Below are 115,060 nucleotides of genomic sequence, written 5' to 3'. Positions count from 1 at the left end.
TACACGCTCGGCGGCGGCATCAACGAGGAACAGGGCTGGGGCCGGGCCGACGAGACCTTCCGGGTGAAGGAGGAGCTGGCCTCCTACGGCGTCGGCCCCGAGTGGTTCGGGCTCGGCGACCGGGACTTCGCCACGCACATCGTCCGTACGCAGATGCTCGGCGCCGGATACCCGCTCAGCGCGGTGACCGAGGCGCTGTGCGACCGCTGGCAGCCGGGCGTCCGGCTGATCCCGATGACCGACGACCGGGTCGAGACCCATGTCGCCATCGAGGAGGACGGCGAGCGGCGCGCCGTGCACTTCCAGGAGTACTGGGTGCGGTTGCGCGCCTCGGTGGACGCCGAGGCCGTGGTTCCGGTCGGCGCCGACCAGGCCAAGCCCGCACCCGGCGTCCTGGAGGCCGTCGCGGCTGCCGACGTGATCCTCTTCCCACCGTCCAACCCCGTCGTCAGCGTCGGCACCATCCTCGCCGTGCCCGGGATCCGCGAGGCGATCGCGGCGGCCGGGGCGCCGGTCGTGGGCCTCTCCCCGATCGTCGGTGACGCACCGGTGCGCGGCATGGCCGACAAGGTGCTGGCCGCGGTCGGGGTTCAGGCCACGGCCTCGGCGGTGGCCGCCCACTACGGCGCGGCGCGGCGGCCGGAGGGCGGTGCGGGGCTGCTGGACGGCTGGCTGGTCGACACCGTCGACGCGGGCCGGGTGCCGGAGGTCGAGGCGGCCGGCATCCGCTGCCGGGCGGTTCCGCTGATGATGACGGACCTGGAGGCCACCACCGCGATGGCGCGCGAGGCACTGGCGCTGGCCGAGGAGGTCCGGGCGGCATGAACGAGCGAACCACGGACGGGCACCCGCCCGGCTACCGGGTCTGGGCGCTGCCGGGGATCCCCGAGGTGACGCCCGGCGACGACCTGGCCAAGCTGATCGCCGCCGCGGCGACCGCCGACGGGGTGCCCCAACTCCTCGACGGCGACGTGCTGGTGGTGACCTCGAAGATCGTGAGCAAGGCCGAGGGCCGGGTGGTCGAGGCCGTCGACCGGGAGGCGGCGATCGACCAGGAGACGGTGCGGGTGGTGGCCCGCCGCGGCACGCTGCGGATCGTCCAGAACCGACAGGGCCTGGTGATGGCGGCGGCCGGGGTGGATGCCTCCAACACCCCGGCCGGCACTGTGCTGTTGCTGCCCGAGGACCCGGACGCCTCGGCCCGTGCCCTGCGCGCCGGGCTGCGCTCCGCGCTCGGCGTCGACGTCGGGATCGTCATCAGCGACACGTTCGGGCGGCCGTGGCGCGGCGGGGTCACCGACGTCGCCATCGGGGCGGCCGGGGTGCGGGTGCTGGACGATCTGCGCGGCGGCACGGACGCGTACGGCAATCCGCTCAGCGCGACCGTGGTGGCCACCGCGGACGAACTGACCGCGGCCGGCGACCTGGTGAAGGGCAAGGCGACCGGGCTGCCGGTCGCGGTGGTGCGCGGGCTGCCGCACGTCGTCGAGGAGGCGGGCGAGGACGACGGGGCGCACGCCCTGGTGCGGTCCCCCGAGGACGACATGTTCCGGCTGGGCACCTCGGAGGCCGTGCGGGAGGCGGTGACGCTGCGGCGGACGGTGCGCGCCTTCAGGGACGACCCGGTCGACCCGGGCGCGGTCCGGCGCGCGGTGGCGGCGGCGCTCACCGCCCCGGCGCCGCACCACACCGCGCCGTGGCGGTTCGTCCTGCTGGAGTCGGCGGAGTCCCGGACGCGGCTCCTGGACGCCATGCGGGACGCCTGGATCGCGGACCTGCGCGGCGACGGGACGTCGGAGGAGGCCATCGCCCGGCGGGTGCGGCGCGGCGAGGTGCTGCGGAACGCCCCGTACCTGGCCGTGCCGTGCATGGTGACGGACGGCGCGCACGACTATCCGGACGCCCGGCGCAGCGCGGCGGAACGGGAGATGTTCGTGGTCGCCCACGGTGCCGGCATCCAGAACTTCCTGGTCGCGCTGGCCGGCGAGCGGCTCGGCTCGGCGTGGATCTCCTCGACGATGTTCTGCCGGGACGTCGTACGGGACGTCCTGGAGCTGCCCGACGCGTGGGAGCCGATGGGGGCGGTCGCCATCGGGCGCCCGGCACAGGCGCCGACGGAGCGGGCGCCGCGCGCGGCCGGTGACTTCGTCGTCGTGCGCTGACGACGGTCCGCGCGGCCGGGTCAGAGGCGGGCGATGTCCCCGACCGGGAAGCGGGGCGCCCGCCGTGGCGGGGTGATGCCCGACAGTAGGATCAGTCGGGCGGCGCGGTGCCGCTGGCCCGCGTAGGGCGCAAGGAGTTCGAGCATCTGCGCGTCGGTGGTGCCGCGGCGGCCGGTGAGGGCGTAGCCGATGATCTTCGGCAGGTGGAGGTCGCCGATGGTGATCGCGTCGGGGGCGCCGAGGGTGCGTTGCAGGGTCTCGGCGGCGGTCCACGGGCCGATGCCGGGGATCGCCGTGAGCCGGCGGGTGGCGTCGGCGAGGTCCATCCGTGCGGCCTCCTCCATCCGGCGGGCGACCCGTACCGCGCGCAGGACGGTGTCGGAGCGTTTGGCGTCCACGCCGGCGCGGTGCCACTCCCAGGAGGGGATCAGCGCCCAGCCGCGCGGCTCCGGCATCACCCGCATCCGCTCCCAGGGGCCGGGGGCGGGCTCGCCGTGCCGTTGCAGGAGGAGCCGCCAGGCGCGGTAGGCCTCGTCGCTGGTGACCTTCTGCTCCAGGACCGCGGGGATCAGCGACTCCAGGACCAGACCGGTCCGGGCGAGCCGTACGCCGGGGTGGCGGCGGCGCGCGTCGTGGACGATGCGGTGCCGGGCGGTGAGCTGCGCGGGGTCGTCGGACTCCCCCAGCAGGTCGGGAAGCTGCTCCAGCAACCAGTCGGCGCCCGGGCCCCAGGCCTCGGCGTCGACCCGGCCGGTGTCCGGACGGGCCGCCAGGCGGAGCGTGCCGGGGCCCTGGGGCGTACGGCAGGAGCGCCACACCTCGCCGCCGCGCACCGCGAACGCCGGGTCGCCCGGGCCGCGCTGCAACACGCACAGCGTGCGGTGGAGGTCGTACGGGCCGGGCGGGACCCAGGTGCGGGCGGGCATGCGGCCAGGTTAGGCGATGGCGTTCGGGTTACTGGTCGGAGGAGAAGCGGACCGACCCGGCCGGGATGTCGGCCTCGCACCAGATGCGGATGCCGCCGCGCAGCTCGTTGTCCGCGCCGATCCGGGCGCCGTCGCCGATGACCGCCCCGTCCAGGACCGTGCGGGCCCCGATGCGGGCCCCGGCGCCGATCAGCGAGTCGCGGATCCGGGCGCCCTCCTCGACGACCGCGCCGTCGAGGACGGCGCTGCCGTCGATCCGGGCGCCGGCGCCGATCACGGTGCGCGGGCCGACCACGGTGCCGCCGCTGAGCTTGGCGTCCGGGGCGACCTCGGCGGTCTCCAGGACCAGGCGGTCGCCGCAGCGGCCGGGGACGGCCGGGGACGGCGCGCGGCCCAGGACCAGGTCGGCGGAGCCGCGGACGAAGGCCTGCGGGGTGCCGAGGTCGAGCCAGTAGGTGGAGTCGACCATGCCCTGGAGGTGGGCGCCGTCGGCGAGCAGTCCGGGGAAGGTCTCGCGTTCGACGGAGACCGGGCGGCCGGCCGGGATCGTGTCGATGACCGACCGGTTGAAGACGTACGCGCCGGCGTTGATCTGGTCGGTGACGATCTCCTCGGGGGTCTGCGGCTTCTCCAGGAAGGCGGTGACCCGGCCGGTGTCGTCGGTGGGCACCAGGCCGAAGGCGCGCGGGTCCTCGACCCGGGTGAGGTGCAGGGAGACGTCGGCGCCGGAGGTGCGGTGGGTGTCGACCAGGGCCGGGATGTCCAGGCCGGTGAGGATGTCGCCGTTGAAGATCAGCACTGGGTCGCCGGGGGCGGAGTGCAGCCGCTCGGCGACGTTGCGGATGGCGCCGCCGGTGCCCAGCGGCTCCACCTCGGTGACGTACTCCAGGTGCAGGCCGAGCGCCGAACCGTCGCCGAAGTACGGCTCGAAGACCTCGGCGAGGTAGGAGGTGGCGAGGACGATGTGCTCGACGCCGGCGGCCCGGGCGCGGGCCAGCTGATGGGTGAGGAACGGCACACCGGCCGCCGGGACCATCGGCTTGGGCGTGTGCACCGTCAGCGGGCGCAGTCGGGTGCCCTTGCCGCCGACCAGGAGGATCGCTTCAGTCACTGTGTCCTCTGTCCTGCTTCCTGCTGGGGTCGGCCGATCGGCGGACCAGTGTAGGCAGACGGTCGTTCGATCGGCTCCGGTGGGACGCCGCGGGGCCGGGTGGCGCGGACGTCGTGGTCGCTAAGACGTGCCGGCGGAAGGAACGGTTCAGTGGTGGCTGGTGGTGTCCGGTGGTGGCTGTGGTGACTGCAACCTGTACCGCGGCAGACCCGCGCAAACCCCCATCTCCCGTACGGCGGGGGAAGAACCGGGTCAGCGGCCCTGGAGTTGTGCGGCGCTGAGCCGGGTGGCGGCGAGCTTGCTGTAGAGGTGGATGCCGGGGCAGTCGGTGGTGAAGCCGTCGCGGTGGCCGGAGAGGGTGTGCATCGCGACCCTGGCGCCCTTGGGGAAGCGGTTGCTGCCGCTGGACAGCAGTTGGACGACGGCGCGCGGGTCGACGCCGTACAGGCCGAGCTTCCAGGCCGTCAGACGGGCGACGGCGTTGATGGCGGGCCTGGGCGGTTCGGCTCCGGTGAAGGTGCCGAGGACGGCGACGCCGGTGCTCTCGGAGTTGAAGCCGAGGGTGTGGGCGCCCATGACGGGCTTGGCGACGCCGCCGGCGCGGCCTTCGTAGACCGTGCCGCACTTGTCGACGAGGAAGTTGTAGCCGATGTCCCGCCAGTGGTTGCTCTTGACGTGGAAGCGGTACATCGCGCGGATCAGCAAAGGGGACTGTGCGCAGCTGTAGTTGTTGCCCGACCCGCTGTGGTGGACGAACGCGGCCCGCACGGTCTTGTTGTAGAGGAAGGACTTCTCGCGCAACCGCTCGTCGGCGCCCCAGCCGGCCCGGGTGACGATCCGTGGGCGCGAGCCGACGAACGTGTGCGCCGGGTGCGGGCCGCCGACGGCGGCGAGGTCGGCCTGGGATTCGGCCCGGTCGAGGGCGGGGATCTCGGTGGCGCCGAGCGGGGCGAGCGGGCTGTTGACGGCGGAGGCCGCGGTGGCCTCGGGGCCGAGCGGGGCAGGGGCCGGCGGGTCGGCGTGCGCGCCACGGTCGGTGGCCGGGCGGCCGCCGGGATCGACGAGCTCCAGCCGCAGCCCGCCGGGGACGGCGGCCGGTGCGCGGTGGTGGGTGTCGGGGGTGATGCGCAGTTGGACGGCGTCGGAGTCGCCGACCCACAGGGGCGCGGTGCTGCCGCGTACGTCGGCGCCGCGGCGCTCGGCGGCGCCGAGGTCGGGGGCGTCGTCGTTGTGGACCTGGACGTCCTGCCAGCCGGACCAGGCGCCACTGCCGGTGGCACGGGTACGGACCTGGACCCGGCCCTGCAACTGGGCGTCGGCGTCGTCCCAGACGACCCCCAGCAGCGAGAACGGCCGTACGGTGCGGGCCGGTAGACCGAGCGTCTGCTGGGCGGGCGCGGGCGGGGTGTCGCGGTCACTGGTGCGCGGGGCGGCGGGCGCGCCGAGGGGCGCGACCGGCAGGGACTGGGTACTGCCCGGCAGGTTGCCGGAGCGCACCGCGGCCGGTGCCGGCGGGCGGGCGGCGCCGGCGCCGGCGTCCGGCGCGACGGGCAGGGCGATGGCGGCGGTGCACGCCGCGCCGAGGCAGCTCGCGAGGAAGGGACGCATGTACAGCATCGTGAACACGGCCGGAGGCAACACGCCAACGGTGGCCTGACGGGGCATCGGCCGATCCGGTGTCCCGGGCGGGTCGCGCCCGACCCACCGTCAGCCGCCGCCCCGCGTACCCTTGCCGCGATGAACGCCACCGACCGCACCCCCGCCGACCTGCTGAGTTCCGCGCTCGCCGCGGACCCGGCCCGCCCGCTGGTGACCTTCTACGACGACGCCACCGGCGAACGCGTGGAACTGTCCGTCGCCACCTTCGCCAATTGGGTGGCCAAGACCGCCAACTACCTCCAGGGCGATCTGGCCGCCGAGCCCGGCGACCGGCTGGCCCTGCTGCTGCCCGCGCACTGGCAGACCGCCGTCTGGCTGCTGGCCTGCTCTGCGGTGGGCGTGGTCGCGGAGGTGGACGGCGATCCGGCCGCCGCCGACCTCGTCGTGGCGGGGCCCGACCGGCTGGACGCGGCGCGGGCGTGCTCCGGGGAGCGGGTGGCACTGGCGCTGCGCCCGTTGGGCGGCCGGTTCCCCGCGCCGCCGGAGGGGTTCGCGGACTACGCCGTGGAGGTCCCGGGCCAGGGCGACCGGTTCGCCCCGTACGCTCCGGTGGACCCGGACGCGGTGGCGCTGGTCGTCGGCGGTGAGGAGCTGACCGGCAGCGGGGTCGGGGCCCGCGCGCGGGCGGACGCGGCCGCGGCCGGGATGCCCGAGGCGCCGCGGGTGTTGTCGGGGCTGTCGTACGACACCTGGCGGGGCCTGTCGTACGGGCTGTACGCGCCGCTGGCGACCGGCGGCTCGGTGGTGCTCTGCCGGCACGCGGAGCGGCTGGGCGCCGAGGCCGCCGCCGACCGCGAGGCCAGCGAGAAGATCACGTTCACGGCGCCGTCGGCGACCTGAGCCGGCGCCCCGTCCCGGGGTGGGCCCGGCGGTCGTGGTCCGCCGGGCGGGGGAGCCGGAGGCGTTGCCGGCGGGCCGGTCCGCCCGTTTCGTTCCATGCTCTTGGGATACGTGCTGTTCTGCGCGGGTCGGTCGGATCTTCCGTTCCGTCCGACCCCGCGTACGGGCACGACGCCGACTCCGTGAGGGATGGACGCACAGGTGACCGACACCCCCGAGCCCGCCAGGTTCGCCGGCTGGGCCGAACGCCCCGCCGGGGGGCCGGGGGCGGGCCGGCCGGGGGCGCCGCGCCGGGGGCGCTGGCGGCGCCGGGCGGCCTTCGGGGCGGCCGGCGCGCTGCTGGCCGGGGCCGGCGCCGGCTGGGCGGTGTACGCCAAGCTCGACGGCAACATCCGCACCGACCGCAGCGCCGACCAGGAGCTGCACAAATGGGAGTCCGAACGGCCGCCGGCGGGCCCGCCGAACGCCGAGAACCTGCTGCTGATCGGCTCCGACAGCCGTAGCGGCGGCAACCGCAGATACGGCCGCGGCGGCGGCCAGCGTTCGGACACCACGCTGCTGCTGCACCTGGCGGCGGACCGGAAGAGCGCCACCGCGGTCAGCATCCCGCGCGACCTGATGGTGCGGGTGCCGCACTGCCTGCGCTCCGACGGCAGGGAGACCGAGCCCCAGACGGCCCAGTTCAACTGGGCGTTCGCCTTCGGCGGGGCGGCCTGCTCGATCCGTACCGTCGAGCGGATGACCGGCATCCGCATCGAGCACTACATGATCATCGATTTCGTGGGCTTCACGAAGATGGTGGACGCGGTGGACGGTGTGGAGATCTGCCTGCCGCAGGCGGTGCACGACGCCTCCGCGCACCTGACGCTCCCCGCGGGCCGGCAGACGCTGGACGGGGAGGCCGCCCTGGCGTACGTGCGGGCACGGAAGGGCCTGGGCAACGGCAGCGACACGCAGCGCATGGACAGGCAACAACGTTTTCTTGGTGCTCTGGTGAAGAAAGTGCAGAGTAATGGTGTCCTGCTCAATCCGACCCGGCTGTATCCGGTCCTGGATGCCGCGACGAGTTCGCTGACGACGGATGCCGACCTCGCCTCACTGAGAGGGCTGTACGAATTGGTTCGCAGTACGCGCCGCATTCCCGCCGACCGGACCCAGTTCCTCACCGTGCCGCGCCGGGAGTACCGCTACGATCCCAATCGCGATGAGCTCGTACAGCCGGACGCCGACCGGCTCTTCGGGCGGTTGCGCAGGGATCTTCCGGTGGCGGTGGGGCCACCGCACGACGCCGGGGAGGAGCCGGCCCGCACCGGCGGCAGATCGGCCGGCAGCGCCCCGCGCGGCGTTCCGGAAGGATCACCGTCGCCGGCGGCGAGTTCCGGCCCGACCTTTCCCGGGACGACGGCGGAACGCAGGATCTGTGAATAAAGATGCCGCAAAGTACGCGTGGCTACTCGAATGGATTGGGCGGATTGCCCAGTTGTAGGGAAGTGGAATTTGTCACGGGCGTCGCGGGGCGCTGAACTGGGCGGATAGTGTGAGCGACCCGGTCCGCACGTTTGGCTGACCGATGACCATGCACCATTGACCATGCACTGCAGATCGACCTACCGAGCGCCTTGAGGGGATGGCGCCGCGTGGCACCGACGGAGGACTCAAGGCACCGTGGACGCGCAAGGCCGTGGGCGGGCGGGCGACAACAACGTCGATCCCGCCGATCAGTGGGTGTTCGATCCGGACACCGGCAACTACGAGCTGCGGCTCGACCCTGCGGGGCAGCCCCCCGCTCGGCCCTCCGAGCGCAGGGCGCCCGGTTCCAGACGCGGCCGTAAGCCGGGTGGTGAGGTCGGTGACACCGACACCCGTCCGCTGCCGGTCCAGCGCGGACGCCGGGCCGAGCGGGCCGACGAGGACCCCACCGGCGCGGGCGAGCGCCCCACCGGCGGCCGGGCGGCGCGCCGGGCGGCCGCGAACCGCACCGCGACGGCGTCCCCGTCGGCCGCGGGTTCGAGCAGCCGCCGCAAGCCCAAGCCGAAGAAGTCCGGCAAGAAGAAGGCGCTGTACTGGACGGCCGGGGTGCTGGGCTTCGTCCTGGTCGCCGGCTGCGGCGGGGCGTTCTACCTCTACCAGCAGCTGAACGGCAACATCTCCAAGGTCGACGTCGGCGTGGAGAACGACGCGGTGTCCGACGGCCCGGTCAACCTGCTGATCATCGGGACGGACGCCCGCTCCGGCAAGGGCAACTCCGGCTACGGCGACGCCGGCAGCGTCGGGCACGCGGACACCACGATCCTGATGCACATCTCCAAGGACCGGTCGAACGCCACCGCACTGAGCATCCCGCGCGACCTGATCACCGACATCCCGAACTGCCCGACGGCGCAGAAGGACGGCTCGAAGAAGGTCATCCCCGGTGAGCACGGGGTGCGCTTCAACACCAGCCTGGGCCAGGAGGGTCGGGACCCCGGCTGCACCTGGCGCACCGTCGAGAAGCTCACCGGGCTGAAGATCGACCACTTCATGATGGCCGACTTCAACGCGGTCAAGGAGCTGTCCACCGCGGTGGACGGCGTCGAGGTCTGCGCCGCCAAGGACATCAACGACCCCAAGTCGCACCTGCACCTGAAGGCCGGCCGGCACGTCGTCCAGGGCGAGCAGGCGCTGGCCTTCGTGCGCACCCGGCACGCCATCGGGTTCGGCAGCGACCTGGACCGGATCAAGATGCAGCAGCAGTTCCTCAGCTCGCTGATCCGCAAGCTGAAGTCCGACGCGTTCTCCAGCCCCGGCAAGCTCTACGACGTCAGCCAGGCCGCCACCAAGGCGCTCACCGTCGACACCGGCATCGGCACCGCGAAGAAGCTGCTGGACTTCGGTACCGACCTCAAGAAGGTCAACATCGACAAGGTCACCTTCGCCACGGTGCCGGTGCTGGACAACCCCAACGACGCGGCCACCGTCATCCTGGACAAGGCCAAGGCGGAACCGCTGTTCGCGATGGTGCGCGCCGACCACGCCCTGGCCAAGGGCAAGAAGCACAAGAAGGGCTCCGGGTCGGTCAAGAAGGCCCCGCCGGAGCTCGTACGGGTCGACGTCACCAACGGCGGCGGGCCGATCGGCTCGGCGCAGGAGACCGTGGACTGGCTCCAGAACATGAAGGGCGCCCGGCTCTCCACCAACGCCGGCAACGCCCCCGCGAAGCTGGCCGCCACCCGCCTCGAATACGCCCCCAACCAGGCCGACCAGGCCGCCACCCTGGCCGACTGGATGGGCCTGCCCAAGAGTGCCCTCAAGGAGTCCTCGCAGGACGCCGGCGACCGCGTACCGATGAAGCTCACCCTCGGCAAGGACTTCACGGCACCGGGTACACCGATCGCGGCGCCGACCGAAACCCCGGACGGTGTCCAGAACGTCAATGCGGATGACAAGAACGTGTGCGCGAAGTGACCTGAGCAGGGTCCGGCCGGCCGCCAGGGCGCCGGGCACACCACCTACGGCTGACTGAACGGGGAGAGGGCCCACATGCGGCAGAGCAGTGTGCGTGGCGACAGACCGGGACGGCGGCGCCGGCCGGACGCACAGCAACTGGGCTGGGACGACAGCCTCTACGAGGACAAGGGGCTGCCGCCGGACGCCCCCGGCTGGACGCCGCCCGAAGGCGGCGAGGCGCCCGGCAGCGACGAGGCGGTGCCCGCCGAGGGCGACGGGCACCGCACGGACGGACGGACGCGTCGCCGCAAGGCCGACGACACCGATAGCGCCGGTAACGCCGGTAACGCCGACAAGGGGGGCAAGGCCGGCAAAGGGAGCAAGGGCCGCAAGGCGCTGCGCTGGACCGCGATCGGCCTCGCCGTCCTGATAGTGGGCACGGCCGGCGCCGGCTACTGGTACTACGAGCACCTCAACGCCAACCTCCGCAAGGCCCCGCGGTCCCTGGGCGGCGGGGGCCTGAAGAAGCCCGACCCCAACGCCTTCGGCCAGAGCCCGCTGAACATCCTGCTGCTGGGCTCGGACGGCCGGAACAGCGCGAAGAACATCGAGCTCGGCGGCGCCCGGCAGGACGCGGACCGCAAGCCGCTGGCCGACGTCCAGATGCTGGTGCACGTCTCCGCCGACCGCAGCAACATGTCGGTGATCTCCATCCCCCGGGACACCCGGGTGACGATCCCGCAGTGCACCGACCCGAAGGACCACACGGTCTATCCGCAGACCACCGCGCCCATCAACGAGTCCCTCCAGCACGGCGGTCCGGGCTGCACGCTCGCCACCTGGCAGGAGCTGACCGGCGTCTACATCGACCACTTCATGATGGTCGACTTCTCCGGCGTGGTGTCCATGGCGGACGCCATCGGCGGCGTCCCGGTCTGCGTCGACCACAACATCTACTCGCACGACAGCAGGGGCCACGGCAGCGGGCTGCGGCTCACCGCGGGCACCCACCCGGTCAAGGGCGTCCAGGCCCTCCAGTGGCTGCGCACCCGCTACGGCTTCGAGGACAACACCGACATCGGCCGGGCCAGGGCCCAGCACATGTACATGAACTCGATGGTCCGTCAGCTGAAGCAGGGCACCAAGCTCTCCGACCCGGGCCAGCTGCGCGACCTCGCGGAGGCCGCGACCAAGGCCCTGACCGTCGACGACGGCCTGGACACCGTCAAGAAGCTCTACGACCTGGGCGGCGACCTCAGCCGGGTGCCGACCAAGCGCATCACGATGGTCACCATGCCCTGGGTGTACGGCCCGGGCGAGCGGTACGTCCTGCCCAAGCCGGGCGACGCGGACGCGACCTTCGCCATGCTGCGCAACGACACCGGGCTGGACGGCAAGGACAAGACGAAGAAGCCCGCCTCCGATCCCAAGCCGTCGACGCCCAAGGACCAGCTGAAGGTCGTGGTGCAGAACGGCACCGGCAGCACGGTGAGCGGCCCGTCGTCCGGCCGGGCCGGGGCGGTCCAACAGCAGCTGGCGAGCCTCGGCTACGCCGCGGCCTCCACCGACTCCCAGCTCATCGGCCAGGCGGACACCACCCTGACGTACCACGACAAGGCCCAGCGCGGCGACGCCCTGGCCCTCGCCAAGGCGCTCGGCCTGCCCAGGAGCGCGGTGCGGGAGTCCAGTTCGGCCACCGGCATGCGCCTGGTGGTCGGCAACGACTGGCGCACCGGCTCGGCCTACCCGAAGAAGCCCGGCAACGACAAGCCCGCCGACAAGGCCCCGGCCAGCGCGGACGCCCTCAACGGCGAATCCAAGGGCTGTATGAAGGTGAATCCGCAGTACACGTTCTAGTGCCCGCCCAAGCGCGTCGGAGCCCGCCCACCCCGAACGGGGTGGGCGGGCTCCGACGTGGAACGGGGACCGCTACTCCGCCGCGGCCGGCACCGCCGGGCGCCGGCTGGCGATGACCTTCTTGGCGAGGGAGCGCGGGCTGGTCAGGAAGCCCAGGCCCCAGGACATGTGCATGGTGGCCAGGGCGACCGGGATCTGGGCGCGGGCCTTGAGCGGGAGTCCCTTGCCGGCGGGGACGGAGCCCGCGGTGATGGCGGCGAGGTAGCCGGCCGGGACGACGAAGCCCCAGGGGGTGACGGCGGCACCGACCACCAGGCCCGCGGCGATCGCGCCGACCGCGGTCGGCGGGGCGAGGTAGCGGAGGTTGATCGAGCCGGCGTGGTAGCGGGCGACGACGTGACGCCACTTGCCGTAGTCCTTGTACTGCTTGGCCAGCGCCTTGATGCTCGGGCGGGGGCGGTACTGGACCTTCAGCTCCGGTGAGAACCAGATCTGGCCGCCGGCCTCGCGGAGGCGGAAGTTCAGCTCCCAGTCCTGGGCGCGGATGAACTCCTCGTTGTAGCCGCCCTGCTGCTCCAGGGCCTCGCGGCGGAAGACGCCCAGGTAGACCGTCTCGGCGGGGCCCGCCTGGCCACCGGTGTGGAAGGCGGCGTTGCCCACGCCGATCTTGGAGGTCATCGCGGCGGCGACCGCGTCCTCCCAGGCGTTCTCGCCCTCGGCGTGCATGATGCCGCCGACGTTCACCGCGCCGGTCTCCTCCAGCAGGCGCACCGCGGTGGCGATGTAGTCGGGGGAGAGCATGCCGTGGCCGTCGACGCGAACGACGACGGGGTGCCGGGAGGCCTTGATCGCGGCATTGAGCGCGGCGGGGGTGCGGCCCGTCGGGTTCGGCACGGTGTGCACCCGGGCGTCCTCGGCCACCAGCTCGGCGGCGATCTCGTCCGTACGGTCCGTGGACGGGCCGAGGGCGATCACCACCTCCATCTCGCCGGCGTACTCCTGCTCCAGGATGTGCCGGACCGAATTGCGCAGGTGACGTTCCTCATTGAGCACCGGCATGATCACGGAGACGGCCGGGGGCTGCTGCTGCGGCATGGTTCCTCGGGGGTACGGCCCGTGGCGGAGCCGCCAGCGACGGCAGCGCCCGCCGGGAGACTGCAGTATCGCGCCTCACGTTACCGCGAATGGGGGACGCCCTCGGACGCAGCCGGGTGGCCGGAGGGCAGATGCCCGGCGTGTGGCGCTTTACCGCAGATCATATGGACCTATCGTGTTCCCGCCGCATTCGTCCCCCTCCGTACTCTCCCTGTACCTCTCCCCGAGTACCTCTCCCCGCCGGGCGCCGCTCGCCCGGCCCGCCGCGGAGGTGTCCGCCGTGACCGCGCCGTTCCGCTCCCCCAGCCCGGCCAACCGTCGGGCCGCCCGGTCCGGCGGGCGCCGGCGCCCGGGTCCGCGGTGGGGGCTGCGGATCGGCACCGGCGCGTCCGTGCTGCTGCTGGCCGCGGGCGGGGTGGGGCACGCGATGGTCACGGGGGTGGAGAGCGGCATCGGGCGGGTGGACGCCTTCACCGGGATGAGCAACCGGCCCGGGGGCGGCGACGGGCTGAACTTCCTGGTCGTCGGCACGGACGGACGCGACAGGCTCACCGCCGAGGAGAAACGGAAGTACCACCTGGGCGGAGCGCCCTGTCACTGCACGGACACGCTGATGCTGGTGCACCTGTCCGCCGACCGGAACCGGGCCAGCGTCATCAGCCTGCCGCGCGACTCCTACGCCGAGGTCCCCGCGCACCTCGACCCGGTGACCGGACGGCAGCGCGCCAAGCACGCCATCAAGCTGAACGCGGCGTACGCGGAAGGCGGCCCCAGCCTGACCGTGCGCACCGTCGAGCACATGACCGGGGTGCACATCGACCACTACCTGGAGGTCGACTTCACCAGCTTCATGCACAGCGTGGACACGGTCGGCGGAGTGGAGATCTGCACCGCACGACCGCTGCACGACAGCTACACGGGCCTGCACCTCCCGGTCGGCAGGTCACGGCTGAACGGCGGCCAGGCGCTCCAGTACGTGCGCTCGCGGCACGTCGACGGCTCCGCCGACCTCGGCCGGATGCAGCGCCAGCAGCGCTTCCTGGCCGCCCTCATCCAGAAGGTCACCTCCTCCGGAGTGCTGATGAACCCGATCCGCTTCAAGGACGTCGCCGACACGATGCTGGAGTCCGTGCGCGCCGACTCGGGGTTCGGGGCCAACGACCTGGTCGACCTGGGGCAGGCGATGCGCGGGTTCACCCCGTCGTCCTCGGAGTTCACCTCCGTGCCGCTCGGCACGTTGGAGCAGCCGGTGCCGGGCGTCGGCTCGACGGTGCGCTGGGACCCGGTGGCGGCGCCGAAGCTGTTCCAGGCGATCCGCGAGGACCGGCCGATCGCGGCGCACCGGGACCGGGCGGAGCCCCGGGCCGCGGTCGTGGAGGTGGCGCCCGACCAGATCCAGGTGCGGGTCGACAACGGCACCGACCGGGCGGGGCTGGGCGCGGCGGTGGCCAGGGACCTGCGCGCCAGCGGCTTCGCCACCCTGGGCTCCCCGGGCAACTCCACCATCGGCCGGGTGGCCCGCACGGTCATCGTCTACGACCCGCGCTGGGACCGCTCGGCCCGTTCGCTGGCCGGCGCGCTGCCGGGCGCGAGGCTGCGGCCGGTGGCCGGTCAGGGGCCGGTGATGCGGGTGACGGTCGGGCAGAACCACACGGCGGTCCGGCGGGTACGGGCCGAGGAGCCCACGAAGCCGGGCGGGATCTCGGCGATCACCGGAGACGAGGCGGTGTGCCCATGAGCGAGCGCAGCGAGGTCTCGGCATGAGCGTCCCCGCGCCCCGTCGCACCCAGGTCAGGCCGCCGTCGCGTGGGTCGGAAGCGCACCGTCGGGCCCGCCGGGTGTCGGTGGCCGTCGCGTCGATCTGCCTGGTCGCGGCCACCGCGGCGGCGGCACCGGCGGCGCCGGACGCCCCGACCGGCTGCGGGGACCTGGTGCGCGGCCAGCTGTGTCTGCGCGGTCCGGTGGGGGCCGACGGGACGTACCGCGCGACGTACCGGCGGCACGGGGCGGCGGCCGGGCTGGCCGAGATCACCGTACGGCTCGGCTACCAGCGCAAGAACGCCCGGATCACCGCCTTCCCCGGCTGGTTCGGCACCCGGCGCACACAGGGCGGCGCGGTGGGGCTGACCGGGCGGGTGGAGATGCTTTCGGACGAGTGCATCCGGGGCGTCATGGAGCACGGGGAGACGGTCTTCGTCACGAAGTGGAGCTGCAACTGACGTCCCGGACACCCGGATCACCCGGGAAGGCATGAAAGGCGCGGATTGTGTGGCAGGTTGTGCTGGTCGTCACCCCGACCACGGTGACGCTCTTCCTCGTCGCGGCACTGGGCCTGGCGACGGCGTTCGCCCTGTGGACCGCGCACGCCCCCGGCGGTGGCGCGCCGCGCCGTACCGCCCGCGTGCTGCTGGCCTGCTGGCTGCTGGTGCTGCTGGCGGCGACGCTCACGCCGACCCAGCCGATCGGTTCCGGGGACGCGACGGTGTGGTGGCGTCCGGGCGAGGGGCTGTTGGAGCTGGGCGCCCAGTTGGAGCCCGGCGAGCTGGCCATGCTGGTGCGCCGTCAGATCGCCGGTGCCGCGCTGTTCGTCCCCGGGCCGCTGCTGCTGCGGTTCGCGGTGCCGCGCGCGCCGGCCGCCCTGGCGTTCCTGCTGGGGGTGGGCCTGTGCCTGGTCGTCGAGACGGCGCAGCTGCTGATGCGGGCCGGCCGGATCGCGGACGTCGACGACGTGCTGTGCGCGGCGGCCGGCACCCTCATCGGTACGGGGCTGGCGCTGCTCGCGCAGCTGGCGGTGGCCGTTATGCGTCGTCGAGGCCTTCCGCGGCGCGCCGTTCGCGCAGCTCCATGATCGCCCGGCGTCGGGCGAGGCGGTGCGTGCGGCGAATCTGTGCCTCTTGGTAGCGGCGCTTGTCCCGCTCGGTCTCGGGGAGCACCGGCGGCACCCGGCGCGGCTTGCCGTACTCGTCGACGGCGGCGAAGACCAGGTAGGCGGAGCCGACCTGCTGGGCCGGGCCGGACTCGTTCCAGCGCTCGGCCAGGACCCGGACGCCGACCTCCATCGAGGACCGGCCGGTCCAGTTGACCTGGGCTCGGACGTGCACGAGGTCACCGATCCGGACCGGCTCCAGGAAGGCCATCTCGTCCATGGAGGCGGTCACCGCCGGCCCGCCGGAGTGGCGCCCGGCCACCGCGCCGGCCGCGTCGTCGACCAGTTTCATGATCACGCCACCGTGCACCGTCCCCAGCAGGTTCGTGTCGCCGGCCGTCATGATGTGGCTGAGCGTGATGCGGGATGCGGAGGTCGGCTTGCCGACGAGCTCACCGTCGGGGTCGTGGGTGACGAGTTCGGTCATGGAGCAAGCCTAAGCGGGACCGTAGGACCCCTCCGGCCGCACCGGACGTGACTCCGGTCTCGCACCGGACGTGACTCCGGTCTCACGCCGGACGTGACACGGGTCCCCCGCCGACCGTGGCGAATCCCACCCGCACCACGTGACACGGATCTCCTCGCCCCGCCGGAAACCATCCGGAATGGATGCTTCCAGTAGCCCCGTCGGAATGGTCACGGCCCCTTCGGGTATGCGGCGGAAGGCCTCCGTGGCTTTGCATCAGCTCTGCAACAGCCCTGACCCGATCCGGCACCCGCCCTATGGAGCACCCCACCCGGCCGTGCACACTGCCCCGTATGAATGAGTGGCCCAATGGATGGTCCGGGGACCAAGGCAACCGGTACGGACGCGGCAGCAGCGGCGACCCGGAGGGTGCGCGCGCCATGCCGCAGGTGCGGCGCGACGCAGGCCCCGGCTATCAGAGGCACGAGCCTCCGCTGCCGCCGTCGATGTCCCCGCACAGGGGCGCGAACGTGCCGCCGCAGCAGTCCCAGGGCTACGACGACGCATATGACGACGGTTACAACACCGGCCAGGTCTACGGCGGCGGCCGGGGCGGCGGCTACGGCGACGGATACGACGGCCGGCCCCGCCCCAACTGGGGCCGGCGCATCCGACGCACCCTGGTCGCCCTGGTCGTGGTGCTCCTGATCGCCTCGGTCGCCACGTACTTCTGGGCGGACGGCAAGCTCCGCCGCCAGGTGGACCTGAGCAAGGTCATCGACCGGCCCGAGGCGGGCGACGGCACCAACTACCTGATCGTCGGCTCGGACAGCCGCGAGGGCATGTCCGCCGAGGAGAAGAAGAAGCTGCACACCGGCTCCGCCGAGGGCAAGCGGACCGACTCGATGATGATCCTGCACGACGGCAGCAACGGCCCGACGCTGCTCTCGCTGCCCCGCGACTCGGACGTGGAGATACCCTCCTTCGTCGGCTCGGACTCCGGCAAGAAGTACCCGGGCACCGGCCGGCACACCAAGCTCAACGCGGCCTACGCCGAGGACGGCCCGGAGCTGCTGGTGCGCACCGTGGAGTACAACACCCACCTGCACATCGACCACTACGTCGAGATCGGTTTCGCCGGCTTCGCCAACATCGTCGACGCCATCGGCGGCGTCGAGATGGACATCCCCAAGGCGTTCAAGGACAAGTGGTCGGGCGCAGACTTCCCGGCGGGCAAGCAGACCCTCAACGGCCAGCAGGCCCTCGCCTTCGTCCGCACCCGGCACGCCTTCGCGGGCAGTGACCTGGACCGCACGAAGAACCAGCAGAAGTTCCTGGCCTCGCTGGCCAGCCAGACCGCCACGCCCGGCACCGTCCTCAACCCGTTCAAGCTCTACCCGGTGATGGGCGCCGGCCTGGACACCCTCATCGTCGACAAGGACATGAGCCTGTGGGACCTGGGCCAGATGTTCTTCGCGATGAAGGGCGTCACCAGCGGCGACGGCAAGTCGATGAACATGCCGGTCTCCGGCTCCACCGGAGGCAACCTGGTCTGGGACAAGGCCAAGCTCCAGCAGCTGGTCCAGCAGCTGAAGAACGACGAGAAGGTCACGGTCAGCAGCAACTGACATCGGCGAAGGGCCCCGGATCGCTTGCGATCCGGGGCCCTTTCGCATCCCTACGCCGCCGCACGCCGCGGCGGCGTACGGGTCACTGCGGCAGGTTCCTCGCCATCACGATCCGCTGCACCTGGTTCGTGCCTTCGTAGATCTGCGTGATCTTGGCATCCCGCATCATCCGCTCCAGCGGGTAGTCACGGGTGTAGCCGTAGCCGCCGAGCAGCTGGACGGCGTCGGTGGTGATCTCCATGGCCGCGTCGGAGGCGTAGCACTTGGCCGCGGCGCCGAAGAACGTCAGGTCCTCGCCCTTGCCGCCGGCCGATATCCGCTCCGAGCGGGCGGCTGCGGCGTAGGTCAGCTGACGGGCCGCCTCCAGCTTCATGGCCATGTCGGCGAGCATGAACTGGACGCCCTGGAAGTCGCCGATCGGCTTGCCGAACTGCTTGCGCTCCTGGACGTAGCCCTTGGCGTAGTCCAGGGCGCCCTGGGCGATGCCGAGCGCCTGGGCCGCGATCGTGATGCGGGTGTGGTCCAGGGTCTTCATGGCGGTGGCGAAGCCGGTGCCCTCCGCGCCGATCATGCGGTCGGCCGGGATCCGCACGTTGTCGAGGTAGACCTCGCGGGTCGGTGAGCCCTTGATACCGAGCTTCTTCTCCGGCGCGCCGAAGGAGACACCCTCGTCGTCCTTCTCGACGACGAAGGCCGAGATGCCCTTGGAGCGCTTCTCGGGGTCGGTGACGGCCATCACCGTGTAGTACTCGCTGACGCCGGCGTTGGTGATCCACCGCTTGACGCCGTTGAGGACGTAGTGGTCACCGTCACGGACCGCCCGGGTCTTCATGCCCGCCGCGTCGGAGCCGGCGTCCGGCTCGCTCAGGCAGTACGAGAACATCGCGTCGCCCTTGGCGAGCGGGCCCAGGTAGGTCTTCTTCAGCTCCTCGGAGCCAGAGAGGATCACCGGCAGCGAGCCGAGCTTGTTGACGGCCGGGATCAAGGAGGAGGAGGCGCAGACCCGGGCGACCTCCTCGATGACGATGACGGTGGCCAGCGCGTCGGCGCCGGCACCGCCGTAGGCCTCCGGGACGTGCACGGCGTGCAGGTCGTTGAGGGTCAGCGCATCGCGGGCCTCCTGCGGGAAGCGACCCTCCTCGTCCACCTCGGCGGCGAACGGCGCGATCTTCGCCTCGGCGAGCGACCGCACCGACTCGCGGAGCATGTCGTGCTCCTCCGACGGCCGGTACAGATCGAAATCAGCGGTTCCCGCCACTAACTCTCACTCCCCTGTGAACTTCCGGCAGTGCTAACTACCGTTAAGTAACCGTATTTCTCAGCTGGATTCTAGGCGCCGGACCGGGGCCGCGGATACGTGAGGTTGCCGACAGTTACCCACCTGCCCAGGGCACGACTGGAGTAGGCCATTCCTCGCGCGACTATGCTCGGTCCGGCCTTCTTCGTCGTATGTGTCTGGAGCATCCATGGCCCTCAAGATCACCGTGATCGGCACCGGCTACCTCGGCGCCACACACGCCGCAGCCATGGCCGAGCTCGGTTTCGAGGTGCTGGGGCTGGACGTGGTCCCCGAGAAGATCGAGATGCTCCAGCGCGGCGAGGTCCCGATGTACGAGCCGGGGCTGGAGGAGCTGCTGCGCCGCCATGTCGCCGGGATCGAAGGCTCCAGCGGACGGCTGCGGTTCACCACCTCCTACGAGGAGGCCGGCGCATTCGGCGACGTCCACTTCGTCTGCGTCAACACCCCGCAGAAGCACGGCGAGTACGCCTGTGACATGAGTTACGTCGACAGCGCCTTCGACGCGCTGGCGCCGCACCTGACCCGGCCCACGCTGGTGGTCGGCAAGTCGACGGTGCCGGTGGGCAGCGCGTCCCGGCTCGCCGAGCGGCTGGCCGCGTCGGCCCCCGCGGGCGCCGACGCCGAGCTGGCCTGGAACCCGGAGTTCCTGCGCGAGGGGTTCGCCGTCGACGACACCCTGCACCCGGACCGGATCGTCGCCGGTGTGGCCAGCGAGCGGGCCGAGGAGCTGCTGCGCGAGGTCTACGCCACCCCGATCGCCGGGGGCTCCCCGTTCATCGTGATGGACTACCCGACCGCCGAGCTGGTGAAGACCTCCGCCAACTCCTTCCTGGCCACCAAGATCTCGTTCATCAACGCCATGGCGGAGGTGTGCGAGGCCGCCGACGGCGACGTGGTGAAGCTGGCCGAGGCGATCGGGCACGACGAGCGGATCGGCAACAAGTTCCTGCGCGCCGGCATCGGCTTCGGCGGCGGCTGTCTGCCCAAGGACCTGCGGGCCTTCATGGCGCGCGCCGGTGAGCTGGGCGCCGACCAGGCGCTGACCTTCCTGCGCGAGATCGACTCGATCAACATGCGGCGCCGCGGCCACATGGTCGAGCTGACCCGGGACGCGGTCGGCGGCGGCTTCCTCGGCAAGCGGGTCGCGGTCCTGGGCGCGACCTTCAAGCCCGACTCGGACGACGTCCGCGACTCCCCCGCACTGAACGTCGCCGGCCAGATCCACCTCCAGGGCGGCCAGGTCACCGTCTACGACCCGAAGGGCATGGCGAACGCCCAGCGGCTCTTCCCGACGCTGGGCTACGCGGACAGCGCCCTGGAGGCGGTACGCGGCGCGGACGTGGTGCTGCACCTGACGGAGTGGCGCGAGTTCCGCGACCTGGACCCGGCGGCCCTGGCCGAGGTGGTCGCCGAACGCCGCATCCTGGACGGCCGCAACGCCCTGGACCCCCAGCTGTGGCGCAAGGCCGGCTGGACGTACCGTGCGCTGGGTAGGCCGAAGGCCTAACGCCCCACGTTGTCGGCTTTCCCGCCGTGCTTGTTGCTCGCCGTTGCGCCTGCGGCGGGCGTGGGTTTGTGGGTGCGGGGACGGTCCTGCGGGGCAGGGGTTCCAGACTGCTTCGCTTTACGTCCGGACACCCAGCCCCGGAGGACCGCACCCGCAGCCGAACAGCCCCGCGCAGCGGCACCGCCCGCCGCAGGCGCAACGGCGAGAAAGCCAACAACGTGGGGAGAACGCCGGCCGCCAGGCCACGGCGAGAAAGCCAACAACGTGGGAAGTCAGCCAAGCGCAGCGATCGTCGCGTGGGACGGCCCCCGGCGCCCCCGCTCCGCGCGGGACACGTCCTCCGCCGCGCGGAGTGCGCGGACGGCGTTCTGCCAGGTCAGCTTGGCCAGGTCGGCCTTGGACCAGTGGCGGTCCAGCAGCTCGGCGATCAGGTTCGGGTAGCCGGCGACGTCGGCCAGGTCGGCCGGGGTGAAGGCGGTGCCGTCGAAGTCGCCGCCGATGCCGATGTGGTCGATGCCGGCGACCTCGCGCATGTGGTCGAGGTGGTCGGCGACGGTGGCGGCGGTGGCCGTCGGCCGCGGGTTGGCGGCTTCGAAGGCCCGTTGGACGGCCATGCCGGCCTCGGTCGTGTCGAGGTGGTGCAGGCCGTGGGCGCGCATGTTCTCGTCCGCACGCTGCGTCCACTCGACGGCCTCGGGGAGGACGAACTTCGGCACGAAGGTGGCCATCGCGACACCGCCGTTGGCCGGCAGCTGGGCCAGGACGTCGTCGGGGACGTTGCGCGGATGGTCGCAGACGGCCCGCGCGGAGGAGTGCGAGAAGATCACCGGCGCGGTGCTGACGCGCAGCGCCGCACGCATGGTGTCGGCCGAGACGTGCGAGAGGTCGACCAGCATCCCGCAGCGGTTCATCTCCCGCACGACCTCCTCGCCGAAGGGCGTGAGGCCGTGGTGGCGCGGTTCGTCGGTGGCGGAGTCCGCCCAGTCGATGGTGTCGTTGTGGGTGAGCGTCATATAGCGGACGCCGAGCCGGTACAGGGTGCGCAGGGTGGCCAGCGAGTTGTTGATCGAGTGGCCGCCCTCGGCACCCATGAGGGAGGCGATCCGGCCCTCGGCGCGGGCCGCCTCCATGTCGTCGGCGGTCAGCGCCGGACGCAGGTGGTCCGGGTAGCGGGCCACCAACTGCCGCACCACATCGATCTGTTCGAGGGTGGCGCTGACCGCCGTGTCGCCCGCGTAGTCGGACCGTACGTACACGGACCAGAACTGGGCGCCGACACCGCCGGAGCGGAGCCGCGGCAGGTCGGTGTGCAGGTGGGCGGACTGGTCGGTGGCGATGTCCCGGCGGTCGAGGTCGTAGCGGACCTGTTCGCGCAGCGCCCAGGGCAGGTCGTTGTGGCCGTCGACGACGGGCCAGTGGGCGAGCAGCTCCCGCGCGGCCTCCTCGGAGGCCTTCACTGGGCGCCGCCGAAGCCGAAGCCGTTCGGGACGGCGACCTTGTTGCGCAGCCGCTTGCCCTTCTCGGTGGCCTGCTCGTTCAGCTCCTGCTGGAACTCCCGCATCCGGCCGAGGAGTTCGGCGTCGTGGGCGGCGAGCATCCGGGCGGCGAGCAGCCCGGCGTTGCGGGCTCCGCCGACCGAGACGGTGGCGACCGGCACGCCGGCCGGCATCTGCACGATGGAGAGCAGGGAGTCCATGCCGTCCAGGTACTTCAGCGGGACGGGGACGCCGATGACCGGCAGCGGGGTGACGGAGGCGAGCATGCCGGGGAGGTGGGCCGCGCCGCCGGCGCCCGCGATGATCACCTTCAGACCGCGGTCGGCCGCGTCCTCGCCGTACGCGATCATCTCGCGCGGCATGCGGTGGGCCGAGACGACGTCCACCTCGTAGGGGATCTCGAACTCGGCGAGGGCCTGGGCGGCGGCCTCCATGACGGGCCAGTCGGAGTCGGAGCCCATGACGACGCCGACCACGGGGTTCGCACTGCTCATTCGGTGATCGTTCCTCGCAGGTAGCCGGCGGCGTGCGCGGCGCGCTCGCGCACGTCCGCCAGGTCGTCGCCGTAGGTGTTCACGTGTCCGACCTTACGGCCGGGCTTCACGTCCTTGCCGTACATATGGATCTTCAACTGCGGGTCCCGCGCCATGCAATGCAGATACGCGGAGTACATGTCGGGGTAGTCGCCGCCGAGGACGTTGGCCATCACCGTCCAGCGGGCGCGCGGACGCGGATCGCCGAGCGGGAGGTCGAGCACGGCACGGACGTGGTTGGCGAACTGCGAGGTGATCGCGCCGTCCTGGGTCCAGTGGCCGGAGTTGTGCGGGCGCATGGCGAGCTCGTTGACCAGGATCCGGCCGTCGGCGGTCTCGAAGAGCTCGACCGCCAGATGGCCGACGACCTCCAGCTCCTTGCCGATGCGCAGCGCCAGCTCCTGGGCCCGGCCGGCCAGCTCGGGGTCGAGGTCGGGCGCCGGAGCGATCACCGTGTCGCAGACACCGTCGACCTGGATGGACTCCACGACCGGATAGGCGACGGCCTGGCCGTGCGGGGAGCGGACGATGTTGGCCGCCAGTTCGCGTACGAAATCGACCTTTTCTTCCGCAAGGACAGGGACGCCCGCGCGGAACGGCTCCTCGGCCTCCTTGGAGGATCGCACGACCCAGACGCCCTTGCCGTCATAGCCCCCACGGACGGTCTTGAGGATCACCGGAAACCCTCCCGACCCGCCGAGTTCCGCGGCGAAACGCGCCACATCCTCGGGGTCGGAGACGATGCGGTGCCGCGGGCACGGGACGCCGAGCGCGTCCAGCTTCGCCCGCATCACCCCCTTGTCCTGGGCGTGCCGCAGCGCCTCGGGGCCGGGCCGGATGGCAATGCCATCGGCCTCCAACGTCTGCAAGTGCTCGGTGGGGACGTGCTCGTGATCGAAGGTGATCACATCGCAGCCGCGCGCGAACGCGCGCAGCGTGTCCAGATCGCGGTAGTCGCCGATGACGACATCGCTGACCACCTGGGCCGCAGAGTCCTGCGGCGTGTCACTGAGGAGCTTGAACTTGATGCCGAGGGGGATACCCGCCTCGTGGGTCATACGGGCGAGCTGACCGCCGCCGACCATGCCGACTACCGGGAACGTCACGCCCCCCAGGGTATCCGCCCGGCACCGCTGCACCGACCCCGGCTTGGATGATCCTCCGAATTCGCACGTTCGAAGATCGCCGATGCAAGATCACTACAGGGCACTAGTCTCGGGCACGGGTGTGCGACGGGTCCCGGGCGCGGGCCCGGCCGAGGGGAGGCCGGATGGAGAACAGCGGCATAGCGAGGGGCGTCAGGACGCTGGTGATCGTCGTTGCGGTCGCCGCCCTGCTGATCGCCCTGCACTCCGTCGTCAGCCAGCTGTCCGGGCCGGAGGTCTACGGCGCCGGCGACACCGAGATCGCGGTCTCCGCCGGGGACCGCTTCAGCGTGCGGGTCGCCGACGACCCCGCCGACGGCTACCGCTGGACCATCGCGGAGCCCCGTCCCGACCCGGCCGTCCTCAAGGCCGTCGGCCGGCGCGCGGCACCCGACGGCCCCGAGCGCTACCTCGACTTCGAGGCGGTGCGGCCGGGCCGTACCGACTTACGGCTGCTCCGCTGCCGGCACTGCTCGGCCGGCGGCGCGCAGGAGCCGGGGGCCCGCACCCTCAACTTCCGTGTGCGGGTCGGCTGACCGCACCGCAGAAGGGTGTTGCGCAGTACGACAAGGCAGCGGGCACCGCCATCCGGGCGTGGTTAGCATGAGGGGGCGGACCAGGGTTGACGGCCGCGAACACGCCACGTCGGGGAGCTGATCGATCACCATGAGTGAACGGAGCGCACTGCTGTCACGGCTGGAGGCGCTCGCTCGGGAACTGGTGAAATTCGGCGCCGTCGGCGGCGCCGGCGTCGTGGTCAACTTCGCGGTGTTCAACCTCGTACGGCATCTGACCGAGGTTCCCGTCGTCCGTGCCAGCATCATCGCGACGGTCGTGGCCACCGGCACCAACTACCTCGGCTACCGCTACTTCGCCTACCGCGACCGCGACAAGCAGGGCCGTACGCGCGAGCTGACGCTCTTCCTGCTGTTCAGCGCGGTCGGGTTGGTGATCGAGAACGGTCTGCTCTACGTGGCGACGTACGGATTCCACTGGGACACCCCGCTACAGAGCAACGTCTTCAAGTTCCTCGGCATCGGCCTCGCCACCCTCTTCCGCTTCTGGTCCTACCGCACCTGGGTCTTCCGCACGCTGCCCGCGCGCGAGGCGATAGAGACGGCCGAGTCCTTCCTCGCCGACGGGTCGCAGCGGCCGCACAGCACCTCCCGCAAGTAGCCGCCGCCGGCAAGTGGCCGAGGGGGCCGGCCCTTCGAAGACCGGCGCCGGCGGCACGGCGGCCGGTGCGCCTCACTCCTCGACGGCCTGCTCCGCCGCCTCCCGGGCCAGGAACAGCGCGAAGACCGGCGGATGCTGCTGGAGCAGCTCCAGACGGCCGCCGTCCGCCTCGGCCAGGTCCCGGGCGACGGCCAGCCCGAGCCCGGTGGAGTTGCGGCCGGAGACGGTCCGCTCGAAGACCCGCGAGCCGAGGTCCGGCGGGACACCGGGACCGGCGTCGGTGACCTCGACGACCGCTTGGTTGCCGGTGACCCGGGTACGCAGGGCGACCGTTCCGTCGCCGTGCATCAGCGAGTTCTCGATCAAGGTGGCCAGCACCTGGGCGACCGCGCCCGGTGTGCCGACGGCACGCAGCCCCTTCTTGCCGGAGCGGACGATGGCCCGCCCGGCGCTGCGGTAGGCCGGCCGCCACTCCTCGATCTGCTGCTTGACCACCTCGTCCAGGTCGAAGGCGACCGCGGAGCCGGTGCGCGGGTCCCGGGAGTTGGTCAGCAGCCGCTGGACGACGTCGGTCAGCCGCTCCACCTGCGCCAGCGCGATGGTGGCCTCTTCCTTGACGGTCTCCGGGTCGTCGGTGAGGGTGATCTCCTCCAGCCGCATGGACAGCGCGGTCAGCGGCGTACGCAGCTGGTGCGAGGCGTCGGCGGCCAGGCGCCGCTCGGCGGTCAGCATCCGGGCGATCCGCTCGGCGCTGGCGTCCAGCACGTCGGCGACCCGGTCCAGCTCCTGGACTCCGTAGCGGCGGTGGCGCGGCCGCGGGTCGCCCGAGCCGAGCCGTTCGGCGGTCTCGGCGAGATCGGTGAGCGGTGCGGTCAGCCGGCGGCCCTGGCGGACGGCCAGCACCACGGCCGCGAGGATCGCCAGCAGCGCGACGGCCAGGATGACCAGCAGCGTCCGGCCGATCTCCGAGCTGACCGTGGAGCGGGACTCCTGGACCGTGACGGACTCGCCGCGGTCGCCGCGCACGGTCGACTGGATGACGTCGCCGGCCGGGCGCTGACCGATCTCGATCGGCGGCTTGCCCGGGACCTTGATCTCGGCGTGCCTCTTGGCGGTGATCTGCTCGGACAGCACGTCCGGGGTGATCTTCTCGCCGCTGCCCAGCCGGCTCTCCACTATCCCGACGAGCCGGACCGCCTCGGACGCCACGCTCTCCTGCGCTCCGGACTGGATCGTGCGGGTCTCGACGATGACGAGCGAGACGCCGAAGACGGCGATCACGACGAGCACCACGGCGAGCGTGGAGTTGATCAGGCGACGGCGCACAGGCTCCTAACTCTCTTCGCTAGTTCTTCTCGAATCGGAAGCCGACTCCGCGGACGGTGGCGATGTAGCGGGGGTTGGCGGCGTCGTCCCCGAGCTTCTTGCGCAGCCAGGAGATGTGCATGTCGAGGGTCTTGGTGGACGACCACCACGTGGTGTCCCAGACCTCGCGCATCAGCTGGTCGCGGGTGACGACCCGGCCGGCGTCCCGCACCAGGACCCGCAGCAGGTCGAACTCCTTGGCCGTGAGCTGGAGCTCCTCCTCGCCCATCCAGGCGCGGTGGGACTCGACGTCGATCCGCACGCCGTGGGTGGCCGGCGGCTGCTGGGGCTCGGCGGTGGAGCCGCGTCGGAGCAGGGCCCGTACGCGGGCGAGGAGTTCGGCGAGCCGGAAGGGCTTGGTGACGTAGTCGTCGGCGCCGGCGTCCAGACCGACGACGGTGTCCACCTCGTCGGCGCGGGCGGTCAGCACCAGGATGGGGAAGGAGTGGCCTTCATTGCGCAGCCGGCGGGCGACCTCCAGGCCGTCCATGCCGGGCAGCCCCAGGTCCAGGACGACGAGGTCGATGTTGCCCTGGAGCCCGGCGTCGAGCGCCGTCGGGCCGTCCTCGCGCACCTCGACTTCGTAACCCTCGCGGCGCAGGGCGCGGGCGAGCGGCTCCGAGATGGACGCGTCATCCTCGGCGAGCAGTACACGGGTCATGGGCCGATGGTAGTCCGATGTACCGCGCCCGAGGGGTGGACCTGCGCGGATGGCTCACGGCGGACCGTTCCTGCTGCGAGAGCCGTCGTGAGCTGGGGCGGCGCGGGCGCGCGCGGTCGCGCGGAGGGGGGCGCACGGTTCCGCGCATCAGTGTGAGCGTTGTCTCAGGTACCCCAACGGCAGGTGAACCGGACGTATGGTGGCCGGAACGTCCAACGCACGACCACCGGGACCCATGACGCACCTGACGTCATCGGTCCCTCGGTGTGTGCGGGGCTGGTACCACCAGTCCCGATGCACAGTGAATGACCTGTCGACCGGGTCCGCCGCGCACAGCAGCACGGGGGGCGTGGATCCCGGTGTCGGACCGCCTTGCCGGCGCTTCCTCGGCTGATGCCGAGGGGTGCGGTACCCCCCTCCGGGCGTTGGGGGCCGGCGGATTCACACCGGTGCCGGTCATCCCCCACCGGGCGCGTAACGGCCTTCGATCGCGTCCCGAGCAGCAAGGAACCACCATGGCGTCCAGCCTGACGAAGGACGCTGCCCAGCAGGGGAACCCTGTAGACGGCGGCAAGACCTTCTTCGGCCACCCCCGCGGCCTGGCCACTCTCTTCATGACCGAGATGTGGGAGCGCTTCTCCTACTACGGTATGCGGGCCCTGCTCGTGTACTACCTGGTCTCCGGCGGCGCCGATGCCGCGACCGGCAGCCAGGGCGGCGGCCTCGCGATGACCGCGGCCACGTCCACGGCGATCTACTCGGTCTACGTTTCCATGGTCTACCTCATGGCCATGCCCGGCGGCTGGTTCGGCGACCGCGTCTGGGGCGCCCGCAAGACCGTTGCCATCGCAGGCTTCGTGATCATGGCCGGTCACTTCTCGCTGGCCGTTCCGGGCCAGGCGATGTTCTTCGTCGGCCTGATCCTGGTCGCGATCGGTTCGGGTCTGCTGAAGGCCAACATCTCCACGATGGTGGGCCATCTCTACGACGGCCCGGAGGACCCCCGTCGCGACGGCGGCTTCACGCTCTTCTACATCGGCATCAACCTCGGTGCCTTCGTCGCCCCGTTCGTCGTCGGCACGGTCGGCAAGGAACACAACTGGCACCTGGGCTTCGCGCTCGCCGCGGTCGGCATGGGCCTGGGCCTGGTCCAGTTCCTCATCGGCACCAAGAACCTGAGCCCGCGGAGCAGCGTCGTCCCGAACCCGCTGAGCGCCGAGGAGCGCAAGAGCGTTCTGACGAAGGTCGCCCTCGTGGCCGCCGCCATCGCCGTCTTCTACGGTGCCGTGATCGCCATGGGCGCCTACACGCTGAACTGGGCGATGGTTCCGCTGACGCTCGTCGGCCTGGTCATCCCGATCACCGTGCTGGTGCGCATCAAGCGCGACAAGGACCTGTCGGTCACCGAGCAGTCCAAGATGAACGCGTACATCTGGTTCTTCGTGGCCGCCGCCATCTTCTGGATGATCTACGACCAGGGCGGTTCGACCCTGTCGCTCTTCGCGGACGACAAGACCGCGGACAACCTGTTCGGCTTCGACTTCTCGGCCACCTGGTACCAGTCGCTGAACCCGCTGTTCGTGATGGCGCTGGCCCCGGTCTTCGCCTGGCTGTGGCTGTGGCTGTCCCGGAGGAACAGCGAGCCCAACACCATCGTGAAGTTCGCGCTGGGTCTGGTGCTCGTCGGCGCTTCCTTCTTCGTCTTCGTCGTCCCGATGGGCATGGCCGACGCCGGCGCCAAGGTCTCCCCGATGTGGCTGGTCACGATCTACATGATCCAGACCATCGGCGAGCTCTGCGTCTCCCCGGTCGGCCTCTCGGTCACCACGAAGATGGCGCCGCAGAAGTACGCCTCGCGCATGATGGGCGTCTGGTTCCTGGCCGTCACCGCGGGCGACTGCACCACCGGTCTGCTCTCGCTGGCCGGCGTGGACCTCAACGGCACGAGCATCATCGCGTTGCAGGCCTCCCTCGCGGCCTTCGCGGGTATCGCGGTGTTCATGTACCGCAAGAAGGTCCAGGCGCTGATGGGCGACATCCACTGAGCCTTTCGTTCCTCGTGAGAGGGCTCCGGCAGTTCGCTGCCGGAGCCCTCTCACGTTTTTCCCTTGCCGCAGACGGCCACGGCCCCGATCAGCGCCGCAGCCTGCGCCACGGGGTGAAGGCGAAGACCGCGCCGCCGAGCAGGACGAAGGTGCCGGCGACGAGGCCGAGGGCGGTCAGTGCGCCGTGGTCGGCCGCGCCGGTGTCGGCGAGGCCACCGCTGCCGCCCGAGACGCTGGCCGGTCCCGCCGCGCTGCCGCCGGAGGCCGCCGCGCCGCCGGCCGAACCACCCGAGGAGCCGCCGGACGTGCCACCGGACGAGCCGCCGGACGTGCCACCCGGCTGGGCCGACGTGTCCAGGGTGAGCGAGGCGCCCGGGTCCTTCTCAGGGGTGCACGTGGTGGTGGTGCCCAGCGCGTTGACGGTGAGCACGCCGGGGGTCAGCGTGGACTTGCCGGTGGCGCCCGGCTTGTAGGTGCCCTTCAGGTCGGGGATCTCGATCGGGTCGCCGGCCTTGATCGGCTTGTCGTTGGTGGGCCCCTCGACCTTCACCGATCCCTTGTCCGCGCCGCCCACCGCGACGTCCATCGACGGCTTGACCGAGTCCTTGGGGATGTCCGCCGGGCTGTCCATGACGGACTTCTTGAACTGCACCGTCAGGTCGTAACCACCGCTCTTCTTCACGGCGTTGATCTGGACCGGCGAGGTCGCCTTCTTGTCGCCGATGGGTGTCTTGCAGTCGTACGGGACCTTCACTTCCTTGCCCTGGTACGCGGTGCCGTCGGGGTCGCCGCCGGAACCGCCGGTCGAACCGCCACCGGTCGAACCGCCGGAGGCACCCGACGTCCCGGCGGTCGTGCCGCCGTCGGTGCCGCCGCCCGTGGTGCTCCCGCCGGTGCTGCCGCCGGACGTCGTCCCGCCGGTGCTGCCCCCGGACGTCGTGCCGCCGGTGCCGCCGGAGGTCGTCCCGCCCGTCGTCCCGCCGGTGCCGCCCCCGCCGTCGGTCACCTTGACGGTGACCGCGGGCCGCACCGTCTCCTTGGGGGAGCACTTGGTGTCCGTGGAGATCGGCTGGTTGACGTTGATGTTGTAGAAGCCCGGCGTCAGGGTGACCTCACCGGGCTTCGTCAGCTTCAACTTGCCCGTCATGTCGGACAGCTTCATCGGACTGCCCTTGGGGATCGGCGGGTTCTGCCGCGGCCCCTGCATCGGCAGCTCGCCGGTCTGCGCCCCGGCGACCGTGATCGTGCCGGTCGGCTGGACGGTGTTCTCCCCCAGGTCGAGGATGTCGGGGTTCTTCGACGCGCCCTCGATGGTCTTCCAGACCACCGTGATCTCGTCGCCGACCTTCGCGGTCGCGGGCGCGCTGACGTCCACCTTCGTGGTGCCCTCGATCGGCGGCAGCCCCGAAATCGGCGGCGGCAGACACTCCGTCTTGTACGAGACCTCCGCTGCCCGGGCGGTCCCGGCCACGGCCACCGTGCCCGCTCCCGCGAGCACCAGCGCGGCCGCCGAGGCCACCGCGGCTCTCCTCCGTTGCCTCATCACGCAGAACCTTTCGACGTCGGTCGTTCGGTTGTTGTGGTGGTGGACGGTGCGGTGTCCGGGGTGAACCACGGCAGCGCGGCGGAGCCGCCGCCCGGCGTGGTGCCACGTCTGTGGGCAGTGCCGGCGGCCCCTCCGGTGCCTGCGGTACGGCGCCGTGGACGCACCCGGTCCACGATCGCCATCCCGATGCGGAACACCGCCGTCGGGACCACCAGGCACAGCAGCACCCAGAAGAGCGTCACGCCCCAGGGCCTGCCGACCCCCCAGGGCTGCTCGACCAGGACCTTGTCGCCGTACTTCAGGGAGACCAGATAGTCCCCGTGGGCGCCGGCCGCGAGCTCGACCGGCAGCCTGACCTCGGCCTTCTTGCCGGCGGGGACGGTCCCCCGCCACTGCTGCTCCTCCCACTCGGGCGCGAAGACGCCGTGCGAGGTGCCGACCTGGAAGACCGGGTCCTTGGCCGGGGCCGAGCCGAGATTGCCGACCGTGACGGTCAACTCGCGCTGCGGCGGGGCCCCGAACCAGGTCAGCAGGCCGCTGCTGCCCGCCAGTCGCGGCTGGGCCAGCACGGTCAGCCGGCCGCCGGTGCGCTCCTCGGGCAGCGGGGCGACGGGGTGGCCCGCGACCTTGAACGCGGCATCGACCGCGGTGGCTGCGCCGGTGACGGTCGACACGTGCACCACACAGGGGCAGGGCTTGGGCGGCTCGGCGACCGCAAGACTCCTGCGGAACGCCCCGTGCGCATCGGTGGTGACGGCCCGTCCGTCCCCGTTGGCGCAGGAGTTGGTGCCGCCGATCATGTTCTGTCCGCAGATCAGCAGCGTGAGCAGCGCCTTGGGCCGCCAGCCGCGGCCGGTCACGGTGAGGGTGCCGCCCTTGCCGGCCTCCTTGACGGAGAGCCGGACGGTGGGCCCGCCGTCGTCCCGGACGGTCGCCCCGGCGACGGCGGCCGGCAGCAGCGCCAGTACCAGGGCTGCCGCCCACAGCACTGCGGCGACCGCTCCCCGCCGCCCGGAGGCGGCCGTGCGCCCGCCAGGTCCCGCCGCCGCCACGGCGCCCGTCCCGGCACCCGTCTCACCACTCACGCTCGCGCTCCCGATCCCGTGCTCGCCAACTCCCCTGTCATGTCGGCCACTTCCTCGCCGGACGGGCGCGCACCGGGGTCCGCACCGTCGCCGCCCGGCCCCCGGCCGGCCCGTGCCGTGCGGCGGCGCCGGACGACCAGCAGGGCTCCCGCCCCCGCCACCGCTGCGCACAGCGCCCCGGCGCCGACGGCCCACGGGGGCGCCGGGTAGGAGGCGGTGGCCGACGCATGCGCACCGCCCGCGGCGGTCACCGTCAGCCGGACGTCCACCGCGTCCAGGTCGGGCGGATCCGGCCAGCGCTCCGTCAGATCGACGGCCCGTCCGGGCCGCAGGGTGACCGGAAGCGTGCGGGCGGCGCGCCGCCAGACCGGCCCGAACAGCCCGTCGGCGCGCACCGCGAGCCGCGGGGTGAGCTCCGTGTTGCCGCGGTTGACCAGCGTGTACCGGATGACCGCGGCACTCCCCCGGCCGCGCACCGCCACGTTCTCGACGGTCAGCGCGGACAGCGTCGGCCCGGTCACCCGCAGATGGAGCGGTACGGCGATCCGCCGGCCGGCCCGCCCGGCACCGCTCGCGACGAGCGTGCCGGGGTGCCCGCCGGGGACCGCGTCGCGCGGCACGGTCACCGTGAACGGCACGCTCGCGCGGGTGCGGGGCGGGACCCGCACCTCGTGCGCCGCGAGCGCGAGCCACGCGCCGGCACCGGAGCCGCGCAGCCGTACGGTGACGGCGCGGCCGGTGTGGTTGCTGAGGGACAGCCGGTCGGTCATGACGGTGCCCGGCGCGCCCTCCAGGTAGAAGTACGGGCGGTCCTGCGCGCTCGGCTCGGCGCCGGCGCCAGGCGCGGGCGCGGCGGACCAGCCGCGGTCCGCCGGGGCGGCCGCGGCCGCTGCGGGGCACGTCAGCGCGGCCGCAGTCGCCAGGACCGCGCCGCACAGCGCGACGCGAGGACGGGACGGCATCGGGCGGCTCCCGGTGTCAGGCCTGCTGCCGACGGCGGGTCAGCCAGAGCACGCCGGCCGTACCGACCAGCAGCACCGTGCCGCCGAAGGTGCCCAGTGCGAGCGCGGAGTCCGCGGGTCCGGTCTGCGGCAGCTGTCCACCGGACCCACCGCCGGTGGCAGTACCGCCGGAGCCGCCGGACCCCTTCACGTCGAGGGTCAACGAGGGCTTGGGGTTGTTGCTGGGCGTGCAGGTCGTGGTGGTGCCCAGCGCCTTGATGGTGAGGGTGGCGGCCGTGAAGGTGACCTTGCCGGTGCCCTTGGGGGTGTACGTGCCGCTCAAGTCGCTGATCTTGATGGGGGTGTTGGCCGGTATCGCCTGGTCGTTCGGGGGCCCGGCGACCGGCACCGTACCGGTCTCCGCGCCGCCCAGCTTGATCAGCGCGCTCGGCTTCATGGCGCCCTTGCCCAGCTCCACGGGGCTGGAGGAGACTCCCTTCTGGAAGGACATCACGAGCCGGTAGCCGCTGCCGCTGGGGGTGCTCTTGATGTCGATCGGGGAGACCGCGCCCTTGTTTCCGATCGGTGTCCTGCACTGGTAGTTGACGTCGACGACCTCGGCGTGGGCGGCCGGCGCGGTGAGCATCACCGCGGACCCCGCCGCCATCGCCACGGCAGCGGCGAGGCCGACCGCCCGGCGCGGACTCCTGCCGTGCTGTTCGTAGAAGCGGGCCACTGTCCGTTCCCCTTCCCGGTGAGCGCACCGCCGAAGGTTACTGACGGCACATCAGATGGGCCGCTCAAGGTACGCCGGGGACCTTGTCGAGGGAAGGCACTGCACAGCCCGGATCGGTTCCGGCCGGTGCCGGCACGGAAAACCGGCCTCGTATACGACGGTCGCGGGCCGGCCGTACGACGGTCGCGGGCCGGCCGTACGGCGGCCGACCCACCCGGCACACACGACGGAGCGCGGGCCCATCGGCCCGCGCTCGCCCTTCTCCGCCCTGCCCGTCCGCCCGTCAGGACGGCGCGGCGAGCTCCGCCCAGACGGTCTTGCCCGCGCCGTCGGCGTTGCGCACCACGCCCCAGTCCAGGCACAGCCGCTGCACGATGAACATGCCGTGGCCTCCGGGGCGGCCCGGACGGTGCGGGCTGCGCGGCGCCGGTGAGCCGGCACCGAGGTCGCTGACCTCAAGGCGCAGCACCTTGGAGGCGCAGCGCAGCCGCAGTTCCTCGGGCCCTTCGGCGTGCAGGCAGGCGTTGGTGACCAGTTCCGAGACGACGAGCAGGACGTCCTCGGCCGCCGCACGCTGATCGGCGTTGGCGGCCGGCAGCCAGCCCCAGTCGTGCAGGGCCTGCCGGGCGAAGTCACGGGCGCGCGCCACGGCGCCCCGGGTGCCCGCCAGGCGCAGCCGGCGGATCTGGCCCGCCGGTGCGGCGGCGGCCGGAACGGCGGCGGAAGCACCGGCGCCGCCCGACTCCGGGCCAAGATCGCCCGGCGGGTACGGCCGGGTGGTGCTCATCAGCGCTTCACCTCACCGATTCGCCTATTCACGGAGAACAGATACCTGTACTGATTGCAACGGATTCAGGTGTCTCCTGCCCGACCGGACCGTGAGAACACCCACTTCTTGGGTACGGAAGTTGTGACACGTACTACGCGCCCGGAATTACGACGTTCCGGGCGCCGGTGTCAGGTCACTCGGCCAGGGCCGTATCAAGAGAGTCGTGCACGGTGAAAACCGCCTCCGCGCCGGTGATCTCGAAAACCCGGGCAACTACCGGCTGCATTCCGGCCAAGTGAACCCCGCCCCCTTCGGCCTCCGCTTTCAGGCGTGCACCGAGCAGAACGTTGAGACCGGTGGAGTCCATGAACTCAAGGGGTGAGCAGTCCACCACCAGGCGTGCGTATCCGTCCGTCACGCAGCCCTCCAGTGACTCACGCAACAGATCCGCGGTGTGGTGATCGAGCTCACCCGCGACCGTCACGACCGCGCTGGCGCCGTGATGGCGGATCTCGACGTGAAGCCGCCCCCGGCTCGCACTGCCGACCGTCCCGCGGTCCATGCGCGCGCACCCCTCTTGCTGTCTCGACAACGACTGATTGCTTACGACTGCGCTCCGTCGAACCCTACGCCTTCCTGATGCCCGTCGGTAGCCGAACAAACCGCATAGTGCCCAATATCGGACAACACGCACTTGCCATCTTCAGGCAAAGGCAGGTAGGCGTAGTAGGGACACATTCGAATCGGCCGGCTTTGGAGGCGCCGCACACCGCAGCTTCACGTAGAGGCTTCGGCAGCCATATGCCGAGAACGATGGAGGAGACCATGTCACCCCGGCTCGACGAATTGCGCACCGACGACAACCGGCAGCCCGCATCGTCGACACCCCTGTCCGGCCCGACCGGGCACATCCCTTCCCAGCCGCTCCCTGCCGAAACAGACCTGGCAGGCGTGCCTGAGATCGACGGTCTGCCCGAGATCCCGCCGTTCGACGAGGTGGGTCCGGTGGACGCGAGGGCTCTGTCCAAAACCCTCTTCGAGCGGCTCGAATCGCTTGAGGAAGGCACCCACGAATTCGCGTACGTCCGCAACACGCTGGTCGAGCTCAACCTCGCCCTGGTGAAGTTCGCGGCCTCCCGCTTCCGCTCCCGCAGCGAGCCCATGGAGGACATCGTCCAGGTCGGCACGATCGGCCTGATCAAGGCGATCGACCGCTTCGAACTCAGCCGTGGCGTCGAGTTCCCGACGTTCGCGATGCCGACCATCGTCGGCGAGATCAAGCGCTTCTTCCGTGACACCAGTTGGTCGGTACGGGTACCGAGACGCCTACAGGAACTGCGGCTGGACCTCGCCAAGGCGGGCGACGAACTGGCCCAGAAGCTGGACCGCGCCCCCACGGTGCACGAACTCGCCGAACGCCTCGGCATCAGCAACGACGAGGTCGTCGAGGGGATGGCCGCGAGCAACGCCTACACCGCGAGCTCGCTGGACGCCCAGCCCGAGGAGGACGACAGCGAGGGCGCCCTGGCGGACCGCATCGGCTATGAGGACCACGGCCTGGAGGGCATCGAGTACGTCGAGTCCCTCAAGCCGCTGATAGCCGAACTCCCGCCGCGCGACCGGAAGATCCTCTCGCTGCGCTTCGTCGCCAATATGACGCAGTCCGAGATCGGCGAGGAGCTGGGCATCTCCCAGATGCACGTCTCCCGTCTGCTCTCCCGCACGCTGGTGCGGCTCCGCAAGGGATTGATGATCGAGGAGTAGGCGACCGGCACGCCACCGCGGTCCCGGCCGGCCCACCACGGCCGGCCACCGCCCGCACACAGGAGGGCCCGCCCCCGGGAGTTACCGGGGGCGGGCCCTCCTGTGCCCCACGGGGCGGCCGGGGGTCGGCGTGGCGGACCGGTCGTCAGACCAGAACTCCCTTGTGCCACACGGCCGATACCAGCGGGACGCCCGGCCGGTAGGCGAGGTGGACGTGCGAGGGCGCGTCCAGGAGGACGAGGTCGGCGCGGGCGCCGGGGGTGATCCGGCCGACGTCCGTGCGGCGCAGGGCGGCGGCACCGCCCGCGGTGGCCGACCAGACGGCCTCGTCGGGCGTCATCCCCATGTCCCGGACGGCCAGCGCGATGCAGAACGGCATGGAACTGGTGAAGGACGAGCCGGGGTTGCAGTCGGTGGACAGTGCGACGGTGGCGCCGGCGTCCAGCAGCGGGCGGGCGTTCGGCCAGGTGGCGCGGGTGGAGAACTCGGCACCCGGGAGCAGGGTGGCGACGGTGTCGGACTGGCCGAGGGCGTCGATGTCGGCGTCGCTGAGGTGGGTGCAGTGGTCGGCGGAGGCGGCGCCGAGCTCGACCGCGAGCTGGACGCCCGGACCGTGGCCGAGCTGGTTGGCGTGCACCCGCGGCTGGAGCCCCTTGGCCCGGCCCGCGGTGAGGACGGCGCGGGCCTGGTCGCCGTCGAAGGCGCCCCTCTCGCAGAAGACGTCGATCCAACGGGCGTAGGGGGCGCAGGCCTCCAGCATCGGTCCGGTGACGAGGTCGACGTAGCCGGCCGGATCGTCGGCGTAGTCGGGCGAGACGATGTGGGCGCCCAGGAAGGTGACCTCGTCGGTGTGCTCGGCGGCGATGCGCAGCGCGCGGGCCTCGTCCTCGACGGTGAGGCCGTAACCGGACTTGGTCTCCTGGGTGGTGGTGCCCTGGCGGAGGCCCTCGGCGAGGTAGCGGGCGACATTGGCGTGCAGGGCGGCGTCGGTGGCGGCGCGGGTGGCGGCGACGGTGGTGCGGATGCCGCCGGCGGAGTACGGGCGGCCGGACATCCGGGCGTTGAACTCCTCGGTGCGGTCGCCGGCGAAGACCAGGTGGGAGTGGGAGTCGACGAAGCCGGGGAGGCCGGCCCGGCCGTCGGCGTCGACGGCGTTGTCAGTGGCGGGTGCTTTGCTGGAGGGACCGACCCAGGCGATGCGGTCACCGTCGATGACGACCGCGGCGTCCTGGATCAGACCGAGGGGGCCTTCACCGAGGGAGGGGTCGTTGGTGACGAGCTGGGCGATGTGGGTGATGGCGGTGGTCGGCATGGAGGTCGTCGTCATCGCGGGGGTGTTCTCCTTCAGCCGCGTACGGCGGCGATGGACTCTGCGAGGGCGGTGGGTACGTCGGCGAGAAGAGTGTGCACACCGTCCCGGACGATCTGCCGACCGCCGACGATGGTGTGTCGGACATCGGCCGCGGAGGCGGCGAATACCGCCGTCTCGGCGGCCAGCCGGGGCAGTGGTCCGGCGGTGCGTACGGAGTCCAGCGCGATCGTGGTGAGGTCGGCGAGCGCACCGGCCTCGATCGTTCCGGTGTCGTCCCAGCCCAGCGCGGCATGGCCGTCTGCGGTGGCGGCGCGCAGCAGGGCGGCGGCCGTCCAGTGTCCGCGGGTACGGGTGCGCAGTCGCTCGTCGAGCTCCATGGCGCGGGCCTCTTCGAGCAGGTCGATGACGGCGTGGCTGTCGCTGCCGAGCGACAGCGGGCTGCCCCGGCCCTGGAGCCGGACGGCCGGGCCGATGCCGTCGGCCAGGTCGCGTTCGGTGGTGGGGCACATGCACACACCGGTGGAGGAGCCGCCGAGCAGCCCGATGTCCTCACCGGTGAGGTGGGTGGCGTGCACGGCCGTGGTGCGCCGCCCCAACGCGCCGTGGTCGGCGAGGAGTTGGGTCGGGGTGCGGCCGTGCGCCTGCTGGCAGGCGTCGTTCTCGGCGGTCTGCTCGGAGAGGTGGACGTGCAGCGGGGCCTGCCGCTCACGGGCCCAGTCCGCGACGGTGCTCAACTGCTCGGTGGGGACGGCGCGCACGGAGTGGATGGCGGCTCCGATGCGGGCGTGCGCGGGGTTGGCCTTGAGCGCGTCGGCGCGCTGCGCCCAGCGGTCGGCGGTGCCGTCGGAGAACCGCAGCTGGTGGCGGTTGGGCGGGTCTCCGAACCCGGCCGAGAGGTAGGCGGTGTCGAGCAGGGTGATGCGGATGCCGGCGTCGGCGGCGGCCGCGATCAGCGCCTCGCCCATCGCGTTGGGGTCGCTGTAGGGGGTGCCGCCGGGGGCGTGGTGGAGGTAGTGGAACTCACCGACGCAGGTGATGCCGGCCAGCGCCATCTCGGCGTAGACGGCGCGGGCGAGGGCGTAATAGGTGTCGGGGGTGAGCCGGTCGGCGACGCCGTACATCACCTCGCGCCAGGTCCAGAAGGTGCCGGAGCCGACCTGGACGGTGCCGCGCAGGGCGCGGTGGAAGGCGTGCGAGTGGGCGTTGGCGAGCCCGGGGATCGTCAGGCCGCGGAGCGCGACGGCGCCGGGCGGCGGGGTGCCGGCCCTCGTGTGGACGGCCGCGATCCGCCCGTCCACGACGTCCACGGTCACGCCCGGCTCGACGTGGGTGCCGAGCCAGGCGTGTTCGAGCCAGTACGTCGTCGGTGTTGCCTGCGTCGTCAGTGGCACGCGAGCCCCTCCAGTACGTCGGCGAGTGCGCTGACCCCCGCGACGCAGTCGTCCTCCGTCGCCGTTTCGGCGGGTGAGTGCGAGACGCCGGTGGGGTTGCGGACGAACAGCATGGCCGTCGGGACGGTTCCGGACAAAATACCGGCGTCGTGGCCGGCTCCGGTGCCGAGGACGGGCACCGGCCGCTCGGCCGCCTTGCCGAGGATCGTGCCGAGCTCGTCCCGCAGGGCGTGCTGGAACTCCACGACGGGGGTGAAGGATTCGCGGACCACGCTCAGGTCCACCCCGTCGCGGGCCGCGTGCTCGGCGGCCGCCCCCTCGATCGCGGCGATCACGGTGTCCAGGGTCTCCTGGTCGGGGGCGCGGGAGTCCAGCCAGCCGCGGACGAGCGAGGGGATGGCGTTGACGCCGTTCGGCTCCACGCTGATCTTCCCGAAGGTGGCCAGGGCGCCGGCCAGTCGCGCCTGCTCACGGGCAGCGAGCACGGTCGCGGCGTAGCTGAGCATCGGGTCGCGGCGGTCTTCGAGGCGGGTGGTGCCGGCGTGGTTGGCCTCGCCGTGGAAGTCGAAGCGCCAGCGGCCGTGCGGCCAGATGGCGGAGGCGATGCCGACCGGATCGCCGGACAGGTCCAGGGCGCGGCCCTGCTCGACGTGGAGTTCGACGAACGCGCCGATCCTGGCGAGCCGTTCGGGGTCCGGGCCGATCGCCTCGGGGTCGTATCCGGCGCGCTCCATGGCCTGCGGGAGGGTGAGCCCGTCCCCGTCGCGCAACCGGTGTGCGGCCTCGGTGGTCAGCGCGCCGGCGGCGAGGCGGGAGCCGACGCACGCCAGGCCGAAGCGGGCGCCCTCCTCGTCGCCGAAGTTGACGATCGCCAGCGGCTTGCTCGGCTCCGCTCCCCGCCTGCGGAGTTCGTCCAGCGCGGCGAAGGAGGAGACCACACCGAGGGGGCCGTCGAAGGCCCCGCCGTCCGGCACGGAGTCCAGGTGGGAACCGGTGACGACGGCGTCTCCGGGGGCCACGTCCTGGTAGCCGGTGGCGCCCAGCCAGGCCCACTGGTTGCCGTTGCGGTCGGTCTCGTAGCTCAGGCCGCGGGCCTCGGCCTGCGCCGTGAACCACGCGCGGCAGTCGGCGTCGGCGCCCGTCCAGGCGTAGCGGCGGTAGCCGCCGGAGGCGGAGCTGCGGCCGATGGGCCGCAGCTCCTGCCACATCTCGTGGAACGAGGCGGTCACGCGCCCTCGCCCTCGCGCATCGGGATGCGGACGCCGCGCTCGGCGGCCACCTCGTCGGCACGCTCGTAGCCCGCGTCGACGTGCCGGATGACGCCCATGCCCGGGTCGTTGGTCAGCACCCGGCGGATCTTCTCCCCGGCCAGCGGGGTGCCGTCGGCGACGGTGACCTGCCCGGCGTGGATGGACCGGCCCATGCCGACGCCACCACCGTGGTGCAGGGAGACCCAGGAGGCGCCGGAGGCGACGTTGACCATGGCGTTCAGCAGCGGCCAGTCGGCAATGGCGTCCGAGCCGTCCTTCATGGCCTCGGTCTCGCGGTACGGCGAGGCGACCGAGCCGCAGTCGAGGTGGTCGCGGCCGATGGCCAGCGGCGCCTGGAGCGTGCCGTCGGCGACCATCTCGTTGAACCGCTCACCGGCCTTGTCCCGCTCGCCGTAGCCGAGCCAGCAGATCCGGGCGGGCAGGCCCTGGAAGTGGACCCGCTCCCCGGCCATCTTGATCCAGCGGGCCAGCGACTCGTTCTCCGGGAAGAGGTCCAGGATCGCCTTGTCGGTGGCCGCGATGTCGCGGGCGTCGCCGGACAGCGCCGCCCACCGGAACGGCCCCTTGCCCTCGGCGAACAGCGGCCGGATGTAGGCGGGGACGAAGCCGGGGAAGGCGAAGGACCGCTCGTACCCGGCGAGTTGGGCCTCACCGCGGATGGAGTTGCCGTAGTCGAAGACCTCGGCCCCGGCGTCCATGAAGCCGACCATGGCCTCGACGTGCCTGGCCATCGACTCACGCGCCCGCTGGGTGAAGTCGGCGGGCTTCTCCGCCGCGTACGCGGCCATGTCGGCGAAGTCGATGCCGACCGGCAGGTACGCCAGCGGGTCGTGGGCGCTGGTCTGGTCGGTGACGATGTCGATCGGCGCGCCCTCGGCGAGCATCTGCGGCAGCAGCTCCGCGGCGTTGCCCAGCAGGCCGATGGAGAGCGGCTTGCGCTGGTCCCGGGCCTCGACGGCGAGCTGGAGGGCGTGCTGGAGGTTGTCCGCCTTCACATCCAGGTAGCGGTGCTCGATCCGGCGCTCGATGGCGCGCGGGTCGCAGTCGATGCAGATCGCGACGCCGTCGTTCATGGTGACGGCGAGCGGCTGGGCGCCGCCCATGCCGCCGAGGCCGGCGGTGAGGGTGATCGTCCCGGCGAGCGTGCCGTTGAACTTCTTCGCCGCGACGGCCGCGAACGTCTCGTAGGTGCCCTGGAGGATGCCCTGGGTGCCGATGTAGATCCACGAGCCGGCGGTCATCTGCCCGTACATGGTCAGGCCGAGGGCCTCCAGGCGGCGGAACTCCTCCCAGTTGGCCCAGTCGCCGACGAGGTTGGAGTTGGCGATGAGCACCCGCGGCGCCCACTCGTGGGTCTGCATCACGCCGACCGGCTTGCCGGACTGGACGAGCATCGTCTCGTCCTGCTTGAGCGTGGTGAGCGTGCGCACCATCGCGTCGAAGGAGCGCCAGTCACGGGCGGCCTTGCCCGTGCCGCCGTAGACGACGAGCTGGTCCGGGTGTTCGGCCACCTCCGGATCGAGGTTGTTCTGGAGCATGCGCAGCGCGGCTTCCTGCTGCCATCCCCGAGCACTCAGTTCCGTACCGCGCGGTGCCCGCACGGGTCGCGGTCCCGACATGGGCCGTGCCTCCCTGACATCGAATGGATCGAGCTATTCACATACTGGGGTCACTGAATAGCACTAGTCAACAGGGCGCGGTGACCCGCTCGCGACGAGCCCCCGAAACCGGCCACCCGCTCCACCGGGGAGCCGCGCGCGCCGGCGTCCACAGCCCGGAAGTTTCGACTTGCCTACCGGGAAAGTCTCCAGTAACTTTCCCAGTAGGCAAGTCAACGGGGAACGTCCGGGCAGGGCCCGGACCGCCTTGGGGAGGCGATGATCGTGAACACAACAGTGGATGCCGAACAGGCCTGGCAGGACCTACAGCGCATCCGCGTACCGCAGGAGCGGGTGTACGACGAGATCGAGAGATGCGCGCATGACGACGCCAAGCCGACGTACACCACCGCCGCCATCATGTGGGTCTTCATCGCCACCTGGGGCCTGAAGCTCCCCGAGTGGGCGTTCTGGCTGGTGCTCGTCGCGTACGTCGCGCTGCTCGGCACACTGGCGGTGTTCTTCAGCCGCCGGTCGCGGGTCCGGCTGCACCGCTCGCGCTACAGCTGGCGGCAGTTCGCCACCTTCTTCGCGGGCATGATCGTGACCGCCGCGGTCATCCTGATCTCCGGCCACCTGGCGGAGTCGCTGGCTCCTCCGTTCAGAAGCCTGATCCAGGCCACCGTCTCGACGGGCGTCTTCGCGCTCTTCACCGGCCCGGCGAACCGCTGGGCGGTCGGCACGCTCCGTACCCGGGCCTCCAGAGCCGCCGACGCGGGGGTGGGGCGATGAGCACACCCAGCGGCTTCGACGAGCTGATCCACCCGTCCACCCGGCTGTCGGTGGTGGCGCTGCTCGCCGCCACCGAATGGGCCGACTTCCCCTTCATCCGCGACAGCCTCTCGCTCAGCGACTCGGCGCTCTCCAAGCAGCTCCACACCCTCGAAGAGGCCGGCTACCTGGAGATACGCAAGGAGGGCGGCGGCCGCAAACGCCGCACGAAGGTACGGCTGACCAGCCGTGGCCGCACGGCCTTCGAGGGCCATGTGGCCGCCCTCCGGGCGATCGTCGAGGGCGCCGGCCCACAGGCCACGCCCACCGCCGCGGCGCCCCGCCCCACCACGGAAGAGCCCGCGCAGCCACCACGACCACAACAGCAGCAGCACGCGAAGGCAGGCCGATGACCACGACCGAACAGCGGCCGGTGACCCCGGCCACCGGCGCTCCGACATCCACCGGGAGCCCGGAGGCCGGCCAACCCGTCATCCACGTCCGCGACATGAAGATGTCGTACGGCAGCACGGACGTACTGCACGGCGTCGACCTGGACATCCACCGCGGCGAGATCTTCGCCCTGCTCGGGCCCAACGGCGCCGGCAAGACCACCACCGTCGAGATCCTGGAGGGCTTCCGGCAGCGCTCCGCCGGGACGGTCCGCGTCCTGGGCACGGACCCGGCGCGCGGCGACGACGCCTGGCGGGGGCGGATCGGCCTGGTGCTCCAGTCCTGGCGCGACCACCGGCGCTGGCGGGTCGCGGAGCTGCTGACGCACTTCGCGACGTACTACCCGGACCCGCGGGACCCGGTCGAGCTGCTCGCCGTGGTGGGCCTCACGAAGCAGGCGGACAAGCAGGTCGACCAGCTGTCCGGCGGCCAGCGCCGCCGGCTTGACGTGGCGCTCGCCATCGTCGGCCGCCCCGAACTGGTCTTCCTGGACGAGCCGACCACCGGCTTCGATCCGGAGGCGCGCCGTGACTTCCACGAGCTGGTCGAACGACTCGCCCGCGAGGAGGGCGTCACGATCCTGCTCACCACCCACGACCTGGCGGAGGCCGAGCGGCTGGCCGACCGCATAGCGATGCTGGTCGGCGGCCGGATCCGGGTCTGTGGCACCCCGTCGGAGCTGGCCCATCAGGCCGCCGCCCAGGCGGAGGTCCGCTGGACCGCACCGGACGGCCTGGCCCGCAGCGAACGCACCGCGGACCCGTCCCGACTGGTCTGGGAGCTGCACCGCGACGCGGCCGGACCGATCGCCGATCTGGAGGTCCGCCGCCCGACGCTGGAGGACACCTACCTCCACATGGTGCACCAGGGCGACGACGCCGGGGCCGATACGCCGCGGGCGGAGCGGCACAACGCATGACAGGAACAGAACTGACAGGGGGACAGAAATGACCGCAGCATCGGCCACGGCGCAGGCCACCGACCCAACCGGCCCGGACGGCACGGCCGTTCGCCACCAGGGCCAGGACGACAGGCCTCCCACGGGACGGCCCGCGCCACGTCGCCGCTACTGGCGCGCCGGTGTCCTCCGCGGCGGGATCGAGCTCCGGCACCTCTTGCGCAACCCCAAGGAGATGACCGGCCAACTGGCCAACATCGTCATCGCGCTGCTGATCGCCGGCTACATCCACGACAACGTGCCCGGCACCCACATCCCGATGGCCCATCTGACGCTCTCCGGCTTCGCCGCGTACCTGCTGTTCCAGGTCGGGCTGATCAACCTCCCGCAGATCCTGGTGACCGAACGGGACGAGGGCGCCCTGCTGCGACTGCGCGCCACGCCCGGCGGCATACCCGCCTACCTGGTCGCCAAGTCGGTGCTGGTGGTCACGATGGCGCTCGGCGCCCTGGTGCTGCTCCTGGGCACCGCCGCGCTGGTGGTGGACGGCCCGCTGCCGCACAGTCCCGCCGGCTGGCTGACGCTGCTGTGGGTCAGCGCGCTGGGCCTGCTCGCCGTCGTACCGCTGGGCGCGGCGATCGGCGCCGTCCTGCCCAATCCCCGCGAGGCGCTCGCACTGATCATGCTGCCCGCGATGGGCCTGCTGATCACCTCCGGAGCGATGTTCCCGCTCAGCTCGCTGCCCGCGGTGGTCCAGAAGATCGCTTCGGTGTTCCCGCTCAAGTGGATGGCGCAGGGCCTGCGCTCGGCCCTGCTGCCGGACGCCGCACGCGCCGCGGAACCGGCCGGCTCCTGGGAGCTGCCGACGGTCGCCATGGTGCTCGCCGCCTGGGCCGTCGTGGGCTTCCTGCTCGCCATCCCCCTGCTGCGCCGGGCCGCCCGCCGGGAGTCCGGCTCCCGCCTCAGCGAACGCCACCGCAAGGCGAACCTGGCCGGCGCCGGGTCGGTCTGAGCCACCACGTGCCGGACGCCCCGCGGTGCCGGGCGCCCCGCCTTCCACGGGGTCCGGCACCGCGGGCGTCCGCCGTCCCCGGGGTCCGGCACCGCGGGCGTCCGGCACCGCGGGTGCCTGGCACCGCGGCGCGGCAGGCCAGTATCCGATGGCGCCGAGCCCCTGGTCGGTGGTGGAGTGGATGCATGAGCTTCACGGACCGGGACCGTGCCGTACAGGCGGCCGTCGCGCGGGGGCTGGTGAGGGCGGGGGAACCGGTCGCCGGGCTGTTGGACGTGGCCGGGGTGCGTCGGGCCGCGGGTGAACTGCGCGCCGCGTTCGAGGAGTTCGCGGCGCCCGGGACACCGGTGCTGCATGCGTTCGCGGTGAAGGCCGCCTCGCTCGTCCCCGTGCTGCGGCTGCTGGCTCAGGAGGGGCTCGGCTGCGAGGTGGCCAGCCCCGGAGAGCTGGCACTGGCCCGGGCCGCCGGGGTGCCGGTCACCCGCACGGTGCTGGACTCGCCCGCCAAGACCCCCGCCGAACTGCGGGAGGCGCTGGCCCTCGGGATCGCCGTCAACGCGGACAACCCCGAGGAGTTGGCCCGGATCGACCGGCTGCTGGCCGCCGCGCCGAGCGCCGCGCCCGTCGGCCTGCGGGTCAATCCGCAGATCGGCGGCGGCAGCATCGGGGCGATGAGCACCGCCACCGACACCTCCAAGTTCGGGGTTGCGCTGCGGGACGAGGGCGCCCGTGACTGGGTCGTCCGCGCCTTCCTCGCCCGCCCCTGGCTGACCCGGCTGCACGCCCACGTCGGTTCCCAGGGCATGCCGCTGGAGCTGATGGCCGCCGGTGTGCGGGTGCTCTTCGAGCTCGCCGAGGAGATCAACGAGATGGCCGGCCGACGCCAGGTCGACACCCTCGACATCGGTGGCGGCCTGCCGGTCAACTTCTCCTCGGACACCACCACCCCGACGTACCGCGAGTACGCCGCACTGCTGCGGTCGACCGTCCCCGGGCTGCTGTCCGGCCGCTACGGCCTGGTCACCGAGTTCGGCCGCTCACTGCTGGCCAAGCAGGGCACGGTCCTGGCGCGCGTCGAGTACGCCAAGACGGCGGGCGGCCGCCCCATCGCCGTCACCCACGCCGGTGCGCAGGTCGCCACCCGTACGGTCTTCGTGCCCCGGTCCTGGCCGATCCGCGTCGCGGCCTACGACGCCGAGGGCCGGCCCAAACCGGGTGAGCCGGTCGCGCAGGACGTCGCGGGCCCGTGCTGCTTCGCCGGTGACCTGGTCGCCGAGAACCGCCCGCTGCCCCTGCTGGAGTCCGGCGACCACGTCGCCCTGCTGGACACCGGCGCGTACTACTTCTCCACCCACTTCGCCTACAACTCGCTGCCCCGTCCCGGGATCTACGGCTATGCGGTCGCCGCCGACGGCACCGTGCGCTTCGCGACCGTCCGCAGCCCGCAGACCCTGGAGGAACTGCTGGCGGAGAGCGGCGTCGGGCACGGGGAGGAGCTGGGCGACCTGGGGAGAAGCTAGGTCAGTCGCGCAGCTGGGGAGTGTCTTCCCGGCTGCTCAGCGCACGGTCCGGCCACCTCCGGGCCGCGCACCCCCGGTCCGGGCACCACCGGGCCGTGCTTCCCCGGCCCGCCGCGCCGCCGCGCCGTGCGGCTTCCGTACGCACCCACAGCAGTGCGTCCTGCTCCCGCTCCCGGCGCCCCAGCCACCAGGCCTTGGCCCACAGGCCGGGCGCCGCCCCCGCCATCAGCAGCCCGCCGGCCGCGGGCAGGACGAACGACGAGCCGACCGCTGCCAGGAAGGCGCCCAGCAGCCACCAGCGGTGCGCCCGTCGCCAGACGCGGATGGTGACCGCGCGGTCCTGGAGGATGACCGCCTTCCCGGCGTGCGACGCCCCGCGCGCCAGCGCCGCGTACCGCCCCCGCCGCACCGCGAACGCCACGCACGCCGCGAGCACGCCCAGCGCCGCACCCGCCGACAGCCCGATCGTCCGCCCGGTCAGACCGGGATCGGGCCGAGAGCGCCGGAGCGTAGTCAGTGCGGATGAGGATTCCCTGAGACGGCGGCGGGGCGGCAGGCACCCGCGGGGCGCCCCGGCGCCGTCACTCCACGAAGAGCCCCCGCGCCGCCGCCCTGGCGTCGAACTCCTCCAGGCGGGCCTGGGCATCGGGCAAGTCGTCGCACATCGCTTCCAGCAGGACCCGGCCCAGCAGCATCGGGGCGCAGGCGGTGTCGAAGGCCAGGCCGGTGCCGACCGGGGCCGGGAGGAGGAGGTCGGTGTGGTGGGCGACGGGGGCGAAGGCGCTGTCGGCGACGGTGACGACGGTCAGGCCACCGGCGCGGGCGTAGGCGAGGGCGTCGACGACCTCGCGGGGGTGGCGGGGCAGGGCGAAGCAGATGAGGGCGCTCGCCCCGGCGTGTACCGCGGCGTCGATACGGTCGGTGAGCATGGTGCCGCCCTCGTCCAGGAGGCGGACGTCCGGGTGGACCTTGCGGGCGAAGTAGGCGAAGCCGGCGGCCTGGGCGGTGGCGGCGCGCAGGCCCAGGACGGGGAGCGGGCGGGAGGCGGCGAGCAGCCGGCCGGCCGCCATCACCGGCGAGGGGTCGGCGAGCGCGGCGGCCAGATGGCGGAGGTTGTCGATCTCCGCCTGGACGGCCTGCTGGTACTCGTTGAGCGAGCCGTTGTCGCCGGACTTCTCGGCCGGGGCGACCTCGCGCAGATGGCGGCGGAGCGCCGGGTAGCCGTCGAAGCCGAGGGCGACGGCGAAGCGGGTCACGGAGGGCTGGCTGACGCCGGCCAGTTCGGCCAGTTCGACGCTGGAGAGGAAGGGCGCATCGGCGGCCCGGCGCACCATGCAGTGGGCGATCCGGCGCTGGGTGGGGGTCAGCCGGTGGCCCTCGAAGAGCTTCTGGAGGCGGGCGGCGGTGCCGGTGTCGGCGTCGGCGGCCGCCGGTGGCTGGTCGGCCCGCGCCGCCCCGGTCCACGCCTCCTCGGCCCGGTCCCGCTCCGTGCCGACCGACCGGTTCCCAGCCGACCGGTTCCCGACCGACCGGCTCTCGACCGACCGGCTCTCGGCCGCGCTGCCGGTGCCGCCGCCGTTGACCCCGTCCCCGCTCATCGCCTCTTCTTCCCGGCCCGGTCAGGGGCCTTTTCCTGTGTCGACCGACTGTACGGAATTTCTGGCTCCCGACGGCCCGGAGCAGCCCGTGTGGCGTTCCGCCGACGTTCCGCCCGCACGGCCTCACCGCCGTGGCCCGGGTGCACCCGCACCACGGCCCTCACACCTCCGCCAAGCCGTCGAGCAGCCCCGTGGCCACCGCGACGTCGTCGGTCAGCGGGCGGTCCTCCATGCGGGGGTCGAGGGCGTCGGCGGCGAGGGCGTAGGCCGTGGCCAGGGGGAGGTCGGGGTCGGGTGCGAGGGAGCGCAGGCGCAGGGCGCGTACCGCCGCGACCAGTTCACAGGCGAGGACCTGGCGGAAGTGGGCACCGGCGCGCAGGGTCTGGCGGGCGCCCAGGGAGGCGAAGCTGGCCTGCTCCTCGACGCCGCGGGAGAGCACGGCGTGGCCGAGGGAGGCCGGGTGGGAGACCGCGCGCATCTCGCCGAGCGCCGCACCGGCCGCGTATTCGAGGATCATCACGCCGGAGCTGGCGGGAGCCGCGTCGCCCAGGAAGGGGCGGAGCCGGGTGAAGTCCGGTTCGGAGAGCGCGGCCAGGCGGGCGGTGGAGAGCCGGGCGGTCTGGAGGACGGCGAGGCGGAAGGTGTCGAGGGCGAGCGCCACCTGCGCGGCGTAGAAGTTGCCGTGGTGGTACGCGGCCTGGTCCTCGATGCTTATCAGGGGGTTTTCGGCGGCGGCGTTGACCTCGACGGTCAGCACCGCGTCGAGGGTGTCGGCGGCGTCGAGGGCGGGGCCGTGGATCTGGGGGAGGCAGCGGAAGCCGTACGGGTCCTGGATGCGGCCCAGGGGCGGGGTGGGACGGGCCGGGACGCCGCAGAGGGTGCGGATGCGGGCGGCGGCGGCCGCGGATCCGCGGTGCGGGCGGGCGCGCATGACCGGCTCGGCGAAGGCCTCGTAGGAGCCGCCGACCGCGAGCAGCGAGAGCGCGGCGACGGGGAGCGAGGCGGCGAGCACCCGGCGGAGTTCGTCGAGGGCGAGCGCGGACTGGCCGAGAGTGAGCGCGTTGCTGCTGATCAGGGCCAGGGCGTCGTTGTTGTCCAGCGGAACGGGGGCCGGGGGACGGGCCCCGTCCGGGCAGTGCCAGGGGTGTTCCCCCGCCAGCGCGAGGCCGGTCTGGGCGAGGGCGGCCAGGTCGCCGGTGCCGACCGCGCCGTGCTCGTTGACGACGGGGTGGGCGCCGGAGTCCAGCGCGGTGAGCAGCGCGGTGATGACGGCGGGGTTGACGCCGGCGCCGCCCGCGAGCAGCTGGTTGGCGCGGACCGCGAGCATGGCCCGGACCTCACGGGCCGGCAGCGGGTCGCCGATCGCGCCGGCGTGGCTGCGCAGCAGGCGGAGTCCGTGTGCGGCGTCGGCGGCCCCCACGTCCTGTGTGCGGTTCGCACCGACGCCGGTGCTGCGTCCGTAGATCCGGCCGGTGGCGGCGAGGCGGCGGGCGGTTTCCCAGGAGGCGCCGGCACGGGCGAGGGCCTTCGGGTCGGGCTCCGCGGGGCGCGCGGTGCGCGCCGCGAGGGCCGCGATGTCGGCGGTGCGCAGACCGGTGCCGTCGAGGGTGATGCGCCGGCCGACGCGACGGCCGTTGTCCGGCATGCGGGAAGCCACGGCGCTCAACTCCCTCTGATATCGCTCTTCGTGGACGAGAGTCCGACACCACATTCCGTACGGTGAAGCGGAGTGAGCGGCGGAATCCCGTGAGAAAACCACACGAGAAATCCCACGAGAAGACCCGCGAGTGCCCCGCGAGTGCCCCGCGCCGGACGACGCGGCGTCACCGGCGCTGCACTTCCGCCCCCTGCCCCTATTCACGCACCTAAGACTCTGCATGACGATATGCAGGCCGGGCAAGGGGCAGCGGCTGATCAGCTGCGACGCAGTCGGCCGGCGATACCCGACGGGCACCACAAACCGAGGTGCCGCCTCGGGCACGCCCTAGCCAGCGGCCCCCGGCCGGTCCCCCGTAGACGGGCCGTCGTAGCGCGGCGGCAGCCCGAACAGCGGGAAGAGCCGCTCGGTGTCGAGGAAGGACTGTAGGGCGGTGACGTGCCCGCCCTCGGTCTCGATGACCTGGATCGCCCAGGGCGAGCCTCCCCCGGACTCCGTCCGGGAGGTGCCCCCGGCGCGGTACTGGCCGAACGCCGGCCGGCCGTTCGCCGCGACCGGCACCAGGTGCGAGCCCTGGCAGCCGCGGCCCGGCCCGAGCAGCCACTTCAGGATGTCCGCGCGGCCGCGCAGCCAGAGCTCGTACGGCGGCATGGAGAGCGTGCAGTCCTCGTGGAGCAGGGCCGTCAGGGCGTCCATGTCGAACCGTTCGAAGGCGTCGACGTACCGCGCGAGCAGGGCCTGCTGGGCATCGTCCAGGGGGCGGGGCGGTGCGTCGGCGGCCTCACCGGTGGCGGCGAGGGTGGCCCGGGCCCGTTGCAGCGCGCTGTTGACCGAGGCGACCGAGCTGCCGAGCAGCTCCGCGACCTCGGCCGCCGACCAACTCAGCACCTCGCGCAGGATCAGCACCGCCCGCTGCCGGGGCGCCAGCCGTTGCAGCGCGGAGATGAACGCCAGCCGGATCGACTCCCGGGCGACGGCGGTCTCGGCCGGGTCCCCGGCGGACGCCAGGACCCGCTCGTCCGGCACCGGACCGATCCAGGTCGCCTCGGGCAGCCCGGTCCCGATCGGGGTGTCCACGCTCGACGGGGAGGAGAGGTCCATCGGCCGGGCCCGGCGCCGGCTGCCCTTGAGCAGGTCCAGGCAGACGTTGGTGGCGATCCGGTAGAGCCAGGACCGCAGCGACGACCGCCCCTCGAACCGGTCGTGGCCGCGCCAGGCCCGCACCAGGGTCTCCTGCACCGCGTCCTCGGCCTCGAACGCCGAGCCGAGCATCCGGTAGCAGTACCCGGTCAGCTCGGTGCGGTGCGCCTCCAGACGGTCCGCCAACTCCCCTTGCGGCGCTGCCGGTTCGCCCCCTTCACCGCCCGCCGACGCCCCTGTCGGGGATCCGCCCGGCGCCGTGGTACCGCTCGTCGAGGACCGCTTCATCGAGGACCTGCCCCTCCGCCCGTAGGCCGGCCGCCGGCCGCCGCGCCCCGACGGTACCGGAGCGCCCGGCACCAGTTTGCTCCTCCGGCACGCCGGTCGCGCGCCGTGGATCTACGGTGTCGTCATGACCGACATCGCCGGCACCACCCGCGAGACCTATGACGCCATCGCCCCCGCCTACGCCCGGCGGTGGCGCTCCACGCCGCCGCCGGTGACGGCCGCGGCCGACCGTCTGGCGGGGCTGCTCGCGCCGGGCGCCCGGATCGCGGACGTCGGCTGCGGGCCCGGGCACCAGACGCGTCTGCTGCGCGACCGCGGCTTCCGGGTCACCGGCTTCGACCTCTCCCGCGAGATGCTCGCCGCCGACGCGGTCCCCGGCCTCGTCCAGGCCGATATGCGCGCCCTCCCGCTGGCCGCTTCCGCCGTCGACGCGGTCTGGTGCGTGGCCGCCCTGCTGCACGTCCCGCGACCCGAAGTCCCCGCGGTGCTGGACGAGTTCGCCCGGGTCGTGCGGCGGGACGGCCTGCTCGCCCTGAGCCTCGCCGAGGGCGACGACGAGGGCTGGGAGCCCGTGTCGTACGCGCCGGAGCTGCGGCGCTGGTACGTCGGGCACCGCCTCGCCCCGCTCACCGCACTGCTGGCCGGCGCGGGCTTCGAGGTGACCGGCCACACGCGCTGGACCACCCACCGCGACTGGCTGATGCTGCACGCGCGACGGCGGTGAGGGCCCGCGGCGCTCCGCCCGGCGGACCAGTCCGGCGGATCAGTCCGGCGGATCAGTCCGGGAGGTCAGTCCGGGGGCAGTCCTGCGGATCAGCCCGGCTCCGCCACCCGGAGCGCCGATCCCCGCTCGGACAGCCGCGGCGCGCACAGGATGCGCTTGCGGCGGACCCGGCGACCCTCGATGGCGGCGACCGCGAGGCGGGCGGCCTCCTTGGCGATGTCGGTCAGGCCCCAGTCGACGGTGGTCAGCGGCGGGGTGAGGACGCGGGAGACGGGGTGGTCGTCGAAGCCGACGACGGCGAGGTCGCGGCCGACGGTCAGCGCGGCCTCGGCGGCGGCCGCGTAGACGCCGTAGGCGATGGAGTCGGAGAAGCAGAAGACGGCGGTGGGCGGGGCGAGGCCGGGGGCCGGGCGGCGGCCGTCCGGGCTGTTGGTCAGCACCCGCCGGGCGACCGCGGTCGCCTCACCCAACTCCTGGGCGCAGGGCAGCACTTCGACCTCGATGCCGAGCCGGTCGGCGGCCTCGCGGACATAGACGTCGGCGGGGCGGTCGGGGGTGGAGGGGCCGGTGGGGGTCAGCACGGTGACCCTGCGGTGCCCGAGGCCGCGGAGGTAGTCCAGGACGGCGTCGATACCGGCGCGGTTGTCGAAGAGCACCTCGCCCGCGGTACGGGCCCGGCTCAGCGCGTCGCCGATGGAGACCACCGGCACCGCTTCGGCGATCTTCGACCAGCCCTCGGCGGACGGGTCGACGGGCGAGACCAGCAGACCGTCGACGCGCTGGTCGCGCAGCTGCTTGGCGAGGGCCAGCTCGCGCTCGGGGTCACCGCCCGCGTCGAGGATCAGCGCATAGCGGTCGCCGGCCAGCAGTTCGCGCCCTATGGCGGCCATCAGCTGCTGCTGCCACAGGTCCTGTAGGTCTCCGACGAGGACGCCGACGGTGCTGGTGCGCCCGCTGGCGAGGGCGCGGGCGATCGGATCGGCCTCGTAGCCCAGGTCGGCGGCGGCCTTGCGCACCCGCTCCTCGGTCTCCTTGGAGACGTGCTTGCCGCGCAGGGCGTAGGAGACGGCGGCGGTGGAGAGTCCGGTGGCCTCGGCCACCTCGCGGAGGGTGGTGCGCTTATTGGGCCTGGCCATGTCCGGAAGCCTACCCAAGGAGGCGCCTGACCCCCGCGCGCGAGGCGGCGCACCGGGCGGGGGCCGGGCAGGGGCCGGGCAGGGTCCGGGCAGCGGCCGGACGGGACGCCCCGCCCCCTGGCGGAGCACCGTGCCGGGCCTTGACAGCACGCGTGGTTAATCGCTTCACTTAATCGCATAAGTTAAGCGGTTAAGTGAAGCGGTTGAGGAGGTCTCGGCCCGTGCCCGTCGACGTCCATCAGCACCTCTGGCCGCCCGCGTTCCTCGCGCTGCTCCGGGCCCGGAGCGCCCCGCCGCGGCTCGACGGCTGGACGCTGCACCTGCCCGGCGAGCCCCCGTACGCCGTGGACCCGACGGACCACGACATCGCGGCCCGGACCCACCTCGCCCGCGCCGACGGCCTCGACCTGGCCCTGGTCTCCCTCTCCAGCCCGCTCGGCATCGAACATCTGCCGCCCGAGGAGGCCGCGCCGCTGCTCACCGCGTTCCACGACGGCGCACTGGACCTGCCCGCGCCCTTCGGCGTCTGGGCCTCGGCCTGCCTCTCCCCGCCCGAGCCGGACACCGAGGCGCTGCGGCGCGAGCTGCTCCGCGGCTGCGCGGGCCTCCAGCTGCCCGCCACGGCGCTGCTCGACGCCGAGGGCTGGGCCCACTGCGCTCCCCTCCTGGACATCGCCGTCGAGCTGGACCGGCCGCTCTTCGTCCACCCCGGCGCGGCGCCCGCCCTCCCCCGGCCACCGTTGGGAGGCACCCCCGTCCCGCCACCACCCCGGGCCGACACTTCACCGCCCCTCCCCCCTGCCGACAGCGCGCCCGCCTGGTGGCCCGCGCTGGTGCCGTACGTCCAGCAGATGCACGCCTCGTGGTTCGCCTTCCGCGCCTTCGGCCGCCCGCGCCACCCGGACCTGCGGGTCTGCTTCGCGGCGCTGGCCGGGCTGGCGCCCCTCCACGGTGAGCGGCTGGTCGCCCGCGGCGGCGGCCGGGACCGCGGCCGGGTGGACCACCGCGCCTTCTACGAGACGTCCTCGTACGGGACGCGTGCGGTGGACGCCCTCGTGCGGACGGTCGGGATCGACGTGGTCGTCAGCGGCAGCGACCGCCCCTACGCCTCCCCCGTGATCCCCGACCTCGGCGCGGACGCCGCCGTCCACGCCCTGCGCACCGCCAACCCGGCCCGGCTGCTGGGCCCGACGGAAGGAGCCCGCTCATGACGACCACCGCCTCCCAGGCCGCCACCGCCCGTGAGGTCCCCGACGGCGCGCAGCCGTTCACCGCACTGCCCGAGCGCAACCTCGACAAGCACGAGCTGAAGGACCTGGTCGACGCGCTCGCCGCCCGCCCGGCCCTGTGGCGCGAACAGGTCGCGTTCTCCGACCACGAGCGCCACTACGCGTCCCTGTACCGCGACGAGTTCGTCGACGTCTGGCTGCTGTGCTGGACCCGGCAGAACGACACCGGCTGGCACGACCACGACCTCTCCTCCGGGGCGGTCCGGGTCGTCCAGGGCGTCCTGACCGAGTCCAACCCCCGGATCGGCGGGGAGCACCTGGCCACCGCCGTCGGCGCGGGCACCTCCTTCTGCTTCGGCCCCGACCACATCCACCGTCTCACCGGCGCCACCGATGACGCGGTGTCGGTGCACGCCTACTCGCCCCCGCTGTGGCGCCTGGGCCAGTACACCCTCACCGAGGACGGGCTGATGCGCCGGATCTCGGTCTCGTACGCGGACGAGCTGCGACCGCTGGGCGAGGCGTCGCCGGCCGCCTGAGCCGCGGCCGGCGCCGAAAGCGCGTCAACGTCTTTCCGCTCCCCACCTATTGACCATCCATTCACCGCAGTTGATCCTGCATGAACCCATGCAGGAACCGACCCGAGGCGGATTCATGGCAGGTGTGGTCGAACGGCGCTCGATCGACGTCGTCCCCGACGACGAACGGCACGGCAGCGCGGTCAGCCAGTTCACGCTCTGGCTGGGCGCCAACCTCCAGATCACCGCGGTCGTCACCGGCGCGCTGGCCGTCGTGTTCGGGGCGAACGCCTTCTGGTCGTTGATCGGGTTGCTGCTCGGCAACCTCCTGGGCGGGGCGGTGATGGCGCTGCACTCCGCGCAGGGGCCGCGGCTGGGCCTGCCACAGATGATCTCCTCGCGGGCGCAGTTCGGCGTGCGCGGCGCGGTGGTCCCGCTGGCGCTGGTCATCGTGATGTACATCGGGTTCTTCGCCAGCGGCAGCGTGCTGGCCGGGCAGGCGGTGGGCGAGCTGACGCACCTGGGCGAGACGCCCGGCATCGTCCTCTTCGCCGCGGTCACCGCGCTCGCCGCGGCCGTCGGCTACCGCCTCATCCACACCCTCGGCAAGCTCGCCGGCCTGGTCTGCGCGCTGGCCTTCGTCTACCTCGGCATCCGCCTGCTGCACCGCGTCGACCTCGGCGCGCTGCTCGCCGACCACCGCTTCGGGCTGCCGGTCTTCCTGCTCGCCGTCTCGCTCTCGGCCTCCTGGCAGCTGGCGTTCGGCCCGTACGTGGCGGACTACTCGCGCTATCTGCCCCGGCACACCTCGACGCGGGCGACGTTCTGGTGGACGCTCTCGGGTTCGGTGCTCGGCTCGCAGTGGTCGATGACCTTCGGCGTGCTGGCGGCCGCGGCGGCACCCACCGCGTTCGTGGGCCACGAGGTCGGCTACGTCGTCGGCCTGGGCGGCACCGGACTGATCGCCTCGCTCCTCTTCTTCGTCATCGCCCTGGGCAAACTCACCATCAACGTCCTCAACACCTACGGCGGCTTCATGTCGTTGGTGACCAGCGTCAGCGGCTTCCGGGGTCAGCGCACCCTCTCCGCGCGCGGCCGGTCGGCGTACATCGCGGGGATCATGTGCGCCGGCACCGCCGTCGCCCTCCTCGGCAAGGACTCCTTCCTGACGTCCTTCAAGGACTTCCTGCTCTTCCTGCTGACCTTCTTCACTCCGTGGTCGGCGATCAACCTCGTCGACTACTACCTGATCTCCAAGGAGCGCTACGACATACCGGCGCTCAGCGATCCGGACGGCCGCTACGGCGCGTGGAACCTCCGGGCCCTCGCCGTCTACGCCGTCGGCGTGCTCGCCCAACTGCCGTTCCTGGCAACGGCCTTCTACACCGGACCGCTGCTCGCCCCGCTCGGCGGCGCCGACATCTCCTGGCTCGTCGGCCTGGCCGTCCCCGCCGTCCTGTACCGGCTCACCACCCCGCCCGACCGCGCACCCGCCCCGGAAGCGACGGCGCCCGACGGGGAGCACGGAGAGCACGGGGAGCACGGAGAGCACGGAGAGCACGGAGAGCACGGGGAAACAGCCCCGGCCGGATTGGGGGGATAGCCCTACCGCGCCGCGTTCCGGCGCTCCGTAGCCTCGACGACATGCCGACACACGAGGCCGATCTGCGCAAAGAGCTCGACGCGACCCTCCAGACCCGCAAGGAACTGGGGCCGGAGTACGAGTCGGAGCTGCTGGAGTCCTTCCTGGAGAAGCTGGACCGGAACGTCGACCAGCGGGTGCGGCGGCAGCTCGCCGAGCAGCAGGTGCAGGTGGCGCGGGGCGTCCGACCGGCGGGCCGGTCGGGCGGTGGGCACGAGTACTGGGAGCGGTTCGGGGTCGCCACGGTGTCGCTGGTGCTCGCCGTGCCACTGTCCGCGGTGGCCGTCGCCGGTGCCGAACTGCCGGGGCTGCTGGCGAGCTGGGCCGGCATCGTCGGCGTCAACGCGGTGCACAGCCTGGGCCTGTGGAACCTGCTGCGCTCGCGCGGGGAGCACCGCAACGGGGAGTGGGACTGACGGCCGGTGGGCCGACGCCCGGGGCGGACGGAGCAGCCGACGCCCGGAGCAGCCGGAGCAGCTCACACCCGGCGCGGCCAACGACCGGGGCACACAAGGGTGTTGCGGGGACCGCCGCACCCCGGCCGGGGCCGGGGGCGGGACGACGGCGGTCCCCGCAAGGGACGCGCTCCGGGTCAGAACCGGTCGTCGCATCCGGGAGGCGACGGTGGAGGTCCGGGAGCCGCTCCGGAGGTCCGTATCGCCATGCACATCACTGTGCCTGACGAGTGTTAAGCCCGTGCTGCCAACACATGACGCATACGTACACCTTGCGGTGACGGGCCGTTTCCTGACGGCAACCTGACGCCGCCGCGGCCCGGCACGTCCCGGCGGCCGCCCCGAGGACGACCGCCGGGACGGGCTGTTACTTGCCGGCCTCGCGCGCCAGGAAGGCCAGCAGGTCCTGCCGGCTCACCACGCCCTTCGGCTTGCCCTCGACGAGGACGATCGCCGCGTCCGCGCTCTCCAGGACCGCCATCAGGTCGGAGACCGACTCGCCCGAGCCGACCTGCGGCAGCGGCGGGCACATGTGCTTCTCCAGCGGGTCGGTCAGCGACGCGCGCTGGGTGAAGAGCGCGTCCAGCAGCTCCCGCTCGACGACGGAGCCGACGACCTCGGCGGCCATCACGTCCGGGTGCCCGGCGCCCGGCTTGACGATCGGCATCTGCGAGACGCCGTACTCGCGCAGGACGTCGATCGCCTCGCCGACGGTCTCCTCGGGGTGCATGTGCACCAGCGACGGCAGCGCGCCCTCCTTGTACTGGAGCACGTCGCTGACCCGCGCCGCGGTGCCGCCCTCCTCCAGGAAGCCGTAGTCGGCCATCCACTCGTCGTTGAAGATCTTGGAGAGGTAGCCACGGCCGCTGTCCGGCAGCAGCACCACCACCACGTCGTCCGGCCCGAGCTTCGCGGCGACCTCCAGCGCGGCCACCACGGCCATCCCGCAGGAACCGCCGACCAGCAGGCCCTCCTCCTTGGCGAGGCGCCGGGTCATCTGGAAGGCGTCCTTGTCCGAGACCGCCACGATCTCGTCCGCGACCGTACGGTCGTAGGCGGTCGGCCAGAAGTCCTCGCCGACGCCCTCGATCAGGTACGGGCGCCCGGAGCCACCGCTGTAGACCGAGCCCTCGGGGTCGGCGCCGACGACCGTGACCCGGCCCTCACTGGCGTCCTTGAGGTAGCGGCCGGTACCGCTGATCGTGCCGCCGGTGCCGACGCCCGCCACGAAGTGGGTGATCCGCCCGTCAGTCTGCGCCCACAGCTCGGGGCCGGTGGACTCGTAGTGGGACCGCGGGTTGTTCGGGTTGCTGTACTGGTCGGGCTTCCACGCCCCCGGGGTCTCGCGCACCAGGCGGTCCGAGACGTTGTAGTACGAGTCCGGGTGCTCGGGGTCCACCGCGGTCGGGCACACCACCACCTCGGCGCCGTACGCCCGCAGCACGTTGATCTTATCCGTGGACACCTTGTCCGGGCACACGAAGATGCACTTGTAGCCCTTTTGCTGGGCCACGATCGCCAGGCCCACGCCGGTGTTCCCGGAGGTCGGCTCCACGATCGTGCCGCCCGGCTGTAGCTCCCCGGACTGCTCGGCGGCCTCGATCATCCGCAGCGCGATCCGGTCTTTGACCGACCCGCCCGGGTTGAAGTACTCGACCTTGGCCAGGACGGTGGCCTGGATGCCCTTGGTCACGTTGTTGAGCCGCACGAGCGGGGTGTTGCCGACGAGCTCAATCATCGAATCGTAAAACTGCACGGTGGTCTCCGCGGTCGGGGGCACGCTCTCCTGCGCCCGTGCCGCCAGCCTATTGCCCGGGTGGGCCGGCGGTCGGATGCGTTGCGTTCCGTGCAGGAACGGGCAACACCCTGTTGTAGGAGTTCTTGCTGATTCAAGAGCGCGTCCGGCTCCTCGGGGCCGCGGCGCGCCCGCACTGCACGGGGAGGTGCCCGGCCCATGCCGATGACGATGTCCAGGGCGAGAGTGGCGCGGCGGATCGCGACCGCGGCCGCGGTCGGCGGCGGCGGGATCGGCCTGCTGGGCGTGGCCGCCGTCGGGCTGCTGCTGACCGAGGTCCAGCTGGCCCGCCGCACGGTCGGCGGCTCCAACGACATCCCGCCGTGCGCGGACGGCCGCTACGGCGCCGCCTTCGGACACCGCACCGACCGCCCGCCGCTGCGCCTCGGCTTCCTGGGCGACTCCACGGCCGCCGGCCAGGGCGTGCACCGGGCCTCCCAGACACCGGGCGCGCTGCTCGCCTCGGGCCTCGCCGCGGTCTCCGAACTGCCGGTGGACCTCCACAACGTGGCGCTGCCGGGCGCCCAGTCCGACGACCTGGCGCGACAGGTGGAGCTGGTGCTGGCGGACGACACCGGGATCCCGGACATCTGCGTGATCATGATCGGCGCCAATGACGTCACCCACCGGTTGCCGCCCGCACAGTGCGTGCGCCACCTCTCCGAGGCGGTGCGGCGGCTGCGCACGGCGGGCTGTGCCGTGGTGGTGGGCACCTGCCCCGACCTGGGCACCATCGAGCCGGTCTACCAGCCGCTGCGCTGGGTGGCCCGGCGGCTCTCCCGGCAGCTCGCGGCCGCCCAGACCATCGGTGTGGTCGAGAACGGCGGGCGGACGGTCTCGCTCGGCGATCTGCTGGGCCCCGAGTTCGAGGCGCGTCCGCGGGAGCTGTTCGGGCCGGACAACTACCACCCGTCGGCCGAGGGCTACGCGACCGCGGCGATGGCCGTCCTGCCGACGCTGTGCGCCGCCCTGGGGCTGTGGCCGGAGGAGGAGCGGCCGGAGCCGGCCCGCGGCGAGGGCATCCTGCCGGTCGCGCAGGCGGCCGTCGAGGCGGCCGCCGAGGGCGGCACGGAGGTCACCGCCTCGCGTGCGCGCTGGGCGCTGCTCAAGCACCGCAGGCGCCGCCAGCTGCCGGCGGCGGAGCCGACGGACAGCTCGTCGGTCACCGGGTGACGCAGCGGTCCCGGTGCGGCCGCGATCCGGCACGGTGCGGCCGCGATCCGACACGGTGCGCTCGGGGGCAGGGCACGGGCGGGGCCGTGGGGAATACCCGTCGCCCCCACCCCGTTCCCATAAGCGCCCGCTTAGAAAAGAGGCCCGCATCACAGGCCGCAGCTCGTGACCTCAGCAGTACGTGCAGGTAACTTCCCTCACAGTCTTTCCCCTTGTCCTTCAGGAGCCGTGATGCCCGAAGCCGTGATCGTCTCAGCCGCCCGCTCCCCGATCGGCCGCGCCTTCAAGGGCTCGCTCAAGGATCTGCGCCCGGACGACCTGACCGCGAAGATCATCGAGACCGCCCTCGCCAAGGTCCCCGAGCTGGACCCCAAGGACATCGACGACCTGATGCTCGGCTGTGGTCTGCCGGGCGGCGAGCAGGGCCACAACCTCGGCCGCATCGTGGCCGTCCAGATGGGGATGGACCACCTGCCCGGCTGCACCATCACCCGCTACTGCTCCTCCTCGCTGCAGACGACCCGCATGGCGCTGCACGCCATCAAGGCCGGCGAGGGCGACGTCTTCATCTCGGCCGGTGTCGAGATGGTCTCCCGCAGCGTCAAGGGCACCTCGGACGGTCTGCCCGACACCCACAACCCGCTCTTCGCCGACGCCGAGGCCCGTACCGCCGCGCGCGCCGAGGAGGAGGGCGCGGGCTGGCACGACCCCCGAGAGGACGGCCTGATCCCGGACGCGTACATCGCGATGGGCCAGACCGCGGAGAACCTCGCCCGCCTCAAGGGCGTCACCCGCCAGGACATGGACGAGTTCGGCGTACGGTCCCAGAACCTCGCCGAGAAGGCGATCAAGGACGGCTTCTGGGAGCGGGAGATCACCCCGGTCACCCTGCCCGACGGCACGGTCGTCTCCCAGGACGACGGCCCGCGCGCCGGCGTCACCCTGGAGGGCGTCCAGGGCCTCAAGCCGGTCTTCCGCCCCGACGGCCTGGTGACCGCCGGCAACTGCTGCCCGCTGAACGACGGTGCCGCGGCGCTGGTCATCATGTCCGACACCAAGGCCCGCGAGCTGGGCCTGACCCCGCTGGCGCGGATCGTCTCCACCGGCGTCTCGGGCCTGTCCCCCGAGATCATGGGGTACGGCCCGGTGGAGGCCAGCAAGCAGGCGCTCCGGCGCGCCGGCCTCTCGATCTCGGACATCGACCTGGTCGAGATCAACGAGGCGTTCGCCGCCCAGGTGATCCCGTCCTACCGGGACTTGGGCATCGACCTGGACCGGCTGAACGTCAACGGCGGCGCGATCGCCGTCGGCCACCCCTTCGGCATGACCGGCGCCCGGATCACCACCACCCTCATCAACTCCCTCCAGTGGCACGACAAGCAGTTCGGCCTGGAGACGATGTGCGTCGGCGGCGGCCAGGGCATGGCGATGGTCATCGAGCGGCTGAGCTGAGCTGTAGCGCAGCGGAAGCGAAGGTCAGCGTGACCATGGGCCTGTGCGGCTGAGCTGAGCTGTAGCGCAGCGGAAGCGAAGGTCAGCGTGACCATGGGCCTGTGCGGCTGAGCTGAGCTGTAGCGCAGCGGAAGCGCGGTCGCCCGTTGGGTGTGCGCGGAGGAAGCGGACCAACTCCCGCCCCGCGCACACCCTTCGCTGTCGTGCGAACACGGGCGGCGACCCCGGCGTGAGCCGTGTCACGCGTTAACAAGATCGCGACCCAATCTCCCCCAGGATTGTGACCAACGCCCTGGGGGCGAGGCGTTCTTGCAGGTCATCATGGGTTCACCCCAACGTACGAGGCCCATGGCCCCCAGCATTTCGGGACATAGTGCACTGGGAGCGGTCGCCGACCCCCGGCAGGCTGATGTAGGAAGTCCGAGAACATTCTGCTAACGGGAGTACGCCGGTGAGCCAGCCGCCACCAGGAGTCATTCCGTGAGCGAGCGCATCAAGGGGGTCACCCCCACCGAAGGGCGGGGGAAGTCCGTGTACCGATGCGCGGCCCATGGGAAGTGGGCCGCCGAGCGAAGTGGGGAGGACGCATGAGCGTCAGCACCCTCGTCCTGCTGCTGACTGCGGCCGTCGCCGTGGCGCTGGGCGTCGTCGCCCTGCGCACCGCCCGTGCGCTGCGCGGCCAGATCGCCGAGCTGCACTCCGAACTCGTGGCCGCTCGCCGGGACGCCACCGCGCGCGCGGAGGCGGCGCACCCGGCCGATGCGACCATCCCGGCCGCCCGCACCACGCCGGCTGCCGAGACGCCGCTCGCGGACATACGGGCCGCCGTGGCCGATGCCCTGGCCGAGGAGCGCGAGCGGGAGCTGGCCGAGGCCCGTGCCTTCTGGGCGGCGCAGGAAGCCCGGGACGCGGCCGACGCCCCGTCCCTGCTCGGCGGCCTGGTCGGGCTCGGCGACGAGGGCCCGCTGGACGCCCGTACCGAGGGGCGCGAGCTGGAGCGGCCGGAGTTCGACCGGTTCGACACCCACCCGTTCCTGCCCCGCCAGGCGGACTTCGCCGGTATCGAGCCGCTGCTGGGCCCGGACGCCCTGGAGTCGGTGGAGGCGCTGGAAGCCCTGGACGCTCCGGAGTTGGAGCCGGTCGAGGAGACCGAGTCCGCCGAGCTGGCCGCCGCTCGCCGACGCCACCCCTCGCACCCGGACTTCTCACCGTCCCCGGTGATCAGCGACCACGAGCGCACCGTGGCGCGACTGGAGGAGCTGGCGCAGGAGCGCACTCCGGTCGCGGACGTGCGCCCCGGTCCGCTGGGCACCCTCGACGTCTACGTCTTCGCCGACGGCACCACGCTCTGCCTGACACCCGGGCAGCGGGAGGCCGCGGAGCGCGTCGCCGGTGCGCTGCACGATGGGCTCACGCCGGTGCTGCTGGGCGGCTCCGGTATCTCCGGTGCGTACGCGCTGACCTTCTCCTGGGGCGAGAGCCGCGACGAGAGCGTCTACATCCTCGCCGACCGCGTCATCGCCTCGCTCTGAACTGGCTCTGGGCCTCAGCTCTGGGCCTCGCTCTGAGACGGGGCAGCCCGAGCAGCCGGCCCCGCCGCTAGCAGCGTTCCGCCGTCGCCCGTACGAGTCGCAGGGCCTCCGCCAGTTCCTCGGCGGGGGCCGCTTTCGCGTCAGAGTCGGCCGCGTCGCCGGCCGGGCGGGCGGCCGCGGTCCGCAGCGCCTCGATGAGGTCATGTCCGGCCACCGAAAGTTGGTCGCCGACCGCGAACATCCCGGCGTCGGGGAGCTCGCGCACCGGCTCTCCGGGCCGCTCGATCAGCTGGGCACGGGTCGCCAACCGGCGTGCCAGCGCCAGCCCTTCGGCGGCCGCGCCCTGGCTGAGCCTGCTCTGCGGCAGCGCTCTGAGGCGGTCGGCGAGGGCATCGACGGCGGTCTGCAAGGGGGTCACGTCAAGCACGTCGTGAGCCTATGCGCCACTCCCGGGTGGTTGCCAACGGCGGAACGGTCAGGCACGGCGTGCTGAAGAACCAGCATCGACCGCGTCCGGAGGCGCCGATGTCTCAGCTCTTCTCCGAAGAGACCCACCGGAACATGCTCTCCCGTATCCCGCACTGCACCGGCCGGGAAATCTCCGACTGGCTCCGCACCGTTGAAGAAGGCCCCGCTCTCTTCCGTTTCGACGAAAAGGTCAGCTGGCTCCGTGGTGAGCACAACCTGTCATACGGACACGCCAAGGCGATCGTCCACGAACACGACCTCAGGCGCGCTGCGCGGAAGCTCTGACCCACGATGACGGGCTTACTCCCCGCCGGCGCAGAACACGCACCCTCCAAGCCGAAGGGCCCGCAGGCAACTGCCTGCGGGCCCTTCGTCGGGTGGTGCGCCGTGGTGCGTCAGTCGCCCCGGAGGATGGAGATCAGCCGCAGCATCTCCATGTAGATCCACACCAGCGTCAGGGTCAGGCCGAAGGCCGCCAGCCAGGACTCCTCGCGCGGAGCGCCGTACGCGATGCCGTCCTCGACCTGCTTGAAGTCCAGGGCCAGGAACAGCGCGCCGAGGACGACGCCGACGATGCCGAAGAGGATGCCCAGGCCGCCGCTGCGGAAGCCGAGGCCGTCACCGCCGCCGAACACCATGAACAACACATTGACCAGCGACAGCAGGACGAAGCCCATGGCCGCGATCATCACGAAGCGGGTGAAGCGGGCGGTGACCCGCACGATTCGCGTCTTGTAGGCGACCAGCATCGCGACGAACACCGCCATCGTGCCCAGCACCGCCTGCATGGGGGCGCCGTTCATCTTCGGCAGGTCGTTGATGAAGCCGCTGAGCGCGCCGAGGAAGACGCCCTCCAGCGCGGCGTACGCCAGGATCAGCGCGGGCGACGGCCTGCGCTTGAAGGACTGGACGAAGCCCAGCACCATCGCCAGCAGACCGGCGCCGACGGCGAATCCGAGCTGCTGGGTCAGGAACAGCCAGCCGACCGTGGCGCCGGCGATGACCGTGCCGAGCGTCAGGCCGGTCCGCGTGACGACATCGTCCATCGTCATCGCGTCGGACCGCGGCACGTACTGCGGCGGTGTCTGGGTGGCGGGCTGCTGGCCCTGGGCGTACGGGTTGCCGCCCTGTGCGTAGGGGTTGGTGCCGGCGTACGGGTTCGCGGTGGGGCCCCCGGCCTGCGGCGGTGCGTTGAAGCCCGCGTAGCCGGTGTCGCGGCTGAAGCCCCGTCGCGAGAAGACCGGGTTGCTGCTCCTCATCCTCACTCCTCCATGGCCGCCCTGCGCGGCCTTGACGGCAAGCGTAATGGGTTGGCAAAGGCACGTCGCTAGTACTTGAGCAGGATCTTTCCCTGATCGTGCCGCGACACATCCGCCATGAGGAGGACGTACGGGAGGGCGCCCAGGTGCCCGGGGCGGCGGGACGATCGGGTCACACCGTGGCCGGCCGGGGGCTATTCGATCAACCGCGGCCGGACGTCACCGCCGCATCCGGAACGGCTATTTCCTGCTACTTCCCGCTGCTTCCTGCTACGTCCCCCCGTGCCGCTCCGATACGGAATCCGATAAATGTCTGATCGCAACGCGTCCTACACGCGATCAGGCAACGTACGTCACATGACGGCAGGCAACCGATTCGCCGGGGCGGCCGTCTTCCCCTCCGGCCGGAACCTGCCCGGCGGGCGGATCTCCAGGGATGACGCACGGTCAAGATCCGAGCGCCGAAGTACCCCTTCCTGATGCCACGGCGACTCACTGTATGTAGCGCTATGGGTGCGATTGGTTGTTATCGGGGGGTACAGATAGGGCTATTCTGGCGGGAAACAGCAGCGAAAGAGGGTTGAGGTGCCTGTGCCTGACGTCTCAGTAGTCGTCATCGTCTACAACGACGCCGACCGGTTGCCGACCGCGGTCCAGTCCGTACTGGACCAAACACTTCGGGACGTCGAGGTGGTGATCGTCGACGACTGCAGCACCGACCGTTCTTTCGATGTCGCGCAGCGCCTCGCGGCCACCCACCCCGGACGGGTCAGAGCCTTCCAGCTGCCGGAGAACAGCGGTGCGGGCGGCGAGCCGCGCAACGCCGGCATCCAGCACACCACGGGCCGCTATGTGATGTTCCTGGACAGCGACGACGTCCTGGAGGTCAATGCCTGCCGCAATATGCTGGAGGCCGCGGAGGAGAGCGGGTCGGACATCGTCTCCGGTCTGTGCGTCCGTCTGCACAAGGACACCCGTAACCAGAAGCGGGACGAGTGGTACTCCTGGCTGTATTCCACGACCCGCACACTGGAATCGGTCACCGAATTGCCGGACCTGTTCGTGTGGGACACCCTCTCCACCAACAAGTGTTATCGCCGCGATTTCCTCATCGAACACAATCTCCGTTTCCCCAAGGGGATGTTCTACGAGGACCTGATGTTTATCGCCGACGCCTATCTCGCGGCGCGGCGCATCACTCTGATTCCCAATCAGGTCTATTTCTGGCACGTGTTCGAGAAGGCCGCCGTGAAGTCGGTGACGAACCGGCGGCACGAAATGACGAACTATGCGCACCGGCTGGAGATCCACCAGCGCATCGACGCATTGCTGGCCGAGCGCGGGCTGACCGAGATGAAGCTCGCCAAGGACGTCAAATTCCTCAAGCACGACCTGGTGCTGCACCTGCGGGATCTGCCGTTCCGCGACGAGTCCTACCGCCGGGAGTTCGCCGAGCTCTCCCGGGACTACCTCGCCGGCATCGCCCCTGAGGCGTACGAGCGCGTCCAGCCGATCCAGGCGATCTGTGCGTACCTGCTCCAGCAGGGTGACTGGGACAACCTGATCCCGGCGGTCGACACGCTCATCAACCGCGACAAGGTCTCCTCGCCGCTCGCCGAGCACGACGGCCGGATCTACTGGTGCGGCGGCCACTTCGACGACGCGTTCGGCCGCGACGTGCTGGACGTGACCGACATCGGCTACCACGAGAAGCCGGTCAACCAGCTGTTCCTGCGCAACCAGCTGACCCGGTACGCCGAGTCCGGCCAGTCGGTCTCCCTGACCGGGCGGATCACCAATCCGCTCGGCGCCATCCCGCCGGGCGCCACGCTCAAGGCCGAGCTGGAGTTCAGCGCCCGCCGGCGCAGTCTCCAGTCCTTCCGCTTCCCGGTGCAGGTGGTGCGCCACGAGGGCGACGCCGTCCACTGGGAGGCCACCGCCGACCTCACCGCCAAGCTGCGCCCGCTGGGCATCGTCGACACCATCTGGGACGTACGGCTGCGCCTGGACGTGGACGGTGTGCGCACCACCACCCGGCTCACCGTCGCCGACACCCCGCTCACCGGCGGCCTGCCGGTCCGGCCGCGGCTGTCGCGGATGGTCGCCGATCACCTCCGGCCGCATGCGTCGGCCCGTGGGCACCTGGCGTTCGGCCTGGTCAGCGAGGGGCGTAGCGCCGAGCGGGTACAGGAGCTGATCACCCGCGGAGTGCGCGGCAGGCCGGGGACGCTGGCCAAGAGCGGCTACCGCAAGGCGAAGGACCTGCGCAGGAAGGTCACCTCCGGCGACAACAAGCTCCGCGCGTACCACGAGGTGTTCAGCCGGCTGCCGATCAAGAAGCGCACGGTGGTCTTCGAGAGCCACCTGGGCAAGCAGTACAGCGACAGCCCGCGCGCCATCTACGAGGAGATGCGGCGGCAGGGCCTGGACTTCGAGGCGATCTGGTCGTACGCCGGCTCCCCGAAGGACTTCCCCAAGGACGTCACGCTCGTCAAGCGCTGGTCGCTGGCGTACCTCAAGGCGCTGGCGCAGGCCGAGTTCTGGGTGGACAACCAGAGCTACCCGCTCAAGCTCAGCAAGCGCCCGGAGACCACCTACATCCAGACCTGGCACGGGTCGGCGCTGAAGAACATGGGCTTCGACCAGCCGGCGCTGAAGGCGCAGACCCGGCAGCAGCAGGCGGAGCAGCAGGCTTCGCTGGACCGCTTCGACCGCTTCCTGGTCCGTTCCGAGCACGATGTGCACACCCTCGCCAAGGCGTTCCGGCTCAAGGAGCGGACGCTGCTGCGGGTGGGCTACCCGCGCAATGACGCACTGGTGCGCACCCGGCAGCGGGAGGCGGACCTGGGACGGCGCGAACGCGGGGCGCTGGCCGCGGAGTTGGGCATTCCCGAGGACAAGACGGTGCTGCTTTATGCACCGACGTTCCGCAAGCACGGAGGGCGGCACGGGCGCTTCGCATTGCCCTTCGACGTGGAGCGTTTCGCCGACCAGTTCGGCGACAGCTTCGTCCTCCTGGTGCGCTCGCACTACCTCAATCACGTGGTGCTGCCACCGACCGTGCAGGGCCGGGTCATCGACGTCTCGGCGCGGCATGACGTGACGCCGATCCTGGAGCTGGCCGACGGGCTGATCACGGACTATTCGTCGGTGATGTTCGATTATGCGCTGCTCGATCGTCCGCTGGTGTTCTTCACCTACGACTACGACGAATACGTCCACGAGGGCCGTGGCACGTACTTCGATCTACTGGAGCACGCGCCGGGCCCGGTGGTCCGCACCGAGGACGAATTCCACGAGACGATCAAGTCGTTCGAGTCACAGGCGCTGGAATACGCGCAGAGCCGTAAGGAATTCGTCGCCAAGTTCGGAGAATACGACCGGGGCGACGCCGCCCGGAGCATCGTCGACCAGTTCTTTGCGCAGTGGAGCCGTTGATGACCAAGCCGTACGCAGCCGAGCCGCGGGACATCTTCTTCGTCTCCAACAGCGTCAACGAGATGGGCGGCATCACCAGTTGGTCGCACCAGATGGCGCGCCTGTTCAGCGAACGGGGGCACCGGGTGCACGTCGTCGGCATCGTGCCGCCGCCCGAGGGTCGGGCCCATGAGCTCGCCGACGACCTGCCGTTCGGGACCACCACGCTCTACGCCGAGCACCCGCCGAGCGTGCGTCCGGTGCGTGGCCTCAAGGACCGGCTCAACCTCGTCGAGCAGCGCCGCCGGGCCGCCCGGGAGGCCGGTATGCGCGAGCAGGCGGCCAAGATGAGCGCGCTGTTCCGGGCGGCCAAGCCGGGCGGGGTGGTGATCGTCACCCAGGTCTGGGCGATGGAGTGGGTCGCGCTGGCCGACACCGCCGGACTGACGGTGATCGGTATGAGCCATGAATCGTTCGAAACCTGTCGCAAGTCGTCCCGCTTCGGTCGCGTCAAGCGGTTTTACGAGGATGTCGACCGGATGCTGACGCTCACCCGCGAGGACGCCGACCGCTGGATCCGGCAGCGGATGGACAACGTCGGTTTCATGCCGAACCCGCTGCCGTTCTTCCCCGACGTGCCCTCGGACCGTTCCCACAAGTGCGTGGTGAGCATCGGCCGACTGCACGAGGAGAAGGGCGTCGACCTGCTGCTGGAGGCCTGGGCGAAGGTCGCGCCGCGGCACCCGGACTGGACGCTGCGGATCTACGGCTCCGGCGAGGAGGCGGAGGCGCTGCGCAAGTTGGCGGCGGAGCTGGGGGTGACCGACAGCATCGCGTGGATGGGGCGTACCAGCGATGTCCCCGGGGCGCTGCGGGAGAGCGCGGTGTTCGCGCTGAGCTCGCGCGGCGAGGGCTTCCCGCTGGCCCCCATGGAGGCCATGGCCACCGCGGTGCCGTGTGTGGCGTTCGACGTGGCGCCGGGCGTCCACGAGATCATCACGGACGGCGAGGACGGTCTGCTCGCCCCTCCGGGCAATGTCACCGAATTCGCCCGGCATCTCGACGCCCTGATGTCCGACAAGGACCTTCGGGACACGATGGGCGAAGCCGCGCGGGAGAACATCCAGCGCTTCTCCACGGATGAGATTGTCGAGCGCTGGGAGAGCCTCTTCGCGCTCATCGAGCGCTAGTCCGAGCCTTAGCGCATCAACCGCACAAAGCGAGGAGGGCCGCCGGCATTCACCGGCGGCCCTCCTCGTTGAATTTTCAGTCAATCGCCTGTCTTTGGCCCGCTGCTCGCGGGAGTGCCCGGAGCCGGACTTGAACCGGCACGGCCCGTAGGCCAGCGAGGTTTAAGCTCGCCGTGTCTGCATTCCACCATCCGGGCCTGGGATCCCCCATGCCACCTCAAAGAGGGCAGCACGAGCGTAGCCCGCAGGGCACGACGCAGATCGGCCACTCATCCCGAGGTTGTCTTATTTTATTGGCAACTGAGGGTGCATCAGCGCTGGGTACAGGCCTTCGGCACATGCCTGAGGCCCACTTATGCCAGACCCCCCCGCGGCGCAAATTCGTGCCCGAATTGACGGAAACTCGACGCACCCCTCGACGCGCCCCTCACCCCCACGGGGGGCCGGCCCCGACCGACCCCCGTGGGGCGGCGGCGTCAGGGTTCGTCTCCTCCCCAGGGATGACCGGGCGATCTACGGCTACGTCCCTGGTGTGGTCAAGGACGGTCACAGGGGTTGACGTCCGGCCCCCTTCTCCTGGCCCACGATGGAAACCGTTCGCTCGACGTCCGCGGCCCGCCGTCCCGGCCACCCGCGGACCAGATGGTCCCTCGTCCCGACAGGAGCTCCTTCCCGTGACCACCACCCACTCCGGCGTCTCCACCGCCAGCCGCGCCACCGCGGTGGCCGCCCGCGCCACGGATCTCACCAAGGTCTACGGACAGGGCGAGACCCAGGTGGTCGCCCTGGACGCGGTCTCCGTCGACTTCCGACAGGCCCAGTTCACCGCGATCATGGGCCCCTCCGGGTCCGGCAAGTCGACCCTGATGCACTGCATGGCGGGGCTGGACTCCATCTCCGGCGGCTCCGCCCGGATCGGCGACGTCGAACTGACCGGCCTGAAGGACAAGAAGCTCACCCAACTGCGGCGCGACAAGATCGGCTTCGTCTTCCAGGCGTTCAACCTGCTGCCGACCCTCAGTGCCCTGGAGAACATCACCCTCCCCATGGACATCGCCGGCCGTAAGCCGGACCGTGCCTGGCTGGACCGCGTGGTGGAGACGGTCGGCCTGAGCGGCCGCCTCAAGCACCGGCCCAGCCAGCTCTCCGGCGGCCAGCAGCAGCGGGTCGCGGTCGCCCGCGCGCTCGCCTCCCGTCCCGAGATCATCTTCGCCGACGAGCCCACCGGGAACCTCGACTCCCGCTCCGGCGCCGAGGTGCTCGGCTTCCTGCGCAACTCCGTGCGCGAACTGGGCCAGACCGTGGTGATGGTGACCCACGACCCGGTCGCCGCCTCCTACGCGGACCGCGTGGTCTTCCTCGCCGACGGCCGGATCGTCGACGACATGCCCAACCCGACCGCCGACATGGTGCTGGAGCGGATGAAGGGCTTCGACGCCAAGGGCCGCACGAGCTGACCCGTAGCAGCCGCCACCCCTCCTTAGGACCTCTTCTCCAGGACTGACCCATCATGTTCCGTACCGCCTTGCGCAACGTGCTTGCGCACAAGGCCCGGCTGCTGATGACCGTCCTCGCCGTCATGCTCGGCGTGGCCTTCGTCTCCGGCACCCTGGTCTTCACCTCGACCATCTCCGACGCGTTCCAGGCCAGCTCCCAAAAGGGCTACGACAACGTCGACGTCGCCATCCAGCCGCGGTCCTCGGACAGCGGCAACGGCGCGCCCGGCGCGACCCCCACGCTCGACCAGAAGCTGCTCGATGCCACCGCCGGGGTGCCCGGCGCCGCCTCCGTGACCGGCACCGTCTCCGGCTTCACCGCCATCGCCGACAAGAAGGGCGAGTTGATCGGCGACGGCTTCTCCACCCTCGGCGGCAACTACTTCCCCGGCAAGGACGGCAAGGACGCCCGCTACCCGATGCGCAGCGGCGTCGCCCCCCAGGGCGCGCACGAGTTCGCGCTGGACGCGCACACCGCGGACAAGGCCGGCTACCGGGTCGGCGACACCGTCCGGATCTCCGTCGACGGTCCGGTCCGTGAGCAGAAGCTGACCGGCGTCTTCACCACCGACGACGGCACGGTCGCGGCCGGTGGCAGCCTCGCGCTGTTCGACACCCCGACCGCCCAGAAGCTGTTCGCCACCCCCGGTCAGTTCAGCGAGATCGACGTCAAGGCCGTGCCCGGCACCTCCCAGACGGCCCTGAAGGCCGCGGTGGACAAGGTCCTGCCCAAGGGCGGCGCCGAGGCCACCACCGGCAGGCAACTCGCCGACGAGCAGGCGAAGATGATCGCCGAGAGCATGGACGGCATGAAGACCGGCCTGCTGGTCTTCGCCGGTATCGCGCTCTTCGTCGGCGTCTTCATCATCGCCAACACCTTCACCATGCTGGTCGCCCAGCGCACCAAGGAGCTGGCGCTGCTGCGCGCGGTCGGCGCGAGCCGCCGTCAGGTGACCCGCTCGGTGCTGATCGAGGCGTTCGTCGTCGGCGCGGTCGCCGCGGTCACCGGACTGGCCGCCGGCGTCGGCATCGGCGCCGGTCTGCGCGCCCTGATGAGCAGCACCGGCGCCACCGTTCCGGACGGCCCCCTGGTGGTCTCCCTCTCGACCGTCCTGATCTCGCTGCTCGTCGGCATCGTCATCACCGTGCTGGCCGCCTGGCTGCCGGGCCGCCGCGCGGCGAAGATCCCGCCGGTCGCCGCGATGAACAGCGTGCACGCCGCCGCCACCACCAAGTCGCTGGTGGTCCGCAACACCATCGGTGCGCTGTTCGCCGGCGCCGGTTGCGCGGGTGTGCTCGTCGCCACCGGGATGTCCGACGGCAAGGCCATGATGGCCGGCGGAGCGGCGGTACTGCTGATCGGCGTCTTCATCCTGACGCCGCTGCTGTCCCGTCCGCTGATCGCCCTGGCCACGCCGGTGCTGCGGGCCTTCGGGATCTCCGGCAAGCTCGCGCGGCAGAACGCGGTCCGCAATCCGCGCCGCACCGCCGCCACCGCCTCCGCTTTGATGGTGGGACTGACGCTGATCACCGGCCTGACGGTGATCGCGGGCAGCGTGCAGAAGGGCATCGACAAGATGGCCACCGACGCGCTCAAGGCCGACTACGTCGTCTCCATGGCCAGCCACACGCCGCTCTCGCCCGACGTGGCGAAGAAGCTCGCCGGTCTGGACGGGGTCACCGCCTCCAGCCCGCTGCGCAACTCCCCGGCCCGGATCGGCACCAGGACCACGTACCTGACCGGCGTCAACGGCAAGGACTTCGGCAAGCTCACCCAGCTCGACTTCGTCCACGGCTCGCTGGGCGAACTGCACGGTGGCCGGGCCGTGGTGGACGACGCCACCGCCGAGATGAAGGGCTGGCGGCTCGGCTCCCGCTTGCCGGTGACGTTCGAGGACGGCAAGAAGGGGACGCTGACCGTCTCCGGTGTCTACCGGGGCAACGACCTGATCCACGGCATCCTCCTGGACAACGCCACCCTGGCCCCGCACCAGAAGCAGATCACCGATATGCAGGTGATGGTCAAGACCAAGGACGGCGCCACCGACGCCGCCAAGGACTCGCTGGTCACGGCGCTCGGCAAGAACCCGGCGATCACCGTCGCCGACAAGAAGGACGTCTCCGACGGCATCGCCCAGATGTTCAACCTGATGCTGAACATGCTCTACGGGCTGCTGGCCATGGCCGTGATCGTCGCGGTGCTCGGCGTCATCAACACCCTGGCGATGTCGGTCTTCGAGCGCTCCCAGGAGATCGGGATGCTGCGGGCCATCGGCCTGGACCGCCGCGGCATCAAGCGGATGGTCCGCCTGGAGTCGCTGGTGATCTCCCTCTTCGGCGGGGTCCTCGGCATCGGCCTGGGCGTGTTCTTCGGCTGGGCGGCCGGTGAACTGATCGGCGGCTCGCTGCCGACGTACGAACTGGTCCTGCCCTGGGGCCGGATGGGCGTCTTCCTGGCGCTCGCCGCCCTGGTCGGCGTGCTCGCCGCGCTGTGGCCCGCCCGCCGGGCGGCCAAGCTGAACATGCTGGCCGCCATCAAGGCGGAGTAGTCGGTGCGGTGCGCCGGGTCCGGACGGGCCCGGCGCACCGGTGCGTCAGCCCGTCCAGGAGCGCGCCCGCAGCGGCATCCCGGCCGACCCCGAATCCGGCGTCCGCACCGCCAGCACCTGGTTGACCCCTATGCGGTTCCGCTCGAACGACAGGGCGGAGGCCGCCATGTACAGCCGCCAGACCCGGGCCCGGCCCGGGGACGTGAGCCGCGCCGCCCGGTCCCAGTGGGCCTCCAGGTTGGCGACCCAACTGCGCAGCGTCAGCGCGTAGTGCTCCCGGATCGCCTCCACGTCCCGCACCTCGAAGCCGGCCTCCTCCAACTGGCCGACCGTCCGGCCGACCGGCGCCAGCTCACCGTCCGGGAAGACGTAGCGGTCGATGAACTCGTCGACGCGGTAGGCCTCCTCGTCCGCCAACGGCCGCCGCGCGATCTGGTGGTTCAGCAGCCGGCCACCGGGCCTGAGCAGGGCGTACAGCGCGCTCGCGTACTCCGCGTACTGCGTCCGGCCGACGTGCTCGGCCATCCCGATCGAGGAGACCGCGTCGAACGGCTCGTCATGGATCTCGCGGTAGTCCTGCACCCGGATCTCGACCCGGTCGGTGAGCCCGGCCTCGGCGACCCGCTTGCGGGCGTACGTCGCCTGCTCCTCGGAGAGGGTGATGCCGACCGCCCGCACGCCGTACTCGCCGGCTGCGTGCAGCACCATCGAGCCCCAGCCGCAGCCCACGTCCAGCAGCCGCTGCCCCTCCGTGAGGCCGAGCTTGCGGCAGATCAGGTCCAGCTTGTCGCGCTGGGCGTCCTCCAGGGTCGCCCCGGGGTCCTCCCAGTACGCGCACGAGTAGACCATCGAGGGGCCCAGCACCAGCTCGTAGAAGTCGTTGCCGACGTCGTAGTGGTGGCTGATGGCTTCCTTGTCGCGCCGCAGGGTGTGCAGCGGTCCACGGCGCCGCCGGAGCTCCTCGGCGGGCGGTGTCGGCGGTACGGGGGCGCCGGCCAGCGACAGCGCCTCGCGCACGGCGGCACGGACCTCCGGCCGGGCCAGGGCCCGCAGGCCGGCGGCGCGCTGCGGTGCGGGGGTGGCGGCGCGCTCCCAGAGCAGCCCGGCGAGCCGGTCGAGCGCTTCGTAGAGGTCGCCTTCGACGTCGATGTCACCGGCCACCCAGGCGCGGGCCAGGCCCAGTTCGCCGGGCTTGAACAGCATCCGGCGCAGTGCGCGGCGGTGGCGGATGACGAGGACCGGGGCGCCCGGCGGGCCGGACTCGCTGCGGTCCCAGGCCCGGATCCGTACCGGCAGCGGGGCTCCCAGCACCTCCTCTGCGAGCTTGGTGAGCCGTCCAGCGGCGTCGGCCATGTCGCACACCTCCGTGTTGACGAGTCGGGCACTCGGGCGAAGAAAGATTCACCCGCCACGTAAACGTCAAGTGGGCGCCCGGATAATCCCGTTCGCCTGCTAGAGAACCGCAAACCGCCCGGTATTCGCCAGAGCGGACACGCCAAAGGGCGCCCGCCCCACGGATGGCGGACGCCCTTCGGGCTGGTCGGAGTACGCGGTACCCGACCGGGAAATCAGGAGGCCTTGGCCTTCGGCTTGTCGCCGGAGCCGGCCGCGGCCGGAGCGGGGGCCGGCTTGGCCGCCTCGTAGAACTCCTCGCGGGGGTTCTCCATGGCGCCGAGCGAGACGACCTCGCGCTTGAGGAACATGGCCAGCGTCCAGTCGGCGAAGACCCGGATCTTGCGGTTGAACGTCGGCATCGCCATGCCGTGGTACGCGCGGTGCATGTACCAGGCGAGACGGCCCTTGAGCTTGATCTTCATCTTGCCGACGACGATCATCGCGACGCCCTTGTGCAGGCCCAGACCGGCGACCGCACCCTTGTTGGCGTGGCTGTACTCCGTCTGCGGGAAGCCCCGCATGCCGGAGACCACGTTGTCGCCGAGGACCTTGGCCTGCCGCAGCGCGTGCTGCGCGTTCGGCGGGCACCAGGCGTTCTCGTTGCCGTTCTTGCGGCCGACCAGGTCCGGGACCTGGGCGTTGTCGCCGGCGGCCCAGATGTAGTCGGTGCCCTGCACCTGGAGGGTGGGGGCGGTGTCGACGTGACCGCGCGGGCCGAGCGGCAGGCCGTAGCGGGCCAGCGCCGGGTTGGGCTTGACGCCCGCGGTCCACACGATGGTGTTGGAGTCGACCTCAAGGCCGTTGTTGAGCTTGACGTGGCCGTCGACGCAGGAGTCCATGCCGGTCTTGAGGTAGACCTCGACGCCGCGGGACTCCAGGTGCTCCTTGCCGTAGGAGCCGAGCTTGGGGCCGACCTCGGGGAGGATCTTGTCGGCCACGTCGACGAGCAGGAAGCGCATGTCCTCGCGCTTCACGTTCTTGTAGTACTTCGCGGCGTCGCGGGCCATGTCCTCGACCTCGCCGACGGTCTCCGCACCGGCGAAGCCACCACCGACGAAGACGAAGGTGAGCGCCTTGCGGCGGACCTCTTCGTCGGTCGTGGAGTCGGCCTTGTCCAGCTGCTCCAGGACGTGGTTGCGCAGGCCGATGGCCTCCTCGATGCCCTTCATGCCGATGCCGTTCTCGGCCAGGCCGGGGATCGGGAAGGTGCGGGAGACCGCGCCGAGCGCGACGACCAGGTAGTCGAAGGGCAGCTCGTACGCCTCGCCGACCAGCGGGGCGATCGTGGCGACCTTGCGGTCCTGATCGATGGTGGTGACCCGGCCGGTGAGGACCTCCGCCTTGGGGAGCACGCGTCGCAGCGGGACGACGACATGCCGGGGGGAGATGCTGCCGGCGGCGGCTTCGGGCAGGAAGGGCTGATAGGTCATGTACGACCGCGGGTCGACGACCGTGACGGTCGCCTCGCCGTAGCGCATCTTCTTGAGGATGCGCCGAGCTGCGTACAGGCCTACGTACCCACCGCCTACTACGAGGATCCTGGGACGCTCCGTGGTGCTCATGCAATCGAGTATCCACCCCCACATGGGGGGTCGCTCGTGAGCCCCTTCACAAGGACCCAAGGGGTATCTGCTACACTCCGCCGGCTTCGTGACGGACGCCATAGTGCAGAGTGGAACCACCACAGTGTGCGAGGCGTTGGAGACCCCCGTTGATCAGGCCTTGTCGGCCCTCAGGCGGCCGAACCACACCCTCCGGGAGTCCTCCGTCAACGCGCCGTGACCCACGCAATCTCCGGGTCGAAGGGTCTTAGGACCTTCGAATGAGGGTCGGACGATCAGATTGTTCGCCCAACAGGAGGCTTTTTCATGTGAAGGATTTCACGAACCTTTTTTCCCAAGCCCCCCGCAGAGGCCCCTCGGACCCCCTGAAAGCCGCTCGGACGGGCGTTGCGCCCGCTCAAAAGCCGGGTCGGCAGGGGCCGTTCACCCCCGCCGACCGCCCGCACCATCAGCCGGCGAGGACACAGCTCCAGGCGATTCCGTCCAGAATGTCGTGTTCGCTGACCACGACCTCCTCGGCGCCCGTCCGCTCCATGATCGACAGCAGTACCAGCGCGCCCGCAGCGATCACGTCGACCCGGCCCGGGTGCATCACGGGGATGGCCGCCCGCTCGGCGTGGGTGGAGGCCAGCAGGTGCTCGGTGATCTCGCGGACCTCGGCCAGCGAGATCCGGGAGTGGTGGATGGCCTCGGAGGCGTAGTGGTCCAGGCCCAGCGCGATACCGGCGACCGTGGTCACCGAGCCGGCCAGCCCCACCAGGGTGGCGGCCTCGCCCAGCGGCACGGCCTCCTCGGCCCGGTCCAGCGCCGCGGCGATGTCGGCCTTCATCGCGGTGATCTGCGCCGGGGTCGGCGGGTCGCTGATCTCTCCGCCGTGCACCAGGTGCCGCTCGGTCATCCGTACGCAGCCGACGTCGACCGAGCGCGCGGCCCGTACGGTCTCCGCACCGAGGACGAACTCGGTCGAGCCGCCGCCGATGTCCACCACCAGGAACGGCTTGGCCATGTCCTCGCGTCCGGCGAGCTCCTTGGTGGCGCCGTTGAAGGAGAACTCCGCCTCCTGGTCGCCGGTGATCACCTCGGGCTCCACGCCCAGGATGTCCACCACGCCACGGACGAAGTCCGCACGGTTCTCCGCGTCCCGGGAGGCCGAGGTCGCCACGAAGCGGACCTGCTCCGCCTCCAGGCCCTTGATCACCGCGGCGTACTCCCGGCAGGCCGCGAAGGTGCGCTCCAGCGCCTCGGGCGCCAGTCGCCCGGTGCGGTCCACGCCCTGGCCCAGCCGGACGATCTGCATCCGGCGGTCGAGCTCCTTCAGCTCGCCGGTCTCCGGGTCCACGTCCGCGACCAGCAGGCGGATGGAGTTGGTACCGCAGTCGATGGCGGCGACGCGCTTCACTCGGACTTCCCCTCGTCGGTGTCGGTGCACGGACTCACGCACGGCCCCTTCTTCCACCACTCCGGCAGCATCGCGAGCGCCTCGTCACCGAGCGGGTTGACGCCCGGCCCGGCCGCCAGCGAGTGGCCGACGAGGACGTGCAGGCACTTGACCCGGTCCGGCATGCCGCCGGCGCTCGGGAAGCCCGCCAGCACCTCGATGGCGTCCCGCCGACGAATGTAGTCCTCGTGCGCCGCGCGGTAGGCGGCGGCAAGCGCAGGGTCGGTCGCCAGCCGCTCGGACATCTCCTTCATCACGCCGTTCGCCTCCAGCGTGCCGATCGCGGAGGCCGCGCGGGGGCAGGTGAGGTAGTAGAGCGTGGGGAAGGGTGTGCCGTCCTCCAGGCGCGGCGCGGTCTCGACGACGTCCGGCTGGCCGCAGGGGCAGCGGTGCGCGATGGCGCGCAGTCCGCGCGGCGGGCGGCCAAGCTGCTCCTTGAAGGCGGCGATGTCCGCGGCGGTGGGCTCGGTGGGCTCGGTCTGGGGCGGAGGGGTTTCCATGGGTGCTTTCGGTGAGGTGGTGGTGAGCGGCGGTACGGGCCGTTGCTGTCGACAGTACGGGCTGCCGCGCACGGACGGTACGGACCCCGGCGGGGCACCCCCTACGGGGCGACTAGCGCCGGTCGGCCGCGTCGACGGTGCTCCACAGGTTCTCGTACCAGGGGGGCTGCGCCGCCCGCGGCCCCCTGGGAGCGGCGGCGGAGCCGGAGCCGTCCTGGACGATGTATCCGGTCTCGCCCGGCACCACGTAGTGCAGATGCCGACGGGCCTGCTGGCGCACGTACTCCGGGTCCTGCCAGCGGGCCTTCTGCTCGCGCAGCCGGTCGAGCGCGGCGCCGACGTCCTGGGCCTTGCGGCGCTGGTCGGCGATGTCGGAGCGCTGGGAGACGTACTGCCTTATCGGGTACGCGAGTGCGACCACCAGGGAGCACATCACCAGCGCCAGCAGGGCGGCGCGGCCGGTGAGGCGGTTGCGGCGGGCCGGGCGGGCTCGGTAGACGCGGGCGGCGGCCTGCTCGCCGAGCGCCTTGAGTCGGGTCGCGGTCGAGAACCGGTCCGCGGGCACGTCGTCTCCCCTCCACTTGCTGACGCCTCAACTGCCGAAGCAGGTACGTCCCCGGCAACGGTACGGGACCGTTGCCGGGGACGTGAGCAGACTGGCTCGCGCTCAGCCCTTGCTGTCCTTACTGGTTCGCGGAGCGAAACCGCGGGAAGGCGCTGCGGCCGGCGTACACCGCGGCGTCGTCGAGGATCTCCTCGATGCGCAGCAGCTGGTTGTACTTGGCGACGCGCTCGGAGCGGGCCGGGGCGCCGGTCTTGATCTGGCCGCAGTTGGTGGCGACGGCGAGGTCGGCGATGGTGACGTCCTCGGTCTCGCCGGAGCGGTGCGACATCATGCACTTGAAGCCGTTGCGCTGGGCCAGCTCGACGGCGTCCAGGGTCTCGGTCAGCGAACCGATCTGGTTGACCTTCACCAGCAGCGCGTTGGCGGAGCCCTCCTCGATGCCGCGGGCGAGGCGCTCGGGGTTGGTGACGAAGAGGTCGTCGCCGACCAGCTGGACCTTGGCGCCGAGCTTGTCGGTGATGACCTTCCAGCCGGCCCAGTCGTCCTCGAACAGCGGGTCCTCGATGGAGACCAGCGGGTACGCGGAGACGAGCTCCTCGTAGTACTCCGTCATCTCGGCGGCGGAGCGCTCCTTGCCCTCGAAGACGTACTTGCCGTCCTTGTAGAACTCGGAGGCGGCGACGTCCAGGGCGAGGGCGATGTCCTGACCGGGGGCGTAGCCGGCCTGCTTGATGGCCTCCAGGATGAGGTCCAGGGCCTCGCGGTTGGAGCCCAGGTTGGGGGCGAAGCCGCCCTCGTCACCGAGGCCGGTGGACAGACCGCGCTCCTTCAGGACCTTCTTGAGGGTGTGGTAGACCTCGGCGCCCCAGCGCAGCGCCTCGGAGAAGGACTCCGCGCCGATCGGGGCGATCATGAACTCCTGGATGTCCACGTTGGAGTCGGCGTGCGAGCCGCCGTTCAGGATGTTCATCATCGGGACGGGCAGGATGTGCGCGTTCGGGCCGCCGAGGTAGCGGAACAGCGGGAGGTCGCTGGCCTCCGAGGCGGCGTGCGCGACGGCGAGGGAGACGCCGAGGATGGCGTTGGCGCCGAGCGAGCCCTTGTTGTCGGTGGCGTCCAGGTCGAACATCGCCTGGTCGATCAGCCGCTGCTCGGTCGCGTCGTAGCCGACGAGCTCCGGGCCGATCTGCTCGATGACGGCCAGGACGGCCTTCTCGACGCCCTTGCCGAGGTAGCGGTTCGGGTCGCCGTCGCGGAGCTCGATGGCCTCGAAGGCGCCGGTGGAGGCACCGGACGGGACGGCGGCACGGCCCGTGCTGCCGTCGTCGAGGCCGACCTCGACCTCGACCGTGGGATTACCTCGCGAGTCGAGAATTTCGCGGGCTACGACGACGTCGATGGACGGCACGTTGTCTCCTTCATGGGTGTCTGGAGTTCTCCGGCATGAGCCTAACGGCCCCGGGCGCGTCCGCTTGCCCTCGGCCCGCTCCGTGGGACGGAATTACGGAACAAAGAACGCAAAGGCGCAGTTCATCGGGCGTTCTCCGCATTGTTCGCTGAGCGGGAAAAACCGCGGGACGTAGCAGGTCACCGGCGTGTGCATCCCGGGCGCGCGGAGAGTGCGAGCAGCCCCGCCGGGGTGCGCCGGGGGGAGGGCGCGCCCCGGCGGGGCTGTCTCAGGGGGAACTCACGGGAAACCGGCCGGACGGGACCGGGTGCCCGCCGGGGCCGGTGGGGGTCCCGGCGCGGGACGGCTCAGACGCTGAGCTTCTGACCCGGGAAGATCAGGTTCGGGTTGCCGCCGACGACCGACTTGTTGGCCGCGTAGAGCGCCTTCCAGTTGGTGCCGTGCGCCTTGGCGATCTTCGCGAGGGTGTCACCCGGCTTGACGGTGTAGGTGCCCTGACCGTCGGACTTCTTCGCCTCGGACTTCTTCGGGGCCGGCTGCGCCTTCTCGGCCTTGGGGGCCGGGGTGGACTTCCGCACGGCGTCGTCGCTCTTCTGCGGCGCGGACTTGGTCTGCGCGGGCGCGCTGGTGTCCAGGTCGGGGGACGGGCCACCGGCGGTCAGGCCGCCGGCACCGGCGCAGGACCAGGCGCCCGGGCCCTGGATGGCGAGGAGCTTCTCGGCGACGGCGATCTGCTGGGACTTGGTGGCCAGGTCGGCGCGCGCCGCGTACTGGGTGCCACCGGCGGCGGCCCAGCTGGAGTTGGAGAACTGAAGGCCACCGTAGTAGCCGTTACCGGTGTTGATCGACCAGTTCCCGCCGGACTCGCACTGGGCGACCTTGTCCCAGGTGGCGACGGAGGCGGCGGAGGCGGAGGTGGCGCCCATCAGCGGGACGGCCACGGCGGCACCGGCGACACCGGCGAGGGTGGCGACGCGGACGGCCTTGGAGGGACGACGGTGCTTGCCCTTGTTGATCAGCATGGTTCGTTCGTTTCCTCACCGACGCCTACGAGGTGAGCTGTCGGGTTCGGACTGTGAGTGGCCCGGCCGGTGCGTCGAACGCACCGGGCTTCACCCCAAGCCGGCTGACCCGCTGTCACGGGCCGGGCCGGCACTTACCTTGGTTCCCCCGCTCCTGCCTTCGGCGCTTGCGCGTCAACTGCCTCCGATCACCGGCAGGACTCGGCGTGTGATCGGAGGGGCCCGCTTTGGCGAGCGGTCATGACCGTAAGCAGTAATCCCCTTGGTGTTCAAACCCCATCATCTGAACCAAGTTGACCGCTTTTGATCACAGGATGGTCACATATCCGCAGGTGGGACAGGGTCCGACGACACCGGACGGACCGGGGTTCACCGGGCGCAAAGAGACCCTTGTCTCACTTTCGCCAAAACGGACGAAGGCCGCGAACTAGCCTTGCGCATTCCCGAGATCGAGCCGCTGCCCCGGCTGGATCAGGTCCGCGTCGGCGCCGATGACGCCCTCGTTGCGCTCGTAGAGCGCGGGCCAGCCGCCGGGCAGCCGGTGCGCCGTGGCGATGGCTGACAGGCTGTCACCCGGGCGCACGGTGTAGTCGCCGTCGGCCGCCGGGTCCGTGCGGGGCGCATCGTCGCCGCGCGAGGCGTGCCGGCCGCCGGCGGAGCGCCCGCCGTCCCCGTCGGTGTCATCGACGTCGCCGCGGTGCTTGCCCTTGGGGGGCACCTGGTGCGGGGTGCCGGAGGTGTCCGTACGGCTGCCGCCGTCGGACGGCCCGTCGGGGTCGGACGATCCCTTGTCGTCCGATGACCCGGCACCGTCGGACGATCCCGTGCCGTCGGTCGATCCGGTGGCGTCGGTCGATCCGGCGGCGTCGGACGGGTCGCCGGTACGGGACGGGTCACCGGGGCGGGAGGCGCCGTCGCCGTCGCCGTCGTGGCCCGGCGCCTTGGAGCCGGAGGACCCGTGGTCGTGGTCCGGGCGCCGGGAGGCGTCGTCGGAGCCGGAGGTGTCGGAGGCGGAGGGCGAGGGCGTCGCGTCGGACGGCCGGTCGGACGGCTCGTCACCGTTCTCGCCCTGGTTGCCCGACGGGTCCCAGGAACGGTCCGGGTCGACCCCACGGTCCACGGGGTCGGGCAGCGGAGTGCTGGCGTTGCCCGGGTCGACCTGCGGTGCGCGGCCGTCCTTGGTCAGCCCGGCGTTCACCGCGCAGCTCGGCCAGGCGTCCGGGCCCCGGTCGTCGAGGATCGACTCGGCCACCGCGATCTGCTGGGCGCGACTGGCGAGGTCGGGGCGCGAGGCGTAGGCGCCGCCGCCGTAGTCGTCCCACATCTGCTGGGTCAGCTGTAGCCCGCCGTAGAAGCCGTTGCCCGAGGCCGCGCTCCACACCCCGCCGCTCTCGCACTGGGCGACCTTGTCCCAGGTGGCCGTGTCGGCGGCGTGCGCACCGCTGGCGGAGAGCAGGGGCAGTGCGAGCCCTGCGCCGGTCACTCCCGCCGTGACAAAGATGGCCGGTGCCTGACGGGGGCGTCGGTGTCGGCCGTTCCCGGAACGCATGCGGATGCCTTTCGCGCGGCGGTTGAGTTGTTCGGCGACCGACCGGGTCCTCGACTGGATGTTCGGGAAGCGTTGATCGCCGGTGGAAAAGTAACCGGGGTCACGGGTAGTCACAAGCCGGTGTAGCGCAGATCACGTTAAGGTCACGTGGCTGACGTTGCGTCAGTTCGCGTCCCGGCGCTGGTCAGGACCGCTCGGGCGTGAACTCCACCGGAAGCGACCGCAGTCCGCGCATGATGAGCCCGCCGCGCCAGCGCAGGGCGTCCGGATCCCCGGCCAGCCGGAGGTCCGGGAGTCGGGTCAGCAGGGTCGCGAGCGCGGTCTGCCCTTCGAGCCGGGCGAGCGGTGCGCCCAGGCAGTAGTGGATGCCGTGGCCGTACCCCAGGTGCTGGTTGTCGCGTCGGGTCAGATCGAGCACGTCCGGTTCGACGAAGCGTGACGGGTCGCGGTCCGCGGCGGCCAGCACGACCAGGACGGGATCGCCCTCGGCGATCCGCGCTCCGCCGAGCGTCAGGTCCTCGGTCGCGAACCGCCAGGTGGCCAGCTCCACCGGACCGTCGTAGCGGAGCAGCTCCTCCACCGCGGTGCCGAGCAGATCGGTGTCGCCCGCCGCGATCGACTTCTGGAGCAGCTCGCGCTGGGCAGGGTGGCGCAGCAGGGCGTAGGTGCCGTTGCCGATGAGGTTGACGGTGGTCTCGAAGCCGGCGAAGAGCAGGATGAACGCCATCGCGGCGGCCTCGTTCTCGGTGAGGTGCTCACCGTGGTCGGAGGCCCGGATCAGCCCGGAGATCAGGTCGTCGGCGCCCTCTTCCCGCAGGGCGTCGCGCTTGCGGTGGATCAGCTCGGCGAGGTAGCCGCGCATCTTCTTCACGGAGCGGGCCACCCCGCCCCGCGGCCCCCCGCCGTGCCGGATCATCATGCCGGCCCAGTCCCGGAAGTCGTCCTGGTCCTCGGCCGGTACCCCCAGCAGATCGCAGATCGCGTAGATCGGCAGCGGGAACGCGAACTCGTGGATGAGGTCGGCCGAGCCCTTCGCCGCGAACCGGTCGATGAGGCGGTCGGTCAGCTCCTGGACCCGCGGCTCGAACGCCGCCACCCGGCGCGGGGTGAACGCCTTCGACACCAGCCGGCGCAGCCGGGTGTGGTCGGGCGGGTCGATGTTGAGCAGATGCGTCATCAGGTTGGCGCTGCGCTCGCCGGGGATGCCGACCTTGCCCTTGCCGTGCGCGGACTCGCTGTGGTGCACCGGGTTCTTCGACAGCCGGGCGTCGGCGAGCGCCTGCCGGGCCTCGGTGTAGCGGGTGACCAGCCAGGCCTCCACCCCGCTGGGCAGCGCCGTCCGGTGCACCGGCGCGTGCTCGCGCAGCCAGGCGTACGCGGGGTACGGGTCGGCGGCGAACTCCCAGGTGAACAGCTCGGGGGCGGGCGGGACGGGCGTCGTGCCGGCGGCCGCGGGGCAGCCCGCGGGGGCCGCGACCGGGGCCTTTGCCGGCGCCGTGCCGGCGGCCGGACCGGGTATGGATGCGGAGGTGGCATCGGGCTCGTGGTGCACCTTCCGACCGTAACCGCTGGGCGCACCGCGCTGCTCCGACGGACCGTCGCCGGGGCCGCGGAGGGGAGACCCCTACGGCGCCGCCCGGCCCTCCGGCTCCCCGTCCACCCCCAGCCCCGCCAGGAACGCCAGCGCCGCCGGCGACGGGCCGAGGGCGCTCCACACCACCCGCTCGGTGCGCTCGGGCGCCGGCCGCGCCCGGACCGTGTGCAGCCCCGCCAGCTCGGAGGCGACGGCCTCCGGGACCATGCCGACGCCCAGCCCCGCCCGCACCAGCTTCGCCAGGAACTCCACGGTGGTCACCTCGAACGCCACCTCCGAGGTCAGCCCCGCCGCCCGGAACGCCTCGTCGCGCTGCCGCCGGGCCGCCGACCCCGCCGTGAAGTCGACGAAGGTCTCGCGCGCCAGCCGCGACAGCGTGGTCCACTCCTGGTCGGCCAGCGGATGCCCCGGCGGCACCACCGCCACCAGCTCCCCCCGCGACAGCTCCTTCTCCCGCACGCCGACGGTGCGCGCGCCGGGCACCAGCCCGACGAAGGCGACGTCCAGCGCGCCGTCCCGCACCCGCTCGATCAGCGGATCGCTCATCTCCATCAGCAGGCTGATCCGCACCTGCGGATAGCGGGCACGGAACGCGCCCAGCTCACGGGCGAGATCGACGGCCGAGACGGCCGAGATCGCCCCCACCGCCAGCCGGCCGCGCACCTCACCGGTCGCCGCCGCCACCTCGGCCCGGGCTCGTTCGGCCGCGTGCAGCGCCTGCCGGGCGACCGGTACGAACGCCTCGCCCGCCGCGGTCAGCCGCACGCTCCGGCTCGTCCGGTCGAAGAGCCGCGCGCCGAGCTCCTTCTCCAGCCGGGCGATCTGATGGCTGAGCGCGGACTGCACCACGTGGCAGCGCTCGGCGGCCCGGGTGAACCCACCGGTCTCGGCGACCGCGACCACGTACCTCATCTGCTGCAACTCCATGCCCGCCGATGCTAACGGGATCGATCTCTTTTCACGATGGATGTGATGACAACGATGTGTTGGACTCATCGATGGATCCGGGCCCAGGCTGGAGGGTGCCCGCCGCCGAGGTGGCCGCGGGCGGTTGTCAGGGGAGGACCGTTATGAGAACTGTCGGCACGGGAACCGTCGACGCGCCCGGGGCGAGCGGCACCGGCGGACCGGGGCGCGGCACGCTGCTGCTGATGTCGGTCGCCGCCGGCCTGTCCGTCGCCGGCAACTACTTCGCCCAGCCGCTGCTGGACGTCATCGGTCGCGATCTCGGGCTGCCGTCCGCCACCGCCGCGCTGGTGGTGACCGTCGCCCAGATCGGCTACGGCCTCGGTCTGCTGCTGCTCGTCCCCCTCGGCGACCTGCTGGAGCGCCGCCGGCTGGCCGTCACGCTGTGCGCGGCGACGGCGGTGTTCCTGACCGTCACGGCGAGCGCGCCGAACGCCGCCCTCCTGCTGACCGGCACCGCCCTGACCGGCCTGGCCTCGGTCGCCGCCCAGGTCGTCGTGCCGTTCGCGGCGACCCTCGCGGCCCCCGCCGAGCGCGGCCGGACCGTCGGCACCGTGATGACCGGACTGCTGCTGGGCATCCTGCTGGCTCGTACGGCGTCCGGGCTGCTGGCCCAGCTCGGCGGCTGGCGCACCGTCTACTGGGTCAACGCCGCCCTGATGCTGCTGATGGCGGTACTCCTGCGGCTCCGGCTGCCCGCCCTGCGCACCACGGCCGGGCTGCGCTACCCGGCCCTGCTGCGCTCGACGCTGGCACTGTTCGCCCAGGAGCCGGTGCTGCGCCGACGGGCGCTGTTGGGCGCCCTGTCCTTCGCGGGCTTCTCGGTGCTGTGGACCGCCGTGGCGTTCCTGCTGTCCGGCCCCTCCTACGGCTGGCAGGAGTCCACCATCGGGCTGCTGGGCCTGGTCGGCGCGGCCGGTTCCCTGTCGGCGTCGGCGGGCGGGCGGCTGGCGGACCGGGGCCTGGCGCACCACGTCACCGGCGCCGCGGCGCTGTTGCTGTTGGGGTCGTGGGGCCTGCTGGCGGCGGGCGGCACGGGTGGCGCCTGGTCGCTGGCCGCGCTGCTGGCCGGGGTGGTCGTCCTGGACCTGGCCGTCCAGGCGATCCACGTCAGCAACCAGAGCCTGGTCTACGGGGTCCGCCCGGACGCCCGCAACCGCCTCAACTCCGCGTATATGACCAGCTACTTCGTCGGCGGGGCGGTCGGCTCGGCGCTCACGTCCGCGGTGTGGAGCGCGGGCGGCTGGCGCGGGGTGTGCCTGGTGGGTGCTGTGCTGGCGGCGGCAGCGGTGGGGGTGTGGGTCCACGACCGCCTGCGGCCGGTGCCGTCGGACGGCGGGCGGACCGTCGCGGCCACCCCTGAGCTGCGGCCCGCGGTCACCCGCTGACCCGGCCCGCGGTCACCCGCTGAGCCCGGCCCCCGGTCACCCGGCGGCCTGCTCGGGCCCGCGCTCCTCGGCGAGGGCCCGCTCGGCACCGGGGTGCCCCATCGCGGCGGCCTTCCGGTACCAGGCCCGGGACGTCTCCGTCTCGCCTTGTTTCTCGGCCAGTTGGGCGAGCCGGAAGGCGCCGTAGGCGTCGCCCTGCTCCTGACCCTTGAGGTACCAGTCCCTGGCCTCGCCCACCCGGCCGTGCGTCTCCAGGAGGACGCCGAGGTTGGTGGCGCCCAGGACGACGCCGTACTCGACTTCTTCCCGGAAGTTCAGCATCGCGTCGTCCAGGGACTCCGCGGACAGATAGTGCTTGAGCGCCCCGGTGGCCCAGTCGTCGCCCGCATCAGCGGCCCGCCGCAGCCATACCTCGGCGGACACACGCTCGTTCCACCGCAGGGCCATGGCAGCCATGCTCGCAGCGATCGGGGGGTACCCCACACGGTCCGCGTCCAGATACCAGCTCAAGGCATCGTCGTCCTTGCGCCTGCCCGCCAACAGATCACCGAGCAACTGGGCCGCCTCCGGGCTCCCGCCCTTCGCCCCCACCTCGAGCCAACGTTCCGCCCGGTCCCGCAACAGCCGCCCCAGCAGCGTCGCCGCCTCGACGTCCCCCGCTCCGGCGGCCTGCTCCAGATACGGCTCGGCCGCCTTCCCCTCGCCCCGCTCGGCCAGCATCCGCCCCAACCGCCCGGCGGACTGCGCCTCCCCCGCCTCGGCGGCACGCCGGAACCACTCCTCGGCCTCGGCGACCTCGCCCAGCGACTCCGCCAGCACGCCGAGGTTGTGCAGGGCGTGGCGGTCGCCCGTTGCGGCGGTGCGCTCAAAGGCGGCACGCGCCCCCGCCGCGATCTCCCCGTAGTCGTACGCCTCGTCCGCCCGCGCCACCTCCAGGGCGCAGCCCCACACCTGACCGTCCACCGGCGGCAGGTCCTCGTCGCGCTCGGCCGCCTCCCGGAGGAAGGGCGCCACCTGCCAGGTGTCCCCCGTGACGCGCACCAGGAGCCGCAGGCGCCCGTCCCGCCGCTCGGTGGCCCATGCGCGCGCATCCTCCACCGACTCCCGGTCCATCCCCTCCACGTCCGCGTACCCCTCATGCACCTTGAGGAGCAGATCCATCGGCAAGGGGCCGTCGAGCCCGCAGCGGGCGAGGTCCAGGGCAGCCCGGACCAGGGCGTGGCCACGGGGGTGCCGGTCGGCCCGGCGGGCGCGCCACCACGCCTCCCGGAGGAGCGGGCCCAGCGCCAGATAGGCCGCCGCGCCTTCCGTGCCGCTGGAGGCGCAGGCGCCGACCAGCCGGCGGTCCCCGGAGCGTCCCGCCTCCCGCGCGAGCCGCTCCCGCTCGGCCGGGCTCCACTCACGCGCCAGCTCCACCGTGTGCGCGAGGTCGAGCACCCGGCCGTGCGGGGTATGACGGTGCTCGTCGTAGGCGTCGTCCCGCATCGTGGCGAGCACGATGACGTGCAGTGTGGCCAGCTGAGCCAGCAGCCGCGGCTCCAGGCCTCCGTCTCCGAGGTGCCCGTCGAGGTCGTCCAGCCATACGAAGTACCGCTCCGGGCGCCCCTGTAGCAGGGCCGGCAGGCCGCGCAGATCCGCGCCGCGCGCAGGCGCATACACCCGGCGGGCGTCGAACCGACCCATCGCCTCCAAGGCGGTACGCGTCTTACCGGTGAACGGCTCCCCGACCAGCAGCACCAGACCGCCTCGCCCGCCTGCCCGCGAGATCGCCCCGACGAGTTCGTCATCGCATCCCCGTGCGACGTAAGGGGGCAGTGGCGCGAAACCCGGCTCCCGACGGGCGGGGCGCACACCGAGGGCGAGGGGATCGACGTCCTCGGCCCTCGGCCAGTCCTCGGGGTCGACCAGGGTGCCCTGGTGGTACCCGGGCGTCTGGACGGTGACCGAACCGATCGAGCCCGCCTGCACGACGGTGCCCTGGGTGCCGCCGGAGAGGGTGTTGTGCACGCCCGATCCCGAGCGGGCGCCGTGCGACGACGCGCCGTGCCCCACGGCCGACTCGGCCGACTCGGCCAACTCGGCCAGGATGGCCCGTAGTTCCACCGCGGACCCGGGGTCGACCTTCATCAGGTTGCGGAGCCTCACCTCCACGTGCGGAGCGGTCACGCCGCCCTCGCCGCGCCACTCCGGGAAGATGAAAATGAGGCCGTTCCGTGCGAACAGCTCCCGGAGGCGTACCCGCACATCCGCCCAGGCGTCCGTCCCCGCAGCCCGCGCCAGCGTCGTCGACGCCGAGGCCGCCAGCTCCCACAACTCCTGCTCCACCGCGCCCCCTCAGCCCGCCGCTGCCCCAACGGTACTAACCGGCACCGCCCTCGGCAGCCAGCACCGCGTCCCGGTAGGTACGGGCCGCCGCCCGGAGCGCCGCCTCCGGATCGACCCCCTCCCGCTCCGCCCGCACCGCCATCGCGAGCAGCTCGTAGCCGATCCCCTCGCCAGTGGGCAGGGCGACGTCCAGCCCGGCCGTGCGCACCCGGGACGCCAGCTTCGCGGCGAGCGCCAGCCCCGGCTGGGCGAGCGGGACGCCCTCCGTCACCGACTCCCGCTGCTTCTCCGCCGCCTTCGTCCGCATCCAGTGCGCCTTGACGTCCTCGGGGGTCTCGGCCGCCTCCTCGCCGAAGACGTGGGGGTGGCGGTGGACCAGCTTCTCCACGATCGTGCCCGCCACGTCGTCGATGCCGAACGGCTCCTCCGGATCGTCCTGGGCGATCCGGGCGTGGAAGACGACTTGCAGGAGCACGTCGCCGAGCTCCTCGCGCAGCTCCTCGCGGTCGCCCGCCTCGATGGCCTCGACCATCTCGTACGCCTCTTCCAGGCCGTACTTGGCGAGGTCGCCGTGCGTCCGGATGCTGCTCCAGGGGCATTCGGCGCGGATCTGGTCCATGACCTGGACGAGGTCGAGCAGCCGGGCGCCGGGCAGATCGTAGGAGCCGGGCAGCAGCTCCAGATCGGGCATGGTCTCGCGGCCGGAGCCGGCCAGCCGGGCCAGGCCGTCGGTCAGCGCGCTCTCGCCGTCAGCGGAGGTCAGGACCACGGCGGTGCGGTCGCCCGGCACGCAGTAGTCGACCAGCTCGCGGGCCGTGGGGGCAGCGATCTCCACCGCGATGCCGGCCTCCCGCAGATACGGCAGCTGCGGATGGTCCGGATCGGCGCACAGCACCCGCTGGGCCGCGCGCAGGACCTGCCAGGCGGGCCAGGACAGCAGCCCGGGGGCGACCCGGTGGCTGGTGGTGAGCAGGACCAGGCGTCCGGTGCCGGTGCCCGCGGGGCGGGCGTCGGCGCCGGAGTCGGCGGCAGAGGCGTCAGCGTTCACCCATCGAACGTAACGCACCCCACCGACAACGCCCGGCGCCGGCCCTCAGGCCTCCTGCTTGACGGGGGTGGTGGTGATCCACGGCTCCTTGGTACGGCCGAGGATCACCTCCTTGTCGTCCCACGTACCGAAGCGCGGGTTGACGTCGATCCCCATGGAACGGGAGGTCTTGGACAGCGTCCGGGCGAGCGCCTGCTGGCCCTGCGGCGTATTGCGGTCCGCGCCGAGGTGCTTGGCGATGCCGTCGAGCAGCAGCTGGTTGCGGACCATGCCGTCGACCTCGTCGGGGGCGATGCCCTGCTGGAGCCACATCGCCTTCAGCCGCTCGGCCCCGCCGGCCTGCTTCTCGGCCCCGGCGCGCCAGTTCTGGACGGCGCGCGCGCTGACCTTCACCCCGGCGTCCCGAGCGCTGCGCGCCAACACCTGGTCGAAGATCATGCCGTTGAGGGTGGCCAGGCTCAGCCGGCCGGTGTTCATGATCAGCTGGCCGCCCTGGGGGGACTTGGCCTGTGCGGCCCGGACGTCCTTCACCTTCGCCTGCAACTGCGCGACGGTGATCCGCTTGCCGTCCACGATGGCCGCGGCGCCGGGGTGCGCCCCGCTTCCACAGGCGGCGAGCAACGGGGCCGCGGCCAGCAGAGCGGCGGTGGCGGATACGGAGAGCGCTGTTCTACGGCGGAACACATGGCCTCCCGGCAGATCGTGCGACGGAGTCTCGACCTTCGTGATCGATGCTATGAAGTCGGCGTGGCCCAGGCCACTGCTTCGGGCAACGATCTGCCCCGCGCCGGGTTTCTTCGCCCCCGGCGCCCGCGGCGCGCGGCCGTCCGGCCGGTCCGGCCGTCGCCGGGGCCTCTGCGGCCGGCCGCCACCCGCGTCGGCACGCCCCGTTCGCGGGGTGCCCGGGTCGACGGATCGCGTGACTCAACGGCCGTTTCTTGCGTTGTTCCGCATAGCCCTATGGGCCCCAAAGAGTGAGAAAGGCGTCTGAAGTGGACATTGCTGAACAGGTCAGGGCACTGCTGACCACGAAGTTTGGAGTGGATCCGCTCTCGGTGACCCCTGAAGCCCCGTTGCGCAAGCTGGGTGTCGACTCACTGGCGTTGGAGGAACTGCGACTGCTCATCGAGGACGGGCTGGATGTCGACCTGGAGGACGTCGAGTTGACTCCGCGTGACAGCTTCGGCCAACTCCTGGCGGCCGTGCACGTGGCGGCCGCGTGACCGCCGAAGCGCGGACGCCGTACCCGGTCGCGGTGACCGGGCTCGGGATGCTGACCGCGGCCGGCGTCGGTGCCGCGGCCAGCTGGCACGAGGTCACCCACGCCGACTCCCCCTCCGGCGTGCGCAGGCCCGCCGAGCTGCGTGATCTGCCGACCGACTTCCTGTACCTCATCGACGGCCTGGACGTCGAGACCGCCCTGGACGCCGCGACCCGCCGCTTGACGGACCGTTTCTCCCAACTGGCGGTGCTGGCCGCTCGCGAGGCGGTGACCGACGCCGGGCTGGACCCCAAGGCCTGGGACGGCGACCGGGTGGCGGTGGTCATCGGCACCGCCAACGGCGGGCTCGCGCTCTACGACCAGCAGCACACCACCCTGCTGGAGCGCGGCCCCCGCCGGGTCTCCCCCATGCTGCCCTCCCTGTTCACCACCAACAGCGCCGCCGCGAGCGTCTGCCGCGACCTGGGGGCCCGGGGGCCGGGCCTCGCGGTGAACACCACCTGCGCGTCGGGTACCGACGCGGTCGGCATCGCCCGCCAGTTGCTGCGCGCCGGGATGTGCGACATCGCCATCGCCGGCGGGACGGAGTCGAACTGCTCCCGGCTGATGATGGCCAGCATGTGCAAGATGAAGGGGCCCTCCACCCGGCGGGAGGATCCGGCCGCGGCCTGCCGCCCCTTCGACGTCGACCGGGACGGATTCGTCCTGGGCGAGGGGGCTGGCCTGCTCGTCCTGGAGCGACCCGAGCACGCCCGGGCGCGCGGCGCCCGCGTCCGGGCCCAGGTCGTCGGGTACGGCACGGCCAACGACGCCCACGCCCCGGTCGCTCCGCACCCCGAGGGCGAGGGGGCCGAACGCGCCCTGCGGGCCGCACTGGCCGACGCCGGGGTCCGCGGCAGCGACATCGGGCACGTCAACGCGCACGGCACCTCCACGGTGCTCAACGACGTGATCGAGAGCGTCATGCTCCGCCGGGTCCTCGGCGACCATCCCCTGGTCACCTCGACCAAGGCGATGACCGGCCACACCCTGGGCGCGGCCGGCGGGATCGAGACCGCCTTCGCCGTACTGGCACTCCAGCACCAGCTCGTACCGCCGACAGTCAACCTGGAATCCCCCGACCCCGATGTTCCCGTCGAGGTGGTGGCCAAGGAAGCCCGCCCCGCACGGCTGGACTGTGCGGTGAAGACCTCGCTGGGGTTCGGCGGGCACAACGCCGCCCTGGTCCTCAGCCGCGGATGAGCCACCGCCGTTGACAGCGTGGCAGCCACGCGAAGGAGACGCATGACCGACGAAGTAGTCAACACCCTGAGCGTGGACGGGCTGTCCTACTCCTACCGGCTGCTGTGGCAGTCGGCACCGCAGACCGAGCCGGTGCTCATCCTGGGCGGTGCGCTCCAGGACAAGTACGGCTGGGAGCACTTCGACGAGCCGGTGTCTCCCATGGCGAGCCTGGTCACCATCGACCTGCCCGGTTCCGGCAAGGCCGATCCGCTCCGCCCCGACCAGGGGATGGACACCATGTGCCGTGCGGTCGAGCGCGTCCTCGACGACCTCGGCATCGCCAGCACCAACCTCTTCGGGTACTCCTTCGGCTCGGCCATCGGCTTCGCCTTCGCCCAACGGCACCCCCACCGGGTCGCCCGCCTGCTGCTCGGCGGAGTACCGGCGTACGTCACCAACGCCCAGGTGGCCCAGTGGCGGCAGGCCGCGGCCCGGATGACGGCCGGTGCGCCGGAGGAGTTCGTGGACCTCGCGCTCAAGCTCTGGCTCTGCCAGGACGAGCGCCGCCACGTCCGCCACCGCAGGCTGACGCACCGCTACGTGAAGCGCCTGATCACCCACGCCGTCACCAGCATCCCCCACGGCTTCACCACCCTGAACCGCTCCGCGACCGAGGAGCTGAACCCGTCGGGCGGGCTGCGCGGGGTGCCGGCGCTGGTGTTCTGCGGCGAACACGACACGGTGTCCGCGCCCGAGCACCAGCGTGCCTTCGCCGCCACCATCGAGAACAGCCGGTTCCTGACCATCGCCGAGTCCGACCACTGGGTCACCTTCGAGCGCGCCCAGGACATCATCGACATCGTGGTCAAGTTCTTCACCGACCAGCCCTTGGACGGGGCGGACTACATGGTCCGGCCCGAGCCCGCCCTGCGGTAGCCGGCGGGGCTGCCGCTCAGCCCTGGACCTGGCTCAGCCAGTACAGCGTGCGGCGGAGCTCCTCGGGGAAGGCGTGGTGCGGGCCGTGCAGCCGCTCGGCGTCGTACAGCAGGCGGGAGAGGGTCTCCTGGGCGGCACCGCGTTCGCCCTGGGCCAGGAGCAGGTGGCCTATGGAGCGGCGGATCTCCAGCGGGCGTACGGGGTCGTCGGCGTAGTGCTCGAAGTACGGGAGCAGGGCGCGGTACTCCTCCAGGGCCTGGGCGACCTCGCCGAGCTGTTCCAGGCACTGGGCGGCCTCGTAGTGGAACTGGAGCGCCTGGCGGGTCGCTCCGGCACCGGACTCCCGCCCGAACTCCTCGGCCAACAACCGGAGTTCGGGCAGCGCCCGGCGGTACTGGCCGTCGTCCATCAGGGTGGCGGCGTACTGCTTGCGCAGGCTGCGGACGACCGGCGAGTGGGTGCCGTGGCGTTCGGCGGCGGCCGGGAGGATGCCGCCGAGGATGTCCACGGCGCGGGTGATCCGGCCCTGGTCGAGCAGCTGCTTGACCTCGTCGACGGCGGCGGCGACGTCCGGGCCGGTGGCGGCGGGCGGCGGGCCGGGCGCCGGCGCGGGGACGAGGGGGGTGGCCGCGGAGGTCCAGGCGCCGGGACGGGGGGTCCCGGAGGGGGCGGGGTGGGAGGTGCGCGATACCGCGGAGTGGGAGGTGCGCGGGTCGGGCACCGGGCGGCCGGTGGACGATCCGGTGGCCGCGGGGGCGGGGCTCGGCGGAACCGGGGACGGCGGGGCGGGTGTCGGTGGGGCGGGGGCCGGCGGAACGGACGGTTCCGGGACCTGCGGGGTGGAGAAGGCGGTGGGAGTGGGAGCGGGGCCGCCCGGGGTGCGTACCGGCCAGGGGGCGTGCGGCCGGCGGAACGGCCGGGTGGGGTCCATGGGGGCGAGCGGGGCGGGTGGCGGCACGGCGTGCGGGCCGGTGGTGGCGGGGGGCAGCAGGGGGGCCAGCGCCTGGTAGACCTCCTGGGCGTCGGCGGGGCGGGCCTGGGGGTCCTTCGCCAGGAGGTGGAGGACGAGGGCTTCGAGCGCCTCGGGGACGTCGGGGCGCAGCTTGCGCACCGGGACCGGGTCCTCGTGGAGGTGGCGGTGGAGCACCCCGAGGGCGGTGGATCCGGCGAACGGGACCGCGCCGCTGAGGAGTTCGTGGAGCAGCACCCCGAGGGCGTACAGGTCGGTGTACGGCCCGACGGCTCCGCCCATCGCCTGCTCGGGCGCCATATAGGCGGGGCTGCCGATGGGCGAGCCGGTGTGGGTGAGGCGGGTGGTGTCGGTGTCCAGCGCGGAGGCGATGCCGAGGTCGAGGACGACCAGGGTGCCGTCCGGCCGGATCATGACGTTTCGGGGCTTGAGGTCGCGGTGGACGATCGGCACCGCGTGGACGGAGGCGAGCACCGCGCAGAGTTGGGCGGCGACCGAGACCGCCCACGGCCAGGGGTAGGGGTCGTGCTCGGCGAGGTGGTCGGAGAGGTCGGCGCCCTCGACGTACTGCATCACCAGGTACAGGTCCTCGTCGTCGCTGCCGGCGTCGTGGACGGTGACCAGACCGGGGTGGTCGACCTGTGCGGTGACCCGGCACTCGCGGACGAAGCGGCGGCGCATCTCCTCGCCGTCCGGGGTGCCCGCCACCCGGTCCGGGCGCAGCAGTTTGACGCCGACCCGGCGGTCCAGTCGGCGGTCGTAGCCGATCCAGACCTGGCCCATGCCGCCCTGGCCGAGCAGCGCGGAGAGTTCGTAGCGTTCGCCGATGACCCGGCCGTTCACCGCCCCTCCTCCTTGCGGAGGTAGTCGCTGAGTTCGTCGAGTTCGGCCCGGACCCGGTCGATGCGCTGGGGTTGCGGCCGCTCCGAGGGCGCCGGGGCAGGGCGGTACGGGGCGGGTGCCGGGTGGCTCGGGGCACTGCCGGGGAACGGCGGCGGGGGGACGGCGGCCGCGGGCAGCCGGGTCTCGGTCACGGCGTACGGGTTGGCGGGGTGGGCGCCCTGGTACGGCTGGGTCTGCTGGGCGTGGAACGGGGTCGGGGCGAGCGGCCGCGGCGGGCCGTAGGGGTGCGCGACGGGCGGCATGCCCGGGTGGGCGGCCGGGCCGTGGCCCGCGGGGTGGGCGGTGGCGCGCCGGGCGCGGAGGTCCACGACGAGGTAGTAGGCCACGGCCCCGGCGATCTGCATCAGCAGCAGCCCCACCCCGAGGTCGGTGCGCCAGTCCGTCGTGGCATAGCCGGTGATCAGCACGCAGGCGCCGGTGACCGCCACCAGGTCGCCGGCGAACACCCACCAGCCCAGCCTTCCGCGCTGCACGATCGCGGCGCGCAGCAGCGGCACCCACGCCAGCAGCCCCAGGCTGAGCACCGCGGCGGCCACGAGGACCACCCGCAGCAGAACGACCGTCCCCGGCGCGGGCGGACGGTGCGGCGGGAGGGCCGGGACGGGGCCGTGCATCACTGCTCCTGACGGATCGGTTCGGGCCGGTGGGCCGTACGGCACGGCGGCCCCGCGCCCGAACGCGCGGTGCGCACGGTGCACACACGTGTCTGCGAGCGTATAGACGACGCCGGGTCCGTGCGCGCGGTTGTGCGGAATGGGCGGGCCAATGTACCGGCCGGGGCCGTGGTGTGCCCGCCCTGCGTCCGTCGGCCCGTCAGTCCGGCGTCACCGACCCGTCCGTCAGCCCGTCGTAGAGCCCCTGCACCAGCTGTTCGCCGAGCCGGGAGGCCAGTCGCAGGGCGCTCTCGAAGGTGGCCAGGTCGCTGAACCGCTGTCCGTAGCGGCGCTGTTCGGCCAGCGGCAGCCGGGGCAGCTGGAGGCGGCGGACGTCGAGCCGGGTGGCGGTGGAGGCGTAGCTGCTGGCCTGCCGGTTGTTGGCGGTGCCGCGCAGGAAGCCGGCGAGGAACCAGGGGTCGAGGGCGGCCGGGTCGGGGCGCAGCAAGGTGAGGTTGCGGCCGAGGGCGGCGCCGGCGGTGGCCTGGTCGACGACCCGGGCGATGGCGCCGCCGCCGAGGACGGGCACGACGACGTCGCCGGCGTGCACCAGGACGGGTTCCTCGGCGGGCCCGGAAGCGGACGCCTCGGGGAGGGTGCCGGAGGGGGCGCCGCCGCCGATGACGTCGTGGTCGGTGAGCACCGGGGGTGCTCCCTCGGGGGGTGCGGTGCCGGCGCCGCCCGCGCGCAGCACCAGGGCGCCGGAGCGGGCGAGTTCGCCGACGGTGGTCAGCGGCCAGCGGCCGGTGGTGCCGGGGTCGGGGGCGGCCTCGCCGTCCGCGGGGCGGGGGGTGAGTTCGGCGGTGCGGGCCAGGGTCTTGGTCAACCGGTCGTGCACCCGGGCCAGTTCGGCGGGGCCGCCGGCCGCGGCGGGCGGCGGGAGGTGCCGGGCCGGGGCGAGGTCCACGTCGTCGTCGAGGAGGTCGATGGCGGCCAGCGACCGCCGTACGCCGGGGCGTTCCTCGATGCCGCCGTCGCGGTCGAAGGCCTGCCAGGCCTCCACCGCGGTGGCCCGGACGGTCTGCCAGTCGGCCTTCTCGCGGCCGGTGGCGGCGAAGTTGGCGGTGTCGACGACGAGGAGGTGCGGGCTGGGCGGGGGGCCGCCGCCGGGCCTGCGCAGCACCCACAGGTGCAGCGGGACGCCGTTGGGCGGGGCGGCGCCGGCGGGCAGCGCGATGACGGCGCGCAGGGCGCCGCGGCGCAGCAGGTCGGCGCGGATCCGGCGGCCGGAGCGGCGGGAGGCGGCGGCGGGCGGCATGAGCAGCACGGCGGTGCCGCCGTCGCGCAGCCGGGCCAGGGCGTGCTGGACCCAGGCCAGTTCGGACTCGGTGCGGGCCGGGAAGCCGTACTCCCAGCGGGGGTCGTAGGCGAGTTCGTCGTGGCCCCAGTTGCGTTCGTTGAACGGCGGGTGGACCAGCACGGCGTCGGCGGCGAGCTCGGGGAAGGCGTCGGCGCGCAGGGTGTCCGCGGCCCGCACCCGGACCTGCACGTCGGGGGCGTCCAGGGCGAGGCGGAGCGCGGTGAGCGCGGCGAGGTCGGGGTCGGCCTCCTGCCCGTAGAGGGTGCGGGGGTGGCCGTCCGAGGTGTCCCCGTCGGGCTGCGGGGCGGCGGTGAGCAGCCCGCCGGCGCCGCAGGCCGGGTCGAGGACGGTGTGCAACGGGCCGGCCTGGGCGGCCAGTTCGGCCATCAGCGCGGCCGGCCCCGGCGGGGTCAGGGTGTACTGCCGGGGGTTGGCGTCCAGGTGGCGGCCGAGCAGGAAGTCGTACGCCTGCGGGGCCCCGTCCAGGGCCGCGAGGTCGCCGGTGGCGCGGACCAGCGCGGCGGTGGGGGCGAGCGCCTCGCGGGTCAGTCCGCGGACGGGGTGGTCGGCGCCGAGCCGGGCGGCGAGGACGGAGTCGAGCATCACGGGCAGTACGCCGGTGAGTTCGGCGTCGTCGGTGGCGGCGCGCAGCTGCTGCCAGGCCGAGGGGCGGTCGCGGACCAGCAGCAGCACGGCACCGGCCAGGCGCAGGGCGGCCGCGGCGCCCGCGGGGTGTCCGACGAGCTGCTGCCAGACCCGCTCGCGCAGCGGCACCTCGGCGAGTTTGCCCTGGTCACGCAGCCACTGCTCGATCTCGCGGAGGGCGAAGGCGGGGCTGGTCTCGGTGCCGCCGACGGGCCTGGGGAAGTCCGCGTGCCGGCGCCGCCAGTTGCTGACCGCGGCGCGGCCGACGCCGGCGAGCCGGGCGATCCCGGCGGCGGTCACCTCGGTCGGGCGGCCCTCCGCCCGGGCATCCGTCGCCCCGGTGTCCGTCGCGCCGTCCGGCGATGCGTTGTCCGACACCTGACTGACTCCCATCCGCTGACCCCCGACCTCCCATGACCCCCGACCTCTGTGTCGGCAAGCATAACCATCCACTCACAACATCCCCCTTCACGGCGTGAACTAATCATCTTCACTCGCTCATGTTGACTCGGTTCACAGCCTCTGTTGTTATTGACCCATCGCTTCAGCGGAATTCGCATCGAGTGCCCGGAAGGGGCCCCCTACGCATGTCTCAGCAGATGCACTACCAGCCCACCCCCCAGGGGCCGGCCGGCGCTCACGCCCACCAGGCGCCCCGTAACGGGCTCGGCATCGCCGCCCTGATCCTCGGCATCATCGGCGCGCTCAGCGGTATCCCGATGATCCTGTTCTGGCTGGCCGGGCCGCTCGGCCTGCTGGCCCTGATCTTCGGCCTGGTGGGCATGAGCCGGGCCAAGAAGGGCCAGGCCACCAACAAGGGCGTGGCGATCACCGGCACGATCCTGGGCGCCCTCGCGATCGTCCTCGCGGTCGTCGGAGTCATCGTCACCGTGCTGGCGGTCAACAAGGCCGTCGACGAGGTGCACAAGGAGTACGAGCAGCAGTCGGGCAGCAGCAGCAACATCAAGGACCTCGGCGCGGGCAAGGTCGCGGAGTACAACAACGGCCTTGAAGTGACCGTCTCCAAGCCGACTCCCTACACCGTCGACAAGAACACCCTCATCAGCGGCCACACCGAGGGCAACAAGGCGTGGAAGGTCACCGTCACGCTCAAGAACGCCGGTGCCAAGGCGGCCACCAACCCCCTCATGACGACCGAGGCGGAGGCCGACGGCAAGAAGGCCGAGGAGGTCGACGACGACAAGCACGGCATCCTCCACCACGACTGGGAGAAGCAGCTCGACCCCAACGAGTCCGACAGCGTGGAGATGGTCTTCGACGCGCCGCCCACCGCCAAGCAGCTCGACATCAAGATCACGCCGGACCTGCTGCTCGACCCCGCGAACTGGAAGCTGAGCCTCTGAGACCCGCGCACACGGCGCCTCCCCTCCCCCACTCCCGCCGGCCCGGCACCGCGACCCCGCGGTGCCGGGCCGGCGCCGTGCTGCCCTGGAACGGACCGCCGCACCACGGCGTCTGAACCACTGCCACCGGGCGTCGGCCGCACCGTCCCCGGCCGGCCCGGATCGCCGAGGCACCGGTTCGAGTATCTTTCCGGCAGTTGACAGTGAGTGAGGACCCTCATGGACACGGCCGCAACCACGGCCGGCGGTACCCCCGGAACGAGCCCGGGGACGCGCCGCGGCACCGTGCCCCGGCCCCGGACCGCCACCCCGGCCGCGGCCTCCCCGCCACCGGCCGGTCCCCTGCGGCGCACCGCGCGCCGCCTGCGCGACCGGACCGCTCCCCTGCGCGTCCCCCGGCTCGACCCGTACTGGACCGCCGCGTTCTTCTTCCTCGCCTTCACGCTGCTGGCGCTCGCCCGCTTCCGCTCCCTGTCCACGTCCTCCTGGGACCTGGGCATCTTCGAACAGGCGATACGCAGCTACGCGCACTTCCAGGCGCCGATCGTCGACCTCAAGGGCCCCGGCACCAACATCCTCGGCGACCACTTCAGCCCCGTGCTGATCCTGCTCGCCCCCCTCTACCGCCTCTTCCCCTCGTCCCTGACCCTGCTGATCGCCCAGGCCGCGCTGTTCGCGCTCTCCACGATCCCGATCACCCGGGCCGCCGCCCGCGCCCTGGGCCGTCTGCCGGGCCTGGCGATCGGCGTCGCCTACGGCGCGTCCTGGGGAATCCAGAAGGCCGTCGACTTCGACTTCCACGAGATCGCCTTCGCGCTGCCGCTGCTCGCCTTCGCCCTCGAAGCGGTGCTGCGCGGGCGCTGGACCGCGGCGGTGTGCTGGGCCGCGCCCCTGGTCCTGGTCAAGGAGGACCTCGGCGTCACCGCCGCCACCATCGGCGCACTCGCCCTGCTCCGCACCCGCCGGGCGAGCCCGCTGCCCATCGCCCTGGTCGCGTTCGGCCTCACCGCCACCGCCCTCACCCTCGGCGTGATCATCCCCGCCTTCAACGGCTCGGGCTCGTACGACTACTGGACCAAGTTCGGGGCCGACGGCGGCGGCGCCACCGTCCCGCTCGACACCGCGCTCCGCACCACGCTGTGGGTCCTGCTGCCCACCACCGGCCTGCTCGCGCTGCGCTCCTCGCTGCTGCTGGTCGCACTGCCCACCCTCGGCTGGCGGTTCCTCTCCCACGAGCCGCACTACTGGGGCACCGACTGGCACTACAACGCCGTCCTGATGCCGGTGGTCTTCCTCGCCCTGGTCGACGCCCTGCCCCGGGCCCGGGTCTCCTCCCGGCCCTGGCTGCGCTCGTACGCCCACCACCTGCCGGCCGCCGCTCTGGCCGCCGCCCTCGCGCTGACCACCACCCTGCCGCTGTCCCGCCTCACCGAGGCCGCCACCTACCGCACGCCACCGGGGGTCACCGCCGCGGCAGAGCTGCTGGAACGGATACCCGACGGCGCCACCGTGGAGTCCGACATCCGCCCGCTGAGCCGCCTCACCGACCACTCCCGGGTCTTCTGGACCGGCGACACGGGCGGGCTGGCGCCCGACTACATCGCCACCCAGCTGCGCGACCGCACCCCGCGCCAGGCCCTCGCCGACGCGGCCGCCCGCCATCCCAAGTCGACGTACGTGATCCTGGGGGGCGGCGCGGACATCCTCGTCTTGAAGCGGACGTCCGCGCGCTGACCGGTGGTCGCAGCGGCGCCGGGCCACAGGTCCAAAGGCAGCAGCCGGAAGCAGGTCGGGCGGATTCGCGGCGGGATCATCCGAAAGCGTGAGCCGCGATACCAGCCGACCCCATAGAGACGCTATGGTCGCACCATGGCATCGACGACGATTCAGGTCACCAAGGAAACCCGCGACCACCTCGCACAGCTCGCCCAGGAACGCGGCATGAGCCTGGGCCAGCTCGTCCACGACCTCGCCGTCGCCCAGCCCACTGCCGAGCAGCGCGCCGAGCGCCTGGCCGCCGACCGCGAACACGTCCGCACCGTCATCGGGCTGGACATCAGCAACGAAGAGTTCGACCAGGCTCCCGACATCCTCGGCAACATCTACCGCATGGCCGCTGAGAAGATCCGCACCCACCAGGGCAACGTCGCGTGATCATCCTCGACACCAGTGCAGCCAAAGCCCTCGCCGCCGGGCACAAAGCGCTCAGCACCCTCGCCGGAAACATGGCGCAAACCCCCGGTGACCGGCTAGCCGTGCCGGCCCTGTGTCTCATGCAGGCCGAAGCCGATGACGCGGGCATCCACCGCAAAGTACTCTCCTTCTCTGCCGTGGACGTCCACACCCTCGACACGGTCGACGCCGTCACTGTGGGCACCATGGTCCGCGACGGCTACGGCGGCCCCGACACCTGCCATGCCCTGTACTGCGCCCTCCCGCACACCGGCGCACCGGGCATGTCGATCGTCCTGACCGACGACGAGACCCGGTACCCGCCCGGAACCGTCGCCATCGACATCAACTCGCCCGGGATGCTCGGCTTCTGAGACCGCACGGAACGTCCGTAATCCGCTGCCCTACGAGTCGAGCACGGTCGTCAGGAACTCCCCCACCCAAGCCAGCAGTTCGCGCCCCACCAACGGCTTGCCGCCGATCTTGCCGGTGGTCGGGCGGGGCACCAGGATCTGGCGGGTGGCCGGCTTGAGGACCGTGCGCGGGTAGAGGCGCTTGAGGCGGAGCTCCTGCGATTCGCGGAGCTCCACGGGGCCGAAGCGGATGTTGCTGCCCTGGAGGGTGATGTCCGAGACGCCGCAGGCGCGGGCGAGCATCCGCAGACCGGCGACCAGCAGGAGGTTCTCGACCGGCTCGGGAAGCTTGCCGTAGCGGTCGGTGAGCTCCTCGCGGACGGCGGTGACGTCCGCTTCGGTGGCCGCGGAGGCGATGGCGCGGTAGGCCTGGAGGCGCAGTTGCTCGCCCGGTGCGTAGTCGTGCGGGACGTGGGCGTCCACCGGGAGTTCGATCTTGACTTCGAGGGGCGGCTCCTCCTCCACACCGCCCTCCAACGAGGCCCGGTAGTCCGCGACGGCCTCGCCGACCATGCGGACGTAGAGGTCGAAGCCGACGCCGGCGATGTGGCCGGACTGTTCGCCGCCGAGGAGGTTGCCCGCGCCACGGATCTCCAGGTCCTTCATGGCGACGTACATGCCGGCGCCCATCTCGGTGTGCTGGGCGATGGTGGCCAGGCGTTCGTGGGCGGTCTCGGTGAGCGGCTTCTCGGGCGGGTAGAGGAAGTAGGCGTAGCCGCGCTCGCGGCCCCGGCCCACCCGGCCGCGCAGCTGGTGCAGCTGGGAGAGGCCGAAGTTGTCGCCGCGCTCGACGATCAGGGTGTTGGCGTTGGAGATGTCGATGCCCGACTCGACGATCGTCGTGGAGACCAGCACGTCGAACTTCTTCTCCCAGAAGTCGACGACGACCTGCTCCAGTTGGGACTCGCCCATCTGGCCGTGGGCGGTGGCGACGCGGGCCTCCGGCACGATCTCGCGCAGGCGGGCGGCGGCCCGGTCGATGGACTCGACGCGGTTGTGGATGTAGAAGACCTGGCCCTCGCGCAGCAGTTCACGGCGGATGGCGGCGCCGATCTGCTTCTGCTCGTACGGCCCGACGAAGGTCAGGACCGGGTGGCGCTCCTCGGGCGGCGTGGTGATCGTGGACATCTCGCGGATGCCGGTGACCGCCATTTCGAGGGTGCGGGGGATCGGGGTCGCGGACATCGTGAGGACGTCGACGTTGGCGCGGAGCTTCTTGAGCTGTTCCTTGTGCTCGACGCCGAAGCGCTGCTCCTCGTCGACGATGACCAGACCCAGGTCCTTGAACTTCGTCTCGGAGGAGAACAGCCGGTGGGTGCCGATGACGATGTCGACCGCGCCGTCCCGCAGGCCCTCCAGCGTGGCCTTGGCCTCGGTGTCGGTCTGGAAGCGGGAGAGCGCCCGGACGTTCACCGGGAACTGGCCGTAGCGCTCGGTGAAGGTGCCGTAGTGCTGCTGGACGAGCAGGGTCGTCGGCACCAGCACCGCGACCTGCTTGCCGTCCTGAACGGCCTTGAACGCGGCGCGAACCGCGATCTCGGTCTTGCCGTAGCCCACGTCGCCGCAGATCAGGCGGTCCATGGGGACCGACTTCTCCATGTCCTCCTTGACCTCGGCGATGGTGGTGAGCTGGTCCGGCGTCTCCGCGTACGGGAAGGCGTCCTCCAGCTCGCGCTGCCAGGGCGTGTCCGGGCCGAAGGTGTGGCCGGGGGCGGCCATCCGGGCCGAGTAGAGCTTGATCAGGTCCGCCGCGATCTCCTTGACGGCCTTCTTGGCGCGCGCCTTGGTCTTGGTCCAGTCGGCGCCGCCGAGGCGGTGCAGGGTCGGGGCCTCACCGCCCACGTACTTGGTGACCTGCTCCAGCTGGTCGGTGGGGATGTAGAGGCGGTCGCCGGGCTGGCCCCGCTTGGCCGGCGCGTACTCGACGAGCAGGTACTCGCGGGTGGCGCCCTGGACCGTGCGCTGCACCATCTCGATGTAGCGGCCGACACCGTGCTGCTCGTGCACGATGAAGTCGCCGGCCTGGAGCGTCAGCGGATCGATCTGCTTGCGGCGGCGGGCCGGCATCCGGGCGCCGTCCTTGCCGGCCGCCTTCTGGCCGGACAGGTCGGTCTCGGTCAGCACGGCGAGCCTGAGGGACGGGTCGACGAAGCCGTTGTCGAGGGAGCCGCAGGCGACGTGCACGACCGACGGCGAGACCGCGGGCAGGTCGGCGTCCAGGCGGGCGGCGATCCCCTCGCCGCCGAGGACCTCGACCGTACGGGCCGCGGGGCCGTGCGCCTCGGTGACGTACACCGTGCGCCAGCCGTCGGCGAGCCACTGCTTGGTGTCGGCCAGCGCCCGCTGGGTGTCGCCGCGGTAGGTCTCGGGGGCGTGCATGCCCAGCTTGAGGGTGTCCGCGCCGTCGCCCGGCACATCCGCGGCGTCGGTGACGGCCAGGCCCCCGTCGGCGGCGAACGGCGACACCGACCACCACATCATGCCCAGCTCGCGGGCCCGGTCGCGGACGTCCGCGATGCCCCACAGGGAGGCCGCGCCCACGTCGATCGGGGCCGCTCCCCCTCCGGCACTGGCGGCCCAGGACGCCTGGAGGAACTCCTGGCTCGTCGCCACCAGGTCGGCGGCCCGGGTGCGCACCCGCTCCGGGTCGCACACCACGGCCATCGCGCCCTCGGGCAGCACGTCCAGCAGCAGCTCCATGTCGTCGACGAGGACCGGGGCGAGCGACTCCATGCCCTCCACCGCGATCCCCTCGGCGATCTTGCCGAGGAGTTCGCCCAGCTCCGGGTGGTCCTCGGCGAGGGCGGCGGCCCGGCCGCGCACCTGATCGGTGAGCAGCAGCTCACGGCACGGCGGGGCCCACAGGCCGTGCTCGGCGACCTCCAGGGAGCGCTGGTCGGCGACCTTGAAGTAGCGGATCTCCTCGACGTCGTCGCCCCAGAACTCGACCCGGAGCGGGTGCTCCTCGGTGGGCGGGAAGACGTCCAGGATGCCGCCGCGGACCGCGAACTCGCCCCGCTTCTCGACCAGTTCGACGCGCGCGTAGGCGGCGGCCGCCAGCCCGTCGACGACCTCTTCCAGGTCGGCCGTCTGCCCCGTGCGCAGACTCACCGGCTCCAGATCGCCCAGGCCCTTGACCTGCGGCTGGAGCACGGAGCGGATCGGCGCGACGACGACCGAGACGGGGCCGGCGGTCGGGTCGTCGGGGCTCGGGTGGGCGAGCCGGCGGAGCACCGCGAGGCGGCGGCCGACGGTGTCCGAACGCGGGGAGAGCCGCTCGTGCGGCAGGGTCTCCCAGGCCGGGAACTCGACGACGGCGTTGTCCTGGCCGGCCGGCATCAGGCTGCGCAGCGCGGCGGCCAGGTCCTCGGCCTCCCGGCCGGTGGCCGTCACCGCCAGCACCGGGCGCGACGTCTCGCGGGCGAGGGCGGCGATCACGAACGGGCGGGCGGCCGGCGGGCCCACCAGATCCATGTGCCGGCGATGCCCGTCGGCCGCGGCCTGCACCGCTTCGGTGAGCGCCGGGTCCCGTACGACGGCGTCCAGCAGACCAGTGAGGCTCATGAGAAGGTTCCGTCCCAGCAAGCGAGGCGAACAACGCGAACAGCCCGCGACGTCGCACGGGCGGGGTTGCCCACGATACGCCCGACCGCCGACAACCTGCCGCCCCAGCGGACGGCGCCCGGGCGGGGCGGCCCCGTGCGCCCCGGGGCGCGTCCACTCCCTGGGAGCGCCGTTCCGCATCCTGGCCGCGCGTGGTTGGGTGTCGACAGAACGTTGGCCGGTACACGCAACGCCGGCACGGCAGCGGCGGCGGAGGGGGACCATGAGCGGAACGACCCGGAACAGCGACAGCCCCACGGGCCGGGGGACGGGCGGTCCGGAACCGCACATAGCGGGGGCCGGGGGCACCGACACCCGCCGCCGCGGGCCGGTCGTCGCGGCCCTGATGCTCGGCATGGCCCTGGCCGCGCTCGACTCCACCATCATCGCCACCGCCGTCCCGCAGATCGTCGGCGACCTCGGCGGCTTCGCGGTCTTCTCCTGGCTCTTCTCCGGCTACCTGCTGGCCGTCACCGTCACCCTGCCCGTCTACGGCAAGCTCTCCGACACCTTCGGCCGCAAGCCGATCCTGATCGTCGGCATCGTGCTGTTCCTGGCCGGCTCGCTGGCCTGCGCGTCCGCCTGGAACATGGCCTCCCTGATCGCCTTCCGGATCCTCCAGGGCCTCGGCGGCGGCGCCCTCCAGGGCACCGTCCAGACCATCGCCGCCGACCTCTACCCGATGAAGGAGCGCCCCAAGATCCAGGCGAGGCTCTCCGGCGTCTGGGCCACCTCGGCGCTCGCCGGACCCACGCTGGGCGGGCTGCTCGCCACCTACGCCGACTGGCGGTGGATCTTCCTGGTCAACGTGCCGGTGGGTGTACCCGCGCTGTGGCTGATCGCCCGGCACTTCCGCGAACCGGCGCGCCCCACCCGCACCGGCCGCCCCCGCGTCGACTGGCCCGGCGCGCTGGCGATCTTCGTCTGCGGCGGGCTGCTGCTGACCGCCCTCGTCCAGGGCGGCGTCGCCTGGGACTGGCTCTCCGCCCCGTCCCTGCTGCTGTTCGCCGGCAGCGCGGCGGGCGCGGCGCTCACCGTGCTGATCGAACGCCGCGCCGCGGAGCCGATCATCCCCGGCTGGGTCTGGCGCCGCCGCACCATCTCCGCGGTCAACCTCGCCCTGGGCGCCCTGGGCCTGCTGATGGTCGCCCCGACCGTCTTCCTGCCCACCTACGCCCAGTCGGTCCTGGGCCTCGGCCCGACCGCCGCCGGCTTCGTGCTCTCCGGCATGACCCTGAGCTGGCCGCTCTCCGCCGCCCTGAGCAGCCACGTCTACAACCGCATCGGCATCCGCAACAGCGCGGCGCTCGGCATCGCGCTGGCCGGGCTGGTCCTGCTCGCCTTCCCGCTGCTGCCCTACCCCGGCGCCGCCTGGCAGCCCGCCGCGATCATGCTCGCGCTGGGCGCGGCGCTCGGCCTCTTCCAACTGCCGCTGATCATCGGCGTGCAGTCCTCCGTCGGCTACGACGAGCGCGGCACCGCCACCGCCGCCATCCTCTTCTGCCGCCAGGTCGGGCAGTCCGTCGGCGCCGCGCTCTTCGGCGCCCTCGCCAACGCCACCCTCAACGACCGCCTCGCGCACGCCCCTTCGGACATCCGGCCCGGCCTGCCCGACGACCTCGACGCGGTCTCGCACGCCCTGCAACACGCCGGCACGCTCACCGCCCACGCCGCCGACTACCTGCGCCGCGCCGTCGACACCACCGTCGACCGGGTCTACCTCGGCGCCGCCGGCGCCGCCGTGCTCGCCCTGCTCGCGCTCCTGCTGCTGGCGCCGCGGCGCTTCCCGGTGCACGCCGATGTCCGGGCCGACGAGGGCGAGCGGGGCGAGGCCCAGGGTCGGTCCGACAGGTCAGGGCCAGAAAGGCCGCGGACCCGGCCATGACCCGTCGGACGGACCCTGACGGCGCCGCCGTCGAAGGCGGGCGGCCCGCCCCGGTCAGCCGTCGGCGCTGCCGCGGGTGCGGGGCAGCCGGGTCTCCACGGTGTCCTGCTCGTCCGGGTCGTCCGGGCCACCGGGGTGACCGCCCGCACCGGAGCCGGGGTCGTCGTCCTCCGGCACCGGGGCCTTACCGGTCAGCGCCGCCAGGCTGTTGCGGACATGGGTCATATGGGAGCGGACCTCCTCCCGCCGCTCCTGGTGTTCGCGCAGGATCCGCTCCGTGGCCCGCTCGATGCGCTCCACCTCGACCCGCGCCCGGGCCAACAGCCCCGCGCCCCGGTCCTCGGCGGCCTCCTGGTGGTGCCGGGCGGCCTCCTCGGCCTCCGCCAGCAGCCGGCGGTGTTCGGCGACGATGCCCTGCCCGCGGGAGTCCAGGTCCGCGACGAGCAGGTCCATCTCCGCGTCCCGCTCCGCGAACCGCCGCCCCGCCGCGTCCCACTCCTCGGCCTGCTGCTTCTCCTGGTCACGCAGCATCTGCTCGGTACGCCGTGCCGTCTCCGCCAGCTCCTCGGCGGCCCCGGCACGCAGCCGCCCGGCCTCCTTGGCCGCCGCGGCCACCAGCCGCGCGGCCTCGTGCTCCGCCCGCTCCTCGGTCCGCCGGGCCAGTTCGTCCGCCTCGGTGCGCAGCGCGGACGCCGTCCGGTCCGCCGCGTCCCGCACCCCGCCCCCGTACGCGTCCGCCTCGACGCGGGCGTCCTTGGCGGCCTGCGCCGCCTCGGTGCGCAGCCGGGCCGCCTCGGACTCCGCCGTGGTCAGGATCAACCGGGCCTCGGTGCCGAGCGATTCGTACGTCTCCTCCGGCAGCTGCGCCACATGGGCGCGCAGCGCGGCGAGTTCGACGTCCATCTCGTTGCACAACACGGTGAGCCGGGCGGCCCGCTCCCAGCACGAGTCACGGTCGATGGAGAGTCCCTCGAAGCGGCGGTCCACGTCCTCCGGGCGGTAGCCACGCCCTCGTACGGTCTCGAACCCGTGAGGCGAAACCGATGCACTCATCCCTAAGCCCCTCTGTGCAGTTGCGCGCGCTGTCGTGTGGACGGGTGCGAAGTCGCACCATCGCGACACTCCACCCAACTCACCCCACCAGGATGCGTCATTTATCGGCAGAAGTCGGAATTGGATCATCGTTGCGCAGGGATTGGAACAACCGCTTCGCCCCGTTCTCGTCCCAGAGCAGTACGGACCCGGAACCGCTCACGAACGCACTGGGCTGCCGCACCGGAACCGTCGTCGCCACCCCGTCGCCTCCGAAGATCCGCTTCATCGCCCAGCCCAGGTCCAGCGCGTCCGACACCTCCGCCCCCCGGTCCACCGTCACCGCCGTCAAGACGGCGTCCAGCGCCCGCCGGAACCGGAACGGGTCGAGGAACGCCTCCGACCCCGCCAGTTCGTCCGCCACCGCCCCGATCAGCTGCCGCTGCCGCCGCACCCGCCCGAGGTCGCCCTCCGGGTCGGCATAGCGCGCCCGCACGTAGGCCAGCGCCTGCGCCCCGTCCATCCGCCGGCAGCCGGCCGGGAAGTCCGCCCCCGACCGCTCGTCCCGCAGCGGCTCGGCCAGGCACAGCCGCACGCCGTCCAGCGCGTCCACGATCTGCACCACACCCAGGAAGTTCACCTCGGCATAGCGCTCGATCCGCAGCCCGGTCGCCTGCTCCACCGTCCGGGTGAGCAGCTCCGGCCCGCCGTCCGCATACGCCTCGTTGATCTTGCGGCTGCCGTGCCCCGGTATCGGGACGTAGCTGTCCCGCGGCAGGCTGACCAGCGTCGGACCGTGCTCGCCGTAGTGCAGCACCATGATCGTGTCGGTGTTCTGCACCTGATCGTTGCCGACGTGCAGCTCCCGGCGCTGCCGCGGCGTCAACCCGGCACGACTGTCCGAGCCCACCAGCAGCCAGTTCGTGCCCCGGCCCGCGGCCGGCCGCCCGGCGTACGCGGCCACCGCGTCCGTGTGCCGCAGCTGCCGCTCCACCCGCACATAGAGCCCCACCCCGGCCGACACCACCAGCACGAGCAGCGCCAGCACCGCCACCAGCACCCAGGTCAGCCACGACACCCGCCGGCGCGGCCCCGGGCCCCGCAGCGACCTGGCGATCCGGCGCCGCTGCCGCCGCCCGACCCGATGAGCCGTCGTCGGCGACGACGGCCACGAGGGGGGTATCGGACGGCCCATATACGCATGGTCCCGGCGCCCGACCCGGCGCGCAGGTCGAACACCGGGACCAGGCCCGTCACCGCACGGCGCACAGCGCGCCCGCGCCGCCCCGCCTCACGGGGACGCCCCTGGCCGGGGAGCCGGCTGGGCAGACACCTGGGGAGACACCCAGGGAGGCATCCGGGGAGGCATCCGGGGAGACGCCCCTACAGCAGCCCGTCCCACATCTGCTCCAGCAGCACCGACCACCACGTCTCCGGCGAACCCAGCGCCGGCGGATCCAGCGCGACCAGCTGTGCCTGGAAGTCGACGGTCCACCGCCCCGCCTGCTCCGGCGTCAGCCCGTACCGCAGCCGCCACATCCGCCCCAGCATCGCCAGACAGCGCACGAACTCCGGCAGCCCGCTGTTCACGAACTGCGGCGCGACCGACTGACCGCCCGGACCCGCCTCCAGCGGCACCGCCACGATGTTCGCGGTCCCGTACTGCACGCACAGCTGCCGGCCGAAGTCGTTCCCCATCACCAGGTACGACCCGGCATCCGCCGCCGGCTGCACCCGCCGCTCCGCCGCCAGCTCCGCCAGCGTCGGCACCGGACGGCCCGGCTGCGCCTGCGCCCAGAAGAACGGCCCGAAGTCGACCGGCAACCCGGCCCACACCAACATCTGCGCCACCACGTCGGGCACGCCGTGCCGGGATACCGCCCGCTGATCGAACCGGAAGATCCCCTGCGGCCCGAAGGCCTGCTGAAGCTCCTGCCCGATCGCCTGCGGCGGGACCGGCGGCACCGGCGGCACCTGCGAGGGGTGCGGCAGCGGCACCCGCACCGGCGCCGGCCGCGCCGGGCCGTCCGCCACCTGGTGCAGCTCCCCCTGGTGCTCGACGAGGTGCCGCACGCCCTGCTGACGCGAGGCGTGGTCCTTGCCGTACGCAGCGGTGTGGCTGATCCGCACCTGCGGCCAGTTGTCGCGGATCATCCGGGCGCAGTAGCCGCCCGGCAGATCACAGCACTCCAGCTCGGTGTGCAGCTCCAGCACCTGCTGCGGCGGGACGTTCATCCCGCGCAGCTCGTGCAGCAACTGCCACTCCGGATGCGGCGTACCGGGCGCCGAGCGGCGCACGATCTTCTGCTCCGAACCGTCCGGCGCCCGGTAGCTGAGCACGGCCATGTAGCCGGGGCCGACGGTCGGCTGACCGCCGGGGGCCTGCGGATAGCCGTACCCGCCCGGGGCACCGGAACCACCGGGGCCCTGCGCACCCGGCGGACCGGGCTGCGGACCGGGCACTCCCGGAGGCGGCACACCGAGGCCACCGGGGCCACCGGGGCCGGGACCACCCGCACCGGGCAGCGCCGCGCCACCCGCCAGCATCGTCGCGGCGGCATGCACCCCGCCACCACCGGTACCGCCCGCCACCGGCGGGGCGGGCGGCGGCGGAGGCGGACCGCCCTGGCCGCCTTGGCCGCCTTGGCCGCCTTGACCGCCCTGACCCGGCCGACCACCGGCAGCCGCACCGGACTGCCCGGGCACACCGGGAGGCGCCGGCGGCGGAGGCACACCGGGGCCACCGGCCGGCCGCGCCGGACCGCCCGCGCCACCGAGGCCGGCCTGCAAGGACGCACCATCGGCGAGCATCGTCGCGGCGGCGTGCACCCCGCCACCGGAACCACCCGCACCACCGGGGCCCCCGGCACCCGCGCCGCCGGAACCGGCACCGCCGGCCGCACCGGCCCCCTCCGAGCCACCCGGCCCGTCCACCGCACTGAGATCCACGTCCGCCGCATCCAGCTGCGACACCAGCTGCGTCGGCACATACCCGCCGGCCGGCGCACCGGGCGCACCCGGGCCGGACGCCGCGGCCTTGCGCGTCTCGGCCGCCGCGACCTCCGCCCGGTCCCGCCGCCCGCCTCCGGGCGTACCGGGCACCCCCGGAGGCGGCGGCGGCCCCCCGGCGGCGCTACCGGGCAACGACGAGCCGTCGGCCAGCATCGTCGCCGCGGCATGCACCCCACCGCCCACCGGCGGAGCGGGCGGCGGCGCCCCGGGGCCGGCCGCGGCCGGCGCACCGGCCGTCACACCCGGCGGAGGCGGCACATCGACGACCGGCGCACCGGACGGCGGCGGCAGATCCGGCAGCCCCGCAACCGCCGGCGGCGCGGACGGCATCGGCGGCGGCACGGCCCCACCGGGCCCGCCGGCCGCACCAGCGTCCGGCAGGTCCAGCGCCGGCGCCACCTGCGTACGCGGCAACTGACTGCCGCCATACAGCAGTTCGGTCTTCGCGTCCGGTCGGGCACGCGGCGTCGACGGAGCGTCGTCCACCTCGTCGAAACCTTCCAACGGCGGCGCGAAGACCGTCTGCGGCAGCCCCACCGAACGGTCCTCGACCCCCGCGTCGGAGTGCGTGGTGTCCGCCGCCGCCCACGGCGTCGCCTCCCCGGCAGCGCCCGCAGCGCCGCCCGCGGCAGCCGCACCCGGGCCCGCCTCCGGCGTATCCGCACCCAGCTGCGTCGCCGGCGCACCGGCACCGCTGACGTTCACCTCGGCCCAGGCATCCGCGGCCGCGGCCTCCGACGCGGCCGGGGCAGCGGGGGTCGCCGGGGCAGCGGGGGTCGCCTGTGACGGCACCGAAGGCGCCGCCGCACCACCCCGCCGGTCGGGGACGCCGATCGCATCCGCCGCCTCCTGAAGCCACTCCGGCGGCGTCAACAGGAACGACGTGGCCTCCAGATCGATCCGCTGCGGCGGCTCGGCCGCGCCGTACCCGCCGTCCACCGCAGCGCCGTACTCCTCCTCGTACCGCCGGATCACCTCACCCACCGGCAGCCCCGGCCACAGCGTCGTCTCGCCGCTGTCCCGCGCGATCACCAGCCGCGCCCGGCCGCCGCCCGTGGCCACCCCGGAACCGTCGGTACCGGAGGCACCGCCCTCCCGGTCCTCCGCCCAGGCCACGAAGCCCAGATCGAACTCCCGCACCCGCACCTCACGGTGCTGCGCCGCCGGCACATCGCCGTTCACCCAGCGCTCCGCGCGCTCCTGCGCCTGTGCGAACGTCACCATCGCCGTCAGCCCCCCACCGCGACGGCGGACGCGAAGCCGCCGTCCACCATCAGGTTCGCCACGGTCTCCAGCTCCGGCGGATTGCCCGCCAACCGCAGCAGAAAGTCATCGAAGTCCGCACCGCACGGCAACAACAGCCGCTCCACCCGGTCCTGCACCGACCAGCCGTCCTGGTCCCGCGCATCGTCGTACGGACAGAACCACACCGAACCCGGCGCCTCGCCCCGCACCTTCACCGCGACCACCCCGCCCTGCACGAACACCACACCCAGGTAGTCCTTGGTGAAGTGATCCCGCAGACACTTGTTCACATAGACGAGATCGTTCACCGCGGCGTCATCGCGCACCGTGAAGAACGGCTGGTCGATCAGCAACCCCAGCTCCGCGTCGAGCGCCGCACCCACCGGCGCGCACCCGCCCGCCGCCTTCAAGAACGAGCGGTACGCACCCGGCAGCCGATAGCCCAGCGCCTCCTCGGCCTGCACCACCTGCTCCTCACCCACCGCCAGATCGCGATGGGGCAGCCCGAAGTGCACCGGCCGGGTCTCCTGCAACGGCCGGGTACCCCGCTTGTCATGCGCCACCGCAGCCGTCGCCAGCCCACCGTGATGCCGCAACAGCGCCTTCACCTCGACCGGGATCAGCTCCATCCGCCGCGTACCGGCCACGTGGTGCCACGTCCAGCCGTGCGGCGTCGCCACCGCCGGCACGTCTATCCACAGCTCGTGCCCCTGCGCATGCAGCGCCGCGTTCGCCGACACGTAGTCCGTCAGCCTCAGCTCGTCCACGCCGAAGCCCTCCGGCGGCTCGGCGATCTCCGCCGCGGCCCGCGCATACGGCGTGAACTCCGGAAAGCCCCGCTCGTCCACCCGCACCCCCGCGGGATACCGCGCGGCACGCACCGGGTCCGGAAAATGCACGACCTGCCCGGCATAGGCCGAATTCGGTGGCGCGGCATGTCCCGCCGCCTGGGGGCCGGGAAGAGCCCCCAGCCCTGGCCGACCTGTCGTCATCGCGGTTGCCCCCTGGCTGAAGCTGGCTTTGGGGCACAGCCTATGCCGTACCGCAACACCCCCCACCGCCCCCGCCCTCGCACGTCAGCCCCGCGACACACCGACGTCACCCACCGCCCCACCACCCCCCGGCACCCCGCACACCACCCCGCCCACCAGCCGCGATACCCCCCGACCGACGCCCCATCAGCTCCCCGTGAGATCACCGACAGCCCGTCCGACTACCACAACACCCAGCACATTTGGCAGGCTGACCCCGCAACCGGGGGATTGCAGGGAGGGAAATCACCACGGATGAGCACCACCGCACGCCACGGCACCGGAGCCGGGGATCCCCGCATCGGCTGGAGCGGCACCGCCGACACCCATCGCGCGCCTGTCCTCCACCACCGCAGGGACGGCATCCTCCCCACCATCGGCGCCGCCTTGTCCGTACGCGGACAAACCCTCACCTGCACCGCGAGCAAGGCCGAACAGCCCCCCGCACTGCACCCCCTGGTCCAGGACTTCCTCGACGCCCTCGCCACCGCCCAACGCGAACGCTTCACCGGACGGTGCCCCGAAGCGGTCCTGCTCTCCCGCCACCTCACGGCCGTCGAAGCCAACCGCTCCAAACGCGCCGCCCGCAAACCACTCACCAACGGCGAAGCCCGCCGCTCCCTCAAACACTCCAAGATCACCGCACGCCACATCCGCGAGGACGGCGACCCCCAGCACGGCAGCTACGCCCCACCCTGCCGTTCCTGCGACGCCCTCCTCGCCCACTTCGGCGTCATGCCCATCGGAAGCTGACCGCCACCATGCCGCCCACCACCCCCGGCCCCCGCACCCCCGCGCACGACCGCACCGACTCCACCCGCTTCCCCGCCGCCGTCGACGTCGCCCTCCAACAGGCCGGCTGGCAACCCGGCCGCTGGGACATGACACAAGCCGAACACTGGGCCGACACCCTGCGCGCCCACACCTCCCCCGCCGGCCACCGCCACACCGTCTTCCCCGCCGCCGTCGAGGCCTGGGCCGAGTTCGGCGGCCTCCACATCACCGGCCCCGGCCCCGGCCGCCACATCGCCCCCACCCCCTTCGCCATCGACCCCCTGCACGGACTGCACATGGCCCGCACCCTCGGCGACCTGGGCCGCGCACTCGACACCGAGGTCGCCCCCCTCGGCCGCGAGGAACTCACCGCCCCCGGCGGCACGACATACGCACAGGCCACCCTCGCCATCGACGCCGAAGGCCGCGTCTACAGCCTCGACCACACCGGCGACTGGTACCTCGGAGCCGACATCGACACGGCGCTGGGGACGCTGGTGCTGGGCACGAAGCCGAGCCGGCTCGGGGTGCATCCCACGTAGCCGGTCCGCTGCGCTTGGCTGGCTTCCCACGTTGCCGGCTTTCCCGCCGTGGGGGTTGCTGTGTGTTTTTCCCCGCCTTCGGCGGGAGCGGGTGGGGTTGTGGGCCGGGGGTGCCTGGTGGGTGGTGGGTTGCGGGGGTGGTCCTCCCGCAAGTGAGGCACCCCCGCCCGGTGGGGGGAAGACGTAGACGGAAGCCCGGCCTCGTGACAACGAGGCCGGGCTTCCGTCTCTCCACCCCCACCGGGGTGGGGTCCTGGACACCGGCGGGCGGGGGCGGTCCTGCGGGGGTGGGTTTCCGGACGTAAAGCGAAGCAGTCCGGAAACC

94 protein-coding genes, 1 tRNA gene and 1 riboswitch (1 of these 96 cut by a window edge) are annotated in these 115,060 nt (G+C 72.4%); of the genes, 44 read left to right on the top strand and 51 right to left on the bottom strand.

The window, feature by feature from the left end; all coding sequences use genetic code 11:
• Both cofD and AB0C96_RS19750 read left to right on the top strand, forming a co-directional pair.
• Positions 1-825, top strand: partial view of a 2-phospho-L-lactate transferase gene (cofD, locus tag AB0C96_RS19755; protein ID WP_362918941.1) — the 3' portion only. It extends 159 nt beyond the left edge of the window; 825 of the gene's 984 nt are visible here — the last part of the coding sequence; its start codon lies beyond the left edge, outside the window; it ends in the stop codon at positions 823-825.
• Positions 822-2,162, top strand: a complete 1,341-nt coding sequence (locus tag AB0C96_RS19750) for a coenzyme F420-0:L-glutamate ligase (RefSeq protein WP_362918940.1) — start codon at positions 822-824, stop codon at positions 2,160-2,162. The genes cofD and AB0C96_RS19750 overlap by 4 nt, the downstream gene beginning before the upstream one ends.
• A 20-nt stretch (positions 2,163-2,182) precedes the next feature.
• Here AB0C96_RS19750 and AB0C96_RS19745 read toward each other — a convergent pair whose 3' ends face one another.
• The 3 genes from AB0C96_RS19745 to AB0C96_RS19735 form a co-directional block, all read right to left on the bottom strand.
• Positions 2,183-3,088, bottom strand: a complete 906-nt coding sequence (locus AB0C96_RS19745) for a DNA-3-methyladenine glycosylase 2 family protein (RefSeq protein ID WP_362918939.1) — start codon at positions 3,086-3,088, stop codon at positions 2,183-2,185.
• A 28-nt stretch (positions 3,089-3,116) separates the two neighbouring features.
• Positions 3,117-4,199: an NDP-sugar synthase gene (locus tag AB0C96_RS19740; protein WP_362918938.1), complete on the bottom strand. Its 1,083-nt coding sequence runs from the start codon at positions 4,197-4,199 to the stop codon at positions 3,117-3,119.
• A 252-nt stretch (positions 4,200-4,451) separates the two neighbouring features.
• Entirely contained in the window at positions 4,452-5,807 is a 1,356-nt protein-coding gene (locus AB0C96_RS19735) for a peptidoglycan recognition protein (protein WP_362918937.1), read from the bottom strand.
• Positions 5,808-5,936: 129 nt separating this feature from the next.
• Here AB0C96_RS19735 and AB0C96_RS19730 point away from each other — a divergent pair, with 129 nt between their 5' ends.
• The 4 genes from AB0C96_RS19730 to AB0C96_RS19715 all read left to right on the top strand — a co-directional run bounded on the left by AB0C96_RS19730 (position 5,937) and on the right by AB0C96_RS19715 (position 11,981).
• Positions 5,937-6,698 (top strand): TIGR03089 family protein, encoded by a 762-nt coding sequence (locus tag AB0C96_RS19730; RefSeq protein WP_362918936.1) that lies wholly within the window; start codon positions 5,937-5,939, stop codon positions 6,696-6,698.
• Between the two features lie 201 nt (positions 6,699-6,899).
• The gene (locus tag AB0C96_RS19725) at positions 6,900-8,126 is read left to right on the top strand and encodes an LCP family protein (protein WP_362918935.1); all 1,227 of its coding nucleotides are present in this window, start codon (positions 6,900-6,902) and stop codon (positions 8,124-8,126) included.
• A gap of 237 nt (positions 8,127-8,363) precedes the next feature.
• The gene (locus AB0C96_RS19720; protein ID WP_362918934.1) at positions 8,364-10,142 is read left to right on the top strand and encodes an LCP family protein; all 1,779 of its coding nucleotides are present in this window, start codon (positions 8,364-8,366) and stop codon (positions 10,140-10,142) included.
• A 75-nt stretch (positions 10,143-10,217) separates the two neighbouring features.
• The gene (locus AB0C96_RS19715) at positions 10,218-11,981 is read left to right on the top strand and encodes an LCP family protein (RefSeq protein WP_362918933.1); all 1,764 of its coding nucleotides are present in this window, start codon (positions 10,218-10,220) and stop codon (positions 11,979-11,981) included.
• A 72-nt stretch (positions 11,982-12,053) separates the two neighbouring features.
• On the opposite strand, the gene AB0C96_RS19710 is transcribed toward AB0C96_RS19715, so the two are convergent.
• Complete coding sequence (locus tag AB0C96_RS19710) at positions 12,054-13,076, bottom strand: glycosyltransferase family 2 protein (protein ID WP_362918932.1); 1,023 nt, start codon at positions 13,074-13,076, stop codon at positions 12,054-12,056.
• A gap of 280 nt (positions 13,077-13,356) precedes the next feature.
• On the opposite strand from AB0C96_RS19710, the gene AB0C96_RS19705 reads away from it, so the two are divergent.
• Genes AB0C96_RS19705 through AB0C96_RS19695 form a run of 3 tightly spaced genes read left to right on the top strand, consistent with a single transcriptional unit; the run spans position 13,357 to position 15,924 of the window.
• The gene (locus AB0C96_RS19705) at positions 13,357-14,814 is read left to right on the top strand and encodes an LCP family protein (protein ID WP_362918931.1); all 1,458 of its coding nucleotides are present in this window, start codon (positions 13,357-13,359) and stop codon (positions 14,812-14,814) included.
• Positions 14,815-14,836: 22 nt separating this feature from the next.
• Entirely contained in the window at positions 14,837-15,295 is a 459-nt protein-coding gene (locus tag AB0C96_RS19700) for a hypothetical protein (RefSeq protein WP_362918930.1), read from the top strand.
• 47 nt (positions 15,296-15,342) lie between these two features.
• A complete protein-coding gene (locus AB0C96_RS19695; RefSeq protein ID WP_362918929.1) occupies positions 15,343-15,924 on the top strand; it encodes a VanZ family protein in 582 nt (193 codons plus the stop codon).
• Here the strand turns inward: AB0C96_RS19695 and AB0C96_RS19690 are convergent.
• Positions 15,875-16,429 (bottom strand): acyl-CoA thioesterase, encoded by a 555-nt coding sequence (locus AB0C96_RS19690; RefSeq protein WP_362918928.1) that lies wholly within the window; start codon positions 16,427-16,429, stop codon positions 15,875-15,877. The two genes, AB0C96_RS19695 and AB0C96_RS19690, sit on opposite strands and share 50 nt — an antisense overlap.
• Positions 16,430-16,761: 332 nt before the next feature.
• Here AB0C96_RS19690 and AB0C96_RS19685 point away from each other — a divergent pair, with 332 nt between their 5' ends.
• Positions 16,762-18,036: an LCP family protein gene (locus tag AB0C96_RS19685; RefSeq protein ID WP_362918927.1), complete on the top strand. Its 1,275-nt coding sequence runs from the start codon at positions 16,762-16,764 to the stop codon at positions 18,034-18,036.
• A gap of 82 nt (positions 18,037-18,118) precedes the next feature.
• Here AB0C96_RS19685 and AB0C96_RS19680 read toward each other — a convergent pair whose 3' ends face one another.
• Entirely contained in the window at positions 18,119-19,294 is a 1,176-nt protein-coding gene (locus AB0C96_RS19680) for an acyl-CoA dehydrogenase (protein WP_362918926.1), read from the bottom strand.
• A gap of 208 nt (positions 19,295-19,502) precedes the next feature.
• Here AB0C96_RS19680 and AB0C96_RS19675 point away from each other — a divergent pair, with 208 nt between their 5' ends.
• Positions 19,503-20,843 (top strand): UDP-glucose/GDP-mannose dehydrogenase family protein, encoded by a 1,341-nt coding sequence (locus AB0C96_RS19675; protein ID WP_362918925.1) that lies wholly within the window; start codon positions 19,503-19,505, stop codon positions 20,841-20,843.
• Between the two features lie 272 nt (positions 20,844-21,115).
• On the opposite strand, the gene AB0C96_RS19670 is transcribed toward AB0C96_RS19675, so the two are convergent.
• The 3 genes from AB0C96_RS19670 to AB0C96_RS19660 are packed head-to-tail and all read right to left on the bottom strand — an operon-like array spanning position 21,116 to position 23,978.
• Positions 21,116-22,300, bottom strand: coding sequence for a dipeptidase (locus AB0C96_RS19670; RefSeq protein WP_362918924.1), 1,185 nt, complete (start codon positions 22,298-22,300; stop codon positions 21,116-21,118).
• Positions 22,297-22,833: a 5-(carboxyamino)imidazole ribonucleotide mutase gene (gene purE, locus AB0C96_RS19665; protein ID WP_362918923.1), complete on the bottom strand. Its 537-nt coding sequence runs from the start codon at positions 22,831-22,833 to the stop codon at positions 22,297-22,299. The genes AB0C96_RS19670 and purE overlap by 4 nt, the downstream gene beginning before the upstream one ends.
• The gene (locus tag AB0C96_RS19660) at positions 22,830-23,978 is read right to left on the bottom strand and encodes a 5-(carboxyamino)imidazole ribonucleotide synthase (protein ID WP_362918922.1); all 1,149 of its coding nucleotides are present in this window, start codon (positions 23,976-23,978) and stop codon (positions 22,830-22,832) included. Before AB0C96_RS19660 ends, purE begins: the two co-directional genes overlap by 4 nt.
• Positions 23,979-24,142: 164 nt before the next feature.
• Between AB0C96_RS19660 and AB0C96_RS19655 the strand changes: the two genes are divergently transcribed.
• Both AB0C96_RS19655 and AB0C96_RS19650 read left to right on the top strand, forming a co-directional pair.
• Positions 24,143-24,553: a protease inhibitor I42 family protein gene (locus AB0C96_RS19655; RefSeq protein ID WP_362918921.1), complete on the top strand. Its 411-nt coding sequence runs from the start codon at positions 24,143-24,145 to the stop codon at positions 24,551-24,553.
• A gap of 130 nt (positions 24,554-24,683) precedes the next feature.
• Positions 24,684-25,193 (top strand): GtrA family protein, encoded by a 510-nt coding sequence (locus tag AB0C96_RS19650; RefSeq protein ID WP_362918920.1) that lies wholly within the window; start codon positions 24,684-24,686, stop codon positions 25,191-25,193.
• Positions 25,194-25,265: 72 nt separating this feature from the next.
• Here the strand turns inward: AB0C96_RS19650 and AB0C96_RS19645 are convergent, their stop codons facing one another.
• Positions 25,266-26,519: an ATP-binding protein gene (locus tag AB0C96_RS19645; protein WP_362918919.1), complete on the bottom strand. Its 1,254-nt coding sequence runs from the start codon at positions 26,517-26,519 to the stop codon at positions 25,266-25,268.
• 19 nt (positions 26,520-26,538) lie between these two features.
• Positions 26,539-27,219, bottom strand: coding sequence for a response regulator transcription factor (locus AB0C96_RS19640; protein ID WP_362918918.1), 681 nt, complete (start codon positions 27,217-27,219; stop codon positions 26,539-26,541).
• 515 nt (positions 27,220-27,734) lie between these two features.
• Here AB0C96_RS19640 and AB0C96_RS19635 point away from each other — a divergent pair.
• On the top strand, positions 27,735-29,264 hold the full coding sequence (locus AB0C96_RS19635; protein WP_362918917.1) for an oligopeptide:H+ symporter: 1,530 nt from the start codon (positions 27,735-27,737) through the stop codon (positions 29,262-29,264).
• Positions 29,265-29,352: 88 nt separating this feature from the next.
• On the opposite strand, the gene AB0C96_RS19630 is transcribed toward AB0C96_RS19635, so the two are convergent.
• The 6 genes from AB0C96_RS19630 to AB0C96_RS19605 all read right to left on the bottom strand — a co-directional run bounded on the left by AB0C96_RS19630 (position 29,353) and on the right by AB0C96_RS19605 (position 34,903).
• Entirely contained in the window at positions 29,353-30,807 is a 1,455-nt protein-coding gene (locus AB0C96_RS19630) for a hypothetical protein (RefSeq protein WP_362918916.1), read from the bottom strand.
• Complete coding sequence (locus tag AB0C96_RS19625; RefSeq protein WP_362918966.1) at positions 30,807-31,781, bottom strand: hypothetical protein; 975 nt, start codon at positions 31,779-31,781, stop codon at positions 30,807-30,809. Before AB0C96_RS19625 ends, AB0C96_RS19630 begins: the two co-directional genes overlap by 1 nt.
• 110 nt (positions 31,782-31,891) lie before the next feature.
• Positions 31,892-32,857 carry a hypothetical protein gene (locus tag AB0C96_RS19620; protein WP_362918915.1) on the bottom strand — a complete coding sequence of 322 codons (966 nt, stop codon included), beginning with the start codon at positions 32,855-32,857 and terminating at the stop codon, positions 31,892-31,894.
• Between the two features lie 16 nt (positions 32,858-32,873).
• Positions 32,874-33,572, bottom strand: a complete 699-nt coding sequence (locus tag AB0C96_RS19615; RefSeq protein ID WP_362918914.1) for an LPXTG cell wall anchor domain-containing protein — start codon at positions 33,570-33,572, stop codon at positions 32,874-32,876.
• 283 nt (positions 33,573-33,855) lie between these two features.
• The gene (locus AB0C96_RS19610; protein WP_362918913.1) at positions 33,856-34,359 is read right to left on the bottom strand and encodes an ATP-binding protein; all 504 of its coding nucleotides are present in this window, start codon (positions 34,357-34,359) and stop codon (positions 33,856-33,858) included.
• Between the two features lie 175 nt (positions 34,360-34,534).
• Positions 34,535-34,903, bottom strand: coding sequence for an STAS domain-containing protein (locus AB0C96_RS19605; protein ID WP_362918912.1), 369 nt, complete (start codon positions 34,901-34,903; stop codon positions 34,535-34,537).
• Between the two features lie 263 nt (positions 34,904-35,166).
• Here AB0C96_RS19605 and AB0C96_RS19600 point away from each other — a divergent pair, with 263 nt between their 5' ends.
• On the top strand, positions 35,167-36,105 hold the full coding sequence (locus tag AB0C96_RS19600; RefSeq protein WP_362918911.1) for an RNA polymerase sigma factor SigF: 939 nt from the start codon (positions 35,167-35,169) through the stop codon (positions 36,103-36,105).
• Positions 36,106-36,250: 145 nt separating this feature from the next.
• On the opposite strand, the gene hutI is transcribed toward AB0C96_RS19600, so the two are convergent.
• Genes hutI through hutU form a run of 4 tightly spaced genes read right to left on the bottom strand, consistent with a single transcriptional unit; the run spans position 36,251 to position 41,698 of the window.
• Positions 36,251-37,417 carry an imidazolonepropionase gene (gene hutI, locus AB0C96_RS19595; RefSeq protein ID WP_362918965.1) on the bottom strand — a complete coding sequence of 389 codons (1,167 nt, stop codon included), beginning with the start codon at positions 37,415-37,417 and terminating at the stop codon, positions 36,251-36,253.
• Positions 37,418-37,449: 32 nt separating this feature from the next.
• The gene (locus AB0C96_RS19590) at positions 37,450-38,808 is read right to left on the bottom strand and encodes a formimidoylglutamate deiminase (protein WP_362918910.1); all 1,359 of its coding nucleotides are present in this window, start codon (positions 38,806-38,808) and stop codon (positions 37,450-37,452) included.
• The gene (locus tag AB0C96_RS19585) at positions 38,799-40,016 is read right to left on the bottom strand and encodes an allantoate amidohydrolase (protein WP_362918964.1); all 1,218 of its coding nucleotides are present in this window, start codon (positions 40,014-40,016) and stop codon (positions 38,799-38,801) included. The genes AB0C96_RS19590 and AB0C96_RS19585 overlap by 10 nt, the downstream gene beginning before the upstream one ends.
• Before the next feature lie 17 nt (positions 40,017-40,033).
• A complete protein-coding gene (gene hutU, locus AB0C96_RS19580; protein WP_362918909.1) occupies positions 40,034-41,698 on the bottom strand; it encodes a urocanate hydratase in 1,665 nt (554 codons plus the stop codon).
• Positions 41,699-41,956: 258 nt separating this feature from the next.
• Between hutU and AB0C96_RS19575 the strand changes: the two genes are divergently transcribed.
• From AB0C96_RS19575 to AB0C96_RS19555, 5 genes are all read left to right on the top strand, one after another.
• Positions 41,957-42,469, top strand: coding sequence for a hypothetical protein (locus tag AB0C96_RS19575; RefSeq protein ID WP_362918908.1), 513 nt, complete (start codon positions 41,957-41,959; stop codon positions 42,467-42,469).
• Positions 42,466-42,861, top strand: coding sequence for a transcriptional regulator (locus AB0C96_RS19570; RefSeq protein ID WP_362918907.1), 396 nt, complete (start codon positions 42,466-42,468; stop codon positions 42,859-42,861). The genes AB0C96_RS19575 and AB0C96_RS19570 overlap by 4 nt, the downstream gene beginning before the upstream one ends.
• A 95-nt stretch (positions 42,862-42,956) precedes the next feature.
• Complete coding sequence (locus AB0C96_RS19565) at positions 42,957-43,820, top strand: ABC transporter ATP-binding protein (protein WP_362918963.1); 864 nt, start codon at positions 42,957-42,959, stop codon at positions 43,818-43,820.
• A 28-nt stretch (positions 43,821-43,848) separates the two neighbouring features.
• Complete coding sequence (locus tag AB0C96_RS19560) at positions 43,849-44,811, top strand: ABC transporter permease (RefSeq protein ID WP_362918906.1); 963 nt, start codon at positions 43,849-43,851, stop codon at positions 44,809-44,811.
• A gap of 185 nt (positions 44,812-44,996) precedes the next feature.
• A complete protein-coding gene (locus AB0C96_RS19555) occupies positions 44,997-46,331 on the top strand; it encodes a diaminopimelate decarboxylase (RefSeq protein ID WP_362918905.1) in 1,335 nt (444 codons plus the stop codon).
• A gap of 1 nt (position 46,332) precedes the next feature.
• Here the strand turns inward: AB0C96_RS19555 and AB0C96_RS19550 are convergent, their stop codons facing one another.
• The 4 genes from AB0C96_RS19550 to AB0C96_RS19535 form a co-directional block, all read right to left on the bottom strand.
• Entirely contained in the window at positions 46,333-46,848 is a 516-nt protein-coding gene (locus tag AB0C96_RS19550) for a hypothetical protein (RefSeq protein ID WP_362918962.1), read from the bottom strand.
• Between the two features lie 64 nt (positions 46,849-46,912).
• Positions 46,913-47,929, bottom strand: a complete 1,017-nt coding sequence (locus tag AB0C96_RS19545; protein ID WP_362918904.1) for a MurR/RpiR family transcriptional regulator — start codon at positions 47,927-47,929, stop codon at positions 46,913-46,915.
• Positions 47,930-48,089: 160 nt separating this feature from the next.
• Entirely contained in the window at positions 48,090-49,574 is a 1,485-nt protein-coding gene (locus AB0C96_RS19540) for an aromatic amino acid ammonia-lyase (protein ID WP_362918961.1), read from the bottom strand.
• 339 nt (positions 49,575-49,913) lie between these two features.
• The gene (locus AB0C96_RS19535) at positions 49,914-51,014 is read right to left on the bottom strand and encodes a sigma-70 family RNA polymerase sigma factor (protein ID WP_362918903.1); all 1,101 of its coding nucleotides are present in this window, start codon (positions 51,012-51,014) and stop codon (positions 49,914-49,916) included.
• Positions 51,015-51,138: 124 nt separating this feature from the next.
• On the opposite strand from AB0C96_RS19535, the gene AB0C96_RS19530 reads away from it, so the two are divergent.
• Positions 51,139-51,738, top strand: a complete 600-nt coding sequence (locus AB0C96_RS19530) for a class I SAM-dependent methyltransferase (RefSeq protein WP_362918902.1) — start codon at positions 51,139-51,141, stop codon at positions 51,736-51,738.
• A gap of 89 nt (positions 51,739-51,827) precedes the next feature.
• On the opposite strand, the gene AB0C96_RS19525 is transcribed toward AB0C96_RS19530, so the two are convergent.
• A complete protein-coding gene (locus AB0C96_RS19525) occupies positions 51,828-52,874 on the bottom strand; it encodes a LacI family DNA-binding transcriptional regulator (protein WP_362918901.1) in 1,047 nt (348 codons plus the stop codon).
• Positions 52,875-53,095: 221 nt separating this feature from the next.
• Here AB0C96_RS19525 and AB0C96_RS19520 point away from each other — a divergent pair, with 221 nt between their 5' ends.
• The 4 genes from AB0C96_RS19520 to AB0C96_RS19505 all read left to right on the top strand — a co-directional run bounded on the left by AB0C96_RS19520 (position 53,096) and on the right by AB0C96_RS19505 (position 56,679).
• A complete protein-coding gene (locus AB0C96_RS19520; protein ID WP_362918900.1) occupies positions 53,096-54,085 on the top strand; it encodes an amidohydrolase in 990 nt (329 codons plus the stop codon).
• On the top strand, positions 54,082-54,642 hold the full coding sequence (locus AB0C96_RS19515; RefSeq protein ID WP_362918899.1) for a cysteine dioxygenase family protein: 561 nt from the start codon (positions 54,082-54,084) through the stop codon (positions 54,640-54,642). The genes AB0C96_RS19520 and AB0C96_RS19515 overlap by 4 nt, the downstream gene beginning before the upstream one ends.
• 115 nt (positions 54,643-54,757) lie before the next feature.
• On the top strand, positions 54,758-56,224 hold the full coding sequence (locus AB0C96_RS19510) for a cytosine permease (RefSeq protein WP_362918898.1): 1,467 nt from the start codon (positions 54,758-54,760) through the stop codon (positions 56,222-56,224).
• Between the two features lie 41 nt (positions 56,225-56,265).
• Positions 56,266-56,679: a hypothetical protein gene (locus AB0C96_RS19505; protein ID WP_362918897.1), complete on the top strand. Its 414-nt coding sequence runs from the start codon at positions 56,266-56,268 to the stop codon at positions 56,677-56,679.
• 406 nt (positions 56,680-57,085) lie between these two features.
• Here the strand turns inward: AB0C96_RS19505 and AB0C96_RS19500 are convergent, their stop codons facing one another.
• Entirely contained in the window at positions 57,086-58,474 is a 1,389-nt protein-coding gene (locus AB0C96_RS19500; RefSeq protein WP_362918896.1) for a cystathionine beta-synthase, read from the bottom strand.
• A gap of 198 nt (positions 58,475-58,672) precedes the next feature.
• On the opposite strand from AB0C96_RS19500, the gene AB0C96_RS19495 reads away from it, so the two are divergent.
• The 3 genes from AB0C96_RS19495 (at position 58,673) to AB0C96_RS19485 (ending at position 62,670) form a co-directional block, all read left to right on the top strand.
• Complete coding sequence (locus AB0C96_RS19495) at positions 58,673-59,686, top strand: SGNH/GDSL hydrolase family protein (RefSeq protein WP_362918895.1); 1,014 nt, start codon at positions 58,673-58,675, stop codon at positions 59,684-59,686.
• Between the two features lie 231 nt (positions 59,687-59,917).
• On the top strand, positions 59,918-61,138 hold the full coding sequence (locus tag AB0C96_RS19490) for an acetyl-CoA C-acetyltransferase (protein ID WP_362918894.1): 1,221 nt from the start codon (positions 59,918-59,920) through the stop codon (positions 61,136-61,138).
• A 587-nt stretch (positions 61,139-61,725) separates the two neighbouring features.
• Complete coding sequence (locus AB0C96_RS19485; protein ID WP_362918893.1) at positions 61,726-62,670, top strand: hypothetical protein; 945 nt, start codon at positions 61,726-61,728, stop codon at positions 62,668-62,670.
• A gap of 67 nt (positions 62,671-62,737) precedes the next feature.
• Here AB0C96_RS19485 and AB0C96_RS19480 read toward each other — a convergent pair whose 3' ends face one another.
• On the bottom strand, positions 62,738-63,097 hold the full coding sequence (locus tag AB0C96_RS19480) for a hypothetical protein (protein ID WP_362918892.1): 360 nt from the start codon (positions 63,095-63,097) through the stop codon (positions 62,738-62,740).
• Positions 63,098-63,195: 98 nt separating this feature from the next.
• Here AB0C96_RS19480 and AB0C96_RS19475 point away from each other — a divergent pair, with 98 nt between their 5' ends.
• Positions 63,196-63,423: a DUF4287 domain-containing protein gene (locus tag AB0C96_RS19475; RefSeq protein WP_362918891.1), complete on the top strand. Its 228-nt coding sequence runs from the start codon at positions 63,196-63,198 to the stop codon at positions 63,421-63,423.
• Positions 63,424-63,533: 110 nt separating this feature from the next.
• Here AB0C96_RS19475 and AB0C96_RS19470 read toward each other — a convergent pair whose 3' ends face one another.
• Positions 63,534-64,397 carry a Bax inhibitor-1/YccA family protein gene (locus AB0C96_RS19470; protein WP_362918890.1) on the bottom strand — a complete coding sequence of 288 codons (864 nt, stop codon included), beginning with the start codon at positions 64,395-64,397 and terminating at the stop codon, positions 63,534-63,536.
• A 591-nt stretch (positions 64,398-64,988) separates the two neighbouring features.
• Here AB0C96_RS19470 and AB0C96_RS19465 point away from each other — a divergent pair.
• Positions 64,989-67,835 (top strand): CDP-glycerol glycerophosphotransferase family protein, encoded by a 2,847-nt coding sequence (locus tag AB0C96_RS19465; RefSeq protein ID WP_362918960.1) that lies wholly within the window; start codon positions 64,989-64,991, stop codon positions 67,833-67,835.
• Complete coding sequence (locus AB0C96_RS19460; protein ID WP_362918889.1) at positions 67,835-69,004, top strand: glycosyltransferase; 1,170 nt, start codon at positions 67,835-67,837, stop codon at positions 69,002-69,004. The genes AB0C96_RS19465 and AB0C96_RS19460 overlap by 1 nt, the downstream gene beginning before the upstream one ends.
• Positions 69,005-69,119: 115 nt before the next feature.
• Here the strand turns inward: AB0C96_RS19460 and AB0C96_RS19455 are convergent.
• Positions 69,120-69,201, bottom strand: a tRNA-Leu gene (locus AB0C96_RS19455).
• Between the two features lie 477 nt (positions 69,202-69,678).
• Here AB0C96_RS19455 and AB0C96_RS19450 point away from each other — a divergent pair.
• Together AB0C96_RS19450 and AB0C96_RS19445 are read left to right on the top strand one after the other, a co-directional pair.
• Positions 69,679-70,461: an ABC transporter ATP-binding protein gene (locus tag AB0C96_RS19450; RefSeq protein ID WP_362918888.1), complete on the top strand. Its 783-nt coding sequence runs from the start codon at positions 69,679-69,681 to the stop codon at positions 70,459-70,461.
• Positions 70,462-70,514: 53 nt separating this feature from the next.
• Positions 70,515-73,049 carry an ABC transporter permease gene (locus AB0C96_RS19445; RefSeq protein ID WP_362918887.1) on the top strand — a complete coding sequence of 845 codons (2,535 nt, stop codon included), beginning with the start codon at positions 70,515-70,517 and terminating at the stop codon, positions 73,047-73,049.
• A gap of 45 nt (positions 73,050-73,094) precedes the next feature.
• Here the strand turns inward: AB0C96_RS19445 and AB0C96_RS19440 are convergent, their stop codons facing one another.
• From AB0C96_RS19440 to AB0C96_RS19395, 10 genes are all read right to left on the bottom strand, one after another.
• Positions 73,095-74,402 (bottom strand): cyclopropane-fatty-acyl-phospholipid synthase family protein, encoded by a 1,308-nt coding sequence (locus tag AB0C96_RS19440; protein ID WP_362918886.1) that lies wholly within the window; start codon positions 74,400-74,402, stop codon positions 73,095-73,097.
• Positions 74,403-74,617: 215 nt separating this feature from the next.
• Positions 74,618-76,006, bottom strand: a complete 1,389-nt coding sequence (locus AB0C96_RS19435; RefSeq protein ID WP_362918885.1) for an NAD(P)/FAD-dependent oxidoreductase — start codon at positions 76,004-76,006, stop codon at positions 74,618-74,620.
• A gap of 448 nt (positions 76,007-76,454) precedes the next feature.
• Entirely contained in the window at positions 76,455-77,405 is a 951-nt protein-coding gene (locus AB0C96_RS19430) for a Ppx/GppA phosphatase family protein (protein WP_362918884.1), read from the bottom strand.
• On the bottom strand, positions 77,402-77,944 hold the full coding sequence (locus tag AB0C96_RS19425; protein WP_362918883.1) for a DUF501 domain-containing protein: 543 nt from the start codon (positions 77,942-77,944) through the stop codon (positions 77,402-77,404). Before AB0C96_RS19425 ends, AB0C96_RS19430 begins: the two co-directional genes overlap by 4 nt.
• Positions 77,945-78,056: 112 nt before the next feature.
• Positions 78,057-78,509, bottom strand: a complete 453-nt coding sequence (locus tag AB0C96_RS19420; protein ID WP_362918882.1) for a septum formation initiator family protein — start codon at positions 78,507-78,509, stop codon at positions 78,057-78,059.
• A gap of 118 nt (positions 78,510-78,627) precedes the next feature.
• Positions 78,628-79,917, bottom strand: a complete 1,290-nt coding sequence (eno, locus tag AB0C96_RS19415; protein ID WP_362918881.1) for a phosphopyruvate hydratase — start codon at positions 79,915-79,917, stop codon at positions 78,628-78,630.
• A 347-nt stretch (positions 79,918-80,264) separates the two neighbouring features.
• The gene (locus AB0C96_RS19410) at positions 80,265-80,939 is read right to left on the bottom strand and encodes a transglycosylase family protein (protein WP_362918880.1); all 675 of its coding nucleotides are present in this window, start codon (positions 80,937-80,939) and stop codon (positions 80,265-80,267) included.
• A gap of 7 nt (positions 80,940-80,946) precedes the next feature.
• Positions 80,947-81,115: riboswitch (cyclic di-AMP (ydaO/yuaA leader) on the bottom strand.
• A 251-nt stretch (positions 81,116-81,366) separates the two neighbouring features.
• Positions 81,367-82,422 (bottom strand): transglycosylase family protein, encoded by a 1,056-nt coding sequence (locus AB0C96_RS19405; protein WP_362918879.1) that lies wholly within the window; start codon positions 82,420-82,422, stop codon positions 81,367-81,369.
• Between the two features lie 250 nt (positions 82,423-82,672).
• A complete protein-coding gene (locus tag AB0C96_RS19400; protein ID WP_362918959.1) occupies positions 82,673-83,902 on the bottom strand; it encodes a cytochrome P450 in 1,230 nt (409 codons plus the stop codon).
• Between the two features lie 210 nt (positions 83,903-84,112).
• Positions 84,113-85,009: a LysR family transcriptional regulator gene (locus AB0C96_RS19395; protein ID WP_362918878.1), complete on the bottom strand. Its 897-nt coding sequence runs from the start codon at positions 85,007-85,009 to the stop codon at positions 84,113-84,115.
• A gap of 143 nt (positions 85,010-85,152) precedes the next feature.
• Between AB0C96_RS19395 and AB0C96_RS19390 the strand changes: the two genes are divergently transcribed.
• A complete protein-coding gene (locus AB0C96_RS19390) occupies positions 85,153-86,436 on the top strand; it encodes an MFS transporter (protein ID WP_362918877.1) in 1,284 nt (427 codons plus the stop codon).
• A gap of 36 nt (positions 86,437-86,472) precedes the next feature.
• On the opposite strand, the gene AB0C96_RS19385 is transcribed toward AB0C96_RS19390, so the two are convergent.
• The 3 genes from AB0C96_RS19385 to AB0C96_RS19375 are packed head-to-tail and all read right to left on the bottom strand — an operon-like array spanning position 86,473 to position 90,493.
• The gene (locus tag AB0C96_RS19385; protein WP_362918876.1) at positions 86,473-88,761 is read right to left on the bottom strand and encodes a tetratricopeptide repeat protein; all 2,289 of its coding nucleotides are present in this window, start codon (positions 88,759-88,761) and stop codon (positions 86,473-86,475) included.
• Between the two features lie 34 nt (positions 88,762-88,795).
• A complete protein-coding gene (locus AB0C96_RS19380; RefSeq protein WP_362918875.1) occupies positions 88,796-89,809 on the bottom strand; it encodes a nucleoside triphosphate pyrophosphohydrolase in 1,014 nt (337 codons plus the stop codon).
• Positions 89,810-89,854: 45 nt separating this feature from the next.
• The gene (locus tag AB0C96_RS19375; RefSeq protein WP_362918874.1) at positions 89,855-90,493 is read right to left on the bottom strand and encodes a SurA N-terminal domain-containing protein; all 639 of its coding nucleotides are present in this window, start codon (positions 90,491-90,493) and stop codon (positions 89,855-89,857) included.
• 308 nt (positions 90,494-90,801) lie between these two features.
• Here AB0C96_RS19375 and AB0C96_RS19370 point away from each other — a divergent pair, with 308 nt between their 5' ends.
• Genes AB0C96_RS19370 through AB0C96_RS19360 form a run of 3 tightly spaced genes read left to right on the top strand, consistent with a single transcriptional unit; the run spans position 90,802 to position 93,191 of the window.
• On the top strand, positions 90,802-91,032 hold the full coding sequence (locus AB0C96_RS19370; protein ID WP_362918873.1) for an acyl carrier protein: 231 nt from the start codon (positions 90,802-90,804) through the stop codon (positions 91,030-91,032).
• Positions 91,029-92,273, top strand: coding sequence for a beta-ketoacyl-[acyl-carrier-protein] synthase family protein (locus tag AB0C96_RS19365; protein WP_362918872.1), 1,245 nt, complete (start codon positions 91,029-91,031; stop codon positions 92,271-92,273). The genes AB0C96_RS19370 and AB0C96_RS19365 overlap by 4 nt, the downstream gene beginning before the upstream one ends.
• Positions 92,274-92,315: 42 nt before the next feature.
• The gene (locus AB0C96_RS19360; protein ID WP_362918871.1) at positions 92,316-93,191 is read left to right on the top strand and encodes an alpha/beta hydrolase; all 876 of its coding nucleotides are present in this window, start codon (positions 92,316-92,318) and stop codon (positions 93,189-93,191) included.
• A 16-nt stretch (positions 93,192-93,207) separates the two neighbouring features.
• Here the strand turns inward: AB0C96_RS19360 and AB0C96_RS19355 are convergent, their stop codons facing one another.
• The 3 genes from AB0C96_RS19355 to AB0C96_RS19345 form a co-directional block, all read right to left on the bottom strand.
• Positions 93,208-95,004, bottom strand: a complete 1,797-nt coding sequence (locus AB0C96_RS19355) for a serine/threonine-protein kinase (RefSeq protein ID WP_362918870.1) — start codon at positions 95,002-95,004, stop codon at positions 93,208-93,210.
• A complete protein-coding gene (locus AB0C96_RS19350) occupies positions 95,001-95,678 on the bottom strand; it encodes a hypothetical protein (protein ID WP_362918869.1) in 678 nt (225 codons plus the stop codon). Before AB0C96_RS19350 ends, AB0C96_RS19355 begins: the two co-directional genes overlap by 4 nt.
• A gap of 199 nt (positions 95,679-95,877) precedes the next feature.
• Positions 95,878-97,962, bottom strand: a complete 2,085-nt coding sequence (locus AB0C96_RS19345; RefSeq protein ID WP_362918958.1) for an N-6 DNA methylase — start codon at positions 97,960-97,962, stop codon at positions 95,878-95,880.
• 287 nt (positions 97,963-98,249) lie between these two features.
• On the opposite strand from AB0C96_RS19345, the gene AB0C96_RS19340 reads away from it, so the two are divergent.
• From AB0C96_RS19340 to AB0C96_RS19325, 4 genes are all read left to right on the top strand, one after another.
• Complete coding sequence (locus AB0C96_RS19340) at positions 98,250-99,026, top strand: DUF4190 domain-containing protein (protein WP_362918868.1); 777 nt, start codon at positions 98,250-98,252, stop codon at positions 99,024-99,026.
• 219 nt (positions 99,027-99,245) lie between these two features.
• On the top strand, positions 99,246-100,760 hold the full coding sequence (locus AB0C96_RS19335) for a DUF2079 domain-containing protein (RefSeq protein ID WP_362918867.1): 1,515 nt from the start codon (positions 99,246-99,248) through the stop codon (positions 100,758-100,760).
• 135 nt (positions 100,761-100,895) lie between these two features.
• Positions 100,896-101,180 (top strand): hypothetical protein, encoded by a 285-nt coding sequence (locus AB0C96_RS19330; RefSeq protein ID WP_362918866.1) that lies wholly within the window; start codon positions 100,896-100,898, stop codon positions 101,178-101,180.
• Positions 101,177-101,572 (top strand): hypothetical protein, encoded by a 396-nt coding sequence (locus tag AB0C96_RS19325; RefSeq protein WP_362918865.1) that lies wholly within the window; start codon positions 101,177-101,179, stop codon positions 101,570-101,572. The genes AB0C96_RS19330 and AB0C96_RS19325 overlap by 4 nt, the downstream gene beginning before the upstream one ends.
• Positions 101,573-101,602: 30 nt before the next feature.
• Here the strand turns inward: AB0C96_RS19325 and mfd are convergent, their stop codons facing one another.
• On the bottom strand, positions 101,603-105,175 hold the full coding sequence (gene mfd / locus AB0C96_RS19320) for a transcription-repair coupling factor (protein ID WP_362918864.1): 3,573 nt from the start codon (positions 105,173-105,175) through the stop codon (positions 101,603-101,605).
• A gap of 262 nt (positions 105,176-105,437) precedes the next feature.
• Between mfd and AB0C96_RS19315 the strand changes: the two genes are divergently transcribed.
• Positions 105,438-107,099, top strand: coding sequence for an MFS transporter (locus tag AB0C96_RS19315; protein WP_362918863.1), 1,662 nt, complete (start codon positions 105,438-105,440; stop codon positions 107,097-107,099).
• Positions 107,100-107,153: 54 nt separating this feature from the next.
• On the opposite strand, the gene AB0C96_RS19310 is transcribed toward AB0C96_RS19315, so the two are convergent.
• The 4 genes from AB0C96_RS19310 to AB0C96_RS19295 all read right to left on the bottom strand — a co-directional run bounded on the left by AB0C96_RS19310 (position 107,154) and on the right by AB0C96_RS19295 (position 113,380).
• A complete protein-coding gene (locus AB0C96_RS19310; protein ID WP_362918862.1) occupies positions 107,154-108,152 on the bottom strand; it encodes a cellulose-binding protein in 999 nt (332 codons plus the stop codon).
• Between the two features lie 97 nt (positions 108,153-108,249).
• A complete protein-coding gene (locus AB0C96_RS19305) occupies positions 108,250-109,326 on the bottom strand; it encodes an LCP family protein (protein ID WP_362918861.1) in 1,077 nt (358 codons plus the stop codon).
• A gap of 188 nt (positions 109,327-109,514) precedes the next feature.
• Complete coding sequence (locus AB0C96_RS19300) at positions 109,515-112,367, bottom strand: SUKH-4 family immunity protein (protein ID WP_362918860.1); 2,853 nt, start codon at positions 112,365-112,367, stop codon at positions 109,515-109,517.
• A 5-nt stretch (positions 112,368-112,372) separates the two neighbouring features.
• Positions 112,373-113,380: an HNH endonuclease gene (locus AB0C96_RS19295; protein ID WP_362918957.1), complete on the bottom strand. Its 1,008-nt coding sequence runs from the start codon at positions 113,378-113,380 to the stop codon at positions 112,373-112,375.
• 294 nt (positions 113,381-113,674) lie between these two features.
• On the opposite strand from AB0C96_RS19295, the gene AB0C96_RS19290 reads away from it, so the two are divergent.
• Complete coding sequence (locus AB0C96_RS19290; RefSeq protein WP_362918859.1) at positions 113,675-114,172, top strand: YwqJ-related putative deaminase; 498 nt, start codon at positions 113,675-113,677, stop codon at positions 114,170-114,172.
• Positions 114,173-114,180: 8 nt separating this feature from the next.
• Entirely contained in the window at positions 114,181-114,735 is a 555-nt protein-coding gene (locus AB0C96_RS19285) for an SUKH-3 domain-containing protein (protein WP_362918858.1), read from the top strand.
• Positions 114,736-115,060 lie beyond the last annotated feature (325 nt).

The sequence above is a fragment of the Streptomyces sp. NPDC048506 genome, assembly GCF_040651315.1.
In the GTDB taxonomy this organism is placed as follows: Bacteria; Actinomycetota; Actinomycetes; order Streptomycetales; family Streptomycetaceae; genus Streptomyces.
The sequence above is the reverse complement of the archived record's forward strand: the minus strand, read 5'-3'. Positions and strand labels throughout refer to the sequence as shown.

Coding starts and splice junctions, on each gene's coding strand:
- AB0C96_RS19750 (WP_362918940.1), top strand. CDS start 822: ATGAACGAGCGAACCACGGACGGGCACCCGCCCGGCTACCGGGTCTGG.
- AB0C96_RS19745 (WP_362918939.1), bottom strand. CDS start 3,088: ATGCCCGCCCGCACCTGGGTCCCGCCCGGCCCGTACGACCTCCACCGC.
- AB0C96_RS19735 (WP_362918937.1), bottom strand. CDS start 5,807: ATGCGTCCCTTCCTCGCGAGCTGCCTCGGCGCGGCGTGCACCGCCGCC.
- AB0C96_RS19730 (WP_362918936.1), top strand. CDS start 5,937: ATGAACGCCACCGACCGCACCCCCGCCGACCTGCTGAGTTCCGCGCTC.
- AB0C96_RS19715 (WP_362918933.1), top strand. CDS start 10,218: ATGCGGCAGAGCAGTGTGCGTGGCGACAGACCGGGACGGCGGCGCCGG.
- AB0C96_RS19710 (WP_362918932.1), bottom strand. CDS start 13,076: ATGCCGCAGCAGCAGCCCCCGGCCGTCTCCGTGATCATGCCGGTGCTC.
- AB0C96_RS19700 (WP_362918930.1), top strand. CDS start 14,837: ATGAGCGTCCCCGCGCCCCGTCGCACCCAGGTCAGGCCGCCGTCGCGT.
- AB0C96_RS19690 (WP_362918928.1), bottom strand. CDS start 16,429: ATGACCGAACTCGTCACCCACGACCCCGACGGTGAGCTCGTCGGCAAG.
- AB0C96_RS19685 (WP_362918927.1), top strand. CDS start 16,762: ATGAATGAGTGGCCCAATGGATGGTCCGGGGACCAAGGCAACCGGTAC.
- AB0C96_RS19675 (WP_362918925.1), top strand. CDS start 19,503: ATGGCCCTCAAGATCACCGTGATCGGCACCGGCTACCTCGGCGCCACA.
- purE (WP_362918923.1), bottom strand. CDS start 22,833: ATGAGCAGTGCGAACCCCGTGGTCGGCGTCGTCATGGGCTCCGACTCC.
- AB0C96_RS19655 (WP_362918921.1), top strand. CDS start 24,143: ATGGAGAACAGCGGCATAGCGAGGGGCGTCAGGACGCTGGTGATCGTC.
- AB0C96_RS19650 (WP_362918920.1), top strand. CDS start 24,684: ATGAGTGAACGGAGCGCACTGCTGTCACGGCTGGAGGCGCTCGCTCGG.
- AB0C96_RS19640 (WP_362918918.1), bottom strand. CDS start 27,219: ATGACCCGTGTACTGCTCGCCGAGGATGACGCGTCCATCTCGGAGCCG.
- AB0C96_RS19635 (WP_362918917.1), top strand. CDS start 27,735: ATGGCGTCCAGCCTGACGAAGGACGCTGCCCAGCAGGGGAACCCTGTA.
- AB0C96_RS19630 (WP_362918916.1), bottom strand. CDS start 30,807: ATGAGGCAACGGAGGAGAGCCGCGGTGGCCTCGGCGGCCGCGCTGGTG.
- AB0C96_RS19620 (WP_362918915.1), bottom strand. CDS start 32,857: ATGCCGTCCCGTCCTCGCGTCGCGCTGTGCGGCGCGGTCCTGGCGACT.
- AB0C96_RS19610 (WP_362918913.1), bottom strand. CDS start 34,359: ATGAGCACCACCCGGCCGTACCCGCCGGGCGATCTTGGCCCGGAGTCG.
- AB0C96_RS19605 (WP_362918912.1), bottom strand. CDS start 34,903: ATGGACCGCGGGACGGTCGGCAGTGCGAGCCGGGGGCGGCTTCACGTC.
- AB0C96_RS19600 (WP_362918911.1), top strand. CDS start 35,167: ATGTCACCCCGGCTCGACGAATTGCGCACCGACGACAACCGGCAGCCC.
- hutI (WP_362918965.1), bottom strand. CDS start 37,417: ATGCCGACCACCGCCATCACCCACATCGCCCAGCTCGTCACCAACGAC.
- AB0C96_RS19585 (WP_362918964.1), bottom strand. CDS start 40,016: ATGTGGCAGGAGCTGCGGCCCATCGGCCGCAGCTCCGCCTCCGGCGGC.
- hutU (WP_362918909.1), bottom strand. CDS start 41,698: ATGTCGGGACCGCGACCCGTGCGGGCACCGCGCGGTACGGAACTGAGT.
- AB0C96_RS19575 (WP_362918908.1), top strand. CDS start 41,957: ATGATCGTGAACACAACAGTGGATGCCGAACAGGCCTGGCAGGACCTA.
- AB0C96_RS19570 (WP_362918907.1), top strand. CDS start 42,466: ATGAGCACACCCAGCGGCTTCGACGAGCTGATCCACCCGTCCACCCGG.
- AB0C96_RS19565 (WP_362918963.1), top strand. CDS start 42,957: ATGAAGATGTCGTACGGCAGCACGGACGTACTGCACGGCGTCGACCTG.
- AB0C96_RS19560 (WP_362918906.1), top strand. CDS start 43,849: ATGACCGCAGCATCGGCCACGGCGCAGGCCACCGACCCAACCGGCCCG.
- AB0C96_RS19555 (WP_362918905.1), top strand. CDS start 44,997: ATGAGCTTCACGGACCGGGACCGTGCCGTACAGGCGGCCGTCGCGCGG.
- AB0C96_RS19545 (WP_362918904.1), bottom strand. CDS start 47,929: ATGAGCGGGGACGGGGTCAACGGCGGCGGCACCGGCAGCGCGGCCGAG.
- AB0C96_RS19540 (WP_362918961.1), bottom strand. CDS start 49,574: ATGCCGGACAACGGCCGTCGCGTCGGCCGGCGCATCACCCTCGACGGC.
- AB0C96_RS19535 (WP_362918903.1), bottom strand. CDS start 51,014: ATGAAGCGGTCCTCGACGAGCGGTACCACGGCGCCGGGCGGATCCCCG.
- AB0C96_RS19530 (WP_362918902.1), top strand. CDS start 51,139: ATGACCGACATCGCCGGCACCACCCGCGAGACCTATGACGCCATCGCC.
- AB0C96_RS19525 (WP_362918901.1), bottom strand. CDS start 52,874: ATGGCCAGGCCCAATAAGCGCACCACCCTCCGCGAGGTGGCCGAGGCC.
- AB0C96_RS19515 (WP_362918899.1), top strand. CDS start 54,082: ATGACGACCACCGCCTCCCAGGCCGCCACCGCCCGTGAGGTCCCCGAC.
- AB0C96_RS19510 (WP_362918898.1), top strand. CDS start 54,758: ATGGCAGGTGTGGTCGAACGGCGCTCGATCGACGTCGTCCCCGACGAC.
- AB0C96_RS19505 (WP_362918897.1), top strand. CDS start 56,266: ATGCCGACACACGAGGCCGATCTGCGCAAAGAGCTCGACGCGACCCTC.
- AB0C96_RS19495 (WP_362918895.1), top strand. CDS start 58,673: ATGCCGATGACGATGTCCAGGGCGAGAGTGGCGCGGCGGATCGCGACC.
- AB0C96_RS19490 (WP_362918894.1), top strand. CDS start 59,918: ATGCCCGAAGCCGTGATCGTCTCAGCCGCCCGCTCCCCGATCGGCCGC.
- AB0C96_RS19485 (WP_362918893.1), top strand. CDS start 61,726: ATGAGCGTCAGCACCCTCGTCCTGCTGCTGACTGCGGCCGTCGCCGTG.
- AB0C96_RS19475 (WP_362918891.1), top strand. CDS start 63,196: ATGTCTCAGCTCTTCTCCGAAGAGACCCACCGGAACATGCTCTCCCGT.
- AB0C96_RS19470 (WP_362918890.1), bottom strand. CDS start 64,397: ATGAGGAGCAGCAACCCGGTCTTCTCGCGACGGGGCTTCAGCCGCGAC.
- AB0C96_RS19460 (WP_362918889.1), top strand. CDS start 67,835: ATGACCAAGCCGTACGCAGCCGAGCCGCGGGACATCTTCTTCGTCTCC.
- AB0C96_RS19445 (WP_362918887.1), top strand. CDS start 70,515: ATGTTCCGTACCGCCTTGCGCAACGTGCTTGCGCACAAGGCCCGGCTG.
- AB0C96_RS19440 (WP_362918886.1), bottom strand. CDS start 74,402: ATGGCCGACGCCGCTGGACGGCTCACCAAGCTCGCAGAGGAGGTGCTG.
- AB0C96_RS19435 (WP_362918885.1), bottom strand. CDS start 76,006: ATGAGCACCACGGAGCGTCCCAGGATCCTCGTAGTAGGCGGTGGGTAC.
- AB0C96_RS19425 (WP_362918883.1), bottom strand. CDS start 77,944: ATGGAAACCCCTCCGCCCCAGACCGAGCCCACCGAGCCCACCGCCGCG.
- AB0C96_RS19410 (WP_362918880.1), bottom strand. CDS start 80,939: ATGCTGATCAACAAGGGCAAGCACCGTCGTCCCTCCAAGGCCGTCCGC.
- AB0C96_RS19395 (WP_362918878.1), bottom strand. CDS start 85,009: ATGGAGTTGCAGCAGATGAGGTACGTGGTCGCGGTCGCCGAGACCGGT.
- AB0C96_RS19390 (WP_362918877.1), top strand. CDS start 85,153: ATGAGAACTGTCGGCACGGGAACCGTCGACGCGCCCGGGGCGAGCGGC.
- AB0C96_RS19360 (WP_362918871.1), top strand. CDS start 92,316: ATGACCGACGAAGTAGTCAACACCCTGAGCGTGGACGGGCTGTCCTAC.
- AB0C96_RS19350 (WP_362918869.1), bottom strand. CDS start 95,678: ATGCACGGCCCCGTCCCGGCCCTCCCGCCGCACCGTCCGCCCGCGCCG.
- AB0C96_RS19340 (WP_362918868.1), top strand. CDS start 98,250: ATGTCTCAGCAGATGCACTACCAGCCCACCCCCCAGGGGCCGGCCGGC.
- AB0C96_RS19335 (WP_362918867.1), top strand. CDS start 99,246: ATGGACACGGCCGCAACCACGGCCGGCGGTACCCCCGGAACGAGCCCG.
- AB0C96_RS19330 (WP_362918866.1), top strand. CDS start 100,896: ATGGCATCGACGACGATTCAGGTCACCAAGGAAACCCGCGACCACCTC.
- mfd (WP_362918864.1), bottom strand. CDS start 105,175: ATGAGCCTCACTGGTCTGCTGGACGCCGTCGTACGGGACCCGGCGCTC.
- AB0C96_RS19315 (WP_362918863.1), top strand. CDS start 105,438: ATGAGCGGAACGACCCGGAACAGCGACAGCCCCACGGGCCGGGGGACG.
- AB0C96_RS19310 (WP_362918862.1), bottom strand. CDS start 108,152: ATGAGTGCATCGGTTTCGCCTCACGGGTTCGAGACCGTACGAGGGCGT.
- AB0C96_RS19305 (WP_362918861.1), bottom strand. CDS start 109,326: ATGGGCCGTCCGATACCCCCCTCGTGGCCGTCGTCGCCGACGACGGCT.
- AB0C96_RS19300 (WP_362918860.1), bottom strand. CDS start 112,367: ATGGTGACGTTCGCACAGGCGCAGGAGCGCGCGGAGCGCTGGGTGAAC.
- AB0C96_RS19295 (WP_362918957.1), bottom strand. CDS start 113,380: ATGACGACAGGTCGGCCAGGGCTGGGGGCTCTTCCCGGCCCCCAGGCG.
- AB0C96_RS19290 (WP_362918859.1), top strand. CDS start 113,675: ATGAGCACCACCGCACGCCACGGCACCGGAGCCGGGGATCCCCGCATC.
- AB0C96_RS19285 (WP_362918858.1), top strand. CDS start 114,181: ATGCCGCCCACCACCCCCGGCCCCCGCACCCCCGCGCACGACCGCACC.